Annotated in this window: 112 protein-coding genes, 2 tRNA genes and 1 riboswitch (1 of these 115 cut by a window edge); of the genes, 67 read left to right on the top strand and 47 right to left on the bottom strand. The window is 69.8% G+C overall.

Annotated features, from left to right (window positions below; genetic code table 11):
- From ACIQWG_RS36355 to ACIQWG_RS36305, 11 genes are all read left to right on the top strand, one after another.
- Positions 1-910, top strand: the 3' portion of a protein-coding gene (locus tag ACIQWG_RS36355) for an MFS transporter (protein ID WP_404103934.1). It extends 563 nt beyond the left edge of the window; 910 of the gene's 1,473 nt are visible here — the last part of the coding sequence; its start codon lies beyond the left edge, outside the window; the stop codon is at positions 908-910.
- 50 nt (positions 911-960) lie between these two features.
- Positions 961-1,161: a hypothetical protein gene (locus tag ACIQWG_RS36350; protein ID WP_404103931.1), complete on the top strand. Its 201-nt coding sequence runs from the start codon at positions 961-963 to the stop codon at positions 1,159-1,161.
- Positions 1,158-1,532: a type II toxin-antitoxin system death-on-curing family toxin gene (locus ACIQWG_RS36345; protein ID WP_404103929.1), complete on the top strand. Its 375-nt coding sequence runs from the start codon at positions 1,158-1,160 to the stop codon at positions 1,530-1,532. Before ACIQWG_RS36350 ends, ACIQWG_RS36345 begins: the two co-directional genes overlap by 4 nt.
- 116 nt (positions 1,533-1,648) lie before the next feature.
- Complete coding sequence (locus ACIQWG_RS36340; protein WP_404103926.1) at positions 1,649-3,457, top strand: DEAD/DEAH box helicase; 1,809 nt, start codon at positions 1,649-1,651, stop codon at positions 3,455-3,457.
- A 294-nt stretch (positions 3,458-3,751) separates the two neighbouring features.
- Positions 3,752-4,393, top strand: a complete 642-nt coding sequence (locus ACIQWG_RS36335; protein WP_404103923.1) for an IclR family transcriptional regulator — start codon at positions 3,752-3,754, stop codon at positions 4,391-4,393.
- A 95-nt stretch (positions 4,394-4,488) separates the two neighbouring features.
- Positions 4,489-5,280 (top strand): chorismate synthase, encoded by a 792-nt coding sequence (locus tag ACIQWG_RS36330; protein ID WP_404103920.1) that lies wholly within the window; start codon positions 4,489-4,491, stop codon positions 5,278-5,280.
- Positions 5,277-6,386, top strand: coding sequence for an o-succinylbenzoate synthase (menC, locus tag ACIQWG_RS36325; protein ID WP_404103917.1), 1,110 nt, complete (start codon positions 5,277-5,279; stop codon positions 6,384-6,386). The genes ACIQWG_RS36330 and menC overlap by 4 nt, the downstream gene beginning before the upstream one ends.
- Positions 6,387-6,452: 66 nt before the next feature.
- Positions 6,453-7,244: a PDZ domain-containing protein gene (locus ACIQWG_RS36320; protein WP_404103915.1), complete on the top strand. Its 792-nt coding sequence runs from the start codon at positions 6,453-6,455 to the stop codon at positions 7,242-7,244.
- Positions 7,245-7,451: 207 nt separating this feature from the next.
- Positions 7,452-7,775, top strand: a complete 324-nt coding sequence (locus tag ACIQWG_RS36315; RefSeq protein WP_404103912.1) for a hypothetical protein — start codon at positions 7,452-7,454, stop codon at positions 7,773-7,775.
- Positions 7,772-9,043 (top strand): WXG100 family type VII secretion target, encoded by a 1,272-nt coding sequence (locus tag ACIQWG_RS36310; RefSeq protein ID WP_404103909.1) that lies wholly within the window; start codon positions 7,772-7,774, stop codon positions 9,041-9,043. The genes ACIQWG_RS36315 and ACIQWG_RS36310 overlap by 4 nt, the downstream gene beginning before the upstream one ends.
- A gap of 29 nt (positions 9,044-9,072) precedes the next feature.
- Positions 9,073-10,473, top strand: a complete 1,401-nt coding sequence (locus tag ACIQWG_RS36305; protein ID WP_404103906.1) for a hypothetical protein — start codon at positions 9,073-9,075, stop codon at positions 10,471-10,473.
- Here the strand turns inward: ACIQWG_RS36305 and ACIQWG_RS36300 are convergent.
- From ACIQWG_RS36300 to ACIQWG_RS36270, 7 genes are all read right to left on the bottom strand, one after another.
- On the bottom strand, positions 10,470-10,652 hold the full coding sequence (locus ACIQWG_RS36300; RefSeq protein WP_404104144.1) for a hypothetical protein: 183 nt from the start codon (positions 10,650-10,652) through the stop codon (positions 10,470-10,472). The genes ACIQWG_RS36305 and ACIQWG_RS36300 overlap by 4 nt on opposite strands.
- Positions 10,642-11,250 (bottom strand): ArsR/SmtB family transcription factor, encoded by a 609-nt coding sequence (locus ACIQWG_RS36295; RefSeq protein WP_404103903.1) that lies wholly within the window; start codon positions 11,248-11,250, stop codon positions 10,642-10,644. The genes ACIQWG_RS36300 and ACIQWG_RS36295 overlap by 11 nt, the downstream gene beginning before the upstream one ends.
- A gap of 77 nt (positions 11,251-11,327) precedes the next feature.
- Positions 11,328-12,293, bottom strand: a complete 966-nt coding sequence (locus ACIQWG_RS36290; protein WP_404103900.1) for a glycine betaine ABC transporter substrate-binding protein — start codon at positions 12,291-12,293, stop codon at positions 11,328-11,330.
- Positions 12,290-13,153, bottom strand: a complete 864-nt coding sequence (locus tag ACIQWG_RS36285) for an ABC transporter permease (RefSeq protein ID WP_404103897.1) — start codon at positions 13,151-13,153, stop codon at positions 12,290-12,292. Before ACIQWG_RS36285 ends, ACIQWG_RS36290 begins: the two co-directional genes overlap by 4 nt.
- On the bottom strand, positions 13,150-14,400 hold the full coding sequence (locus tag ACIQWG_RS36280; protein WP_404103894.1) for a betaine/proline/choline family ABC transporter ATP-binding protein: 1,251 nt from the start codon (positions 14,398-14,400) through the stop codon (positions 13,150-13,152). The genes ACIQWG_RS36285 and ACIQWG_RS36280 overlap by 4 nt, the downstream gene beginning before the upstream one ends.
- A complete protein-coding gene (locus tag ACIQWG_RS36275; protein WP_404103891.1) occupies positions 14,393-15,040 on the bottom strand; it encodes an ABC transporter permease in 648 nt (215 codons plus the stop codon). The genes ACIQWG_RS36280 and ACIQWG_RS36275 overlap by 8 nt, the downstream gene beginning before the upstream one ends.
- 22 nt (positions 15,041-15,062) lie before the next feature.
- Positions 15,063-15,542, bottom strand: coding sequence for an Lrp/AsnC family transcriptional regulator (locus ACIQWG_RS36270; RefSeq protein ID WP_404103888.1), 480 nt, complete (start codon positions 15,540-15,542; stop codon positions 15,063-15,065).
- 127 nt (positions 15,543-15,669) lie between these two features.
- Here ACIQWG_RS36270 and hppD point away from each other — a divergent pair, with 127 nt between their 5' ends.
- Positions 15,670-16,815, top strand: a complete 1,146-nt coding sequence (gene hppD / locus ACIQWG_RS36265) for a 4-hydroxyphenylpyruvate dioxygenase (protein ID WP_404103886.1) — start codon at positions 15,670-15,672, stop codon at positions 16,813-16,815.
- A gap of 76 nt (positions 16,816-16,891) precedes the next feature.
- On the opposite strand, the gene ACIQWG_RS36260 is transcribed toward hppD, so the two are convergent.
- On the bottom strand, positions 16,892-18,331 hold the full coding sequence (locus tag ACIQWG_RS36260) for a tetratricopeptide repeat protein (protein ID WP_404103883.1): 1,440 nt from the start codon (positions 18,329-18,331) through the stop codon (positions 16,892-16,894).
- 103 nt (positions 18,332-18,434) lie between these two features.
- Here ACIQWG_RS36260 and ACIQWG_RS36255 point away from each other — a divergent pair, with 103 nt between their 5' ends.
- A complete protein-coding gene (locus ACIQWG_RS36255) occupies positions 18,435-19,844 on the top strand; it encodes an FAD-binding oxidoreductase (protein ID WP_404103880.1) in 1,410 nt (469 codons plus the stop codon).
- 20 nt (positions 19,845-19,864) lie between these two features.
- Here ACIQWG_RS36255 and ACIQWG_RS36250 read toward each other — a convergent pair whose 3' ends face one another.
- Positions 19,865-20,278: an SsgA family sporulation/cell division regulator gene (locus ACIQWG_RS36250; protein WP_404103877.1), complete on the bottom strand. Its 414-nt coding sequence runs from the start codon at positions 20,276-20,278 to the stop codon at positions 19,865-19,867.
- A 297-nt stretch (positions 20,279-20,575) separates the two neighbouring features.
- Here ACIQWG_RS36250 and ACIQWG_RS36245 point away from each other — a divergent pair, with 297 nt between their 5' ends.
- Entirely contained in the window at positions 20,576-22,078 is a 1,503-nt protein-coding gene (locus ACIQWG_RS36245; protein ID WP_404103874.1) for an RDD family protein, read from the top strand.
- Positions 22,079-22,168: 90 nt separating this feature from the next.
- The gene (locus tag ACIQWG_RS36240; protein WP_404103871.1) at positions 22,169-22,828 is read left to right on the top strand and encodes an RDD family protein; all 660 of its coding nucleotides are present in this window, start codon (positions 22,169-22,171) and stop codon (positions 22,826-22,828) included.
- Positions 22,829-22,833: 5 nt separating this feature from the next.
- Here ACIQWG_RS36240 and ACIQWG_RS36235 read toward each other — a convergent pair whose 3' ends face one another.
- Positions 22,834-23,091, bottom strand: coding sequence for a hypothetical protein (locus ACIQWG_RS36235; protein ID WP_404103868.1), 258 nt, complete (start codon positions 23,089-23,091; stop codon positions 22,834-22,836).
- A gap of 391 nt (positions 23,092-23,482) precedes the next feature.
- Here ACIQWG_RS36235 and ACIQWG_RS36230 point away from each other — a divergent pair, with 391 nt between their 5' ends.
- Both ACIQWG_RS36230 and ACIQWG_RS36225 read left to right on the top strand, forming a co-directional pair.
- Positions 23,483-25,831, top strand: a complete 2,349-nt coding sequence (locus ACIQWG_RS36230) for an immune inhibitor A domain-containing protein (RefSeq protein ID WP_404103865.1) — start codon at positions 23,483-23,485, stop codon at positions 25,829-25,831.
- 124 nt (positions 25,832-25,955) lie between these two features.
- The gene (locus ACIQWG_RS36225) at positions 25,956-26,297 is read left to right on the top strand and encodes a hypothetical protein (protein WP_404103863.1); all 342 of its coding nucleotides are present in this window, start codon (positions 25,956-25,958) and stop codon (positions 26,295-26,297) included.
- Here the strand turns inward: ACIQWG_RS36225 and ACIQWG_RS36220 are convergent.
- Both ACIQWG_RS36220 and ACIQWG_RS36215 read right to left on the bottom strand, forming a co-directional pair.
- Complete coding sequence (locus ACIQWG_RS36220) at positions 26,294-26,884, bottom strand: isochorismatase family protein (RefSeq protein WP_404103860.1); 591 nt, start codon at positions 26,882-26,884, stop codon at positions 26,294-26,296. The two genes, ACIQWG_RS36225 and ACIQWG_RS36220, sit on opposite strands and share 4 nt — an antisense overlap.
- A 136-nt stretch (positions 26,885-27,020) precedes the next feature.
- The gene (locus ACIQWG_RS36215; RefSeq protein WP_404103857.1) at positions 27,021-28,379 is read right to left on the bottom strand and encodes a nicotinate phosphoribosyltransferase; all 1,359 of its coding nucleotides are present in this window, start codon (positions 28,377-28,379) and stop codon (positions 27,021-27,023) included.
- 103 nt (positions 28,380-28,482) lie between these two features.
- Here ACIQWG_RS36215 and clpS point away from each other — a divergent pair, with 103 nt between their 5' ends.
- From clpS to ACIQWG_RS36180, 7 genes are all read left to right on the top strand, one after another.
- On the top strand, positions 28,483-28,800 hold the full coding sequence (gene clpS, locus ACIQWG_RS36210; RefSeq protein WP_404103854.1) for an ATP-dependent Clp protease adapter ClpS: 318 nt from the start codon (positions 28,483-28,485) through the stop codon (positions 28,798-28,800).
- 12 nt (positions 28,801-28,812) lie between these two features.
- Positions 28,813-29,421, top strand: coding sequence for a DUF2017 domain-containing protein (locus ACIQWG_RS36205; protein ID WP_404103851.1), 609 nt, complete (start codon positions 28,813-28,815; stop codon positions 29,419-29,421).
- A 361-nt stretch (positions 29,422-29,782) separates the two neighbouring features.
- Positions 29,783-31,222: an amino acid permease gene (locus ACIQWG_RS36200; protein ID WP_404103848.1), complete on the top strand. Its 1,440-nt coding sequence runs from the start codon at positions 29,783-29,785 to the stop codon at positions 31,220-31,222.
- Positions 31,223-31,382: 160 nt separating this feature from the next.
- Positions 31,383-31,805: a Mov34/MPN/PAD-1 family protein gene (locus ACIQWG_RS36195; RefSeq protein ID WP_404103845.1), complete on the top strand. Its 423-nt coding sequence runs from the start codon at positions 31,383-31,385 to the stop codon at positions 31,803-31,805.
- Positions 31,806-31,991: 186 nt separating this feature from the next.
- Positions 31,992-32,087 (top strand): putative leader peptide, encoded by a 96-nt coding sequence (locus ACIQWG_RS36190; protein WP_019759525.1) that lies wholly within the window; start codon positions 31,992-31,994, stop codon positions 32,085-32,087.
- Positions 32,088-32,202: 115 nt separating this feature from the next.
- Positions 32,203-32,481 (top strand): MoaD/ThiS family protein, encoded by a 279-nt coding sequence (locus ACIQWG_RS36185; protein WP_393519302.1) that lies wholly within the window; start codon positions 32,203-32,205, stop codon positions 32,479-32,481.
- Between the two features lie 5 nt (positions 32,482-32,486).
- Positions 32,487-33,437, top strand: coding sequence for a PLP-dependent cysteine synthase family protein (locus ACIQWG_RS36180; protein ID WP_404103840.1), 951 nt, complete (start codon positions 32,487-32,489; stop codon positions 33,435-33,437).
- Between the two features lie 74 nt (positions 33,438-33,511).
- Here ACIQWG_RS36180 and ACIQWG_RS36175 read toward each other — a convergent pair whose 3' ends face one another.
- Positions 33,512-33,967 (bottom strand): type II toxin-antitoxin system PemK/MazF family toxin, encoded by a 456-nt coding sequence (locus ACIQWG_RS36175; protein ID WP_404103837.1) that lies wholly within the window; start codon positions 33,965-33,967, stop codon positions 33,512-33,514.
- A 275-nt stretch (positions 33,968-34,242) separates the two neighbouring features.
- On the opposite strand from ACIQWG_RS36175, the gene ACIQWG_RS36170 reads away from it, so the two are divergent.
- Positions 34,243-34,995 (top strand): MBL fold metallo-hydrolase, encoded by a 753-nt coding sequence (locus ACIQWG_RS36170; RefSeq protein ID WP_404103834.1) that lies wholly within the window; start codon positions 34,243-34,245, stop codon positions 34,993-34,995.
- Between the two features lie 107 nt (positions 34,996-35,102).
- Here the strand turns inward: ACIQWG_RS36170 and ACIQWG_RS36165 are convergent, their stop codons facing one another.
- Both ACIQWG_RS36165 and ACIQWG_RS36160 read right to left on the bottom strand, forming a co-directional pair.
- Entirely contained in the window at positions 35,103-36,368 is a 1,266-nt protein-coding gene (locus ACIQWG_RS36165; RefSeq protein WP_404103831.1) for a PTS transporter subunit EIIC, read from the bottom strand.
- Positions 36,369-36,556: 188 nt separating this feature from the next.
- A complete protein-coding gene (locus ACIQWG_RS36160) occupies positions 36,557-37,849 on the bottom strand; it encodes a PTS transporter subunit EIIC (RefSeq protein WP_404103828.1) in 1,293 nt (430 codons plus the stop codon).
- 149 nt (positions 37,850-37,998) lie between these two features.
- Between ACIQWG_RS36160 and ACIQWG_RS36155 the strand changes: the two genes are divergently transcribed.
- The 4 genes from ACIQWG_RS36155 to rdgB all read left to right on the top strand — a co-directional run bounded on the left by ACIQWG_RS36155 (position 37,999) and on the right by rdgB (position 40,377).
- Positions 37,999-38,232, top strand: a complete 234-nt coding sequence (locus tag ACIQWG_RS36155) for a glucose PTS transporter subunit EIIB (RefSeq protein ID WP_404103825.1) — start codon at positions 37,999-38,001, stop codon at positions 38,230-38,232.
- A gap of 88 nt (positions 38,233-38,320) precedes the next feature.
- Positions 38,321-39,076: a ribonuclease PH gene (gene rph, locus ACIQWG_RS36150; protein ID WP_404103822.1), complete on the top strand. Its 756-nt coding sequence runs from the start codon at positions 38,321-38,323 to the stop codon at positions 39,074-39,076.
- 148 nt (positions 39,077-39,224) lie between these two features.
- A complete protein-coding gene (locus ACIQWG_RS36145) occupies positions 39,225-39,629 on the top strand; it encodes a hypothetical protein (RefSeq protein WP_404103819.1) in 405 nt (134 codons plus the stop codon).
- 145 nt (positions 39,630-39,774) lie between these two features.
- The gene (gene rdgB, locus ACIQWG_RS36140) at positions 39,775-40,377 is read left to right on the top strand and encodes an RdgB/HAM1 family non-canonical purine NTP pyrophosphatase (protein WP_404103816.1); all 603 of its coding nucleotides are present in this window, start codon (positions 39,775-39,777) and stop codon (positions 40,375-40,377) included.
- A 56-nt stretch (positions 40,378-40,433) separates the two neighbouring features.
- On the opposite strand, the gene ACIQWG_RS36135 is transcribed toward rdgB, so the two are convergent.
- The 3 genes from ACIQWG_RS36135 to ACIQWG_RS36125 form a co-directional block, all read right to left on the bottom strand.
- Positions 40,434-40,506, bottom strand: a tRNA-Leu gene (locus tag ACIQWG_RS36135).
- A 15-nt stretch (positions 40,507-40,521) separates the two neighbouring features.
- Complete coding sequence (locus ACIQWG_RS36130; RefSeq protein ID WP_404103813.1) at positions 40,522-41,187, bottom strand: HNH endonuclease; 666 nt, start codon at positions 41,185-41,187, stop codon at positions 40,522-40,524.
- An 8-nt stretch (positions 41,188-41,195) separates the two neighbouring features.
- The gene (locus tag ACIQWG_RS36125; RefSeq protein WP_404103810.1) at positions 41,196-41,849 is read right to left on the bottom strand and encodes an HNH endonuclease signature motif containing protein; all 654 of its coding nucleotides are present in this window, start codon (positions 41,847-41,849) and stop codon (positions 41,196-41,198) included.
- A 148-nt stretch (positions 41,850-41,997) separates the two neighbouring features.
- On the opposite strand from ACIQWG_RS36125, the gene ACIQWG_RS36120 reads away from it, so the two are divergent.
- Positions 41,998-42,516, top strand: coding sequence for a GNAT family N-acetyltransferase (locus ACIQWG_RS36120; protein ID WP_404103807.1), 519 nt, complete (start codon positions 41,998-42,000; stop codon positions 42,514-42,516).
- On the opposite strand, the gene bcp is transcribed toward ACIQWG_RS36120, so the two are convergent.
- Positions 42,497-42,964 (bottom strand): thioredoxin-dependent thiol peroxidase, encoded by a 468-nt coding sequence (bcp, locus tag ACIQWG_RS36115; protein ID WP_404103805.1) that lies wholly within the window; start codon positions 42,962-42,964, stop codon positions 42,497-42,499. The two genes, ACIQWG_RS36120 and bcp, sit on opposite strands and share 20 nt — an antisense overlap.
- Positions 42,965-43,059: 95 nt before the next feature.
- Between bcp and ACIQWG_RS36110 the strand changes: the two genes are divergently transcribed.
- The 3 genes from ACIQWG_RS36110 to ACIQWG_RS36100 all read left to right on the top strand — a co-directional run bounded on the left by ACIQWG_RS36110 (position 43,060) and on the right by ACIQWG_RS36100 (position 44,291).
- Positions 43,060-43,389 (top strand): DUF3618 domain-containing protein, encoded by a 330-nt coding sequence (locus tag ACIQWG_RS36110; protein WP_404103802.1) that lies wholly within the window; start codon positions 43,060-43,062, stop codon positions 43,387-43,389.
- Between the two features lie 55 nt (positions 43,390-43,444).
- Positions 43,445-43,801 (top strand): co-chaperone GroES, encoded by a 357-nt coding sequence (locus ACIQWG_RS36105; protein WP_029381647.1) that lies wholly within the window; start codon positions 43,445-43,447, stop codon positions 43,799-43,801.
- Positions 43,802-43,863: 62 nt separating this feature from the next.
- A riboswitch (guanidine-III (ykkC-III) riboswitch) is annotated at positions 43,864-43,935 on the top strand.
- Positions 43,936-43,970: 35 nt separating this feature from the next.
- Positions 43,971-44,291, top strand: a complete 321-nt coding sequence (locus ACIQWG_RS36100; protein ID WP_404103799.1) for a DMT family transporter — start codon at positions 43,971-43,973, stop codon at positions 44,289-44,291.
- 10 nt (positions 44,292-44,301) lie between these two features.
- Here the strand turns inward: ACIQWG_RS36100 and ACIQWG_RS36095 are convergent, their stop codons facing one another.
- Positions 44,302-46,692 carry a transglycosylase domain-containing protein gene (locus ACIQWG_RS36095; protein WP_404103796.1) on the bottom strand — a complete coding sequence of 797 codons (2,391 nt, stop codon included), beginning with the start codon at positions 46,690-46,692 and terminating at the stop codon, positions 44,302-44,304.
- Between the two features lie 233 nt (positions 46,693-46,925).
- On the opposite strand from ACIQWG_RS36095, the gene ACIQWG_RS36090 reads away from it, so the two are divergent.
- The 4 genes from ACIQWG_RS36090 to ACIQWG_RS36075 are packed head-to-tail and all read left to right on the top strand — an operon-like array spanning position 46,926 to position 50,307.
- The gene (locus ACIQWG_RS36090; RefSeq protein WP_404104141.1) at positions 46,926-47,726 is read left to right on the top strand and encodes an ABC transporter permease; all 801 of its coding nucleotides are present in this window, start codon (positions 46,926-46,928) and stop codon (positions 47,724-47,726) included.
- Positions 47,719-48,540, top strand: a complete 822-nt coding sequence (locus tag ACIQWG_RS36085) for an ABC transporter permease (protein ID WP_404103793.1) — start codon at positions 47,719-47,721, stop codon at positions 48,538-48,540. The genes ACIQWG_RS36090 and ACIQWG_RS36085 overlap by 8 nt, the downstream gene beginning before the upstream one ends.
- A gap of 9 nt (positions 48,541-48,549) precedes the next feature.
- A complete protein-coding gene (locus ACIQWG_RS36080) occupies positions 48,550-49,563 on the top strand; it encodes an ATP-binding cassette domain-containing protein (protein ID WP_404103790.1) in 1,014 nt (337 codons plus the stop codon).
- 33 nt (positions 49,564-49,596) lie between these two features.
- The gene (locus ACIQWG_RS36075; protein ID WP_404103787.1) at positions 49,597-50,307 is read left to right on the top strand and encodes a DUF1707 domain-containing protein; all 711 of its coding nucleotides are present in this window, start codon (positions 49,597-49,599) and stop codon (positions 50,305-50,307) included.
- A gap of 37 nt (positions 50,308-50,344) precedes the next feature.
- Here the strand turns inward: ACIQWG_RS36075 and ACIQWG_RS36070 are convergent, their stop codons facing one another.
- Entirely contained in the window at positions 50,345-51,712 is a 1,368-nt protein-coding gene (locus tag ACIQWG_RS36070) for an SGNH/GDSL hydrolase family protein (RefSeq protein WP_404103784.1), read from the bottom strand.
- Between the two features lie 233 nt (positions 51,713-51,945).
- Between ACIQWG_RS36070 and ACIQWG_RS36065 the strand changes: the two genes are divergently transcribed.
- Both ACIQWG_RS36065 and ACIQWG_RS36060 read left to right on the top strand, forming a co-directional pair.
- Positions 51,946-53,313: a DUF445 domain-containing protein gene (locus ACIQWG_RS36065; RefSeq protein ID WP_404103781.1), complete on the top strand. Its 1,368-nt coding sequence runs from the start codon at positions 51,946-51,948 to the stop codon at positions 53,311-53,313.
- A gap of 53 nt (positions 53,314-53,366) precedes the next feature.
- Positions 53,367-54,941, top strand: coding sequence for an MFS transporter (locus tag ACIQWG_RS36060; RefSeq protein ID WP_404103778.1), 1,575 nt, complete (start codon positions 53,367-53,369; stop codon positions 54,939-54,941).
- Between the two features lie 364 nt (positions 54,942-55,305).
- On the opposite strand, the gene ACIQWG_RS36055 is transcribed toward ACIQWG_RS36060, so the two are convergent.
- On the bottom strand, positions 55,306-56,781 hold the full coding sequence (locus ACIQWG_RS36055; RefSeq protein WP_404104138.1) for an alginate lyase family protein: 1,476 nt from the start codon (positions 56,779-56,781) through the stop codon (positions 55,306-55,308).
- A gap of 133 nt (positions 56,782-56,914) precedes the next feature.
- Here ACIQWG_RS36055 and ACIQWG_RS36050 point away from each other — a divergent pair, with 133 nt between their 5' ends.
- Positions 56,915-57,274, top strand: a complete 360-nt coding sequence (locus tag ACIQWG_RS36050) for a VOC family protein (protein ID WP_404103775.1) — start codon at positions 56,915-56,917, stop codon at positions 57,272-57,274.
- A gap of 28 nt (positions 57,275-57,302) precedes the next feature.
- Here ACIQWG_RS36050 and ACIQWG_RS36045 read toward each other — a convergent pair whose 3' ends face one another.
- Genes ACIQWG_RS36045 through ACIQWG_RS36035 form a run of 3 tightly spaced genes read right to left on the bottom strand, consistent with a single transcriptional unit; the run spans position 57,303 to position 59,024 of the window.
- Positions 57,303-57,611, bottom strand: coding sequence for a hypothetical protein (locus ACIQWG_RS36045; RefSeq protein ID WP_404103772.1), 309 nt, complete (start codon positions 57,609-57,611; stop codon positions 57,303-57,305).
- 45 nt (positions 57,612-57,656) lie between these two features.
- Positions 57,657-58,154: a hypothetical protein gene (locus ACIQWG_RS36040; protein ID WP_404103770.1), complete on the bottom strand. Its 498-nt coding sequence runs from the start codon at positions 58,152-58,154 to the stop codon at positions 57,657-57,659.
- 24 nt (positions 58,155-58,178) lie between these two features.
- Positions 58,179-59,024 (bottom strand): LLM class flavin-dependent oxidoreductase, encoded by an 846-nt coding sequence (locus tag ACIQWG_RS36035; protein ID WP_404104135.1) that lies wholly within the window; start codon positions 59,022-59,024, stop codon positions 58,179-58,181.
- 465 nt (positions 59,025-59,489) lie between these two features.
- Between ACIQWG_RS36035 and ACIQWG_RS36030 the strand changes: the two genes are divergently transcribed.
- On the top strand, positions 59,490-60,962 hold the full coding sequence (locus ACIQWG_RS36030) for a hypothetical protein (protein WP_404103767.1): 1,473 nt from the start codon (positions 59,490-59,492) through the stop codon (positions 60,960-60,962).
- Between the two features lie 191 nt (positions 60,963-61,153).
- On the opposite strand, the gene ACIQWG_RS36025 is transcribed toward ACIQWG_RS36030, so the two are convergent.
- The 6 genes from ACIQWG_RS36025 to ACIQWG_RS36000 form a co-directional block, all read right to left on the bottom strand.
- Positions 61,154-61,357 carry a hypothetical protein gene (locus tag ACIQWG_RS36025; protein ID WP_404103764.1) on the bottom strand — a complete coding sequence of 68 codons (204 nt, stop codon included), beginning with the start codon at positions 61,355-61,357 and terminating at the stop codon, positions 61,154-61,156.
- Complete coding sequence (locus ACIQWG_RS36020; RefSeq protein ID WP_404103762.1) at positions 61,354-61,659, bottom strand: hypothetical protein; 306 nt, start codon at positions 61,657-61,659, stop codon at positions 61,354-61,356. Before ACIQWG_RS36020 ends, ACIQWG_RS36025 begins: the two co-directional genes overlap by 4 nt.
- Positions 61,660-61,915: 256 nt before the next feature.
- The gene (locus ACIQWG_RS36015; protein WP_404103758.1) at positions 61,916-62,164 is read right to left on the bottom strand and encodes a hypothetical protein; all 249 of its coding nucleotides are present in this window, start codon (positions 62,162-62,164) and stop codon (positions 61,916-61,918) included.
- 226 nt (positions 62,165-62,390) lie between these two features.
- Positions 62,391-63,563: a serine hydrolase domain-containing protein gene (locus ACIQWG_RS36010; protein WP_404103755.1), complete on the bottom strand. Its 1,173-nt coding sequence runs from the start codon at positions 63,561-63,563 to the stop codon at positions 62,391-62,393.
- Positions 63,564-63,748: 185 nt separating this feature from the next.
- The gene (locus ACIQWG_RS36005; protein WP_404103753.1) at positions 63,749-63,949 is read right to left on the bottom strand and encodes a DUF397 domain-containing protein; all 201 of its coding nucleotides are present in this window, start codon (positions 63,947-63,949) and stop codon (positions 63,749-63,751) included.
- A complete protein-coding gene (locus ACIQWG_RS36000; protein WP_404103750.1) occupies positions 63,950-64,795 on the bottom strand; it encodes a helix-turn-helix domain-containing protein in 846 nt (281 codons plus the stop codon).
- A 217-nt stretch (positions 64,796-65,012) separates the two neighbouring features.
- Between ACIQWG_RS36000 and ACIQWG_RS35995 the strand changes: the two genes are divergently transcribed.
- Positions 65,013-65,645, top strand: coding sequence for an ATP-binding protein (locus ACIQWG_RS35995; protein ID WP_404103748.1), 633 nt, complete (start codon positions 65,013-65,015; stop codon positions 65,643-65,645).
- Here the strand turns inward: ACIQWG_RS35995 and ACIQWG_RS35990 are convergent.
- Positions 65,642-66,391 (bottom strand): HNH endonuclease, encoded by a 750-nt coding sequence (locus ACIQWG_RS35990; protein WP_404103745.1) that lies wholly within the window; start codon positions 66,389-66,391, stop codon positions 65,642-65,644. The genes ACIQWG_RS35995 and ACIQWG_RS35990 overlap by 4 nt on opposite strands.
- A gap of 161 nt (positions 66,392-66,552) precedes the next feature.
- Between ACIQWG_RS35990 and ACIQWG_RS35985 the strand changes: the two genes are divergently transcribed.
- On the top strand, positions 66,553-67,719 hold the full coding sequence (locus tag ACIQWG_RS35985; protein WP_404103743.1) for a DNA cytosine methyltransferase: 1,167 nt from the start codon (positions 66,553-66,555) through the stop codon (positions 67,717-67,719).
- Here the strand turns inward: ACIQWG_RS35985 and ACIQWG_RS35980 are convergent.
- From ACIQWG_RS35980 to ACIQWG_RS35950, 7 genes are all read right to left on the bottom strand, one after another.
- Positions 67,716-68,186: a very short patch repair endonuclease gene (locus ACIQWG_RS35980; RefSeq protein WP_404103740.1), complete on the bottom strand. Its 471-nt coding sequence runs from the start codon at positions 68,184-68,186 to the stop codon at positions 67,716-67,718. The genes ACIQWG_RS35985 and ACIQWG_RS35980 overlap by 4 nt on opposite strands.
- A gap of 23 nt (positions 68,187-68,209) precedes the next feature.
- Positions 68,210-69,184 (bottom strand): hypothetical protein, encoded by a 975-nt coding sequence (locus tag ACIQWG_RS35975; RefSeq protein ID WP_404103737.1) that lies wholly within the window; start codon positions 69,182-69,184, stop codon positions 68,210-68,212.
- A 44-nt stretch (positions 69,185-69,228) separates the two neighbouring features.
- Positions 69,229-70,191 (bottom strand): NaeI family type II restriction endonuclease, encoded by a 963-nt coding sequence (locus ACIQWG_RS35970; RefSeq protein ID WP_404104132.1) that lies wholly within the window; start codon positions 70,189-70,191, stop codon positions 69,229-69,231.
- Between the two features lie 17 nt (positions 70,192-70,208).
- Positions 70,209-73,205 carry a Z1 domain-containing protein gene (locus ACIQWG_RS35965; protein WP_404103734.1) on the bottom strand — a complete coding sequence of 999 codons (2,997 nt, stop codon included), beginning with the start codon at positions 73,203-73,205 and terminating at the stop codon, positions 70,209-70,211.
- A gap of 51 nt (positions 73,206-73,256) precedes the next feature.
- The gene (locus tag ACIQWG_RS35960) at positions 73,257-74,810 is read right to left on the bottom strand and encodes an ATP-binding protein (protein WP_404103731.1); all 1,554 of its coding nucleotides are present in this window, start codon (positions 74,808-74,810) and stop codon (positions 73,257-73,259) included.
- Between the two features lie 190 nt (positions 74,811-75,000).
- A complete protein-coding gene (locus ACIQWG_RS35955; protein WP_404103728.1) occupies positions 75,001-76,017 on the bottom strand; it encodes an SEC-C metal-binding domain-containing protein in 1,017 nt (338 codons plus the stop codon).
- Between the two features lie 223 nt (positions 76,018-76,240).
- Complete coding sequence (locus ACIQWG_RS35950; RefSeq protein ID WP_404103725.1) at positions 76,241-77,713, bottom strand: beta-1,6-galactanase; 1,473 nt, start codon at positions 77,711-77,713, stop codon at positions 76,241-76,243.
- Between the two features lie 277 nt (positions 77,714-77,990).
- On the opposite strand from ACIQWG_RS35950, the gene ACIQWG_RS35945 reads away from it, so the two are divergent.
- A complete protein-coding gene (locus ACIQWG_RS35945; protein ID WP_404103722.1) occupies positions 77,991-78,773 on the top strand; it encodes a class E sortase in 783 nt (260 codons plus the stop codon).
- 11 nt (positions 78,774-78,784) lie between these two features.
- Here the strand turns inward: ACIQWG_RS35945 and ACIQWG_RS35940 are convergent, their stop codons facing one another.
- On the bottom strand, positions 78,785-80,206 hold the full coding sequence (locus ACIQWG_RS35940) for an MFS transporter (protein WP_404103720.1): 1,422 nt from the start codon (positions 80,204-80,206) through the stop codon (positions 78,785-78,787).
- 68 nt (positions 80,207-80,274) lie between these two features.
- Here ACIQWG_RS35940 and ACIQWG_RS35935 point away from each other — a divergent pair, with 68 nt between their 5' ends.
- The 4 genes from ACIQWG_RS35935 (at position 80,275) to ACIQWG_RS35920 (ending at position 82,993) form a co-directional block, all read left to right on the top strand.
- Positions 80,275-80,811, top strand: coding sequence for a winged helix-turn-helix transcriptional regulator (locus ACIQWG_RS35935; RefSeq protein ID WP_404103717.1), 537 nt, complete (start codon positions 80,275-80,277; stop codon positions 80,809-80,811).
- Positions 80,812-80,864: 53 nt separating this feature from the next.
- Positions 80,865-81,176, top strand: a complete 312-nt coding sequence (locus ACIQWG_RS35930) for a DUF6412 domain-containing protein (protein WP_404103714.1) — start codon at positions 80,865-80,867, stop codon at positions 81,174-81,176.
- 118 nt (positions 81,177-81,294) lie between these two features.
- Positions 81,295-82,008 (top strand): YidC/Oxa1 family membrane protein insertase, encoded by a 714-nt coding sequence (locus tag ACIQWG_RS35925; protein WP_404103711.1) that lies wholly within the window; start codon positions 81,295-81,297, stop codon positions 82,006-82,008.
- A 127-nt stretch (positions 82,009-82,135) separates the two neighbouring features.
- Entirely contained in the window at positions 82,136-82,993 is an 858-nt protein-coding gene (locus tag ACIQWG_RS35920) for a fumarylacetoacetate hydrolase family protein (protein WP_404103708.1), read from the top strand.
- 88 nt (positions 82,994-83,081) lie between these two features.
- Here the strand turns inward: ACIQWG_RS35920 and ACIQWG_RS35915 are convergent, their stop codons facing one another.
- Together ACIQWG_RS35915 and ACIQWG_RS35910 are read right to left on the bottom strand one after the other, a co-directional pair.
- Complete coding sequence (locus tag ACIQWG_RS35915) at positions 83,082-83,597, bottom strand: heme-degrading domain-containing protein (protein WP_404103705.1); 516 nt, start codon at positions 83,595-83,597, stop codon at positions 83,082-83,084.
- Entirely contained in the window at positions 83,594-84,685 is a 1,092-nt protein-coding gene (locus ACIQWG_RS35910; RefSeq protein WP_404103702.1) for a Gfo/Idh/MocA family oxidoreductase, read from the bottom strand. Before ACIQWG_RS35910 ends, ACIQWG_RS35915 begins: the two co-directional genes overlap by 4 nt.
- Positions 84,686-84,744: 59 nt before the next feature.
- Here ACIQWG_RS35910 and ACIQWG_RS35905 point away from each other — a divergent pair, with 59 nt between their 5' ends.
- The 13 genes from ACIQWG_RS35905 (at position 84,745) to ACIQWG_RS35845 (ending at position 97,314) form a co-directional block, all read left to right on the top strand.
- Positions 84,745-85,917: an ROK family protein gene (locus tag ACIQWG_RS35905; RefSeq protein ID WP_404103699.1), complete on the top strand. Its 1,173-nt coding sequence runs from the start codon at positions 84,745-84,747 to the stop codon at positions 85,915-85,917.
- Between the two features lie 114 nt (positions 85,918-86,031).
- Positions 86,032-86,910, top strand: a complete 879-nt coding sequence (locus tag ACIQWG_RS35900; RefSeq protein WP_404103696.1) for a hypothetical protein — start codon at positions 86,032-86,034, stop codon at positions 86,908-86,910.
- Between the two features lie 68 nt (positions 86,911-86,978).
- Positions 86,979-87,734, top strand: coding sequence for a GntR family transcriptional regulator (locus tag ACIQWG_RS35895; protein WP_404103693.1), 756 nt, complete (start codon positions 86,979-86,981; stop codon positions 87,732-87,734).
- Positions 87,735-87,875: 141 nt separating this feature from the next.
- Entirely contained in the window at positions 87,876-89,000 is a 1,125-nt protein-coding gene (locus ACIQWG_RS35890; RefSeq protein WP_404103690.1) for a TIGR03364 family FAD-dependent oxidoreductase, read from the top strand.
- A 5-nt stretch (positions 89,001-89,005) separates the two neighbouring features.
- Entirely contained in the window at positions 89,006-89,695 is a 690-nt protein-coding gene (locus ACIQWG_RS35885; protein ID WP_404103688.1) for a phosphonatase-like hydrolase, read from the top strand.
- Positions 89,692-90,753: an ABC transporter ATP-binding protein gene (locus tag ACIQWG_RS35880; protein WP_404103685.1), complete on the top strand. Its 1,062-nt coding sequence runs from the start codon at positions 89,692-89,694 to the stop codon at positions 90,751-90,753. The genes ACIQWG_RS35885 and ACIQWG_RS35880 overlap by 4 nt, the downstream gene beginning before the upstream one ends.
- Positions 90,746-91,564 carry a 2-aminoethylphosphonate ABC transporter permease subunit gene (locus ACIQWG_RS35875; protein ID WP_404103682.1) on the top strand — a complete coding sequence of 273 codons (819 nt, stop codon included), beginning with the start codon at positions 90,746-90,748 and terminating at the stop codon, positions 91,562-91,564. Before ACIQWG_RS35880 ends, ACIQWG_RS35875 begins: the two co-directional genes overlap by 8 nt.
- Positions 91,551-92,348 carry an ABC transporter permease gene (locus ACIQWG_RS35870; protein WP_404103680.1) on the top strand — a complete coding sequence of 266 codons (798 nt, stop codon included), beginning with the start codon at positions 91,551-91,553 and terminating at the stop codon, positions 92,346-92,348. Before ACIQWG_RS35875 ends, ACIQWG_RS35870 begins: the two co-directional genes overlap by 14 nt.
- Before the next feature lie 53 nt (positions 92,349-92,401).
- Positions 92,402-93,457 (top strand): 2-aminoethylphosphonate ABC transporter substrate-binding protein, encoded by a 1,056-nt coding sequence (locus ACIQWG_RS35865; protein ID WP_404103677.1) that lies wholly within the window; start codon positions 92,402-92,404, stop codon positions 93,455-93,457.
- A 133-nt stretch (positions 93,458-93,590) separates the two neighbouring features.
- Positions 93,591-95,129, top strand: coding sequence for an alkaline phosphatase family protein (locus tag ACIQWG_RS35860; RefSeq protein WP_404103675.1), 1,539 nt, complete (start codon positions 93,591-93,593; stop codon positions 95,127-95,129).
- A gap of 78 nt (positions 95,130-95,207) precedes the next feature.
- On the top strand, positions 95,208-95,987 hold the full coding sequence (locus ACIQWG_RS35855; protein ID WP_404103673.1) for an HAD-IIA family hydrolase: 780 nt from the start codon (positions 95,208-95,210) through the stop codon (positions 95,985-95,987).
- 104 nt (positions 95,988-96,091) lie between these two features.
- Positions 96,092-96,646 (top strand): hypothetical protein, encoded by a 555-nt coding sequence (locus ACIQWG_RS35850; RefSeq protein WP_404103671.1) that lies wholly within the window; start codon positions 96,092-96,094, stop codon positions 96,644-96,646.
- 2 nt (positions 96,647-96,648) lie between these two features.
- Positions 96,649-97,314 (top strand): class F sortase, encoded by a 666-nt coding sequence (locus ACIQWG_RS35845; RefSeq protein WP_404103669.1) that lies wholly within the window; start codon positions 96,649-96,651, stop codon positions 97,312-97,314.
- Positions 97,315-97,538: 224 nt separating this feature from the next.
- On the opposite strand, the gene ACIQWG_RS35840 is transcribed toward ACIQWG_RS35845, so the two are convergent.
- Positions 97,539-98,318, bottom strand: a complete 780-nt coding sequence (locus ACIQWG_RS35840) for a GAF and ANTAR domain-containing protein (RefSeq protein ID WP_404103667.1) — start codon at positions 98,316-98,318, stop codon at positions 97,539-97,541.
- A 194-nt stretch (positions 98,319-98,512) separates the two neighbouring features.
- Here ACIQWG_RS35840 and ACIQWG_RS35835 point away from each other — a divergent pair, with 194 nt between their 5' ends.
- Positions 98,513-99,541 carry a glycoside hydrolase family 6 protein gene (locus ACIQWG_RS35835; protein WP_404103665.1) on the top strand — a complete coding sequence of 343 codons (1,029 nt, stop codon included), beginning with the start codon at positions 98,513-98,515 and terminating at the stop codon, positions 99,539-99,541.
- Between the two features lie 73 nt (positions 99,542-99,614).
- On the opposite strand, the gene ACIQWG_RS35830 is transcribed toward ACIQWG_RS35835, so the two are convergent.
- From ACIQWG_RS35830 to ACIQWG_RS35815, 4 genes are all read right to left on the bottom strand, one after another.
- Positions 99,615-101,552, bottom strand: coding sequence for a galactose oxidase-like domain-containing protein (locus tag ACIQWG_RS35830; RefSeq protein WP_404103662.1), 1,938 nt, complete (start codon positions 101,550-101,552; stop codon positions 99,615-99,617).
- On the bottom strand, positions 101,549-103,567 hold the full coding sequence (locus ACIQWG_RS35825) for a glycosyltransferase family 2 protein (RefSeq protein WP_404103660.1): 2,019 nt from the start codon (positions 103,565-103,567) through the stop codon (positions 101,549-101,551). Before ACIQWG_RS35825 ends, ACIQWG_RS35830 begins: the two co-directional genes overlap by 4 nt.
- A 323-nt stretch (positions 103,568-103,890) precedes the next feature.
- A complete protein-coding gene (locus ACIQWG_RS35820; protein WP_404103658.1) occupies positions 103,891-104,607 on the bottom strand; it encodes a FadR/GntR family transcriptional regulator in 717 nt (238 codons plus the stop codon).
- Positions 104,608-105,188: 581 nt separating this feature from the next.
- A tRNA-Lys gene (locus ACIQWG_RS35815) sits at positions 105,189-105,262 on the bottom strand.
- Between the two features lie 187 nt (positions 105,263-105,449).
- Here ACIQWG_RS35815 and ACIQWG_RS35810 point away from each other — a divergent pair.
- The 5 genes from ACIQWG_RS35810 (at position 105,450) to ACIQWG_RS35790 (ending at position 111,057) form a co-directional block, all read left to right on the top strand.
- On the top strand, positions 105,450-106,919 hold the full coding sequence (locus tag ACIQWG_RS35810) for a peptidoglycan-binding protein (RefSeq protein WP_404103655.1): 1,470 nt from the start codon (positions 105,450-105,452) through the stop codon (positions 106,917-106,919).
- Positions 106,920-106,995: 76 nt separating this feature from the next.
- On the top strand, positions 106,996-108,105 hold the full coding sequence (locus tag ACIQWG_RS35805) for an SPFH domain-containing protein (protein ID WP_404103651.1): 1,110 nt from the start codon (positions 106,996-106,998) through the stop codon (positions 108,103-108,105).
- Positions 108,106-108,201: 96 nt separating this feature from the next.
- On the top strand, positions 108,202-108,807 hold the full coding sequence (locus ACIQWG_RS35800) for a lytic polysaccharide monooxygenase (protein WP_404103648.1): 606 nt from the start codon (positions 108,202-108,204) through the stop codon (positions 108,805-108,807).
- A 77-nt stretch (positions 108,808-108,884) separates the two neighbouring features.
- Complete coding sequence (locus tag ACIQWG_RS35795) at positions 108,885-109,346, top strand: DUF3592 domain-containing protein (RefSeq protein WP_404103646.1); 462 nt, start codon at positions 108,885-108,887, stop codon at positions 109,344-109,346.
- A gap of 40 nt (positions 109,347-109,386) precedes the next feature.
- Positions 109,387-111,057, top strand: a complete 1,671-nt coding sequence (locus tag ACIQWG_RS35790; RefSeq protein WP_404103643.1) for an AMP-binding protein — start codon at positions 109,387-109,389, stop codon at positions 111,055-111,057.
- The last annotated feature ends 177 nt before the right edge of the window (positions 111,058-111,234 follow it).

Below are 111,234 nucleotides of genomic sequence, written 5' to 3'. Positions count from 1 at the left end.
GACCGAGCATCTGGGCTGGCGCTGGGTGTTCGTCGGGATTCCGGTGCTGGTCGTCCTTCCGCTGGCACTCGCGCTGCCGCAGATACGGCGGCGGGCCGCAGGACCCGTCGACGACTCCGCCCGCTCCGCCACCTTCGACCGGCGGCGCATCCGGCTCGCCCTCGGCATCTCCCTCGGGGCCGGGCTGCTCCAGTACGCCGCCCAGGATCTGCGCTGGTTCTCCCTCCTCCCCGGCGCCGCCGGCGCCGCGCTCCTCGTGCCGGCCGTGCGCGGGCTGCTCCCGCGCGGCACCTACCGGGCGGCCCGCGGGCTGCCGTCCGTGGTGCTGCTGCGCGGGGTCGCCGCGGGGTCGTTCATCGCCGCCGAGTCCTTCGTGCCGCTGATGCTGGTCACCCAGCGGGGGCTGTCGCCGACCCTCGCCGGGTTCTCGCTCGCGGCGGGCGGGGGCACTTGGGCGCTGGGGTCCTGGGTGCAGTCGCGGTCGCGCGTGGAGCCGTACCGGGAACGGCTGATGACGCTCGGGATGCTGCTGGTCGCGGCCTCGATCGCCGCCGCGCCGAGCGTGCTGATCGCCTCCGTGCCGGTCTGGACGGTGGCCGTGGCATGGGCGTTCGGCTGCTTCGGGATGGGCCTGGTGATCGCCTCCAGCAGCGTGCTGCTCCTCCATCTCTCCGCGCCCGAGGAGGCCGGCACCAACTCGGCCGCCCTCCAGATCTCCGACGCGCTGTCCAATGTGGTCCTGCTGGCGGCGGGCGGCGCCGCGTTCGCTGCGCTGGGCGGGGGTGCGGTGAGCCACACGGCCGTGCAGGCGTCCGGTTCGCATCCGGCGGCGTTCGCGGCGGTGTTCCTGCCGATGGCGGGGGTGGCGTTGGTGGGGGCGTGGGTGACCACGCGGTTGCGTCAGCGGTGAACCGTAAACCGGTCGTGACGGTGTGATCGCCGGGACTAGCCTCTGTCGCCATGAACGAGTTCACGCTGCGCCTCGACCCGGCGGTCGGTCAGGCACTTGACGACCTCGCCGACGCGTGCGGTCGTCGGCCGGAGGACATCGTGCGGGAGGCCGTACGCAGGCATCTGCACGAAGAGGGGGCGCCGGTCCGCGCGTTCGCCGAGCGGATCGCCCGAGACCACGCCGACCTGCTCAGGAGGCTCGGCGAATGACCCGCCACCTCACCGTCGCCGAGGTCACCGCCCTCGCCGAGGTCGCCTTCGGCGGGCGGGCGCCGGAGGCACGCGCGCCCGGGCTGCTCGCCTCGGCCGTGCACCGGCCCCGCGCCCGCATGTTCGGCACGCCGGCCTACGACGACCTCCACGAGCAGGCCGCCGCGCTTCTGCACGGCATCGCCACCAACCACCCCTTCGTCGACGGCAACAAGCGCACGGCCTGGCTCGCCACCGCGACGTTTCTCGGCATCAACGGCGTCGACCTCACGGGCTGCGCTCAGGACACCGCGTATGACCTGGTCATCGATGTCGCCTCCGGCGAGGAGAGCGATGTCTGCGTGATCGCGGGGCGGCTGCGGCGGCTGTGACGTCGGTCCCACCCACGCGTGACCGGGCATCGTCCGCGCCTCGGCACCGCGGGGCCGCGGATAGGGTGGCCCGGTTGTCATACCCAGCCGAGCCGCCCAACCCCTCCCCGGAGACCGTGACTACTACCGCCGCCAGCTCCAGTTCTGCCTCCCACTCCCACCACCTGTCGCCCGCCTTCCCAGGCCGCGCCCCCTGGGGCACCGCCAGCAAGCTGCGTGCCTGGCAGCAGGGGGCGATGGAGAAGTACATCCAGGAGCAGCCGCGTGACTTCCTCGCGGTCGCCACGCCGGGCGCCGGCAAGACGACCTTCGCGCTCACCCTCGCCTCCTGGCTGCTGCACCACCATGTCGTGCAGCAGGTCACCGTGGTCGCGCCGACCGAGCATCTGAAGAAGCAGTGGGCGGAGGCGGCCGCGCGCATAGGCATCAAGCTCGACCCCGAGTACAGCGCGGGCCCGCTCGGCAAGGACTACCAGGGCGTCGCCGTGACCTACGCGGGTGTCGGCGTACGGCCCATGCTGCACCGCAACCGCGTCGAGCAGCGCAAGACCCTCGTCATCCTCGACGAGATCCACCACGCCGGTGACTCCAAGTCCTGGGGCGAGGCCTGTCTGGAGGCCTTCGAGCCCGCCACCCGCCGGCTCGCCCTCACCGGCACGCCCTTCCGCTCCGACACCAACCCCATCCCGTTCGTGACGTACGAGGAGGACAACGCCGGCATTCGGCGCTCCGCCGCGGACTACACGTACGGCTACGGTTCCGCGCTGTCGGACGGGGTCGTGCGGCCCGTCATCTTCCTCTCCTACAGCGGCAACATGCGCTGGCGGACCAAGGCGGGTGACGAGATCGCCGCCCGGCTCGGCGAGCCCATGACCAAGGACGCCGTCTCGCAGGCGTGGCGTACCGCCCTGGATGCGCGCGGCGAGTGGATGCCCAGCGTGCTGCGCGCCGCCGACCAGCGGCTGACGGAGGTGCGCAAGGCCATCCCGGACGCGGGGGCCCTCGTCATCGCCTCCGACCAGGACGCCGCGCGCGCCTACGCCAAGCTCATCCGCGAGATCACCGGCAGCAGGGCGACCCTCGTGCTCTCCGACGACGCCGGCGCGTCCGCGCGGATCGACGAGTTCAGCGGCAGCAACGACCGCTGGATGGTCGCCGTGAGGATGGTGTCCGAAGGCGTCGACGTGCCCCGGCTCGCCGTCGGGGTGTACGCCACCACCATCTCCACCCCGCTCTTCTTCGCGCAGGCCGTCGGCCGTTTCGTCCGGTCCCGGCGGCGCGGCGAGACCGCGTCCGTGTTCCTGCCGACCGTGCCCGACCTGCTCACCTTCGCCAACGAGATGGAGGTCGAGCGCGACCACGCCCTCGACAGGCCGAAGAAGGAGGGCGAGGAGGACCCGTACGCCGAGTCCGAGAAGGAGATGGAGGAGGCGAACAAGGAGCAGGACGAGGACACCGGCGAGCAGGAGCAGTTCTCCTTCGAGGCGCTGGAGTCCGAGGCCGTCTTCGACCGGGTCCTCTACGACGGCGCCGAGTTCGGTATGCAGGCCCACCCGGGCAGCGAGGAGGAGCAGGACTACCTCGGCATTCCGGGCCTGTTGGAGCCCGACCAGGTCCAACTCCTGCTCCAGAAGCGGCAGGCACGGCAGATCGCGCACAGCCGCAAGAAGCCGGACGCCGAGGCGGATCTGCTGGAGCTGCCCGCCGAGCGGCGGCCCGTCGTCTCGCACAAGGAGATGATGGAGTTGCGCAAGCAGCTCAACACGATGGTCGGCGCGTACGTCCATCAGAGCGGTAAGCCGCACGGTGTGATCCACACCGAGCTGCGGCGGGTGTGCGGGGGGCCGCCGAGCGCGGAGGCCACCGCGGGGCAGCTACGGCAGCGGATCGCCAAGGTGCAGGAGTGGGCGACCCGGATGCAGTGACCGGCGCTCTGCCCGGTCCGCGCGCCGTACGTATCAGGGCAAACGGGAGTGGTCCGTACCGGCCGCTGACCGGATTCTGGACGGAGCCTTCCGCTCAGCGAACCGGCTTCGCTAATGTCCGCCTACGCACACGCCCCGTGGCAGCGCCGCCGCGGAGCGCAGCCGTGAAGCGACGCGGTCCGGAAGGCCGGACCGCAGGCCGATCGGCGGCCTCTGAAGCGCGTCACTGACGGGACTCGGTGACGCACCTGCCGCGAGGGGGCCGCCGACCTCACCACTTAAGGAGTGGGCGTCGTGACCGCGGAGACCTCTCAGACGCTCGACCGGGGACTGCGTGTCCTCAAGCTGCTGGCCGACACGGACCACGGGCTGACCGTCACCGAGCTTTCCAACAAACTGGGCGTGAACCGGACGGTTGTGTACCGGCTGCTCGCCACGCTCGAACAACACGCCCTGGTACGCCGGGACCTGGGCGGTCGCGCCCGCGTCGGACTCGGGGTGCTGCGCCTCGGCCGGCAGGTGCATCCGCTGGTACGTGAGGCGGCGCTGCCGGCACTGCGCTCGCTCGCCGAGGACATAGGCGCGACGGCCCATCTGACGCTGGTGGACGGCACCGAGGCGCTGGCCGTCGCCGTGGTCGAGCCGACGTGGACCGACTACCACGTGGCCTACCGGGCCGGTTTCCGCCACCCCCTGGACCGCGGTGCCGCGGGCCGGGCGATACTCGCCGCCCGGCAGCAGCCGATGGAGGAGCCCGGGTACACCCTGACCCACGGCGAGCTGGAGGCGGGCGCGAGCGGAGCTGCCGCACCGTTGCTCGGGGTGACCGGGGTCGAGGGCAGCGTGGGTGTGGTCATGCTGACCGACGCGGTGCCGGAGCGGGTGGGGCCGAGGGTCATGGACGCGGCCAAGGAGGTCGCCGAGGCACTGCGGTGACCGACGGCGGGGCGACGGGCTCGCCGGCCCCGGCGCGGTCGCGGTGGCCGTACGGCACTCTAGGCACAGCCGCCACCGAATCCGACACTCGGTATATGACCTCTGTCAGCATCCGCACGGTCCACGACGTCACCGCGCTCTCCGCCGTCGCCGGCTACTTCAGCGACGTATGGCAGACGCCGCCGAGTACACCGCCGTATCCGGCCGAAGTGCTGCACAGCCTTGTGCACGCGGGCGGGGCGGTGCACGCCGCGTACGACGGGGCGCGGCTGGCCGGGGCCGCGGTCGCGGTGTTCGGGCCGCCCGCGTCGGGGGAGGCGTACTCGCTGGTCGCGGCGGCCGATCAGGGGCTCGGGTTCGAGGTGAAGCAGGCGCAGCGGGCCTGGTTCGTGGAGCGCGGGGCGCGGATCATGCGGTGGACGTTCGACCCGCTGGTCGGGCGGAACGCCCGGTTCAACCTGGTCAAGCTGGGCGCCGTCGGCACGGAGTACCTCGTCGACTTCTACGGCCCCATGTCGGACGGCGTCAACGACGGCGACGAGAGCGACCGGCTCTCGGTGACCTGGGCGCTGACCGCGCCCGCACCCGCGTACCCGGCCTCCTCCCCGCGACCGGACGAGACCCCCGACCGCGACTGCGCGCCCACCACCCATCCCGCCCCCGACGGCGGCCCGCTCGCCTGCCGTGACCTCGACGACCGGCACGTCTGGTGCCGGGTGCCGGACGACATAGTGCGCATCCGGGCCGCCGACCCGGCGCTGGCGCTGGCCTGGCGGCGGGCCGTGCGCGAGGTGTTCACGAAGGCCTTCGCCGACGGCTTCACCGCGACGGGTATGTCACGGGACGGCTGGTACACGCTCACCCGCTCCTCGGAGGACGCCCTGTGAAGCTCGAACGCGCGGAGATCGTCCATGTGGCGATCCCGCTGGTCACCCCCTTCCGTACCTCCTTCGGGACGATGACGACGAAGGACACCTTCCTGCTGCACGTCGTCACGGACACCGCCGAGGGCTGGTCGGAGTTCGCGGCGGATCCCGAGCCGCGGTACTGCTCGGAGTTCGTGGCCGGCGCGGAGATCGTGCTGCGCGACTTCCTGCTGCCGCGCGCCGCGTCCCTCCCCGTGCTCGATACGGCCCGCCTGGCACCGGCGACGGCCGGGATCAAGGGGCACGAGCTGGCGAAGGCGGCGCTGGAGACGGCGGTGCTGGACGCGGAGCTGCGGTCGTACGGAATGCCGCTGGCCACGTATCTCGGGGCGGTGCGGGAGCGGGTGCCGGCCGGGGTGTCGGTCGGCATCAGGGAGACGGTCGCCGAACTGCTGGACGATGTCGAGGGCTATCTCGCGGAGGGCTACGTCCGGATCAAGCTGAAGATCGAGCCGGGCTGGGACCTGGAACCGGTACGGGCCGTACGTGAGCGTTTCGGGTCGGACCTGCCGCTCCAGGTGGACGCCAACACGGCGTACACGCTCGCGGACGCCGAGCATCTGCGGCGGCTGGACGAGTACGGGCTGCTGCTGATCGAGGAGCCGCTGGACGAGAACAACCTGTACGCCCACGCCCGCCTCCAGCAGCGCATCGCGACCCCGGTCTGCCTGGACGAGTCCCTGCACAACGCCCGCGACACCGCGTCCGCCATCGCGATGGACGCGTGCCGGGTGGTGAACGTGAAGCCGGCGCGGGTCGGCGGGTACCTGGAGGCGCGGCGGGTCCATGACGTGGCGCACGCGCACGGGGTGCCGGTGTGGTGCGGCGGCATGCTGGAGACGGGGATCGGCAGGGCGCCGAACCTGGCGCTGGCGGCCCTGCCCGGCTTCACCCTGCCCGGGGACACCTCCGCCTCCAGCCGCTACTTCGCCGAGGACATCACGGAGCCGTTCGTGCTGGTGGACGGCCATCTGCCGGTGCCGCGGTCGCCGGGGATCGGGGTGGAGCCGCTGCCGGAGGCACTGCGGCGCTTCACCAGGCAGCGGCGAGACCTGTACGTGACCTAGATGGGGCAACCTGGGCAGCTCCGACCTGCACCGGGCCGGAACTCGCCACCACGTTAGATTGATCCCGTGTTCTCTCGTCTCACGCGCCCCCGGGCCATCGCCGTCTGTGCCCTGCCGGTCGTGGCCCTGGTCGCCACGGCGGCCTTCGCGCCACTGCCGTTCTCGCTGACGCAGCCCGGCCTGACGGCGAACGTGCTCGGCGCGAACCAGGGCGACCCGGTGATCACGATCTCCGGTGCGCCGACCCGGGACACCAGCGGCCAGCTGCGCATGACGACGATCGAGGCGACCTCGCCGGACGCGGACGTGCGGCTCGGCGACCTGATCGACGCGTGGTTCCGCACGGACAAGGCGGTCATGCCGCGCGACTCGGTGTACCCGAGCGGGCAGAGCACGCAGGAGATCGAGCAGTACAACACCGAGCAGATGAAGGAGTCGCAGGACGAGGCGACCCGGGCCGCGCTGAACTACCTCGACCTGAACGACAAGAACATCAAGGTCACCCTGAAACTCGCGGACGTGGGCGGCCCCAGCGCCGGCCTCCTGTTCTCCCTGGGCATCATCGACAAGCTCAACGGCAACGGCAGCGGCGGCGACCTCACCGGCGGCCGCACCATCGCCGGCACCGGCACGATCGACGACGCGGGCAAGGTCGGAGCGGTCGGCGGTGTCTCCCTGAAAACCCAGGCCGCCAAGCGCGACGGCGCGACGGTCTTCCTGGTCCCGAAGGCGGAGTGCGGCGACGCCAAGGCGGAGTTGCCGAAGGGGCTGCGACTGGTGCCGGTGACGACGTTGAAGGGCGCGGTGAGCGCGCTGGACGCACTCGGGTCGGGGAAGGGCTCTGTGCCGAGCTGCTAGGCGGGCGTCGAACGTCCCACGGTTCTGTCGTGCTGAAACCGGGGGCGGGTCGTAAACCTTTGTGAAGGTGTGCTCCAGCCGTCCTGACCTGCGGCGGGGCACCGGTCGCCGACTGGCAGAATCGACAGTTCCGCCTCGCCTCCACACGGCGGGACGCCGAGCCGCGGGTCGGCTCGGGGTGTCACGGCAACACCCAGAGGAAGCTTTGTGTCGGACGGGTTCTACATCGGCCACTCCGCGCTCGAAAGGCTGAGCGGCGCTTTCAAGAAGGAGGCCGACGAACTCGGCGAGCGGTTGGCCAAGTTCAGGCCGAAGACGGATGGCGAGGCCATTCACGACGGCTTCGGCTTTCTGACCGAGTCGGAGGAAGTGACCACCGCCTACATCGACTTGGCGGATCACATGACCAGGGCGGTCCAGGGGTTGCAGGACCACCTCTACGACATGGCCGACAACCTTTCTGACAACTCCCACAACACGGCCTCCGCCGAGCACGCCCTGGAGGATCTCTTCAAGGGGAGGAACGTGTGAGCGGCGAATCGGCCGCGGAGACCGTGTACGAAGCTGGACTTGAGCTCTACAACCCTGGTGGCCGGCCGGACGTCCTGCGGGACGCGGCCAAGGCATGGGGCGCGATGGGGGATTCCCTCGACAAGTTCGTCGTCCACATGGACAAGGTCATCCGTGACGTCCACGGCGAGCAGTGGCGCGGTCCGGCCGCCGATGCCTTCGTCAAGCATTGGGAAGAGGTCAAGAAGTCCGCCGAGGACGCCCAGCCGAGCTTCGACGAAGCGAGGAAGGGCCTGAACGAGGCAGCGGACAAGATCGAGGAGATCAACAGCGAGATCCATCAGATCTATCTGGAGATCGGTGTCACGATCGGCGTCTCCGTCGCCACCTCCTTCATCACGCTCGGCTTCTCCGCAGCCGCCGGGGCGGCGAACGCGGCGCGACTTGCCGGCCAGGCGGCGACCGCCGCCGCGCGGCTCGGCCGGATCCTCGCCACGATCGCGCGCTGGTTCGAGAAACTGCGGACATTCGAGCACTCGAGCAAGTTTCTCCAGTACGGCGTCCGCTTCGGCAGCACGTTCGCAGGCCGGACCGCGATCGAGTTCGGCAACGGAGTGGCCACCAGTGTGATCAGCGGCAAGGGCCCCGAGTGGGAGAACAACCTGGTCGGCGGGATGGCCGGGGCGGGGATGGGCAAGGCCTCCGACGCCATGCTCGGTGGCCGGCTCGGCGGAGGAATCCGCGAGTCGATCGGCACCGGTGCCATCGGCGGAGCGACGGGCAGTCTGGTCGGAGATGCCGCCAACTCCTACGGCCCGTGGGCGGACGCGGATGACAAGTTCGACTGGTCGCAGTCGCTGATCGGGGCCGGGGCCGGAGCGGCCGGCGGCGGTATCGGAGGCGGGCTGACGCACGCCTCGGGCCCTGGGGAGGCCAACAGCACCGGTGAGAGCGCATCCGGTGGGGAAGCCGAGGGGAGCGGCACGGCTGACGGCGCTTCGGGTGAGGCCGCGGGCGGAACGAGCGGATCCGCCGGCGCGGGCGAGGCCGGCGATGGACAGGGCATCCCGGACACCGGCGCCGATGCTGAAGGGCTGACGCAGGACCAGCGGAACACGTTGCGCGACGAGGCCACGAACAGCCGAGTAGGTACGGAGACAGGCGCGGCCGGAAACCGGCTCAAGGAGGCGGACAGCCTTGAGGATGATCTGGCCGAAGATCAGCACAAGTCGGCCCAACGGCTTCGCGAGCACACAAAGAACACGAGTCTGGTGGACGACTTCGGATGAACGGTTCGTACGGAACGAGAACAGGTGCCATGACGAACGGCGGACTTCGCACGCTCGGTCCGGCCGTCCTTCTGGGCAAGGTGATGGCCTGGACGACGTGTCTGCTGGCCACGGTGCTGCTCGGATGCTGGCTCTTCCTGGTGAAGTCCGGCCTGCGTGACGCCGTCGTGCTGGGCTGCGCGATCGGGATCGCGGTCCTCACCGTTTCCGCCTGGGCGTTGCGACGCTCCTCGGGCAATCCGGATGCCCCGTCGGTCTATCGGGCCCTCGCCGACCGTGCGTCGATTGCCGGTGGGCGCGAACCCGGGGTGCTCCCGGCGCGGTTGCGAGGGGCCTCAGCGCAGCTGAACGGACAGGTCCTGACGTTCTACGGTGCGGTCATGGCGTTGATCCTCCCGCTCGCCCTCGGCGTGGGTGACCCCACGCCCACCGGCAGGGCGGCGGAGATCGCCTCTTCCGGCGCCGTCGTGCGGCAGTTGCCGGTCGAGTCGGTGCGAGACGTCGTCAGGGACCGGCACAACAACGGCAGTACGTACTACTGCACCGTGAGCGTGACACTTCCCTCGGTCGACCCAGCGGGGAGCGGGCGGCGCGTCGAGTTCCGATCGGAATGGTCGGAGCGCGCGGAGGTCGGCGGAAAGGTCTACGTCGCCTACGCCCCCGATCGTCCCGAACTGGGCGCGGTGGGCGACGACGACCGGGCCGGCGTCGACCGTGCGCTCTCCGGTCGCGCCATGAGCAACTGGTGGACCTGGATCCTGGGTCTCGGATGGCTGGGCCTGGTCGGGACACTTTTCGTCGGCTCCTTCACGAGCATCCGGGACCAGCGATTTCCGCGGCGACTGCGCGGTGACGAACGGGTGCTGCGCGCCGTCGTCTCCGGATACGACGGTCATGGGGCGGGGAAGACGCGCATCGGCCTGAGCACTCCCACCGGCCCCGTGCAACTGCATGTGGACGGGAAGAACGCCAGGTACGTGGACACGGTGGGGCAGGCGGAAGGCCATCTCGTCTGGGCCCCCGACCGCAACAAGCACGGGGGCAAGCAGGGACCGCATCGCACGGGCGCGGTCTTCGTCGGTGATGCCGGCTGGTTCATTCCGGGCGGACTCGCCCCGGACTACGAGGAGTCCGCGAGGGCCAAGGCCGATCAACACGCTTCGGTCGCCCCGGCGGGCGAGAACCGGCTGCTCGACCTGGACTGCGGCTGGATCCTCAGCATCCCGAACCGGCTCATGAATGCCCTCCTGATCTCCGCACTCTGTGTCCTGGCGCTAGCCCTTCCCGTCTCCTCGGGGGTCTGGCGCCCGGTTGTCGGCATTACCTGCGCGGTCGGTCTTCTGGCGTACGGCATGGCCGTAGCCGTGAGCAAGGACACCCCCGAGCGAGAGCAGTCCAACAGCACGAGCGGTGCCGCCGGAACCTCTTAGCGGGCGAGCGCCGGCTTGGGGGTGGCGAGGCGCAGGCCCACTTCTACGAGGGTCCAGCCGAGGCGGGTACGCATGTCGGACGGCTGCCCGGTGCGGGACGCGAGGCGGTGGGTGTCGGCCTCGGCGCGGAGTTCGGCGGCGTGGGCGTGGTGCAGGACCAGGTGGGTCTCAGGGGCGATCATCAGGGCCTCTCTTCGGGTCCGTGGCGATGGGGAAGACGTGCGTGTGGAGGCGGACCTGCTCCGCTTCGGGGTCGTCCTCCGCGGCCTCGTACGCCCGGTAGCTGTTGATCAACTCGTGCATCTTGCCGTTGAGTTCGCGTGAGAGCTCCGGGGTCAGGCGCAGGGTGAAGTCACTCAGGTCCGTCGAATGGTCCTTCCAGCGCGGAAGCCACCTCTCGCGGGTGGACAGCCAGGTGGACAGCTCACGGGTGTGCCTGTTCACGAACTCGTGCAGAAGCAGGTCGGCCGCGCCTCGAACCGCCGGATCCGGGCTCTGATAGAGGGTCTCGTCCATCTGGATGCCCTTGGCCGCGGCCTTCCACCAACGCTCCCGCCCTCGGCCGCGCCCCGGCGCGTCCTCGATGAAGCCGTGTTCGGCGAGCTGCCTGAGGTGATAGCTCGTGGCCCCACTGGACTCGCCCAACCGCTCGGCGAGCATGGAGGCGGTGGCGGGGCCGTTGCGTTGCAGAGCATTCAGCAGCTCCATCCGCAGCGGATGCGCGAGCCCCCGCAGTGACCGTGCGTCGAGTTTCCGTACGTCGTGCTGTTCCGCCATGCGTACAAAGATAGCTATGCAAAGGCTCCTTTGCAACGGCTTCTTTGTATACGCTTCGCCCCCGCCTGATCCCCGCCTCACCCCTCCCGCACAAACCCCTCCGCCTTCATCCAGTCCAACGCCACCTGATGCGGATCCTCCCCGTCCACATCCACCTTGGCGTTCAGATCCTGCGCCACGGAGTTGTTCAGCTTCTTGCTGATCGGGTTGAGGACCTCGGCGATCGCCGGCCACTTCTTCAGGGTCTTGGTGTTGACCATCGGGGCCGCGTTGTAGTTGGGGAAGAACTTCTTGTTGTCCTGCATCACCGCCAGGTTCATGGACTTGATGCGGCCGTCCGTCGTGAAGACCTCCCCGTACGTGCAACTTCCCTTCGCGACCTGGGTGTAGATGATCCCGGTGTCCATCTGGGTGATGTTCCCCGCCGGGATGCTCATGCCGTACGCCTTCTCCATGCCCGGCAACCCGTCCGCCCGGTTGGCGAACTCGACCTCCACGCAGAGCGTGACCGCGCCGGGGTCGGACTTGGACAGCGCGGCGACCTCGGAGAGGGTGTTCGTGCGGTACTTCTTGTGGTTGGCCTGGTTCATCGCCAGGGCGTAGGTGTTGTTCAGTGCCGACGGCTCCAGCCAGGTCACCCCGTTCTTCACGTCGGCCTTGCGCACCGCCTCCCACTGCTCGCGCGGGTCGGTGATGGGCTCGCTGCGGCCCAGGTACGTGATCCAGGCCGTGCCCGTGTACTCGTACCCGGCGTCCGCGTCACCCTTCGCCACCGCCTCGCGGCTGCCGATGGAACCCTGGATCCCGGTGCGGTCGAGCACCTCCGCGCCGGCCGCCTCGAAGGCGATGCCCATGATCGCGCCGAGGATCAGCTGCTCGGTGAACGACTTCGAGGTGACCGTCAGCTCGGCGCCCTTCAGCGGTTCGCCTCGGCCGATCGTCCCGGCCTGTACGTCGTCGGCCATGGGGGAGCCGCTGGTCAGACCGCACCCGGAGGCGGCCAGCAGCAACCCCGTCGCCAGCAGGACCGTGGGCCGCCTCATACGTCCAACCCCCGTGGCCGCAGCAGCACTTCGGCCAGCGACGCCAGCCAGTCCACCAGCAGGGCGAGCGCGACCGTGAGGATCGAGCCCAGCACCAGCACCGGCATCCGCTGGTTGGTGATCCCAGCCGTGATCAGCACGCCCAGGCCGCCTCCTCCGCCGAAGACCGCCAGGGTCGCCGTACCGACGTTGAGGACCAGGGCCGTCCGCACACCCGCCAGGATCAGCGGGACCGCCAGCGGGAGTTCCACCCGGTTGAGCACGCCCGTCGGGGACATGCCGATGCCGCGCGCGGCCTCCAGCAGGGTCGGGTCGTTCGCCTTGAGGCCGGTGATGGTGTTGGACAGCACGGGCAGAACGGCGTACGCGATCATGCCGATCAGGGCCGCCCTGCGGCCGATGCCCAGCCAGATGACGAGCAGGGCGAGCAGACCGATCGCCGGGGTCGCCTGGCCCATGTTGGCGAACGCCATGGCCACCGGGGTGGCCTTCCGGAACGGCCGGCGGGTGAGCAGGATCCCCAGTGGGATCGCGATGATCAGCACGAAGAAGGTGGAGATCGCCGTGAGTTCGATGTGCTGCCACAGGGCCTTGGAGACCTGGCCGTCGGCCAGCGCGTTCTCGGAGACCGTGTCCAGGTCCGCCTGCTGGAACCACAGCCAGGTCGCCAGCAGCATGACCACCAGAAAGGACGGTACGACGGTCAGCTTCGCCCAGCCCACCTTTCTGGCCGGGGGTCCGGCGGCGGGGGAGACGGCGGGCGTCTGGCCGGGTTCCTCGGAACCCCCTCGCCGCTCGGAGTCCTCCGGCCCTCCGGACCCCTCCGGCCCGTCCGTCTTCTTCAGTTCCGGGCCGCTCACGCCTTCCCCTCCCCTCCGGCGCCCTCCTGCTCGGCGTGCGTGCGCTCGGCCCTGGCCCCCTCCAGGTCGTGCTGGGCCTCCAGCGCCTCCAGCCGGTCGGCCTCCAGCAGTTCGTGCACGGAGTTCATCAGCGTCTCCATGTCGACCACGCCGGTGTACTCACCGCGCCGCCCCGTCACCACGACCCGCCCCGCGTTGTCCGTGAGCACCGCCTCCAGGGCGTCCCGCAGCGTGGCGTCCCGCGTCACCGTGTCGTGCACCAGCGTCCCGGCACGGGCCAGCGAGCCCCGCGCCCGCATCACATCGCCGCGTCTGAGCCACTTGTACGGCCGCCCCCGCTTGTCGAGCAGCAGGATCTCGTTGGTGCCGCTGGAGCGGAGCCGGTTGAAGATCTCCTGGAGCGGGTCGTCGACGGTCACCGTCGGATAGTCGGTGATCTCCACATCCCGTACGCGGGTCAGGTTCAGCCGCTTCAGCGCCGCCCCGGCGCCCACGAACCCGGACACGAAGTCGTCCGCCGGGTTGGTCAGGATCGCCTCCGGGGTGTCGAACTGCGCGATGTGCGACCGCTCCCGCAGCACGGCGATCCGGTCACCGATCTTGATCGCCTCGTCGAAGTCGTGCGTGACGAAGACGATCGTCTTGTGCAGCTCGTGCTGGAGCCTGATCAGCTCGTCCTGGAGGTGATCGCGGGTGATCGGGTCGACCGCGCCGAACGGCTCGTCCATCAGCAGCACCGGCGGATCGGCGGCCAACGCCCGCGCCACGCCGACGCGTTGCTGCTGACCGCCGGAGAGCTGGCGCGGGTAGCGGCCGTGGAACTCGCCGGGGTCGAGCCCGACGAGGTCGAGCAGCTCCTCCACCCGTGAGCCGATCCGCGCCTTCGACCAGCCGATCATCTTCGGCACCAGGCCGATGTTCTGGGCGACCGTCATGTGCGGGAACAGACCGGCGGACTGGATCGCGTACCCGACCTTGCGGCGCAGCTTCACCGGGTCGATGTCGGTGACGTCCTCGCCGCCGATGCGGATCCGGCCCCCGGTCGGCTCGATCAACCGGTTGATCATCTTCAGGGTCGTCGACTTCCCGCACCCCGACGGGCCGACCAGGATGACGACCTCACCCGCCTTGATCTCCATGTTCACGTTGTCCACGGCCGGCTGCGGACTGCCCGGATAGCGCTTGGTCAGGTTCTCCAGCTCGATGGCGGCGCCGTGGTGCTCACTCCCGGACGGTTGCTCAGCCACGGATCCCCCTGGAGACGGTCAGCCGTCCGATCAGGACGTAGGCGGCGTCGAACAGCAGCGCCAGGACGATGATCGCGAGCGTGCCCGCGAGCACCTGGTTGAGCGCGTTCGCGCTGCCCAGCGAGGCGAGCCCACGGAAGATCAGATTGCCGAGGCCGGGGCCGGAGGCGTACGCCGCGATGGCCGCGATGCCCATCAGCATCTGCGTGGCGACCCGGATCCCGGTCAGGATCGGCGGCCAGGCCAGCGGCAGCTCCACCTTCAGCAACCGGGTGAGCCGGGACATGCCGATACCGCGGGCCGCGTCCACCAGGGACGGATCGACGCCGCGCAGTCCGACGATCGAGTTGCGCACGATCGGCAGCAGCCCGTACAGCGTCAGCGCGATCACCGTGGGGGCCACGCCGAGCCCCACGATCGGGATGAGCAGACCGATCATGGCGAGCGAGGGGATGGTGAGAATGCCCGAGGTGGTGAGGGTGGCCAGATTGCCGGCCCACTCGCTGCGGTACGTGACCACCCCGATCAGCACCCCGAGCAGGGTCGCCACGACCATGCACTGGAAGACGGCGCTGGCGTGTTGGTAGGCGTCGGTGAGCAGCTGCTGGTGACGGTTGTCCAGGTACTCCCAGAAGCTCACGGCTCACCCCACCAGGTAGTGGCTAGCTGCTCTCCCGGTCCTCCGCCGCCTGCTCCACCAGCGGGATGATCCGCAGCGGAACAGGGTTCTCCATCACGATGGCGGTAGAGGCCCGGACGATCCCATCGAAACCGACGACGCGGTCGATCACACGCTGAAGATCGGCGTTGGAGCGCGCCACGAGCCGGCACATCATGTCCCCGGTCCCGGTGGTGGTGTGCAGCTCCAGCACCTCGGGGACGGTCGTCAAGTGGGCCCGTACGTCCGGCCCTTGCCCCTGCCGGATCTGGAGCGTGGCGAAGGCCGTGACCGGATAGCCGAGCGCGGCCGGGTCCACCTCGGGACCGAATCCGCGGATGACTCCGTTCGACTGAAGGCGGTCCAGCCGCGCCTGTACGGTCCCGCGGGCCACCCCCAGCCGCCGGGACATCTCCAGCACCCCGATCCGGGGCTCGCGGGCGAGCAGCAGGATGATCCGTCCGTCCAGATGATCGATCGCCACGGCAGTCACCCTTCCGGGGTAGTCATCCTGTACAGACAGTCCGCAGAAACGGACCCTTCACCCAGCAGATTGCCCAGCGAAAAACCAAACTATTGCGCACCTTGCCGTACCGGGTGAGGCTGCGCCTATGACGCAGACCACACACCACACTCCCGACACCGCACGGCAGGCCGACCCCTTCCCGGTCAAGGGAATGGACGCGGTCGTCTTCGCCGTGGGCAACGCCAAGCAGGCCGCGCACTACTACTCGACCGCCTTCGGCATGCGCCTCGTCGCCTACTCCGGACCGGAGAACGGCAGCCGCGAGACCGCGAGCTATGTGCTGGAGAACGGCTCCGCCCGGTTCGTCCTCACCTCCGTCATCAAGCCCGCCACCACCTGGGGCCACTTCCTCGCCCGGCATGTGGCCGAGCACGGCGACGGCGTCGTCGACCTCTCCATCGAGGTGCCGGACGCGCGTGCCGCGTACGCCTACGCCATCGAGCACGGCGCCACCTCGGTGGCCGAGCCCTACGAGGTCAAGGACGAGCACGGCACCGTCGTGCTGGCCGCCATCGCCACGTACGGCGAGACCCGCCACACCCTGGTCGAGCGCACCGGCTACGACGGCCCCTACCTGCCGGGCTACGTCGCCGCCGAGCCGATGGTCGAGCCGCCCGCCCAGCGCACCTTCCAGGCCATCGACCACTGCGTCGGCAACGTCGAACTCGGCCGGATGAACGAATGGGTCGGCTTCTACAACAAGGTCATGGGCTTCACGAACATGAAGGAGTTCGTGGGCGACGACATCGCGACCGAGTACAGCGCGCTGATGTCGAAGGTCGTGGCCGACGGCACGCTCAAGGTCAAGTTCCCGATCAACGAGCCCGCCATCGCCAAGAAGAAGTCCCAGATCGACGAGTACCTGGAGTTCTACGGCGGCGCGGGCGTCCAGCACATCGCGCTGAACACCAACGACATCGTCGCGACGGTACGGACGATGCGCGCGGCCGGCGTCCGGTTCCTCGACACCCCGGACTCCTACTACGACACCCTCGGCGAGTGGGTCGGCGACACCCGGGTCCCCGTCGACACCCTGCGCGAGCTGAAGATCCTCGCCGACCGCGACGAGGACGGCTATCTGCTCCAGATCTTCACCAAGCCGGTCCAGGACCGTCCGACGGTCTTCTTCGAGATCATCGAGCGGCACGGCTCGATGGGCTTCGGCAAGGGCAACTTCAAGGCCCTGTTCGAGGCGATCGAGCGCGAGCAGGAGAAGCGCGGCAACCTGTGACCGCCGACTGAGCCACTCCGGTCGTGCGGATGCCACGGGGGGCCCGCACGACCGGGGGAGACCGGCCGCGCCCCGCTCACTTGCGACGGGGCTCGGCGTCCATGTCCGGCACGTCCTCCACGGACGGCTCGCCCAGTTCCGCCAGCGCCTCCTCGGCCAACGGCACCCGGGTCGGCGAGAAACCGGGATTGATCCGCAGCGCCTCCCGCAGATGCCGCCGCGCGGCGCCCGGCATCTTCAGCTCCCGCTCGATCATCCCCAGGTGATAGACGTACAGCGCGCTGCGCACCGCGCCGCCCTTCTGCCGGTCGGTCGCGATCCGGGCGAACTTCAGCGCCTCCTTGTCCTCCCCGGCCCGGTGCAGCGCCCACCCCAGCGCGTCGGCCACCGCGATCCCCGGCTGAAGGCGCCACTCGGCCCGCAGCCGCCGTACCGCGGAGTCCGCGTCGCCGTGGTCCGCCTCGAAGCGGCCGAGGACCAGCTCCTCGTCCACCCCGCCGGCCGCGCCCCGCGCCGCCCGTTCCCGCAGCAGGTCGTACTGCACCCGCGCCGCCTGCCCCAGACCCAGCGACTCGTACAACTCGCCCAGCTCCAGCGCGTACTCCGGATCCGGCCGCTTGGCGAAGGCCGCCCGGTAGGCGTTCAGCGCCTCCGTGGTGCGGCCCAGCGCCGCCAGCGTCCGCCCCTGCCCGGCGAGCGCGGCCCGCTGGTCCGGGTCGAGCCGTACCGCCTCCTGGAAGTGCCGCAGCGCCACGTCCAGGTCGCCGCGCTCCCAGGCGAGCTGCCCGCCGCCCTCCAGATACGCCGCCCGCTCGGCCGGGGTCCCGGCGCCCGCCGCCGCGTCCGACAACGCCGCCGCCGCGTCCTCCCGCCAGCCCCGGTCCCGGTACAGACCGGCGGACCGCGCCAGCACCGCCGGGCCCGAGCCCAGCTTCAGCATCCGGTCCAGCGCCCGCTTGGCCGCCTTGTAGTCACCCAGCCCCGAATGGGCGTCGATCAGCTGCGGATACGCCGTCCAGCGCTTGCCGTCGGTCTTGATCGAGGCCTCGCTCCACGTCCGGGCCGCCCGGAAGTCCCGCCGCGCGTTCGCCAGCGCCGCCATGCCGTCCAGCGCCGCGGCGTTGCGCTCCCGCACCTTCAGCGACGTACGCAGCGCATCCTCGGCCTTCGGGTAGTACGACGGCTCCGCGGTCCGCCACCCCTGCTGCACATACGCCGCCCCCAGGACCGCCCACGACCCGGCGTCCCTCGGGTGCGTCCGCACCCGCTTCTCCCGTTCGTCGATCAGCACCGCCAGATCGGGCAGCGCGGCCGTCACCCCGGTGGTGACCGCGGTCAGCGCCTGCGCCCCCGGTGCCGGCTCGGGGGCCCGCGTCCCGCCGGTGCCCCACGGCAGCAGCGTCAGCACCCCGCCGAGCACGGCGCACCCCGCCACCGAGGCGAGCAGCACCCGCCGCGTGATGCGCGGGCGGCGCTGCGGTGTGCCCGGTCCGTTGTCCACGGCGTCGTTCTCCATGGCGCTCACTGTGCGTGAAACCGTCCGTCGATACGACGACCACACCCGCCTTGCGGCGGCTGCCGTACGCGGGGTTCACACCGATGGCCCCGGGTGTCAGGCTGTGATCATGAGCCGTACCGAAGCCGCACCCGACCAGGCCCGCGGTGACCTCATCACCGAGCGGCTGCTCGAGGGTCTGCCCGCCGAGGCCGTCCTCACCGACCCCGACGTCACGGCCTCCTACGCCAACGACATGGCGAGCTTCTGCCCGGCGGGCAGCCCCGCCGTGGTCGTGCTGCCGCGCACCGTCGAAGAGGTCCAGCACGTCATGCGCACCGCCACCGAGCTGCGCGTCCCGGTCGTCCCCCAGGGCGCCCGAACCGGCCTGTCCGGCGGCGCCAACGCCTCCGACGGCTGCGTGGTGCTGTCCCTGACCAAGATGGACCGCATCCTGGAGATCAGTCCCGTCGACCGGATCGCGGTCGTCGAGCCCGGCGTCATCAACGCCGCCCTCTCCCGCGCGGTCGGCGAACACGGGCTGTACTACCCGCCGGACCCGTCCAGCTGGGAGATGTGCACGATCGGCGGCAACATCGGCACCGCCTCCGGCGGGCTGTGCTGTGTGAAGTACGGGGTGACCGCCGAGTACGTCCTCGGCCTCGACGTCGTCCTCGCCGACGGACGCCTGATGTCCACGGGCCGCCGTACGGCCAAGGGCGTGGCGGGATACGACATGACCCGTCTGTTCGTGGGCTCCGAGGGGTCCCTCGGCATCGTCGTACGGGCCGTCCTGGCGCTGCGCCCGCAGCCGCCGCAGCAGTTGGTGCTCGCCGCCGAGTTCGCGTCGGCGTCCGCCGCCTGTGACGCGGTGTGCCGGATCATGGCCGGCGGGCATGTGCCGTCACTGCTGGAGATCATGGACCGTACGACGGTCAAGGCGGTCAACGCCCTCGCGCACATGGGGCTGCCGGAGAGCACCGAGGCCCTCCTCCTGGCCGCCTTCGACACCCCGGACCCCGCGGCCGACCTGGCCGCCGTCGGCGCGCTGTGCGAGGCGGCCGGCGCGACCCAGGTGGTCCCGGCGGAAGACGCGGCCGAGTCCGAACTGCTGCTCCAGGCGCGGCGGTTGTCCCTGACCGCGCTGGAGGCGGTGCGGGGCGTGACGATGATCGACGACGTGTGCGTGCCCCGCTCGCGGCTCGGCGACCTCATCGAGGGCGTCGAGCGGATCGCCGAGAAGCACCAGCTGACCATCGGCGTCGTCGCGCACGCCGGCGACGGCAACACCCACCCGACGGTGTGCTTCGACGCGGCCGACCCCGACGAGTCCCGGCGCGCCCGTGAGTCGTTCGACGAGATCATGGCCCTCGGCCTGGAACTCGGCGGCACGATCACGGGCGAGCACGGGGTGGGGGTGCTGAAGAAGGAGTGGCTGGCGCGCGAGATCGGTCCGGTGGGCATCGAGATGCAGCGGGCCGTCAAGCAGGTCTTCGACCCGCTGGGCATCCTGAACCCCGGCAAGCTGTTCTGACCGTCCCGCCTCCGCCCGCCTCACTGGGCGAGCAACTGGTCGAGCGCGTCGTCGATCCCCAGCTGCTCGCCCTCGGTCCCCGGGGGCACCACCCGCAACGTCCGCTCCAGCCAGGCCGACACCTGCGCCGCCGGCGCCTCCAGCAGCGCGTCACCGTCGGGCGAGCTCAGCGCCATCAGCACGACGCTGCGGCCGTCGACCTTCGTCGGCCACACCCGCACATCCCCGTGCCCGCACGGCCGGAACACCCCCTCGACCAGCAGATCGCGGGAGAAGGTCCAGTACACGGGCTGCTCGGAGTTGATGTGGAAGGTGATGTGCACGGCGTACGGATCGTCACTGCGATAACTCAACCGCGCCGGCACGGCGACGCCCCGCTCCGGCGACAGAATCAGCCTGAGCTCCAGTTCGCGCTCTACGACGGTGTGCTGCATGGCGTGGATGTCCTCTCTCGTGACGCGAGCGAGCCGTGCGGACGGGCCCGTACGAGTGGAGAGGGAGCGGGGGCGCGGACCATTACGCGGGTCCACGAAACTTTTTTCACGACCGGTTCGGCGGGGCCGGCGCGGGGGTCGGTGTTGTTGTCGGTGGGGTGGTTCCGGTCGTGTGAAGCGGGTGTGGGTCGTTGCCCGGATAGGGGTGGGTCCGGCGGGACTGGCGGTGCCGGTTGCGTCCGTCTGGTAGATGTGGAGGCCCCCATTTGACCCACGAGCAGATACCGGACGACGGACATGAGCGCCCCAACCCCGGCCCCCGGTGACGACCGGCCCCGCGAAGGGTATTACCCGGACCCGTCCATTCCTGGATATGTCCGGTACTGGAACGGTGCCTCCTGGGTGCCGGGCACCAGCCGTCCCGCACCGTCGGACGGCGAATCGCTCGCCCCGCCCTCGGGCGCCCAGCCCGCGCAGGGCGGCTCGGTGGAGGAGACCGGCCCGCACTTCTTCGACGAGGACCCGGCCGGGGAGCCCGCGCCGGGCGGTGCCCAGCACGGCAGCCGGCCCGAGCCGGCGTCCGCCTGGGGTGCCGACTCCGCCCTTCAGTCGGGGTTCGGCGGCGATCAGGACCGCCGGGTCTCGTGGGGGCAGCCGGAGCCCGACCCGAGGGACCCGCGCGCCGCCGTCGGCCAGCCGGACGGCCACGCCGCCCGCACCGACGGCACCGCCACGATCCCGCCCGCCGAGCCGGAGCCGGACGCCGGGGGCGTCGCCTCCGGTGACACGTTCATGATCCGCAGGCCGGTCGCCGGGTCCGGCGCCGCGCAGTCGGCCGGCGCCGGTATCCCGAACCCCAGCGGCCCCGCCCCTGTCGACGGCACCATGGCGATCCGAGCCGTGTCCCCGCGCACGGGGCAGCAGGGCGGGGCGGCCGGGGCGCAGAGCGGGGGCACGGGCGCGTCCGCCGTCCCGGGCGCCGCACGTCCGGACGCAGAGCGCCCCTCCGCGGCAGGCGCCCCGCAGGGCCCCGGCTTCGGCGCCGGGAAGGCCGCCGCCGAGCGTGCCTCGGGACAGGCCCCCACGGGCCTCTCCGGCCCCCAGCAGCCCGCTCCGAGCGTCCCCCGCCAGTCCGGTGGCCCGCAGCCCGCTGCCGCCGCCCCGTCCGCGCCCATGGCACCGGGCGCCGGAGGCGGACAGTCCTCGTGGGCGCAGCAGGTCCACCGGCTCGCCGGCCCGTCCGACGAGGACCAGCCGGTCGCCCCGTGGAAGCCCCCGGTCCTGGACCCCTTCCAGGCGGCCGCCATGCGTCAGGCGTCCGCCCGCCCCGCGGGCCTCGGCAAGCGGCTGGCCGCGCGGCTGCTGGACACCGTCGTCCTGGCCGCCGTCACCGCGGTGGCCGCCGTACCGCTCGGCGCCAAGGCGCTCGACCACGTCAACGAGAAGATCGACGCCGCCAAGCTCTCCGGCGAGACGGTCACCGTATGGCTGCTGGACGGCACCACCGCGGTGTACCTGGGTGTCATCCTGGCCGTGCTGCTCGTGTCCGGCCTGCTCTACGAAGCCCTGCCCACCGCCAAGTGGGGCCGCACCCTGGGCAAGAAGCTGCTCGGCCTGGAGGTGCGGGACATCGAGGCCCACGAGCCCCCGGAGTTCGGCGCGGCCCTGCGCCGCTGGCTCGTGTACAGCGTCCCCGGCCTGCTCGTGGTCGGCGTGGTCGGCGTCCTGTGGTGCGTCTTCGACCGGCCGTGGCGCCAGTGCTGGCACGACAAGGCGGCGCGTACGTTCGTCGCGGGCTGACCGGTACGGGGGCCGCCGTACGGGATTTACGTACCTCGGACGGCCCCTCGCCGGATGCGAAACCGCCGGGTTCGCGGTCGACTCGGGGCCATGAGCAGTGAACCGCCTCCCGGCTCCGGTCAGCAGCCCCCGGAGGACGACCCGTTCAGGAAGCAGCCCCCGCCGTCCGGCGGCTCGGGTTCGCCGTACGGTGATCAGCCGCCGTACGGCAGCCAGCCGCCGCCTCCTCCGGGCGGCGGTGGCCCCTACGGCGGGGCCCCGTACGGGGGCGGCGGTCAGCCGGCCGACCCGCTCGCCGGGATGCCACCGCTCGCCGACAGCGGCAAGCGCACCCTGGCGCGCATCATCGACATGATCCTGGTCGGCGTCGTCGTCTGGCTGCTCACCTGGGGTTTCGGTGTCACCGAACTCGACGTGGACACCGACAAGGTGGAGTACGGCAAATCCCTCGGGCAGTCGGCGATCGCCGCGGTGCTCTACATCGCGTACGACACCTTCATGACGGTCAGGAACGGCCAGACCCTCGGCAAGCAGCTCTTCAACATGCGCGTGGCCAACCTCGACAACGGCGCCACACCCTCGGTGCAGAGCTCACTGATCCGCGCGGCGGTGCTGTGGCTGCCGTTCGCGTTCTGCTGCGCCTGCATCTGGACCGCGATCTGCGGCGGGTGGAGCTACTTCGACCGGCCCTACAAGCAGGGTCTGCACGACAAGGCGGCGAAGACGGTCGTGGTCAGCACGGGCGGCTGAGGGCGTCAGGACTGGGTGAGCGCGGGCTCTTCGCTCTTGTGCCGCTCCGCGCCGGCGGGCTTGCGCACCGCGACCACGCGTGGCTTCTTCGGCATGGGCACCGTCAGGGCGACCAACAGCCCGAGCAGGAGGGCCGATACGGCGATGACCGCGATACCCACGCCCGAACTGGTCTGCGACAGCAGCAGCATGGCGAGCGTCGAGAAGATCACGGTGCACGAACCGTAGGCGAGCTGTGCGGCAGTCGGACGAGGCATGATCATCGTGTCCTCGGAATCAGGGGTGCACGGGGGCTTCGGCCTGGCTTTCCGCCGACGTCCGGGCGTTCCGCCATCCGACTCTAACCGCGTGCATGCCCGAGGGGAACAAACCGTAAGCGTGACCTGACCAACAGTGCCGGTGCACGGGGGGCGCACGGAGTCATGGCGTCCAGCAAGTGGACAAAGCCGCGCGCCTGTTCGAGTGAGATCGTTGTTCGCTAAACGGACATCGACTTCACATAATGCAATTGACCTGTTCAAGTCAAGGTCTGTTTTTTCTGCTTAACCTCTAGTCAAATGTCGTCACTTGACTACACGCGTTCATCAGGCGCACGCGGAAACTCCACGACCAGGACCCTTCCCTCCGCGTGCCCGGACGCGGGGGAGGAAGCAAGTGACCAGCAGACCCTGGACGTTCCGAACGGCGGCAACCGCCGTCGCGCTCGCGACCGCAGCGGCGACGTTCTCGACCTTCGCGGTGGCGCACGCCGACGAAGGCGCGCCGGCGGCGTCCGTCGAGCGGCACGACCCGGCGGAGCACACTCACGCCGACCACAACCTCGACGGCCCGATGAGCAAGACTCAGGAGGCGCAGCGCGAGGAGGCCCTGAACCAGCTCATATCCGGGCGGACCAAGGCCAAGAAGCGTGACGGCTCGCAGGTCGTCGAGCTCAAGAGCAAGAAGGGCGACAGCAAGTACGTCGAGCTGGGCCGCGAGAAGACCGACAAGATCTTCACGATCCTGGTCGAGTTCGGCGACAAGATCAGCGAGTTCGGCGGCACCGCCGGCCCGCTGCACAACCAGATAGCCAAGCCGGACCGCAAGAAGGACAACTCCACGGCCTGGCGGTCCGACTACAACCGGCAGTACTTCGAGGACCTGTACTTCGGCACCGGCAGCAAGACCGAGTCGGTCAAGAAGTACTACGAGAAGCAGTCCTCCGGCCGTTACTCGGTCGAGGGCGAGGTCGCCGACTGGGTCAAGGTCCCGTACAACGAGGCCCGTTACGGCAACAACGCCTGCGGCCAGACCAACTGCTCCAGCGTCTGGAACGTCGTCAGCGACGGTCTGAACGCGTGGGTCGCCCAGCAGAAGGCAGCTGGGAAGACCGACGCCGAGATCAAGACGGACGTCAAGCAGTTCGACCAGTGGGACCGCTACGACTTCGACGGCGACGGCGACTTCAACGAGTCCGACGGCTACATCGACCACTTCCAGGTCGTGCACGCCGGTGAGGACGAGTCCGCGGGCGGCGGCGCGCAGGGCACCGACGCCATCTGGGCCCACCGCTGGTACGCGTTCGGCACCGACGCGGGTGCCACCGGCCCCGCGGGCAACAAGCTGGGCGGCGCGAAGATCGGCGACACCGGCGTCTGGGTCGGCGACTACACGGTCCAGCCGGAGAACGGCGGCCTCGGCGTCTACGCCCACGAGTACGGCCACGACCTCGGTCTGCCGGACCACTACGACACCCAGGGCGGGGAGAACTCCACCGGCTTCTGGACCCTGATGTCCTCCGGTTCCTGGCTCGGCACCGGCAAGAAGGAGATCGGTGACCTGCCGGGCGACATGACCGCCTGGGACAAGCTCCAGCTGGGCTGGCTGAAGTACGACACGGCCAAGGCCGCCACGAACTCGTGGCACAAGCTGGGCGTCGCCGAGTACAACACCAAGCACAAGCAGGCCCTCGTGGTCGAGCTGCCCAAGAAGAAGGTCACCACCGAGGTCGTCAAGCCCGCCCAGGGCGAGAACCAGTGGTGGAGCGGCAGCGGCGACAACCTCGCCAACACGCTGACCCGTTCGGTGGACCTCACCGGCAAGTCGGCGGCCTCGCTGACCCTCGACGGCTGGTACGACATCGAGGCCGAGTACGACTACCTCTACACCGAGGTCTCCACCGACGGTGGCGCCAACTGGACCGCCATCGACGGCACCGTCGACGGCGCGGCCCTCCCGAAGGACGCCAGCGGCAAGCCCGCGATCACCGGCACGGTGGACGCGTACAAGAAGCTGGTCTTCCCGCTCGACGCCTACGCGGGCAAGAAGATCGACCTGCGCTTCCGCTACCAGACGGACGGCGGCGTGGCCCAGAAGGGCTTCGCGGCCGACCAGATCACCGTGACCGCGGACGGCACGGCGGTGTTCTCCGACAACGCCGAGGCCGCGGACGCCGCTTGGAAGACGAAGGGCTTCTCGCGCATCGGCGCGTCCATCACGGACGACTACGCCCAGTACTACATCGCCGAGAACCGTCAGTACGTGTCGTACGACAAGACCCTGAAGACCGGCCCGTACAACTTCGGCTTCTCGAAGAGCCTTCCGGACTGGGTGGAGCACTACGCCTACCAGAACGGCCTGTTGATCTGGAAGTGGGACACCTCCCAGCAGGACAACAACACCAGCCAGCACCCCGGTACCGGTCTGGTCCTGCCGATCGACTCCCACCCGACCCCCATGAAGTGGTCCGACGGCACGCTGATGCGCAACCGCATCCAGGCCTACGACTCGCCGTTCAGCAAGTTCCGCACGGACGGCATGTGGCTGCACAACGCGGACGTCGCGACCAAGATCCCGTCGAGTGCGGGGGTGTCGGTCTTCAACGACCGCACCAGCACGTACTACGACGCGACGAACCCCGCCGCGGGTGTCAAGATCACTGACACCAACACCAAGATCAAGATCGTCAAGGAGGCCAAGGACGGCTCGACGATCGAGCTCGAGGTCGGCCCCGCAGTGAAGTAAAACGCGTTTCAGCAGGTCAGAGCATGATCGGCGGTGACCCCCTGGCGGGGTTGCCGCCGCTCGTGTTTAGGTGCACCCTGTGCTTCCGTTATTGACACCGCACCGAGAAACGGGGAGTAGGGGCATGGCCGCAGGAGGTTTCTGCAAGCTGCCGTCCGGCAGCGTGGTGGTGGCGCTGAACCTGCCCAGACCCACCACGGACGGCACGGGCTGCGTCCGTGTCCTCGTGCACGCCCAGAACCGCGCCCGAGCCCTGACCAGGCTCCGCAACCTGGGCATGCGAGCGGTCTACCTGCGCGGCAACGCGGCCCCGCCGACGCTGGACGAGATCACCGCGGTCCTCCACCACCCCGACGGCCTGATATGGCGTACGGCCCCGGACCACGGCGTCGCCACGAGCCCGGAACTGATGCAGGAGCTCTGGCACCCGATCCGAGCGCTGCTGAGACGCCCCGCGGCGACCTAGGCCACGACCGGCTTCCCTGTCAGCTCGACCCCGGCCTCACGCATCGCCTCGAGCGCCGCCTCCGTGGTCTCCGTGGCCACCCCCGCGGTCAGGTCCAGCAGCACCTGGGTGCGAAACCCCTCGCGCGCGGCATCCAGCGCGGTGGCCCGCACACAGTGGTCGGTGGCGATCCCCACCACGTCCACCTCGGACACCTCCCGGGCCCGCAGCCAGTCGGCCAGCTTCACGCCGTTCTCGTCGGCCCCCTCGAACCCGCTGTACGCGGCCGCGTACGCCCCCTTGTCGAAGACGGCGTCGATCGCGCCCGAGGCGACCGCGGGGGCGAAGTTCGGGTGGAACCCGACCCCCTCCGTGCCCGCGACACAGTGCGCCGGCCAGGAGCGGACGAAGTCGGGGTGGGCGGAGAAGTGACCGCCGGGGGCGATGTGGTGGTCGCGGGTGGCCACCACGTGCTGGTAGCCGGAGCCGGCCGCCTGCCCGATCAGCTCGGTGACGGCGGCGGCCACATCGGCTCCGCCGGCCACGGCTAGGCTGCCCCCCTCGCAGAAGTCGTTCTGCACGTCTACGACGATCAAGGCGCGGCGCATGGTCGGTGTCCTTCGGTTATGGACGCTGAGGTCGGGACGGTGAAAGCGTGCGGGCCCGGCCGTGAACTTCCGAGCCTAGAGACTTCGGGTGCGGTGCGGGAGGGGGCACGGAGTGAGCGCGCCGGGCGCACTCGCCTCACGACCCCGTCCGGCTCCCCGAGCGCCCGTTGACATACTCCGTCGGAATGACAGGTTCTCCTCGCGAGAGCTGCGTCGCCGACAGCGGCAGATTCGCCCGGGCCGCCGTGTGCCGGTCCCGTACGGCGTCCAGCGGCTCGCGCGCCACCACGTCGCCGCCCTTGATCAGCTCGACCAGCAGCTGCCGGTCGGCGAGCTCGTCGGGCACCGCCCCCGTGCCGACGACCTCGGCCTCCGCGACGCCGTACTCGTCGAGGCGGCGCGCCGCCCACTTGCGCCCGCCGATGGAGGTCTTGCCGCCGCTGGACTTCTTCGCCACCGCCACCAGCGGCGCCGCCGGGTCGGTGGACTCGGCGCGCGCGACCAGCTTGTAGACCATCGAGCAGGTCGGATGCCCGGACCCGGTCACCAGCTGGGTGCCGACGCCGTACGCGTCCACCGGCGCCGCCGCCAGGGAGGCGATGGCGTACTCGTCCAGGTCCGAGGTCACGATGATCCTGGTGCCGGTGGCGCCCAGCTCGTCCAGCTGCTGGCGGACCCGGTGCGCGACGAGCAGCAGGTCGCCCGAGTCGATCCGGACCGCGCCGAGGCCCGGACCGGCGACCTCCACGGCCGTACGGACCGCCTCTGCGACGTCGTAGGTGTCCACGAGCAGCGTGGTGCCCCGGCCCATGGAGGCCACCTGGGCCTGGAAGGCGTCGCGCTCGCGGTCGTGCAGCAGGGTGAAGGCGTGGGCGCTGGTGCCGACGGTGGGGATGCCGTAGCGGAAGCCGGCCGCCAGGTCGGAGGTGGAGGCGAAGCCGCCGAGGTAGGCGGCCCTGGAGGCGGCCACCGCGGCGAGCTCGTGGGTGCGCCGGGCGCCCATCTCGATGAGCGGGCGGTCACCGGCGGCCGACGACATCCGGGAGGCGGCCGCGGCGATCGCGGAGTCGTGGTTGAGGATGGACAGGATCACGGTCTCCAGCAGCACGCACTCGGCGAAGCTGCCCTCTACCCGCATGATCGGCGAGCCCGGGAAGTAGACCTCGCCCTCGGGGTAGCCCCAGATGTCGCCGGAGAAGCGGTAGTCCGCGAGCCACTTCAGGGTCTGCTCGTCGACGATGGAGTGCTCACGCAGGAAGCCGAGGAGGCCGTCGTCGAAGCGGAAGTTCTCGACGGCGTCCAGGACCCGGCCGGTGCCGGCCACGACGCCGTAGCGCCGGCCTTCGGGCAGCCGCCGGGTGAAGACCTCGAACACGCTCCGCCGCTCGGCCGTGCCCGCCTTCAGGGCGGCCTGGAGCATCGTCAGCTCGTACTGGTCCGTGAAGAGCGCCGTGGAGGGTACGTGCACCGGCAGCCCAAGGTCCGCTGTGTTCATGGCAACCGATGGTACCCCCATCTCGTCAATCTGACGATTTGGTCCCGGGGGTGAGCCGGGGGTTCGCCCGGGATTTGTGCGACCACCCCCCTCCGGTGGCAGCATGGGCACTGTGACGTCACCCGCTCCCGTAGAGATCGAACGCACCGAATCGGCGGAGGAGACAGTCGCCGTCCCCGAGCCGGACGTCCCCTGGGTCACGATCGTGCACAACGACCCGGTCAACCTGATGAGCTATGTGACCTACGTCTTCCAGTCGTACTTCGGCTACACCAAGGACAAGGCCACCAAGCTCATGCTCGATGTCCACCACAAGGGCCGGGCGGTCGTCTCCAGCGGCTCTCGCGAGGAGATGGAACGCGATGTGCAGGCGATGCACGGTTACGGTCTGTGGGCCACCCTCCAGCAGGACCGGAAGTAGCGAATCGTCTCCATGCCAGGAACCTTCGAACCGCTCCCCGGCGGCGGCGCGGCCGTCGCCCTCGACGACGTCGAGATCTCCATCATCCGATCGCTGGCCGTGCAGCTCCTGGAGCTGATCGGCCCCGGCCCCGGCGAGGACGCCCCCGACGACCCGCTCGCCGAGCTGTTCGCCGACGGCCCGAGCGAACCGCCCGCCGACCCGGTCCTCAAGCGGCTGTTCCCGGACGCCTACAGCGACCCCGAGGGCACCCCGCAGGCTCAGGAGGCCGAGGAGCAGCGGGCGTACTCCGCCGAGTTCCGCCGCTACACCGAGAACGACCTGCGGGCCGGCAAGCGCGACAACGCGCTCACGGTGGTCCGCTGTCTGGACTCGCTGAGCACCGCCTCCGCCGGTGAGGGCGGCGCGGTGCTGAAGCTCTCCGTCGAGGAGTCCCAGCAGTGGCTCGGCGCCCTCAACGACCTGCGGCTGGCCATCGGCTCCCGGCTGGACATCGCCGACGAGGACGACACCGATCTGCTCTACCGGCTCCCGGACGAGGATCCGCGCAAGCCGATGGTGATGGCGTATCTGTGGCTGGGCGGGCTCCAGGAGACGCTGGTCGGGACGCTCATGCCGTAGTTCGCGACGCGCATGCCGTGATTTGCGACCTTGATGTGTTGGTTTGTGACGTTTTTGTGTTCGCTCAGCGGACGCTCAAATCCGGATAACGATCGCGTCACCGCCGCCACCCGCAATGGGGGGCGGCGTTGCGTTTGTCCGGTTCTTCCTGTGTGGTGCGCCACATGCGCCTTAACCGATCACTGTGACGGCCGTGATAAATCTTCACGACGCCCGGCGAACACCACCCGAATGTTCGGCCGGGTGCGCCACGTGACCGGCGGATCGTCGGTCAGGCACAGCTCCAGCAATCCGGGGGGATCGAGACCCGATCCGAGGCCGCCGAAGGGCCCGGGTCGGCATGGAGAAAGGCGCACCACACATGACCTCACCGAAGGTCACTGACACAGCGGCCACGAGTGCCCCCGAGGAGGGGTACGAGCGGGGTCTCGGCAGTCGTCAGGTCCAGATGATCGCGATCGGCGGCGCCATCGGCGTCGGCCTGTTCATGGGTGCCGGAGCGAACATCGCGAAGGCCGGACCCAGCATCATCCTCATGTACGCCCTCGCGGGCGTCGTCATCTTCTTCATCATGCGGGCCCTGGGCGAGCTGCTCCTGTACCGGCCCGTCTCCGGCTCCTTCGCCGAGTACGCCCGGGAATTCCTCGGCCCGTTCTTCGGGTTCGTCACGGGCTGGACGTACTGGCTGATGTGGGTGGTCACCGGCATGGCCGAGCTCACGGCCGCCGCGATCTACATCCACTTCTGGTTCCCCGAGATCCCGCAGTGGGTCAGCGCCCTGGTCTTCCTGGTGGTGCTCTTCGGCGTCAACCTGATCTCCGTCAAGATCTTCGGCGAGGTCGAGTTCTGGTTCTCGATGATCAAGGTCACGGCCATCATCGGCATGATCGTCATCGGTCTCGGCGTGCTCACCCTCGGCTTCTCCGACGCCGGTGACACCGCCGCCGTCTCCAACCTCTGGTCGCACGACGGCTTCTTCCCGAACGGCATCGGCTCCAGCCTGATGACGCTCCAGGGCGTCATGTTCGCCTACCTCGCCGTCGAGCTCGTCGGCGTCACCGCGGGCGAGTCCGAGAACCCCGAGAAGACCCTGCCCAAGGCCATCAACACGCTGCCCTGGCGCATCATCGTCTTCTACGTCGGCGCGCTGCTGGTCATCCTGTCCGTGGTGAAGTGGACCGAGTTCTCCGCCGGTGAGAGCCCCTTCGTCCACGCCTTCGGCAAGATCGGCATCCCGCTCGCCGCGGGCATCGTGAACTTCGTGGTGCTCACCGCGGCCCTGTCGTCCTGCAACTCCGGCATGTACTCCACCGGCCGCATGCTGCGCGACCTGGCCGCCAACAGCGAGGCCCCGCAGGCGTTCGGCAAGCTCAACTCCCGCAAGACGCCCGCCATCGGCATCACGGTCTCCGTGGCGCTCATGGGCATCGGCGTGGTCCTGAACTACGTCGTCCCGGAGAAGGCGTTCCTCTACGTCACCTCCGTCGCCACCGCGGCCGGCATCTGGACCTGGATGATGATCCTCGTCAGCCACATCCGCTACCGTGCCGCGGTGGACGCCGGCCGGCTGCGCGCGTCGTCCTTCCCCGCTCCCGGCGGGGCGCTGTTCAGCTGGGTCGCGCTCCTCTTCCTCATCGGCGTGACCTGCATGATCGCGTACGACAAGGACGCGCGGGTCTGCCTGTACGTCGCGGCCGGCTGGGCCGTGGCCCTGGGCGTCGGCTGGGCGGTTCTCAAGAGCCGCAACCCGCAGATCGCCGCCCGCCGCGGCGACGGGTCGGAACTGGAAAAGGTCGGCTGACACCCAGACCGTGGACGTCCAGCCGGCCGGGGGCACTCGTGGCGCCCCCGGCCGGCTGCCGCTCAGGACGTCCGCACCAAGGACGTCCCCACGTCCGGCATATGGGCCGCTCCGTACCATCCCTCGGTACGGGGCGGCCCCTCTGCTTATCCTGGCGAGCATGCTGACCATCACCCAGGCCCTTGTCGACCAGATCGTCGCCCACGCGCGCAAGGACCACCCGGACGAGGCGTGCGGCGTCATCGCCGGCCCGGAGGGCTCGGACCGCCCCGAGCGCTTCATCCCGATGCTGAACGCGGCCATGTCGCCCACGTTCTACGAGTTCGACTCCGGCGACCTGCTCAAGCTCTACCGCGAGTTGGACGACCGCGACGAGGAGCCGGTGGTCATCTACCACTCCCACACCGCCACCGAGGCCTACCCCTCGCGCACCGACATCTCCTACGCCAACGAGCCCGGCGCCCACTACGTCCTCGTCTCCACCGCAGACACCGACGGCCTCGGCGACTTCCAGTTCCGCTCCTTCCGGATCGTCGACGGCGAGGTGACGGAGGAGGAGGTCAAGGTCGTCGAGGCCTACTGACTGCTCCGCAGGTGGGGCCGTGGCCGTCCGCGTCGCCGTCGTGGCTGGTCGCGCCCGCGCGGCGAGCCGCACATCGATGCAGCCCCGCGCCCCTTCCGGGGGCGCTGTCTCAGCTGTCGGCCGGAATGTGTCCGCGATGTGGGATCACATTCCAAAAGCCGGACCGGGAATCGATACGATGACCCCATGGTTTCCCACGACGTGAGCGAAAAGACGCCGGGCATGTTGCTCGTGGCGCGGCTGCACGTCGACCTGTGCAGGCTCGCCAGCGCCATCTGTTGACGCGACACCCTGCCGCCGTACGGCCGTGAGCCGCGGCGCCTCACACGCACCACCCTCCGCTGTACTGCGCTGCCGCGCGCCCCCGACTGACTACTCCCGACAGGAGCCCTGAGCCATGGCCATCGAGGTCCGCATCCCCACCATCCTCCGCACCTACACCGACGGTCAGAAGGCGGTGGAGGGCAGTGGTGACACCCTCGCCGAGCTGTTCACCGATCTCGAGACCCGGCACACGGGCATCCAGGCCCGCATCGTGGACGGCGACCAGCTGCGCCGCTTCGTCAACGTCTACCTGAACGACGAGGACGTCCGCTTCCTCGACGGCATCAACACCAAGCTCGCCGACGGCGACAACGTCACGATCCTGCCGGCGGTGGCCGGCGGTATGGCCTGATCAGGATGCGTTACGACTCCCCGCTCGCCGCGGTGGGCAACACCCCTCTGGTGCGCCTGCCGCGGTTGTCGCCGTCCGAGGACGTCCGCGTCTGGGCCAAGCTGGAGGACCGCAACCCCACCGGCTCGGTCAAGGACCGCCCCGCCCTGCACATGATCGAGCAGGCGGAGAAGGACGGCCGGCTGACTCCCGGCTGCACGATCCTCGAACCCACCAGCGGCAACACCGGTATCTCCCTGGCCATGGCGGCCAAGCTCAAGGGCTACCGCATGGTCTGCGTGATGCCCGAGAACACCTCGCAGGAGCGCCGGGACCTGCTCGGCATGTGGGGTGCGGAGATCATCTCCAGCCCGGCGGCGGGCGGCTCCAACACCGCCGTACGGGTCGCCAAGGAAATCTCGGCCGAGCACCCCGACTGGGTGATGCTCTACCAGTACGGCAACCCCGACAACGCCGGCGCCCACTACGCCACCACCGGCCCGGAGATCCTCGCCGACCTCCCCTCGGTCACGCACTTCGTCGCCGGCCTCGGCACCACCGGCACCCTGATGGGCGTCGGCCGCTACCTGCGCGAGCACAAGCCGGACGTGAAGATCGTCGCCGCCGAACCCCGCTACGACGACCTGGTGTACGGCCTGCGCAACCTCGACGAGGGCTTCGTACCCGAGCTGTACGACGCCTCCGTCCTCACCACCCGCTTCTCCGTCGGCTCGGCCGACGCGGTCACCCGTACCCGTGAACTCCTCCAGCAGGAGGGCATCTTCGCGGGCGTCTCCACCGGGGCCGCGCTGCACGCCGCGATCGGCGTCGGGAACAAGGCGCTGAAGGCGGGGGAGTCCGCCGACATCGTGTTCGTCGTCGCCGACGGCGGCTGGAAGTACCTGTCGACCGGCGTCTACACCGCCGCCACGACGGAAGAGGCCATCGAGACGCTCCAGGGTCAGCTCTGGGCATGAGCCGGCCCGCCGGCTCGGGGCCCGCGAGGGCCTGATCACAGGGCTCGGGCCCGGACGGGGCGAGTGACGGCGCCCTACGGCGAGAGGTGACGGACCTGGTCCCACACGACCGGGTCCATCACCCCGACCCGCCGCCGGAAGTCCCACACCGGCACGAGCCGCAGCTCGGCCGTCTCCAGAAAACTCGCCCGGCCCCGCGCGTCCCCGACCGCACCCGGCGGCAACGGGATGACGCCGTACCGCTCGTCCCGGTACTTGCTGGTGATCTTCGCGACGGTGACCTGCTGCCCGCGCACCGCGAGCACCAGACACGGCCGGTCCTTCGCCCCCGGCCCGTCCTCGTACGGCACCCTCGCCCACCAGATCTCGGCGGGCACCGGCTTGGCCGACGCACGACGCCGCCCCGGTCTTCCCGGCGGCCGGGTCCGCCGCCCCTTCGGCCGCCGCCCGCGTCCCCACCCGTCCACGAGCGTGGCGACCAGCGCCAGCAGTACCACCGCGGCGAGCGCCAGCCACCAGGACGTGTCCATGAGGACGAAGGTACCGGCGGGCCCTCACCCGCGCGCGCGTTCTCCCCCTCCCATCCGTCGCCCCCACCACCCCTGTACGAGTGCTTCGCACGCACCTCTCGTTTCTCGCGCCGCGTATCCAGCCGAACGCGTGACACCACAGGTGAGTTCGCCCACAACAGACCTTTGCGGAGGAGCGACCGGAGGTTTTGCGCCTTACGCTCGACAAACCGCACGACCCCCGACGCCCCAATTCCCGATCTTCTGGATTTCCCGCCAGCGGAGGTTTCTGTTTCATGAAGCTCACCGTCGTCGGCTGCTCGGGGTCGTTCCCGTCCGCGGAATCGGCCTGCTCGAGCTACCTCGTCGAGGCCGACGGCTTCCGGTTGCTTCTCGACATGGGCAACGGTGCCCTTGGCGAGTTGCAGCGCCACTGCGGTCTCTACGACCTCGACGCGATCTTCCTCAGCCACCTGCACGCCGACCACTGCATCGACATGTGCGCGTACTTCGTCGCGCGCTACTACCGGCACGACGGCGGCCGCTGCGACCCGATCCCGGTCTACGGACCCGAGGGCACCGAACAGCGCCTGACCACCGCCTACGCCGACACCCCCACCGCCTCGTCCATGAGCGAGGTCTTCGACTTCCACACCGTCAAGCCCTCCACCTTCGAGATCGGCCCGTTCCTGGTGCACACGGAACGCGTGGCCCACCCGGTGGAGGCGTACGGCATCCGTATCGAGCACGGTGGAAGGACGCTGACCTACTCGGGCGACACGGGCATCAGCACCGCCCTGGACGAACTCGCCCGCGACGCGGACCTGTTCCTGTGCGAGGCGGCTTTCACGCACGGCAAGGAGAACATCCCCGACCTGCACCTCAACGGGCGCGAGGCGGGTCAGTCGGCGGCGCGCGCGGGCGCCCGCAGCCTGGTCCTCACCCACATCCCGCCGTGGACCGACCCCCAGGTCAACCTGGCCGACGCGCGCGAGGTCTACGACGGTCCGGTGGCGCTCGCCGCGCCCAGCCAGGTGTACGAGATCTAGCCGGCGAACAGCCGGTCGAGAAGCAGCCCGTACGGGGTTCGGGCCCGTACGCGCGAGAAAGGCCCCGGAACCTCTTCGGTCCCGGGGCCTTCGTCGTGGTGTGGGGCCTACTTGGCCTCCGCCTTCTGGAGCTCGGCGAGTTCCTCGTCGGACTCACGGCCCGGCGTGGGCAGGTTGAACTTGATGATCGCGAACCGGAAGACCGCGTAGTAGACCGCCGCGAAGCACAGGCCCACCAGCGCCAGGCCCCACGGGTTGGTCGCGATGCCGAGGTTCAGGCCGAAGTCGACCGCGCCGGCCGAGAAGCCGAAGCCGTCCTTCATGCCGAGTGCCCAGGTCAGCGCCATGGAGACACCCGTCAGCACCGCGTGGATGGCGTACAGGACCGGCGCGATGAACATGAAGGTGAACTCGATGGGCTCGGTCACGCCGGTGACGAACGAGGTCAGCGCGAGGGAGAACATCATGCCGCCGACGACCTTGCGGCGCTCGGGGCGGGCGCAGTGCACGATCGCCAGGCAGGCGGCCGGAAGGGCGAACATCATGATCGGGAAGAAGCCGGTCATGAACTGTCCGGCCGTCGGGTCACCGGCCAGGAAGCGGGCGATGTCGCCGCTCTTGCCCTCGTACTCGCCCGCCTGGAACCAGGGGAAGGAGTTCAGCAGGTGGTGCATGCCGATCGGGATCAGCGCACGGTTGGCGACACCGAAGATGCCGGCGCCGACCGCGCCCGAACCGACCAGCCACTCACCGAAGTTGTGCAGACCGGTGCCGAGGACCGGCCAGATGTAGCCGAAGACGATGCCAATGATCAGGCCTGCGAAGGCCGACAGGATCGGGACCAGCCGGCGGCCGCCGAAGAAGCCCGCCCAGTCGGGCAGCTTGGTGCGGTAAAAGCGCTGGTAGAGCAGGGCGACGACGATGCCCATGACCACGCCGCCGAGCACCTTGGCGTCCACCGCCTGCTCGACCATGACGATCTTGCCGTCGACTATGGCTTCTTTCTTGGGCAGGCTGCCGTCGGTGAACGTGCCCAGCACGTTCTTGAAGACCAGGTAGCCGACGACCGCCGCGAGCGCGGTCGAGCCGTCCGACTTCTTCGCGAAGCCGATCGCGATGCCCACCGCGAAGAGCAGGGCCATGTTGTCCAGGATGGCGTTGCCGCCGGCGGTCATGAAGCCCGCGATCTTCGTCAGGAAGGCGGGGTACTCCGGGTCACCGAGCATGTCGGCGTTGCCGAAGCGGACCAGAAGCGCGGCGGCGGGCAGCACGGCCACCGGCAGCATCAGACTGCGGCCGATACGCTGCAGGACAGCCATCGCGCCGGCGCTCTTCTTCTTGTCGGCCGCGGGAGCGGCGCTGGCCGTGGTCACAACTTCCTCCAGAGGGCATGGCGCCGCCCGGGGAAAAGGATGGGGACGGCGGCGTCTCATCGCCATGCGGAAGCGCCGCATGGTCTACACCACTGAGTGGTGTAGACCTGTTGTAGCACGGTGAAGGCCGGATAAGGAACCCGCGATTTCTGTGACGAAACGGCTACGCCGTACCCGGCGCGGAACGCTTACACCCTCGTGGTGTCCTCGACCTGGTCCTCGGGCTCCCGGCCCGGAGTCCGGAGATCGAACTTCGTGATCGCGAAACGGAAGATCACGTAATAGACCGCGGCGAAGCACAGACCGATCGGAATCATCGCCCAGGGCTTGGTCGCCAGGTTCCAGTTGATGATGTAGTCGATCAGCCCGGCGGAGAAGCTGAACCCGTCGTGCACGCCCAGCCCCCACGTCACCGCCATCGACACACCCGTCAGCAGCGCGTGCACCGCGTACAGCACCGGGGCGACGAACAGGAACGAGTACTCGATCGGTTCCGTGATGCCGGTGACGAACGACGTCAGCGCGACCGACAGCATCAGGCCGCCGACCTCCTTGCGGCGGCTGGGACGCGCGCAGTGGGTGATGGCGAGAGCCGCGGCCGGCAGCGCGAACATCATGATCGGGAAGAAGCCCGAGGTGAACTGGCCCGCATCCGGGTCGCCCGCCAGGAACATGTTGATGTCACCGTGCACCACCGTGCCGTCCGGCTTGGTGTACGTGCCGAACTGGAACCAGATGGGCACGTTGAGGAACTGATGCAGCCCGATGACCAGCAGCGCCCGGTTGGCGACGCCGAACACGCCCGCGCCCCACGCGTCCAGGCCGTCCATCCAGTCGCTGAAGCTCTCCAGCGCGTCACCGATCGGCGGCCAGATCCACAGACACAGCGCCGCGAAGGCGATCGCCACGAACGCCATGATGATGGGCACCAGACGCCGGCCGTTGAAGAAGCCGAGCCAGTCCACCAGCTTCGTACGGTGGTAGCGGGCCCAGAAGAAGGCCGCCAGCAGGCCGATCACGATGCCGCCGAAGACACCCGGGTTCTGGTACTCGAAGACGGTCACCGTCCCGTCCTCCACCTGGCAGCCGACGTTCGGCACCGCCTTCGAGCCCTCCGGACAGTCCTCCGGGAACTGCCGCAGCACCGTGTAGTAGACGAGGAACCCCACCACCGCCGCCAGCGCCGTCGAGCCGTCGGACTTCTTCGCCATGCCGATGGCCACACCGATGCAGAACAGCAGCGGCAGCCCGAGCGAACCGTCCAGCAGCGCGCCGCCCGCGCCCGCCATCACCTTGGAGACATCGGTCCAGCCCAGACCGTCGTCGCCGAACACGTCCGGCTGGCCCAGGCGATTGAGAATGCCGGCGGCCGGCAGTACGGCGATGGGCAGTTGGAGGCTGCGGCCCATCTTCTGGAGGCCCTGGAAGAACTTGTTCCAGCGAGCCCGCGCGGGACTGATGGCGGAGCTGTCGGCACTCATGGACGCCCCTCGGTAAGGTGGTGTAGACCAGTTGGCGGACGGTTCCACGTCGTGAACGCCATCCTTCGGCACGGACGACATGACCGCTCGCAAAGATGGGCCAACTGTGGGTTACTGCGACAAAGCGGTTCGGATCAGGGAGAAGCAACATGGCCAGCAAGGCTGAGAAGATCGTCGCCGGGCTCGGCGGCATCGAGAACATCGAAGAGATCGAGGGCTGCATCACCCGGCTCCGCACCGAGGTCAGCGACCCCTCGCTGGTCGACGACGCCGCCCTGAAGGCCGCCGGCGCCCACGGCGTCGTCAAGATGGGCACCGCCATCCAGGTCGTCATCGGCACCGACGCCGACCCGATCGCCGCGGAGATCGAAGACATGATGTGAAGCGCGGGCATCGTCCCGGGCCTCAGGCCATGAGGAGCCCTTCCCACCGGGGAGGGGCTCCTTCCCCTTGTGCGGCTAGGCTCACGCCATGGCAGCTACCTCCTCAACTTCCCGAATCGACGCTCGCACCCCCGAGCAGCTCCGCCCGGTCACCATCGAACGCGCCTGGAGCAAGCACGCGGAGGGCTCTGTCCTCGTCTCCTTCGGCGACACCAAGGTCCTGTGCACCGCCTCCTTCACCGAAGGGGTCCCGCGCTGGCGCAAGGGCAGCGGAGAGGGCTGGGTCACCGCGGAGTACGCCATGCTGCCCCGCGCCACCAACACCCGCGGCGACCGCGAATCCGTCCGCGGCAAGATCGGCGGCCGCACCCACGAGATCAGCCGCCTCATCGGCCGCTCCCTGCGCGCGGTCATCGACTACAAGGCGCTCGGCGAGAACACGATCGTCCTCGACTGCGACGTCCTCCAGGCCGACGGCGGCACCCGCACCGCCGCCATCACCGGCGCCTACGTCGCCCTCGCCGACGCCATCGCCTGGGCCCAGGGCAGGAAACTGATCAAGCCCGGCCGCAAGCCGCTCACCGGCACCGTCAGCGCCGTCTCGGTCGGCATCGTCGACGGCGTCCCGCTCCTCGACCTCCGCTACGAGGAGGACGTGAAGGCCGACACCGACATGAACGTCGTCTGCACCGGCGACGGCCGCTTCGTCGAGGTCCAGGGCACCGCCGAGGCCGAGCCCTTCGCCCGCGAAGAGCTCAACGCCCTTCTGGACCTGGCCGTTTCGGGCTGCGGGGAGCTGGCAGACCTCCAGCGCAAGGCGCTTGATACCGTCCTCGAAAAGTAAAGGGCGCGCCAAGAAGAGCCGCCGCTTCGGGCAACCACGCGGCCATCCCCGGCGTCACTAGGGGTACGGGCGTACGGCACACCACTGTGCGCCCGGCCAGTGAACACGGGGGGCCTGCGGGGCCTGTGCAGGGAGGGGAACGTCAAGCATGGCCACGAGCCGACGACGCCGGAGCCGGATCGCCATAGCCGCCGCGACCATCGCGGCGGTCGGGCTGACCGCCGGACTGACCACCGGCTGCGACGCCGTCAACAAGGCACTGGACTGCGTCCAGACCGCCGAGGCCGTCGCCGACAGCGTCACGGAACTCCAGCAAGCCGTGGACAACGCCTCGAACGACCCCACCCAGATCGACGAGGCGATCGTGTCCATCGGGGACAACCTCGACGAGATCGGCAGCAAGACGGACAACGCCGACCTCGACAAGGCGACCGCGGACATGCGCAAAGCCCTGCTCGACGTCCAGACCGCCGTCGAGAACGGTGACACCACCCCCGACATCAGCGGGATCACCGACGCGGCCGGCGAACTGACGAAGGTCTGCACGCCGTAGCACCGGGCCGGCGCGACTCATCTGCCCGGTTCCGTCGGCGGGCGGCCGCAGGCTCGTCGTGACTGGTCGCGCAGATCCCCGCGCCCCCTCCGGCCGCTCCGCGCCCGCCTTGGGGCGCCCGGGGCCGCCTGGCTACTGTGTCGCCATGACCCGCCTCATCCTCGCCACCCGCAACGCCGGAAAGATCACCGAGCTCCGGGCGATCCTCGCCGACGCAGGTCTCGACCACGAACTCGTCGGCGCGGACGCCTACCCGGACATCCCCGACGTCAAGGAAACCGGCGTCACCTTCGCCGAGAACGCGCTGCTGAAGGCCCACGCGCTGGCCAAGGCGACGGGGCTGCCCGCGGTCGCCGACGACTCCGGACTGTGCGTCGACGTCCTCAACGGCGCCCCCGGCATCTTCTCCGCCCGCTGGGCCGGCCGCCACGGCGACGACAAGGCCAACCTGGACCTGCTGCTGGCCCAGCTGTCCGACATCGACGCGACCCACCGCGGCGCCCACTTCGCCTGCGCCGCCGCCCTCGCCCTGCCGGACGGCACGGAACGGGTGGTCGAGGGACAGCTCAGGGGCATCCTGCGCCAGGTGCCGGCCGGCACCAACGGGTTCGGCTACGACCCTGTACTGCAGCCGGAGGGCGAGAGCCGGACCTGCGCCGAGCTGAACCCCGAGGAGAAGAACGCCATCAGCCACCGGGGCAAGGCGTTCCGGGCCCTGGTGCCGGTGGTGCGGGAGCTGGTGGGCTGACTTCGTGAAACTGGCCCCGCACCTATGATTCAACGGTGCGGGGCCGCTTCTTCTTGTGCGCCCGGTCGGATTCGAACCGACAAACACGACCACCTAAAGATCGCCGCTCGGCCATTGGCGTACGGGCGCTCGGCCAGCTCCACTTTACTGGGCGAGAGTATGTCCTCGCTGACCACCTCTGCACCAGGTGCCGGTGATCGCATGACAGTTGGGGCACAACAGGCGCAGGTTCTCCTGCCGGTCGTCGCTCCAGTCACCGTTGATGTGATCGACCTCCAGCGTCATGGGCCTACCGAGCCATACGGGGCCGACTCCACACTCGGCACACTCGTCGGGCACACCCGCCTCGAGCAACGCACGCCGTAGCAGGTGGGTTCTCGTCCGACGCTTGCCGTCGTGTCGGACCAAGATGTCACCCGCGCGCCTGACCGGAGTGGGGCCCGGCTTCCCGCGTTGATGGGCCTGTCCCAGAAAGTGCGTGACGTCGATGCCGGCGGCCGCGACCCACTGGTGGAAAAGGGTACGCAGCCGGCTGTTGTATGGCTCCATGCCGAGAGCGCGGAGAGCACCGGCGATGGAGGCCGTGCCGTCGACCGCACGGCGCAGCTCATCGTCGGCGGGTCTGGCAGGCGGCCCGTACCGGCGTCTCTGGCGTGGCATGTGGGAGACGTCGATCTCGAAGCGGTCGAAGCGTCGGAAGAGATGGCGGCGGAGGTTGCCGTAGGGACGAGTGCCGAAGAACGCGATGACCTCGTCAATGTCCGAACACTGTGCGGCGGCTTCGGTCAACCGCTCTCGGGTGTACTGCACTCCTCCTTTCATGACGCCCCATTCCCGGCACGCCCTTTGGCGCGCCCCCGGTAGTTGTCCGTGGTCGAATGGCAGTTGGGGCAGAGGAACCGGAGGTTCTCGATGCGGTTGTCTCGCCAATTGCCGTCGATGTGGTCGACCTCCAGCGGCAGCGGATGGCCCCGCCAGACCGCTTCCGTGCCGCAGAGCGCACACCGGTCCGGTACGCCCGAGGAGGTCATCGCCCATCTGAGTCGGTCGCTCGGGATGCGCCGGGCGTGACCGAAGGGCTGCTCGACGAGAAGACCTTCAGGCGTCATGGGGCTCCGGACTTCCCCACGCCGGGAGGGCCTCTCGAAGTGCGAGGTGTCGATCCCGTACGCCCTGATCCGACGGCTGATGTGAGTGTGATGTCCGCCCACCACCTCAAGTCCGAGACGGCGCAGCACCTCGCATGTATTCGTCGAGGCCGATACCGCCGCCTGAAGGATCTCCCTCGTCCACTTGACCCCTTCGCTGCCGAAGTGCGAGGTGTCCACCCCCAGCTTCTTCATCCGCTCTCGGATGTAACGCCGCGTTGGGCTCCTCGGATCCACCCCCAACCGCTCAAGCGCCTCCGACAAGGTCCGCGCCCCCCGAGCCGCCTCTTCCAACCGCTCCCTGGTGTACGCACTGGCACCCATCGCGCCCCTCCGCTCTCGGTCACCTGTTCATGACCCGTACGGAGCAACGAACCGGTGGTCGGGTGGTGACGGGGGTGTTGGTATGGTGTGGATCACCAGGCAAGCCTTCCGGGCTCGGGCGACCGAGCAATTCCGGGAGGCTTTTTTCATGATCATTCACAGTGCTGTGCCGGTGCGTGTGCGCCCGGCCACCCCCGACGACCGTCCCACCGTCGAACGCCTCTGGCTGTTGTTCCGGCACGACCTGTCCGAGTTCGGCGGGCAACTGCCCAACCCGGACGGGACGTTTCGCAGGGAGCGGCTGGAGGCGGCCTTCAACGGTGATGCCGACTGGGTGCCGTATCTGTTCAGCAGGGGCGAGCATCCCGTCGGCTTCGCCTTCGTCAGGGCGGCCGGTGGCCCCACCCGGGTGCTCAACAGCTTCTTCGTGGTGCACGGAGCGCGCCGGGCCGGAGTCGGGTCGGGGGCGGTGCGGGAGGTGGTGCGGCGGCATCCAGGGGAATGGGCCGTCGCCTTTCAGGACGCCAACGCGGGCGCCGTACGGTTCTGGCGGCGGGTCGCCGAGGAACTCGCGCCGGGGATGTGGAGCGAGGAGCGCAGGCCGGTGCCGGGGCGGGCCGACCTGGCTCCCGACGTGTGGATCTCCTTCAGATACCCAGGTCCTTGATGATCTTCGCGACGTGCCCCGTCGCCCGCACGTTGTACAGCGCGCGCTCGACCTTGCCCTCCTCGTCCACGATCACCGTGGACCGGATGACGCCCAGGTACGTCTTGCCGTAGTTCTTCTTCTCGCCGTAGGCGCCGTAGGACTCGGTGACGGACTTCTCCGGGTCGGCCAGCAGCGTGACCTTCAGGGACTCCTTGTCGCGGAACTTGGCGAGCTTGTCGGGGGCGTCCGGGGAGATGCCGATGACGTCGTAGCCGGCGCCGGCCAGCAGCTCCAGGTTGTCCGTGAAGTCGCAGGCCTGCTTGGTGCAGCCGGGGGTCAGGGCGGCCGGGTAGAAGTAGACGATGACCTTGCGGCCCTTGTGGTCCGCCAGGGACACCTGGTGGCCGTCGGCGTCGGGCAGGGTGAAGGCGGGGGCCACGTCCCCCGGCTGGAGTCGCTCGCTCATCGAACCAGCGTAACCGGGGAGCCTGACAGTGCGGTCCGGGGTGGAACTGACAGACTGTCCGGAAACAGCATCAGCTTCACTTCGGAGGCCGTACGGTGGCGGACACGTCGGACACCAGAACCCCGGCGCAGATCGAGGCGGACATCAAAGCCCGTCGCGCAGCGCTGGCCGAGACGCTCGACGAGATCGGGGTGCGTGTGCACCCGAAGACGATCGTCGGCGACGCCAAGGCCAAGATGGTCTCGAACATCGACCACACCCTCGGGCGGGCCTATGTCGGGGTCAACCGGGCCGTGAGCGGTGTGACGGCCAAGTTCACCGACGAGGAGGGCGCGCCCCGGCTGGAGCGCATCGTGCCGGTCGCGCTCGTCGCCGTCGGTCTCGTGGGCCTGCTGGCGCTGGGCACCCGGCGCCGCAGGGGCTGACGGACGGCGGACCCACGGGCGTACGGACGCGGCGAAGGCAGGTAGGTTCAAAGGCGTGAGCGCCAACAGAAACGAGCACAGCACCCAGCACGACAAGCTGCCCATCCGGATGCTGCACGACCGGGTACTCGTGCGGCAGGACACCTCGGAGGGCGAGCGGCGTTCCGGTGGCGGCATCCTGATCCCCGCCACGGCGGCCGTCGGCCGTCGGCTGGCGTGGGCGGAGGTCGTCGCGGTGGGGCAGAACGTACGCACCGTGGAGCCCGGCGACCGGGTGCTGTTCGACCCGGAGGACCGGGCCGAGGTCGAGGTGCGCGGGGTCGCGTACGTGCTGATGCGCGAGCGTGATCTGCACGCCGTCGCCGCCGACCGGTTCGAGGGGTCGGAGGACTCGACGGGGCTCTATCTGTGACGGCCGGGGACCTGTAGTTCAACGGGAAAAAGGGCTGGTGACCATCGTCACCAGCCCTTTTGTCGTTTCCTTGCTAGCTTTGAAGGAACCCGACGAGACGCGCCGTACCGGGACGAACGCAAAGACGACGCACCCCGCACAACGTCGTCACGTCTCGGAGGTGCCTGTCATGGCCTGGGTTCTGCTCGTCGTCGCCGGTCTGCTGGAGGTCGGCTGGTCGGTCGGTATGAAGTACACCGACGGATTCACCCGCCTCGTGCCCAGCCTGTTCACCGGCGCGGGCATCGTCGCCAGCATGCTGCTGCTGTCCTACGCCGCCAGGTCCCTGCCCATCGGCACCGCCTACGGCGTGTGGGTGGGGATCGGGGCGGCCGGCGCGGCGGTGGTCGGCATGGTGGTGCTGGGGGAGCCGGTCACCGCCGCGCGGATCTTCTTCGTCTGCCTGCTGCTGGTGGCCGTGGTGGGGCTCAAGGCGACCAGCGGTCACTGAGCCCCGGCGCTCACGGCCGGCGGGTCGTGCTGAGCGTCCCCGCCGTGTTCCCGGACGTCACTCCGCCTCCGCCGCTGTCGGTTCCGCCGGTGGAGGAGTCGCCGCCCGTCGCGCCTCCGGTGTCCGTGCCGCCGGTGGAGGAGTCACCCGTGGTGCCGCCGTCGGTGGTCCCCCCGTCGGTGGTGCCGCCGTTGCCGGTGTCGCCGGTGGTGCCGCCGTCGGTGGTGGTGCCGCCGTCCGCGTCGCCGCCGGTCGTGTCGCCCGTGGTGCCGCCGTCCGTCTGGCCCGGGGTCTCGCCGCCGGTCTGGCCCTCGGTGTCCTGGCCGCCCGTGGTGTCGCCGGTGGTGCCGCCGTTGTCCTGGTCCGGGGTGTCGTCGTCGCCCTCGGTGGGGTCGGCCGTCGGGTACTGGGGCACGTCCGCGCCCTCCTGGAGCTCCAGGTCGAACTCGGTGACCGGCTTGCCCTTCAGCGCCTCCTTGGTGAACTGGGCCCAGATCGCGGTGGGAGGGCCGCTGCCGTTCATGCGGGGGTCGCCCAGCGCGCCGTACAGCGACTTGTGCTCGGCGGTGGTCGGGTCCTGGCCCATCACCGCGACGACGGTGGCGAGTTCGGGGGTGTAGCCGGCGAACCAGGCGGCCTGGTCCTCCTCCGCCGTGCCGGTCTTGCCCGCCGCCGGCCGGCCCGCGGCCTGGGCGGGGGTGCCGGTGCCGTTCTCGACCACGCTCTGAAGGACCGAGGTCGTGGTGTCGGCGGCCTCGCGGGTGATGACCTGGGAGGTCTTGCGCTCGGGCAGCTCGATGACGTCGGCGCCGTCCTTGGTGATCTTCTCGATCATGGTGTACGTGCCGTGCTTGCCGTGGTTGGCGAGCGTCGCGTAGGCCTCCGCCATGTCGAGGACGCTGGCGGTGGCGGTGCCGAGGGCGATCGACGGGTACGGCTGGAGGTCGGGGGTGGCGGAGGGCAGGCCGAGCTCGACGGCGGTGTCCTTGACCTTCTCGGGGCCCACGTCGACGGCCATCTGCGCGTACACCGAGTTGACGGACTTGTCGGTGGCCTCGCGCACCGAGACGTCGCCGTAGGAGACGTCGTCCTCGTTGGCCGGGTCGTAGGCGCCCGTCCAGCCCTGGACCGGGCGCTTGTTGGTGCCGTCGTAGATCGTGTACGGGGTGATCGGGCGGCCGTCCTGGGTGGTCGAGCCGTTCTCCACGGCCGAGGTGAACACGAACGGCTTGAAGGTGGAGCCGACCTGGAAGTCCCTGCGGGTGGCGTTGGGGGTGTACTGCTTGACGTAGTCGATGCCGTTGTACATCGCGACGACCTTGCCGGTCTTCGGGTCGACGGAGGCGCCGCCGGCGCGGACGTAGGTGTCGACCTTGTTGTTCTTCTTGTCCAGCTTGGAGATCAGCTTGTCGTTGACGGCGTCGACGAAGGCGTTCTGCTTGTCCTTCTGGAGGGTGGTGGTGATGCGGTACCCGCCGGCCTCCAGCTCCTGCGCGCTGACGATCCTGTTCTGGGTCAGGTAGTCCTTCACGATCTGCACGACGTAGCCGCGCTGACCGGAGAGGTTGGTGGAGGTCGCGGCCTCCTTCGGCATCGGGAACTTCATGCCGGCCCGCTCGGACCCGCTGAGCCAGCCCTTGTCGACCATGCCGTCCAGGACGTAGTTCCACCGGGCGAGGGCCGCGGACTTGTTCTCCGGGTGGGCGACGACGTCGTACTCGCTGGGCGCGTTGACCAGCGCGGCCAGGTAGGCGGCGCGGGCCGGGTCGAGGTTCTTGGCGTCCTGGCCGTAGTAGGCCTGGGCGGCGGCCTGGATGCCGTAGGCGTTGCGGCCGAAGAAGCTGGTGTTGAGGTAGCCCTCGAGGATCTCGTTCTTGGTCTTCTCGCGGTCCAGCTTGATCGCGATGATGAACTCCTTCGCCTTGCGGGTGACCGTCTGGTCCTGCCGCAGGTAGTAGTTCTTCACGTACTGCTGGGTGATCGTGGAGCCGGACTGCTTGCCCTTGCCGGTGGCCGTGTTCCAGGCGGCCCGCAGCATCGCCTTGGGGTCGACGGCGGACTCGCTGTAGAAGTCGCGGTCCTCGGCGGCCAGGATGGCGTGCTGGGCGTCCTTGGAGATCTGCGCGAGGGTCACGTTCTCCCGGTTGACCTGGCCGTCGCGCGCGATGACCGAGCCGTCGGCGTACAGGTAGAGGTTCGCCTGCTTGGTGGCGAGCGCGTTGGCCGGTGGGATCTTGACCAGGGAGTAGGCGAGGAAGAACAGGCCGACGACCAGCAGTACGCCGACGACGAAGGTGCCGAGCACCATGCGCCAGGTCGGGATGATGCGCCGCCAGCCCGTCCGTTTCGGCCGCTTCGGCTTTCCGGTCGGCTGCTGCTGCGGCTGCGGCTCGTCGCTCATGTCGTGCACGGACTCCTGTTTCGCCTCGTACGTTCCCGTACGCCTCGTACGCCTGCTGCGCCCCCATTGAAGACTCTCTCAACGGGCGCTCCGTTCCCGGAAAACGCGCGTGTCATCGGAAAGTGACCGGACTCTCGCGCGGGCGGCCCTCGGAAATTGGCTGGCAGCCGTCGTCGGCGGCGCACTAGGCTCCTGCGCTTCGGTGCCGGACACGGGCGAGGAGGGCTGTGGATGTGGGCTCGTGGCGGTTGTACCTGGCCGTCGCGGTGGGCGGCTTCCGAAGGTATGCGACCTATCGGGTGGCCACGGCCGCCGGGGTGTTCACCAACACCGTCTTCGGCGTGATCCTCGTCTACACCTATCTGGCCCTGTGGGACGAGAGACCGCATCTGGGCGGGTACGACCAGACGCAGGCCGTCACCTATGTGTGGCTGGGCCAGTGCCTGTACGCCACGCTCGCCATCCAGGGCGGCGGCGCCGAGAAGGACCTCATGGAGCGCATCCGCACGGGTGACATCGCCGTCGACCTGTACCGGCCGGCCGACCTCCAACTGTGGTGGCTGGCGGGGGACATGGGGCGGGCGCTGTTCCAGATGGTGGGCCGGGGCGTGATCCCGTTCGTGTTCGGCGCGCTGTTCTTCCCGATGGCGCTGCCGACGGACGTCGGCCCGTGGGCGGCCTTCGTGGTCACGCTGCTGCTGGCGGCGGTGGTCAGTTTCGCGATCCGCTATCTGGCGGCCCTGAGCGTGTTCTGGCTCATGGACGGCATGGGCGTCAACCAGGCCCTGATGATCACCGGGATCTTCTTCTCGGGCATGGTGCTGCCCCTGAACGCGTTCCCGGGCGTCTTCGGCGAGATCGTGCGGACGCTGCCGTGGGCGGCGCAGATCCAGATGCCGGCGGATGTGCTGATGGGGGAGGCCGATCCGCTCGGGGCGTTCGCCTTCCAGGCGGTGTGGGCGGTGGCGCTGCTGGCGGCGGGGCGGCTGCTTCAGTCGGCGGCGACACGGCGGGTGGTGGTGCAGGGTGGGTGAGCGGAGCGCACTGCTCGAAGGGCTGCGGGCCTACCGGCTGATCGCCGGGATGTGGGTGCGCTCCAGCATGACCTACCGCACCTCCTTCGCCGTCACGGTGCTCGGCAACCTGCTGGTGACCGGCCTGGACTTCGTGGCGATCCTGCTGATGTTCTCGCAGGTCGACACCCTCGGCGGCTGGTCGCTGCCGGAGATCGCCTTCTTGTACGGCCTGTCGGCGACGTCGTTCGGGATCGCCGACCTGGTGCTCGGCTCGATGGACGTGCTGGGCGCCCGGATGCGCGACGGCTCCTTCGACACGCTGCTGGTGCGGCCCGCGCCGGTGCTCGCGCAGGTCGGCGCGGACCGGTTCGCGCTGCGCCGGCTGGGCCGGATCACCCAGGGCGCGCTGGTGCTGTGCTGGGCGCTGGTGTCGGTGGATGTCGACTGGACGGCCGCGAAGGTGCTGCTGGTGCCGGTGATGGTGGTCAGCGGCGCGGCGATCTTCTGCGCGGTGTTCGTGGCGGGCGCGTCGTTCCAGATCTACGCGCAGGACGCCGCCGAGGTGCAGAACGCGTTCACGTACGGCGGGACGACGCTGCTCCAGTACCCGCCCACCGTGTTCGGGAAGGACCTGGTGCGCGGCGTGACGTTCATGCTGCCGCTCGCCTTCGTCAACTGGGTGCCCGCCGCCCATGTGCTGGGGCGGCCGTACCCGATCGCCCTGCCCGGCTGGACGGCCTTCGCCTCGCCGCTGGTGGCGGTGGCGTGCTGTGCCCTGGCCGGTCTGGCGTGGCGGGCCGGGCTGCGGTCGTATCGGAGTACGGGGAGTTAGGGGCAGGCGATGGCGGACAGGGACGACGCGTTCATCGAGCTCGACGGGGTCGAGAAGGTCTTCGACGTGCGCAGGAGGACCGGCTTCCTCAAGCGGGAGCGGCGGCAGGTGCGGGCCGTCGACTCGATCTCCTTCAGCGTGGCGCGCGGCGAGATGGTGGGCTACATCGGGCCGAACGGCGCCGGCAAGTCGACGACGATCAAGATGCTGACCGGGATCCTGACGCCCAGCGGGGGCCGCCTGCGGGTGGCCGGCATCGACCCGTCCCGGGAGCGCACACGGCTCGCGCACCGCATCGGCGTGGTGTTCGGGCAGCGCACGACCCTGTGGTGGGACCTGCCGCTGATCGACTCCTACAAGCTGATGCACCGCATGTACCGCATCCCGGAGGCCCGTTACCGCGAGAACCTCGGCCGCCTCGTCGAACTCCTCGACCTGGGCGAGCTGTTGGACGTCCCGGTGCGGCAGCTCTCGCTCGGCCAGCGGATGCGCGGCGACATCGCGGCGGCGCTGCTGCACGATCCGGAGGTGCTGTACCTGGACGAGCCGACGATCGGTCTCGACGTCATCTCCAAGGCCAGGGTGCGGGAGTTCCTGCGGGAGTTGAACGCCGAGCGCGGCACCACGGTCCTGCTCACCACGCACGACCTCCAGGACATCGAGCAGCTGTGCTCCCGGGTGATGGTCATCGACCGCGGGCGGCTGATGTACGACGGTCCGCTCGCCGGGCTGCACGAGGTGGGGGAGAGCGAGCGGACCCTGGTGGTCGACCTGGAGCGGGAGCTGCCGCCGATCGAGGCGCCGCCCGCGCGCGTGGTGAAGGTGGAGGGTCCCCGGCAGTGGCTGGCGTTCCCGGCGGCCGAGTCGGCGGCGGTGCTGGTGGCGCGGATCGCGGCGGAGTATCCGCTGGCGGATCTGTCGGTGCGGGAGCCGGACATCGAGGCGGTGATCGCGAAGATGCTGCACTCCTTGGGGGACACCCCGAAACCACCGCCGTCGCAGGCCGAGCGGGCGATCTCGTAGCCCTGCGGGCCTGGAAACTCGTAGGCTGGCCGCATGAGCGACGATGCCCCGGAGCTGCGTGCCTCCGACGCCGATCGTGAACGGGTCGCCGAGGTCCTGCGGGACGCCCTCGCGGAGGGGCGGCTCGACATGGAGGAGTTCGAGGAACGCCTGGACACGACGTACAAGGCGCGTACCTACGGTGAGCTGGCGCCGATCACCCGGGATCTGCCGGTGGGTGAGGTGGCCGTGCCCAAGGTCGACATGGTGAAGAAGCCCGGGGCGGTGGACGGGAGTTGGGCCGGGCGGATCGTCGGCGGCGAGGGGTCGTCGACGTGGGGTGTCGCCGTGATGTCGGGGTTCCAGCGCAAGGGGCGCTGGACGGCACCGAGGCGGTTCAACTGCTTCGCCTTCTGGGGCGGCGGGGAGATCGATCTGCGCGAGGCGAACTTCGCGGACCGGGTGATCGAGATCAACTGCGTCGCGATCATGGGCGGCATCGAGGTGATCGTGCCGCCCGGCGTCGAGGTCGAGGTGCGCGGGGTCGGGATCATGGGCGGCTTCGACCACCGTGAGGACGGGGTGCCGGGGGATTCCGGCGGGCCCCGGGTGATCGTGACCGGGTTCGCGTTCTGGGGCGGTGTCGGGGTCGAGCGGAAGCTGACCCGGGCGCAGAAGCTGGAGCTCCGGGAGGAGCGGCGGCGGGAGAAGCTGGAGCGGCGGGAGCAGCGCGAGCTGAGGGGCTCGGGCCGGGACGAGGACTGAGCCGCCCCCGCCCCCTGCGCCGCGCCGGCCGGGCCCGCTACAGCTTCGCCGGAGCGGCCCCCTTCAGGGCCTCCAGGTCGAAGGCCTCCGCCATCCGCTCGTAGCCCTTGTCGCTCGGGTGGAGGTGGTCGCCCGAGTCGTAGTCGGGGCGGAACTTACGGGGGTTGTACGGGTCCCGGAGCGCCTCGTCGAAGTCGGCGACCGCGTCGAAGACCCTGCCGGCCCGGATCTCGGCGTTGATCTGCTGCCGTACGTTCTCGCGGTCGTCGGTGTAGCCGCGGTGGCCCTGGAAGGGCATCAGGGTCGCGCCGACGACCTTCAGGCCGCGGGCGTGGGCCTGGCGGACCAGGGCGCGCATGCCGTCGAGGATGCGGTCGGGGTCGGCCAGGTTCGGGTTGCGCAGGATGTCGTTGACGCCGAGGGCGATGACGACGACCTTGACGTTCGTACGGGACAGGACGTCACGCTGGAACCGGCCGACGCCCGCCTGGTTGTCCGCGGGGCGCCCGGAGCCGCTGGCGAGGATCTGGTTGCCGCTGATGCCCTGGTTGACCACGCTGTAGCGCGGCACGTCCTCGCCGGCCGCGACGGCCGTGCGCAGTCGGCGCGACAGGGCGTCCGTCCAGCGGCGGTTGGCGTTCTCGGTGGAGGTGATGCCGTCGGTCAGCGAGTCGCCGAAGACCACGACGGTGCCGTTGGACTCATGGCTGAGGACGTCCAGCGCGGTCAGATAGCGCCAGACCCCGGTCCGCCCGGTGTACGCGGTCCCGGTCGCGTCCTCGGTGGCGTCGCCCTGCGCGATGAAGCTGATCTGCCGCGCGTGCGGGTGGAAGGTGACCGGGCCGGACGGGGTGGGGGAGTAGGTGGTGACCAGGATGTCGGCGTCCGCCGGGATCACCACGCGCACGGCGTCGCTGAGCACCTGCTGGCCGGGCGGGACCACGACCGTGGCGTTGCCGCCGAAGGTCAGCCGCCGCATGGTGTCCGCGACGGCGGCCGGGGTCCCGGCGGAGGAGGACACCGCGATCGACGCGTGGGTGATCGTCAGCGCAGACTGGCCGTAGAGATTGGACAGCGTGATGCGGGCACTCGTACCGCCGACGCTGGTGTGTACGACGTTGCGGACCGAACTGCCCGCCATGCCGCGGACTTCGGTGCCGAATTCGGCGCCGACCGGGGAGGCGGACCAGGCGCCGACCCAGATGCCGGTGGAAGCGGGGGCGGCGGGGCCGCGCTGGGCGCCCTGCCTGGTCGGGGTGGACTGGCCGGCGGCGCTTCCGTGGTCGGCGGCGACCCCCACGTATATGGCGACCGAGACGGAGACGATCAGGGCGATGATCGCGGACAGCAGGACGCCGTGCTTGATGGGGGAAACCCCCACACCCCCAGCGTTTTGCCTGGTCATGCGGTGCGTTTCTCCTCGGGCGGATGGGAGCCCGAGGCTCCGATGTGATCACCTCATGATGCGTCATAAGGCGGCGGGGAGTTGCACGGACCCCCCATTGGGCCGCCGGAGTTCATCCGGAGTTCGTCGTCGACCTCCCCCCACCGAACAGACGCCGGGAACTCTTGGTTCGTTCCAGGAGTCGGTCAGGAAGGGACAATATGAGCGGGGGATCCTGGACTGGTGGAGCGGGAATGGAACGTACGAATCCGGATGAAACGGAAACACGTGGCATAGAGGAGCATGCCCGGCCGGGCGCCGCCGGTAACCGGCGAGTGCCTGCTTCGGCCGTACGTGCGATGACCACGTTCACCGCCGCCGACCAGGAGAAACAGCGCGGCGTACGGCGGATGAAACTCACCGCGACCGGGCTGTTGCTGTTCGTGGCGCTCGTGTACGTCCTCGCCAAGGTCGCCTCGCACCACGGGGCCGGCGAGTGGGCGGACTACGTGGCCGCGGCGGCCGAGGCCGGCATGGTCGGCGCGCTCGCCGACTGGTTCGCGGTCACCGCCCTGTTCCGGTATCCGCTGGGCATCCCCATCCCGCACACCGCGATCATCCCCAACAAGAAGGATCAGCTGGGGGTCTCGCTGGGCGAGTTCGTCGGCGAGAACTTCCTCTCCGAGGACGTCGTACGGCAGCGGCTGCGCGCCGTCGGCATCGGCAGCAGGCTGGGCGCCTGGCTGGCCGACCCGGAGCACGCGGACCGGGTGACGGCCGAGCTGTCCGCGGCGCTCAGAGGCGCCCTGGCGGTCATGCGCGACTCGGACGTGCAGGCGGTGGTGGGAGAGGCGATCACCCGGCGGGCCGACGCCCAGGAGATCGCGCCCGGCATAGGGAAGATGCTGGAGAAGGTCGTCGCGGACGGCGGCCACAAACGGGCCGTCGACCTGATCGTCGCCCGGGCGCAGCACTGGCTGATCCTGCACGACGACGAGATCATGAGCGCCGTGCAGGGCGGCGCCCCCGGCTGGACCCCGAAGTTCGTCGACAAAAGGGTCGGCGAGCGGGTCTACAGGGAGCTGCTGCGCTTCGTCACCGAGATGCGCGACATGCCCTCCCACCCGGCCCGTGGCGCCCTCGACCGCTTCCTCACCGACTTCGCCTCCGACCTCCAGTCCGACACCGACACCCGCGCGCGGGTCGAGCGGCTCAAGGGCGAGGTGCTGGGGCGCGGCGAGGTGCAGGACCTGATCGCGTCCGCGTGGACCGCCGTACGGTCGATGATCGTCTCGGCGGCCGAGGACGAGCGCAGTGAGCTGCGGCTGCGGGTGCGGGCCTCGCTGCTGTCGCTGGGCTCGCGGATGGCGGTCGAGCCGCGGTTGCAGGCGAAGGTCGACAGCTGGGTGGAGGGTGCCGCGGTGTACGTGGTGACCACCTACCGCAAGGAGATCACCTCCCTGATCACGGACACCGTGGCCGGCTGGGACGCCGGGCACACCACGCGGAAGATCGAGGCCCACATCGGGCGCGATCTCCAGTTCATCCGGATCAACGGCACCGTGGTCGGCTCGCTCGCCGGACTGCTGATCTACACCGTGTCGCGGGCGCTGGGGGCGTAGAGCCCCCTCTTCAGGGCACTCGACGAGGGTTCCGCTCGACGAGGAGGGAGCCCATGGCCACCGCGCAGGCCGAGACCGGCCGTACCGTGACGACCGACATCCCAGCACGCCTCGACCGCCTTCCGTGGTCGCGCTGGCACTGGACCATCGTGATCGGTCTCGGAACCGTGTGGATCCTCGACGGCCTGGAGGTCACGGTCGTCGGCAACATCGCGCCCCGGCTGTCCGAACCGGGCAGCGGGCTGCCCATCACCTCGGGCCAGGTCACCGGCCTGGCCGCCGCGCTGTACGTGGCCGGAGCGTGCATCGGCGCCCTGTTCTGGGGGCGGCTGACCGACCGGTGGGGCCGTAAGAAGCTCTTCATGATCACGCTGGCCGTCTATCTGGCGGCCACGGCCCTGACCGCGATCTCCTTCGACACCTGGTGGTTCTTCCTGTTCCGCTTCCTCACCGGCTTCGGCATCGGCGGTGAGTACGCGGCGATCAACTCCGCGATCGACGAGCTGATCCCGGCGCAGTACCGGGGCCGGGTCGACCTGATGATCAACGGCAGCTTCTGGCTCGGCGCGGTCGGCGGCGCGCTGCTGTCGATCGTGGCGCTGAACACGGCGGTCCTGCCCGCGAACGTCGGCTGGCGGCTGACCTTCGCGCTCGGCGCCGTCCTCGCCCTGGTCATCCTCCTGGTCCGGCGGCATGTCCCCGAGAGCCCACGCTGGCTGCTGATCCACGGCCGGGACGACGAGGCGGAACGGATCGTGTCCTCCATCGAGCGCAAGGTGGAGGCAGAGCGGGGCGAGCCGCTGCCGCCGCCCGAGGGCGAGATCACCATCCGCCAGCGCAGGAGCGTGACCTTCCTGGAGATCGGCCGCACGGTCTTCGCCAAGTACCGCAGGCGGGCCGTCCTCGGCTTCTCCCTCTTCATCGGCCAGGCGTTCCTCTACAACGCCATCACCTTCGGCTTCGGCGCGATCCTCACCCAGTTCTTCGACGTCCCGACCGGCAACACCGGCTACTACTTCGCGGTCATCGCGGTCGGCAACTTCATGGGCCCGCTGCTGCTCGGCAAGCTGTTCGACACGGTCGGGCGCCGGATCATGATCACGTCGACGTACCTGCTCTCCGGGCTGCTGCTGTTCGGCACGGCCTGGCTGTTCGACCAGGGCGCGCTGAACGCGACGACGATGACCGCCTGCTGGTGCGCGGTCCTGTTCTTCGCCTCGGCCGGAGCGTCCAGTGCCTACCTGACGGTCTCCGAGGTCTTCCCCATGGAGACCCGGGCCATGTCGATCGCCTTCTTCTACGCCCTCGGCACGGCGGCCGGCGGCATCAGCGGCCCCCTGCTGTTCGCCGACCTCACCGAGACGGGCAAGGTCGGCGACACGGTCCTCGCCTTCCAGATCGGCGCGGCCCTGATGTGCCTGGCGGGCCTGGTGGCAGCCGTTTTCGCGGTCCGCGCGGAACGCCGCTCCCTGGAGGACATCGCCCGACCGCTCACAGCGGTGACGGGCCCGGCTAAGGCAGGCGTACGAGCGGCTCGGTCGGCCGGGGCCGCCGGGGCCTCAGCAGCGAAGGGGGCGGCGTCCGGGGGCACCGGGCCCACGGGGGCTGCGGGGGCGACGGGGACGTAGGGGGTGCGTGCCGTTACGGGGCGGGGTCGGCCTGGGCCTGGACTGGGCCTGGCTCCTCCGACGGAAGGCGGGTGCCGGTGTCACGTGCGGGCCCCCGGCCGGGGGCCGCAGCGGCGCGAGCCGGGTCGGGGGCGTCTGTCGCGGTGCGCGAGCTGGTCGTGGTGGCGCGGCGCGGGTGGGCGGGCGGCCAGGGACGTGATGTCGGTGGCGGCGGCCGGAGCGACGGGACGAGGCGGGCGAGGTCGGCCAGGACCGACCGCTCCCGGGGGGCCGGTCGGCAGAGGGCCTACCGGACGACCTCCGCCCGCACCGGGTCCCGGCCCGCCCCCGGATCCGGAACCGGTGCTCTGTCGTCCGGGCGCGCCTACTGCGACTCGCCCCGGACCCGGACCCGTTCGCGGCGCCGCAGCAGGAGGAGGCCGCCCGCCAGGGCGGTGATGCCCGTGGCGGCGGTCCAGCCGAGGACGTCGTTCGAGCCGGTGGCGGCGAGGTCGCCGGCGGAGGCGGACGCCGAGAGGGACGGCGAGGGGGATGCCGTTGCCCCCGCCTGCGGCCGAGCGGCCGAACCCGCCGTGGACGGCATCGCCGAACCACCCGCACCCGCCGCGGACGGGCCCCCCGAGCCATCCACACCCGCACCCACCCCCGCGACCCGGTCCCGTGTGAACGTCAGCGTGCCGAAGCCCAGTTGGTCGTAGCCGCCGCTGTTGGGGCCGTAGTCCCCGCCGCCGCCCTCCGGTGCCGACTTCGCGGCGATCCGGGTGAGGTACGTCGCCGGCAGGCCCCGGCGCCCGGTGTAGTGGTTGGCGATCATCGCCCAGATGGGGCGGGTCATCGCCGGGTCCACGGGCGCGGCCTCGGTCACCGTCTCCGATCCCGACCAGCCGTTGACCGCGCCCTTCTCGCGGGTGTTCGCCGTGAAGGGCACCTCTCCGCCCATCGCCCACTTGGCCACGTACTGGGCGCCCTTGAGGAAGCGGCTGTCGTCGTGGCCGTACAGGTCGAGGCCCTGGTTCCAGGCCATCTCGCAGAAGGTGCCCATCAGGCCGACGCCCAGCAGGGCGTGCCCCTGGTCGCGGCCGGCCTCCAGCCACTCGGCGAGTCCGTCGTCGCGCACCACGGGGATGGCGTTCCTGATGGAGCCGAGGCCCGCGCCGTGCTTGAAGTACTCCACCGCGCGACCGACCTGGGCCTTGTCGTCGCAGAAGATGCCGGTGGCCAGGACGCAGCACATGGCGGCGAGGTCCCAGTTCGGCCAGTAGTTGGTGACCACGGCGTCGTTGTGCCTGACCAGGAAGCTGTCGCTGAGCGGCGCGAAGACGGTGCTCAGCATCTCCTGGAAGCGGCCGAGCGCGAAGTCGGGGTGGTCGCGGACGAGTTCGGCCGCGTTGGCCATCTGGTAGCCGTACAGCCCGGCGGCCAGGAAGCGGTCGGCGTTGCCGGCGAGCGCGGTCAGCCTGGCCGACCAGGCGTTGAGGATCGCCACGGCGGTGTCGAGGTGCGCGCCGTCCTCGCTGACATGGCCGCGCAGGGCGTTCTGGTAGGCGGCGTGGATGTCGTTGTAGAGGATCCCGTAGTTCTGGCCGGTACCGCCCCGGACCACGGTCGCCTGCGGGTTGGCCGTCCAGTCGCTCCGCGCGTGCCGGTTGGCCGTCAGCCGGGCGAAGCCGGCCGTCTGGGGAGCGGCACCGGCCCTCACCTTGGCGGCCATCCGGCCGAGGTCGGCACGGGTGTGCAGAAGGCCGGGATGGGCGTACGCGCCGGCCGCCACGGCGGGAGCGGGCGTCACGGCCGTACCGATACCGACCGCTCCGGCTGCCGCGCCCGCGGCCCTGAGCATGCTGCGGCGGCTGATCTGTGCTGTCACGTCGTCAATTCCTCGCGTGCCTACGGTGGGGGGCGGTGAGGAGACGTGAGAAGACTGGGGGCGATAACAGAAACCGGAAACCGACACCACCGAGGAGCCGTGTCCGATGACCATTCGCAGGATCGTGCCCAACGTCCACGCCGGGTCGGAGGAAGCGATCGCGACCAGCCGCGACTTCTACGGCCTGCTCGGCTTCGAAGAGGTGATGGACATGGGCTGGGTGACGACCATGGCGTCCCCCACCAACCCCACGGCCCAGATCAGCTTCTTCATCGAGGAACGGACCGCCCCCGTCGTCCCCGACCTGAGCGTGGAGGTCGAGGACGTCGACGCCGTGTACTCGCAGGTCGTGGCGTCGGGGGCGGAGGTCGTACGGGAGATCCGGGACGAGGAGTGGGGGGTACGGCGGTTCTTCGTACGGGATCCCGGCGGACGCGTGGTGAACGTGCTGAGCCACCGCCTCTGACCCCGGGCCCTGGCCTTCGCGCGGGAAGTCAGCCGCGCCGGTCCGCCACCGCCCAGGACGCCAGCGCCATCGCGCCCGCCACCCCGAACACGGCGGGCCAGGCGCCCACCTTCTTGGCCAGCGGGTGCGATCCGGCGAAGGCGGCGACATACCCGGCGGTCAGCGCCCCCGCGGCCCTGTCGCCCGCCCGGTGCCGCCACTGCCGGGCGGCGGCGGCACCCGCGACGGCCAGTACGGCACCGCCGAGCTGCCGCTTCTTCGTCCAGCGGGCCACGCCGTACCCCCCGACGAGCCCGCCCGCGGCGATCACCGCGCTGGGAACCTTCACCTTCGCCATGCTGTCTGCCTCCCACCACTCCTGCCGGACCGTCGACAACCGAGGCTAACCGGCGCCACCCGCGCGGAACTCCGCCCGGGCCCGCAGCTCCGACACGTACCCCGCGCCGATGGCACACCCGGCGGCGCTCAGGGCGAGCACGAGCACGGCCGGATTGACGTACCCCGGCACGTCACCGGTGTCGTAGCTCCCACCGTCGCTCGTCTCGCACACGAACCCGAGGGGGACGTACGTCACCGAGTGGTCGACGATCTCGATGCCCCGCTGATGCCGCTCCCACCAGCCGGCCGTACGGCAGGACCGGGCCGGCGACGAGTCCGTGCCGCCGTCCTCCGCCGCCATGACGGCGCCGCAGACGGCGAGCAGTCCCCACGCGTACAGGGCGAACGCCCCGGCGCCCGCGAGAGCCGCGAGCCCACGCAGCGCGCCGGGCACGCCCGTACGGCGGTCATGCCGGTCGGCCAGCGTGCGGCCGCCGTATCCGGCCAGACCGACCGCGGCGATCACCGCGACGACGACCAACAGCAGGAGTGGCAGCAGCACTTGGCCTCCGGGGGACGGGACTCGTCAGATCAGCTCGGCCAGGCGGTCCACCTGATCCGGGTCGAGGCCGTAGCAGTAGAGCACGACCTCGTCGGCGCCCAGGTCCTCGAACGCGGTGAGCGCGGCGCGGATCGCGGCGGGGGTGGTGAGCAGACCCTCGACCATGCGGTCGGGCATGCCCGTGAAGGCGTAGTACGCGTGCATCCGGGCCAGGGCGTCGTCCAGCACCTGCCGTGGGCCGAGCGCGACGTTCACCTGGGCCACCAGGCGGGGCTCGCCGGGGCGGTCGTACTTCTTCCAGAACCCGCGCACGGCGTCGAACAGGCCGCCCGCCCACGAGGGATCCGCCGCCGCGAGGAAGCCGTCGCCCCAGCGGGCGACCCGTTCGAGGGCGGCGGGCTTGAAGCCGCCGAAGAGGATCTCCGGGCCGCCGATACGGGCGGGCACCGGGCCGATGGGGCCGATGCCGTCGCCGTAGGGCTCGCCGTGCCACAGGCGGCACATGGTCGCCATCTGCTCGTCCATCCGACGGCCCCGGGTGCGCAGGTCGGTGCCCGCGACACGGTGGTCGTCCTCCCGGCCGCCGATGCCCAGGCCGAGGACGAGACGGCCGCCGCTCATCAGGTCCAGGGTGGCGGCCTGCTTGGCCAGCAGGGCGGTGTCCCGCAGCGGGGCCAGCAGCACCTCGGTCTGGACGCGGATACGGGTGGTGGCGCCCGCGAGGACGCCGAGGGTCACGAGCGGCTCGGGGTTGTCGTAGACGAGGCGGTCGAGCAGACCGAGGGTGCTGAAGGGACCGGCGTCTGCGCGCCGGGCCCAGGTGAGCAGGGCGGCCGGGTCGCCGATGGGCAGGCCGATTCCGACGTTCATCATGAACGGAATACCTCCGAAACGAGGGGTCGACAAAGGATGCTGCCGCCCCTCCGGCACCTCTGCGAGGTGGGACGCTCCCGCGCTGCGGCCTGTTTCCAGGAGAACGTCACGTCGAAGTCGGCTCACTCTAGGGCGGGCCGAGTTCGCGGGACAAACGATTTTCGTGACACGAACGCGTACGGACCGGGGGTGGGGGCGCGGCAACTGACCGCGCATCAGCTGTGACTCACGTCACCGCCCTCCCCTGAAAAGAAAGCGGATGCCACCCCCGTCGTACTGGCATGCTCATGCATGACTACTGGGGGGTAACCACCGCCGGCGTACCACGCCGCACCACGCTGCGCGACGCCGCACCGGCCTGACCGGCATGCCCTGACCAGGCATGTCTCGCTACGGCGAGCCACCCCCCCCACGCGTCACCTCCTGAAGCGCACCCCCATACACCGCTCCCGAGGAACACGCATGCACAGACCCAAGCTCAAGAGCAACGCCTTACTGTCGGCGATCGCTCTCGCGGCCGTACTGACCACCGGCTGCTCCACCAACTCCCCGACCACCACGGACGCGGCGGCCTCGCAGCGCCCCGAGCCCGCCGAGGTCCAGGAACAACTGGCCGTCGTCCCGGCCCCGTCGGGCAAGGCCACCCCCACCGCCGTGGCCGACGGCGGTGACGCGGGCAGGGCGAAGAAGTCCTCCCTGAAGGTCGCCTCGTACGACAGGAAGACCGGGCGGGCCGTCATCGCGGCGCCGACCGCCGGCAAGCCGACGACAACCCCTTCGGGGGACCCGTCCGACAGCCCCACCACTCCTGACGACCCCGCCGACCCCACGGCCCAACCCCCGGTCACGACCGGCGACATCATCGCCAGCGCCCCCGCGCCCGGCGCCCCCGACGGCGTACTGGCCGAGGTCACGAAGGTCGTGGGCACCGCTGAGAGCGGCGGTACGACCGTCGAGACGGAACCGGCGAAGCTCAACTCCGTGCTCGGCGAGAGCAAGGCCGAGGGCGAGGTCCCGGTGGACCCCTCGGCCGTCGAGGTCGAGCCGCTCATCCAGGGCGTGAAGGTCTCCTGGGCCAAGACCGGTGACCTGCACTTCGGCCCCGAGGGCGCGAAGCTCCCGCTGGGCAGCCTGCGGATCGACGTCGGCGCGGCGGTCGCGACGGCCGAGGGCGCCCCGGCGTCGGCGGCGGCGTCCGTGGAGGGCTTCGTCCAGCTCGCCCCCGAGGTCGCGTTCTCGTACGACGGTTCCGGCTCGGGCTCCTCGCCGGGCGCCGCCTTCCTGGGCCTGTCCGGCGACTGGGCCTCGCAGTGGTCCCTGAAGGGCCGCGCGGCCGGCTCGACCGACGGAAAGCCGATCCGTATCCCGTTCGCCGAGCTGCACTCCGACCCGGTGATCCAGGTCGGCCCGATCCCCGTGGTCGTCAATCTCGACCTGACCTGCTACATCCAGGTGAACGCGGACGGCAGGGTCACCGTCGACGTCGAACAGGACCTGAAGGGCGACTTCCGAGTCGGCGGCTCCTTCTCCTGGGCGAAGGGCTGGACCCCGGTCAGCGAGTCCGAGATGACCGGGGAGCCGCTGAAGGCCACGGTCACGGCAGCGGGCGACGTCAAGGCAGCCCTCGGCGCCGAGGCCACGGTCGGCCTCTACGGCACGGTGGGCGTCACGGCGGACCTGGCCCCCTACGTCCGGGCCCACGCGGACGGTTCGGCCGAGGGCTCGGCCGACGGCACGGGCTCGGCGACCGGCGCCTACGCCCTGTACGGCGGCGTGGACCTGACCGGCACCCTCAACTTCCAACTGACCATCTTCGGCACCCCCGTCCTCCAGACGAAGATCCCGCTGGGCGCGCTCCACCGCGAGTGGCTTCTGGCACAGGGCAAGGGAACGGCGACGACGAGTCCGCCCCCGCCACCGACGAAGACCAGCTGAGCAGGCCGGCTGACGCGGCGGGCCGTACCGTGCAACATCTGGCGGGGCGGCCCGCGTTCGCGTGATGAGAGCCGTACGTAGTCAGTCGCGGACAGTCGCCGTCAGCTGTCGTGGGCCGCGGTCAGCCGTCGTGGGCCGCCGTCAGGCGCGGTCAGCCGTCGTGAGCCGCGGTCAGCCGCCATGAGCCCCTGTCAGTCGCCGGAGTCGGAATTCGAGCCCGCCCGCGACCTCCCCCCGCTACGGGACACCGCCCGTGCGACCTCCCCCAGCCCGAGCGTCACGGCGGCCACACCCCGCACCCAGCGAGGACCACCCCGCGAGGCCCACACGACACACACGCATCCCCCGACGGCCAGCAGCAGCACGCCGACCAAGACGAGCACGATCACGCTCATCCCCCTTCTTCCTCTACGGTCGGCGCCATCCTCTCAGCCGCCACGGCGACCCCGAGGGCGAGGTCGTACAGAGCGTCAGCCCCCACCGGCACACGCCAGTACTGCCGCTTCCCCTCATCACGCACGACGACGCCGAGCTTCAGCAGCTCCCCGCGCAGCTCCCGGGAGTCGTCCGCGCCCCCGTCCCTCTCCCGAGCCGCCGCTCGGGCCCGCATCAACGCGTCCGCCCCCTCGGGCAGCCCGGGGAGCGCGGCGGCTGTCGAGGGCAGACGCCTGACCGAAGCGCTCGCCGCCGCGGGCACCGACCCCGGCGCCCTCTGCCTCCTCCTCCACAACGCCGTGGCGTACGTTGGCGCCTGGGCGGGCCTGTGCCCGACGGGCACACGGGCGGTGGTGGGCCTGCCGGGCCGGTGAGCACCGCTGTCGCCACGGGATCACTGGGCTCACTGACCGGTTCCGCTCCTCCCGGCCCTGCCCAAAGCAAGGCCCGATGCCCGGGCTCGTCGCCCAGGGCACCGGGGCCCATTGCGTTGAACTACTCCACGAAATCGATCTGGCTCAGTGGTGGCAGTCGGACCCGATGTCGTTGTACATCGCGCCGGGGTTGCCCTCACCGTTGGCAAGGTTCCCTGCAAGGCCGGGGAGCACCCCGATGTTGCTGAGAAGTTCGAGGTTGAAGTCGTGGGACTTGCAGCCCCCGTGGCCATGGCCGTCGTAGGCAGGCTGGGCGCTGGCGGTGCCGGTGGCTATGAGGCTCAGGGTCCCGACCATCGCGGCCGCGACAGCGGCCTTCTGAAGCTTGCGCATGACTCCTCCTAGGGTCGAGTGGAGCGCCTGATTAAAGATCCACATAGCGCTCATTTCGGAGGCTAATCCGATATGTCCCGGTGCGCTCATCGGGGCTGCCAAACGGACCACGCCGCCTGAGCCTCAATCAGCTACGGCGCCTGAACCCCAATCAGCTACGGCGCCGTGGCGGACCATTCACCCGACGGAACCCGTCACCCGTACGCCCGGACTCCCCCCGGCGCGTTCACCCCAGCGACTGCCGCACGGCCTCGACCAGGGACATCGCACGGACGTCATCGAGACTCTCGACGATGTGGTTCATCACGTACGCGAAGGAGATGCCGAGCTCGGGGTCGGCGAAGGCGAGCGAGCCGCCCCGGCCGGCATGGCCGAAGGACCGGGGGCCGGCCATGGCATTGCCCTCGGTCGGCAGCATGTACCCGGACCCGAACCGGCTCGGAATCACCATCACCTGATCCATGCCGTTCGACTGCTCCACGGTCGCCGCGGCCAGCGTCTCGGGCGTGAACAGCCGCACCCCGTCCACCTCCCCGATCAGCGCGGCGTACATGCGCGCCAACGCCCGTGCCGTACCGATGCCGTTGGAGGCGGGAAGCTCCGCGGCCTGCGCCTCGGGCGAGTTGAAGTCGATCTCGGCCGGCTCGGTGACCGCGAACGCCCTGTTGTTGAGGGAGTCCGGGTCGCGCATGGCGGCGACGAGTGCCCGGAATTCCTCCGGAACGGACTCGAGCGGCACGGCGGACAGATCGACATCCAGCTCCTGATACACCATGCGGCTGACCCGGCCACGCTCACTCGCGGGCAGCCCGATGAAGAAGTCCAGCCCCAAGGGCCCGGCGATCTCCTCCGCCACGAACTGCCCCGGCGTACGCCCCGAAACCCGCCGGACCACCTCCCCGACCAGCCACCCGAACGTCCGCCCGTGATACCCGTGCAACGTGCCGGGCTCCCACAACGGCCGCTGCCCGGCGAGCGCGGCAACCATCGGCTCCCACCGCAACGCCTCGCCCAACGGCACCGGTTGATCCAGCGCGACCAGCCCCGCCCGGTGCGACAACAACCACCGCACCGGAATCTCCGCCTTGCCGTTGGCGGCGAACTCCGGCCAGTACCTGGCCACCGGGGCGTCGAGATCCAGGACGCCGCGCTGGGCGAGCAGATGCGCCGCGGTGGCGGTCACCCCCTTGGTCGCGGAGTACACGAGCTGCAAGGTGTCCCGCTCCCACGGACGCCCCGCCTCCCGATCAGCGACCCCACCCCACAGATCCACCACCGGCCGCCCGTCCCGGTACACGCACACGGCGGCCCCGATGTCCCCACGCCGCCCGAAGTTCTCCGCGAACGCTTCCCGAACGGCTTCGAATCCGCCCGCGACTTCACCGTTGATTTTCGTCATGGGGGCATCCTGGTGTAGAGGGGCGGAGCCTTGTGACCGGGGCTGCACTGAGGGCGGCGTTGAATGCCTCGTAAGGCGAGATGCGCGACGTCTGCAAGGCACTTACCTGCGTTCGAAGGCCGCTTCGTGAATCACGGGGAGCGGGGTCGCGGGCGTTCAGAACCCAACCGTGTAGCTGACTGGATTCATGCCTGACGAGCGTCGTTCAAGAAGCCAGACCATGCCCTGGCCGAGACGGTGAGGTGTGGGTGTTTCGGGCGCTTGGAGTCTCGTATCAGTACGCCACACGGCACGAACGCCGCTTCGACGCATTCCGTTGCGTTGCCACCGCTATATGACGATTTGAACCAGAGTGGTACGGAAGTGAGTCCAGGGGCAGTGGGCATTCACAGCTCCTTGCTGGCGCGATGGATCAGGGCGGAGGAGGCCTCCATGTCCAACGCTTGTGCCCTGAGGTACTCGAACGCAAGTCTGTATCGATCCAGTTCCTCTTCCTTCTCCAGGAAGAGGGAGCCGGTGTGAAAGTCGACATACACCACGTCAAGGGCCGGCTCCGTGCCTCCGATGATGACGAAGCTACCCAGGGCTGCGGCGTGGGCGCCCTGGGAGAACGGCAGCACCTGAAGCGTGATGTGAGGTGACTCGTTCGCCTCGAGAAGGCGGTCGAGCTGTCCCTTCATGGTCTGAGGTGATCCCACGACCCGGCGGATAACGGACTCGTCGAGGATCGCCCACAGGTGGAGCGGCTTCGGGCGGGTGAGAATCTCCTGCCGCTTCATGCGGATGTCGACGAGCCGCTCGATCTCGGCCGGCTGGAGCGGCACTTCGTTGGCCTTCTGAAGGGCCGTGCTGTAGGCGCGTGTCTGGAGGAGGCCGGGGACGTAGACACAAGAAAAGTGACTTTCGCGTACGGCATCGTCCTCAAGCGTGAGCAGCAGGTTCATGCTCTCCGGAATGGAGTCGGCGAACGAACTCCACCAGCCCTGCTGCTTGACGTCCTTCGCCAGCCCGACAACTGCCTTACGCTCAGCCGCAGTTGCGTCATATTCGCGACACAGTGCGTCTACGACGACCCATTTGACCGGTCCGGCTTGGGTCTCGTACCTGCTGACTGTCGCCTTGGAAACGCCGACAAGCTGCCCGGCCTCCTCAAGCGTCAGCCCTTTACGGGCCCGCAACTTGCGCATCATTGCGCCTAGTTGTCGACGCCTTGTGGTTGTCCGCTCAGGCATGGGGCTCCTTCGTCACGCTCCGGACTAGCGGCCCGGCGATCCCGTCAGGCTAGGCAACGCAGACCCCGACTCACCAACAGGTTCACTCGATAGATGCGCATGAGAAGTTACACAGCGAGAATTCTCTCTATCGTGCTCGTTGGCAGACCGCTACGCAGTGCAGCCGTACGGACACGGCAGGCCCAGCATGTGCGTGGCATGGAAGGGAGGAGTGGCCGTGCGTGGCTACGAAGTCACCGAACCCCGACTCCGCTGTGTCCTGCCCTTCGAGGCGGCGCCAGCAGAAGTGAGCCTGCTGCGGAGAGCTGCGGCCAAGCAGCTGCTTCGATGGGGCATGCCCGTGGCTGTCGACGAAGCGGAACTGCTCGTCACGGAGTTGGCAACGAACGTCGTCAAGCACGTCGGTGAGGGAGCTTCAGCGACCTTGATCCTCGAATGGAAGGGCGAGCGGCTGCGCCTCGAGGTGCATGACAAGAGCCGGGCCGTGCCATCCCTCAGGCTGGTGGGCTGTGATGAGGAGTGTGGCCGTGGGCTGCATCTGATTGCGACCATTGCCGTCGACTGGGGCACGATGCGGACCGCGGCAGGCAAGGCGGTGTGGTGCGAGATTGCAACAGGGGAGGGGAGCGTCTGCCTGCGCCTTGAGCGGGCCGCCGAAGCGCTTGAGCAGTATGAAGCGGCAAAGAGCGGTACTGCCCTACGAGGTTCCGGTCACGAGGCAAGCCTCCAGGAGTCGGCGGTTGAGCTGATCGCGGACCTGCTTCACTGGACGGCCGCCCGAGGCCATGATCCGGACGACATTCTTGACCGAGCTCTGATGCACTTTGAGGCCGAAGCGGATGCGGCCTAGTGGACGGTCGATTGAGCGGACTTGTGTATCTGGTCCCGCAGGGCTGCCGGAGTACGCCAGGATTCACCAGGACGGCTCTTGTGGCACATGCGGTGGCAATTCGAGCACAGGCAGGCGAGGTCGTCGAGCTTGGTCTCCCGGGTGCCGGAGATATAGAGGGGGGTGACGTGGTGCACTTCGATATAGCCCTCGCCCAGGTCTCCGTAAGTGCGGGCAAAATCGAAGCCGCAAACCTCACAGCACAGCGCGCGCCTGAGGCGGCGAACCTTCTCGATCTTGAGCTTGCGAAGCTTCGGGTCTCGCTCGCGGGCCAGTGCCCAGCGGGCGAGGAGCCGGCCTTCGATAGCTGTGGCCCCGGAGTCGTCGACTTCGTCCGGCTGCGGGGAGATGAGCTGGAGCTGGCCCGTGCCAATCCCCTCTTCAAGGGCCTTGGCGGCTTGAAGCATGTCAGCCTCACGTTCTGTGAAGGCCTTGATCATGAGAAGTGTCGGCTTGCCGCATCGGGTGGCTTTGCCCGAGTACAGCTTGTGGTTCGTCATGAAGTCGGTGGTCTTGCGGCTGACGCTGTCGGGCGATCGGAAGCCGGGAAGGGCTCGTTCCTCCGCGGTGTGGATCGGAAGCGAGCGGATCAACTCCGACAGCTCGTGGACCTCCCGGTCGTTGGTGCGCAGCTCTCGCCAGCCGTTCCTCACCACGAGCGCTCCGGCAAGCACCAGTTCGTCCTCAGTCCAGGCAGGTATCCGCATGGGCAATATCGTATGAGTGTTCGGCGCAACGGAGGGTGCGTTCAACGAACCGCGGGGCGTGCTGCACACTTAGGGGGGTCTCGTTGTCAGTGGGGTCTGTCACCCTCAGTGATGGTGGATTGCAAGATGTGTCTGCCGCTGAACGGCTGTAAGGAGGGGGCATGACCCACACGAAGGAACCGGAGCAGGTCGCTACCGAGGTGCGAGCGCCTGAGTTCACGTCGATCGAGATCTGCGCTGGGGCCGGCGGACAGGCCATCGGTCTGCATCAGGCGGGCTTCGGGCACCTGGCCCTGGTCGAAATTGACAAGTACGCCGCGGCCACACTGCGTGAAAACATCGAGGTGCACCCAAAGTGGGACTGGGAGCGCGACAACTGCGATGTTCTCTGCAAGGACGTCCTGGAGTTTGTGCCAGAGCGGGATCTGACGAAGAGCGCCAGCCTCTATCGACGGGGCGAGGTCGACCTGCTGGCTGGGGGTGTGCCGTGCCCCCCGTTCTCCCATGCCGGCAAGCAGCTCGGGGAGGACGATGAACGCGACCTCTTCCCGCGCATCTTGGATCTCGCCGGGCTGATCCGTCCCCGAGCCGTGATGATCGAGAACGTCCGTGGCCTCATGGACGCTAAGTTCGACGACTACAGGTCACGCATTCAGGCTGAGCTTGAGGAGATGGAGCCGACAGGCGACGGGCTGCCTGGCTACAAGGTAGTGGGGTGGGAGGTGTACGAGGCGGAGAAGTTCGGCGTGCCGCAGCTCCGGCCCCGGTCCATCCTTGTCGCCTTCCGCCGGGATGTCCTCCGGGATCTGAAGTACGAGGCTCCCGCACCTAGTGCCGAGAGAGTCTCAGTCTTCAAGGCGCTGGAGGAGACCATGCTGGAGCGCATCCAGCCGTTCAAGAACGGGCCACTAGCTGCCCAGGCGCGGCAGGTCTTCGATACCTGGAAGCAGGCCGCCGACAAGGATATTGCTCCCACACTCGTCGGTGGCTCCAAGAAGCACGGTGGCGCTGATCTCGGTCCCAGCCGAGCGAAGAAGGCGTGGCGGGCGCTGGGCGTCTCGGGCATGGGCGTGGCCAACGCTCCCGTGAACGGCGCTCCGACGGGCACCGAAGACCGGGATCTGTTCGGTGCCGACGGTCCGATGCTCACGGTGAGGCAGGCCGCGATCATTCAGGGGTTTCCCACGGTGTGGGACTTCAGTGGGGGTAAAACGGCCCAGTACCGGCAGGTTGGAAACGCCTTCCCGCCGCCAGTCGCTCAGGCCATCGGCGAATCAATCATCGATGTGCTGAGGGCGGCGCGCGAGCGCGATCAGAAGAAGGCCTAGCTGTTCGGGTTCGCTTTCCGGACTGCGTTGCGGCGCTTTTCGACCTCGGCCGCAATGCGCGCAGCGCAGTCTTCCGAGGGCTCATGCTCCCAGAACCGGAGCACCGTCCAGCCCGCCTCTGTGAGGCGTTGATCGGTGTCCCGGTCGCGGGCCATGTTCCGGGCAACTTTGTCGGACCAGTAGCCCGGGTTGGTCTTCGGTGAGACGTAGTGTTCGGGGCATCCGTGCCAGTAGCAGCCATCGATGAAGACAGCAACCTTCGCCGGGCCGAAGACCATGTCCGCAGTCCTGCGAAGGCCTGGAAGCGGCTTGGCAGCGACTCGGTAGCGCAACCCCTGGGCGTGGACGAGCCTGCGAATGAGCCACTCCGGCTTGGTGTCCCGACTCCGGATGGCCTGCATGTTTCGCCGCCGTGCTGCGGATGACGCCCAGGAGCCGACGGGAGGTTCCCAATCTGCTTGGGTCATGCCCGTGGCCTCCCAATCTTTGCTCACAGGATGTCGCCGCTGTTGCGAAGGTCGTCCACCAGGGTATCCAGGCCACTTAGACCCAGCGCCTCAGCCCGGAAGGTCCCGGCTTGGCGGAGCGCTTCCAGGCTCGGCCAGTGTTCGAGAGGTGAGACGCCTGCCGGTAGCTCGTTCACTGCCATCCAGGAACCGACCCAGTTGGGGCACATATGGTAGGTGCGATCTTCGATGCTCTCGCGCGCAACCTTCTCCGCTCGGGGAAATTCTGCCGTCGCAAGGGCGTACGGGACGTCGGGTCGATAACGCGTCAACGGCACCATCTGTGCGGCCTCAGTGCCCCGATCGGATCGCCAGGACCACTTGGACGATAGAGCTGCTACGAGCCGTCCACCGTCGTCGATGACTAGGATATCGCTTTTCCTGCCTCCCACGTCTCTTCGCATGTGCAGCCCGCGGATATGCGTCAGCGGGACTTCGTGGCGTACTCGCCAGCCCGATGGCAGGCTGCGCTCCAAGAAGTAGATGAGGAGGTCACGGAAAAGGGTGCCGCGTGTATTGGGGTGCAACTCAAGAGGTCTGTCGACTGTGATACCTCTGGTGTTCACGACATGTGTCCACAGTGATAGAACAGCTAGTTCAGCCGACGTTCGTCGACGATAAGCGTGCCCTCGGTCCGAATCCTTAACCTTGTCGTCCAGGCGGAATGTTCTCACTTCAGGTGCCCAAATGACAGGGCCGGGGGCGTGAGATGGTCCTTCCAGAATAGTTCCGGAAGAGTCATAGGCCGCATATCCGGCGTCTGTCAGCCAGGCTGGGTTCCAGCCCAGACTGTGACGCGTCGTTGCGCCGTCGAGTGTTTCACTCTCATCAAGGTCAATCTTCGCGGCGTTGGCAAGCTTCGAGTCACTCCAGCACAGTCCAAGGATGACGGCGCTGATAGCTTCCGCGTCAGTTAGATGCTTGTCGACGAGATCCTGCTGGTCAAGGGTAAGTGGCATGAAGTGAGTTCCGGGCAGCGGCTGATTTTGCTGAGGATGGGGATCTAGGGAGACTTTGTGTGGGCAGGGAGTCGGGGCGCCGTTTCTGGCGGGTCGTTGTCGTCAGCTACAGTCCAGTTTTGGCCGTCAAGCTCTATCTGCGGGCTGGTGCTGTGGCGTGCACGCACAACACGCACACTCACGAACTCTCCCTCGCCTGGTTCCGGCAGTCCAAGTCCTTTTGCAACTGCCCGGTGACTGTCATAGTCGCCAATAATGAGGATTCCCTCGGGCTTCAGGGCTGATCGTGCCCCTCCGTTGCCGCGGACCCGCTTCATGTAGTCCTTCTGTTGGGCCACGGTCCGCACCACGTTGCGGCTAATACGTCGCTTCTGTACGCGCCGGAACAGCTCATTCAGGCGCTGCTGCCCGGACGGCAGTGCGAAGACTGCGTTGCGGTCCTTTGGGTCCATGTGGAGGAGCACATTCTCCGGAAGGGCAGCGTCTCGCCAAAGCCAGTGGATTTTGTCCCGGTGGGCTGCCTTTATGGTGAGCTTCGCATCACGGTTGCTTCCTTGATTCAGCCACTCTTCCCTGACCCGGAAGAGACCTGCACTCCAGCGGCTTTCCTGGTCATTTGCCCACAGGAGCAAGCAGAGATGACCCCGGGCCTCGGGTGGGATCATCCAGCCGCCGAAAGTCTGCGAGTACTTGCAGTCGACCTCGATGTCGGAGATTCGGTAGTCCATCGCCGTGCCATCTGCGAACTTGAACTCTCTTTGCAGATTTATCTCGACGAGAGTTCCCGCGTGCGTCCTTTCGGTTTTGTAAAGGGATTCCCAGGCGAAACGGCCTGTGACCTCTCCGTTCAGCAGTTGATCAATCGTGTCCCGAAGCACTATGGCGAAGCGTTCCCCCGACGGGGCCATACGTGTCAACTCCGCGTGCACTGTCTGGAGTTCTGCGTCGAGCCGCAGCTCATCCGCCAGGCGGATGTGTTGTGCGGCGTTGATGTCGATGGGCAGCAGGTGGATCCCCCCTTGGCTCAACTAACCGGAACTGTAGCGCCGTTGGGGTATCGGGAGTCCTTCGCTCTGAACCGTACAAGACGGCGGTCCGCGCCCATGGCTGAAGCCGGCGGGATCAGCGTGAACGCCATCACGATCTTCGATGGGTCGGCTGATCCGTTGCGTACGACGCTGTGCAAGTTGCTGTGGCTGTCGCCATCGACGACGGGGTAGAGAAGGATGACTCCGGTTGCTGGTCCGACTGCCGCCTGCTGATCCTGGTGGAGACCGAGCGGTGAGGCGGCAGTGTCGATGAGGCGCTGTGCGGCCGTACGGTGTTCCACACCGGCGATGCGCCCGAAGGACGTCTTGCCGGCTTGCCTCTTGCGTCGGACCAGGGACAGCGGGATGGAGCCGAGGATGCTGGCATCGACACGGTTGTTAGAAGTCAGTCGGGGCGAGACGAGCAACCAGTCGTCCACCTTCGCGAGGGCGCCGTTGAGCTGCCTCAGGTAGGTCAGGTGAGGGTCGAAGTAGCGTGGACGCTCCCACTCGAGCTGGGACAGCACGCCCAGGAGATCGTCGTGAGCAACGATCCCGGTGAGCGCTTCGAAGGTGCGTGTCAGCGAGCTAGAGCTGTCTGGTGGATTGCTGAATGACACTGGCGTCGTACCCAGGGCATCGAGAAGCGGACGCCAGCGTTCAGTGTTCCGCTTGTGCGCGGCACTGTCGTTCAGCGGGTACGAGGCAGGCTCGATGGGGCGTCCAGGGGAACGGATTTCCACGAGTTCCGCGTTGAACATCTTATTGCGTGCCGAGGGCCTGATCCAGGGCAGATGCTGTGCCACGAGAGGGGGCACCTCCACGGGTGTCATCTGGGGTTCTCCATCGACCACCACGGCGTACTGAGCCAGCTGCTCCCGGAACGTCTCCTCGTCCCGGCATATCGCTTCGTAGGCCTCGTACAGATCCGCGGACTTGTCGCGGCCGAAGGGCTCTTCCCGCCCGATGTAGAGTCTCACCAGGTCCCGGTATCCAGGTCTGAATCCGAACCAACGCCCCATCTGCATCAGCGTGTCCGCCTGCTGAGTGGTGCGCCGGTAGTAGGTGACCGTCAGGCCCTCCACGGTAAAGCCGCGTGACAGCTTCGTGCCCCCGACCAGGATCTTCCAGACATGCGGGGTCCTGTCGAAGTCGAGGCCGAGCTGATCGAAGTAGCGATCGCTGTCGCCGTTCACAACGATGACCGGCTGGCCGTTTGAGCCAATGCGCTGCCGAGCCAGGTTGACGTACGGTCGGAGTTCTTCATAGGAGCCCGGTGATGGGAGGTCAGCGGCACGGGCCTCGCTCACTGGAAGGAAGTCCGAGGACCAAAGAGCGGCAAGTCGCTCGTGGCCCGCTGCTGAGCTGTACCCCGCCTGATGCCACATGGAATTGATGCGCAACGCCAGTTCAGCATGGTCGTCCTTGCGCACCGACTCATGAACAAGCATCGTGTGGTGCCGGAAAGGCTCTCCCGGGATGCCGTGTTCCACTCGGTAGAGCTTGAGGGCGCCCGACAGGACGAAGGCGTCCATGGCCTCCTGGAGGCGGTCACCGGTTGTTTCACAGATGCCTCGGACGTGAGCCTTCTCCTGTGAGTTGGCAAATGTCCGTTCATCCCCCGCTACTGGAGAGTCCAGATCGTGGAAGTCCTGAGCGCCCATGTACCCGGTGGGGCGGGGAAGCGAGATCAGAAAGTCGCTCGGGAAGATGTCCTCGTCGTCCCCAGGGTCAACGAACACGTTGGCAAATGGAGTTGCCGTATAGCCCACGTACTGCGCCCGAGGCAGAAGCTTCAGGAGCTGTGAGACCAGTCCGTTGATCGCCGTGCGCTCGGTGGTGCCGGCCTCCCACTTCTTCGGGTTCAGCGTGTTCACGGAGGCCTGGTCGGACTCGTCGTCAATGATCAGGGCGGGAAGCTCTCCGAGGAGCCCGTGGATCTGCTTGAGGTCTTTGACAAGCTTCGTGAGGATGGACTTGTTCTTCTTCACCACCAACACGCGAGCCGCGGCGTGATGAATGTTCGCCGGGTCGTGGAGAGGGCGGGTTGGTACCCGCTTCTCGAATTCCAGGGCCCGGATGCCCTGGGCGAGGCTCTTGTAGTCGTTGTCCCGGGTCGTCAGGCGCTCGACATCGAAGGCGCCCAGCGTGGAGGGGCGTCCTCCATGCCGGACGAAGTCGGGCCAGTCCGCGTCGTCGTCGCTGACGTAGTCCACGCCGACAAGCGAGTCCAGGTCGTTGATGTCGGCACCACGGAGGATGTTCTCCTGGCCGATCAGCTCCATGTCGAGGCGGCGTTGAGTCTGTGCGCGCAGGAGGTTCAGGGTCCCGCCGAGCACGATGACGAGACGGTAGCCGGCGTCGATCGCCTTGGCCGTGACACCGGTGAAGTTGGCTGTCTTGCCTGACTGGACATAGCCCACCACCAAACCCTTCGCCTGCCGGGCCGCGGGCTGTTCAGGGTCGGTGAGACGTTCGACGACTGCTCGGCTCGCCTCATCCAGGCTGGCTATCGCCGCGTCGGACCAGCCCTTGGCGCGGAGCTTTCCCTCGTACGACGTCCAGTAAAAGGATCGAGAGGCCCTGCGCTCAGGGGTGTACCAGGGGGTGAACTCGCGGGTGATCACAGTCGGGCCCGGAAGCTTCGCGACGGGAACGGCATGGTCCAGTGCCTTCCGCAGGTCGCTGCCGAACCTGAGCTTGTCATAGACGACCGCCCGTCGTTCGTCAGTACGTGCGGGGGTGCCCATCGACCAGTCAGGTCGCTCCGCGAAGTCCCATGCGGTGAGATGGCGGCTCCAGAGAGCTGCTAGCGCTTCGTCTGCACAGACTAGGTACTCGTGGAAGCGCTCTTCGCTGAGGTCGGCGTCAGGATGGACTTCGTCGGCAGCCAGAGCGGCCCAGCGTTCGAACTGCCGAGGGACGTTGCCCATGCCTGCCAGGGCGGATGCATGGATGTCCAGGAGCGCGTTGGCAGAGGGGTTTTTGCTCATGCGGGGCCTCAATCAGCGGGGAGAGGGAGCCAGGGCGAGGGCGTACGGTGGTCAGGAGAGCGCCTGCGTACGCCGTGTGCGATGTGCCTCCGCAGAAGCCAGGAGAATGGTGTTCCAGTAGTCCACACGGTCTTGTCGGCTGCGCTCCCAGCGCCCGAGCCCGAAGCAATCCTCAAGAAGCAGGTACAGCAGGGTCTTTGTGACGGGAACGTCGTTCGCGCCGCCGCGCCTGCCATCGTTGAAGTCCTCGCGGAAATCCCTGTTGAGGATGACGGCGTTGTTCTCGCGATCGAGGTCGAAGAACCGGTCGCGGGGAAGCGCTGCCCATGTGAACGTGATCGGTTCCTCGCCCGCCTTTTCCGGCAGTTCCTCCCTGATTACCCGCTTGACCTTCGGATCGAGTCCCTTGCCCGGAGGAGTGACGGGCTTCCGGACGATCTCCGTGCGCCGTGAACCGTCCCGATAGGCGGCTTCAGCGTCGCTGAGGTACTGGTGGAAGGTGTTCCCCGCAGAGTCCACCGCCTTGTCCACACCGAGAGTGAAGGCGGGGGTGACCGTGACCCTTTCCTTCTTCACGTCGAGGCTCAGGACGCTGTTCTCGTCCGGGGGGAGATCCACAACCACTCGGGCCAGTACGAGGTGCCCTTCGGGGTTGCGCAGGCCGTTCCAGCCGCCCGCCTGGACGAGTCGGTCGTTCCGGTAGAAGTAGAAGCCCTGACGGTCTGCGAGCGCACCGATTTGCCGGAAGCCCGCCTGCTTGGACTTCGCCGGCCAGATGTGGGCGGTCAGCCGCATGTCCCCGATGCCCTCGACCGGCGCCGTGAACTGCCTCGGGTATCCCTTCCTCCCGGGCACCTTGTACCCGAAGGGGTCCAGCGCCTCGACGGCGATGTGGTCCACCTCTTCGCCGAGTTCGTCCGTGCTGCTGCTCACGTCCCATACGGCGATGTCCAGCTGGAGACCGCGCTTCAGGAAGCGGTGCAAGTAGAGGCCGAGGTGGTTTTCCAGGCGGGCGATCGCCTTCGACAGGTACTGGTCGCTCTGCCCCGGTGTGACGGTTTCGAACGCGCGCACCCCGTCCCACCGCACGACCGTGCCGTGCCACTCGATGATGCCGTCGTACCGGTCGACGAGATCCTGCGCGTATCGAGGGTCGACTGTGTCGCAGCGGAAGCTGTCCTCGATGCCCTCCGCGGTGAGGCGGCGGCCTGCTGCACGGCTGCGTTTGGTGCGGCTGACCACGGTGAGAGACGAAGCGTGCGAGAGGGATGCGGCCTTCAGGCCGGTTCCGTACATGCCGAGGGCGCTGTCGCCGTAGCTACGGCGCCGCCCGACTGTCATCGCGTCATCCAGGCCCGCCTCGTCCATTCCCCTGCCGTTGTCGATGATCAGCAGGGTGAGGATCCGTTCGGCGTCACGCAGGAAGTGCACGACGATCTTGTCTGCGCCCGCATCGATCGAGTTGTCGATCAGGTCCGCTACGGCGACCTCGAAGCCATAACCCTGGTTGGTCAGGGCTCGGCCGTAGCCGGCGTCTGGCGGCAGATGCGTGCTGCCGGTGGTGGGGACGTCGTACTGCCAGACGGTGCCGGGCTCGTAGGGCATCGGTTCCTCAAAGTGCACAGGTCAGGGCCACACCGAAGACGTCGCCCCCTAGGTCAGACGGTAAATGTGACCGTACTGCAAAGGTGGGACATAGCGGGAGGTTGAACTGTGAAGTGGGTCGATAAATCCCTTTTCTGCCAAGGAGTTTAGGCTTGCAAGCAGTGGATTGGCGGAGCTGGACGGGTTCCGGTCAGCTCACGGTTCCGTGGCACTCCCCATAAGCCCGCCCCGACCCACACCAACACCCAGCCCCCCGCTGCGGCGGCCACCCCACGGCCCGCCCCCGGGCGGCCAGTGTCGTGGCGTACTGCGGTAGCAGGGTCGTGTCCTCCGGTGAGGTGCCCTCCGATGCCGCGAAGGCCTCGTAGGACGGGAGCGTTCCTGTCACGATGCCGAGGTTCGGGGTGCCGGAGGAGGAGAGCTCCCTCAGGGCGCTCTCTATCGTCGCGAGGTGGCCCTCGTGGGAGGGGTACTCCGTCGCCAGGGACGGGTACGCCGCGACCAGCTCCGCCAGTTCCCCCGCCGTCCAGTGCAGGACCGCCACGGGGAAGGGGCGGGAGAGGGCCTCTCGGTAGGCGCCCAGTTCCGCGCGGAGGCGGGAGATCTCCGCCTCCAGTTCCGCCGGGTTGTCCGAGCCCAGGGACCACACCCGCTTCGGGTCGTGGAGTTCGTCCAGGGAGACCGGCATCGAGTGCAGGGTGTCCGCGAAGGTGTCCCACTCGTCGTGGGCCACGCCCAGCATGCGGCGTACGCGGTGGCGGCCGAAGAGGAGGGCGTGGGTGGCGTACGGGGGCTCCGGGACGTCGGTGAGGAGGAGCCGTACTCCCTCCGTGAACGTCTCCTGCGCCTGTTCCAGCTCGTCGTGGGACTCCAGCGCCTCCGCCACGATCACCCAGGGGGCCGGGTCGCGGGGGGCGGCCGCTCGGACGCCGTCGATGATCGCGCGGGCCTCCGCCTCGTGGCCGTACTCCCAGAGGTTCGAGGCCTTCAGGGCCCGTACCAGATGGGGGTTCTCCAGGGGCGTCGGCGACGACAGCAGGCGGTCGTAGAGCGCGGTCGCGGCGGGGCGGTCGCCGGACAGTTCCAGGTGGGCCGCGGCCCGCAGCAGCAGGGCCTCGGTGTCCTCGGGGTAGAGGCCGGCGGTTCGCTCCAGGCGTGCCGCCTCAGCGGTGTGGTCGACGTTTTCGGCAGGCGTGTCGGGGCGCATGGGGGACACCGTACTGCCCATGGATGGCGGAGCGGAGAACAGAGGGGAGAAGAAGGGGCGGATATTGGCTGGTCGAGGGCTTGGGGGGGCCGGGGGCGGGCTGCGTCCGCGTTCGGCTGCGTCCGTTTATGCCGTTGTGTTCGGCTATGTCGGCAAGGTCTTTCTGCCGTGACGTGGCACACGGCGTTCCTGACGTCCCCACGGCCGCCTCACTCCCGCCCCCTCAGATCACCACCCCGTCGATCTGCAACGTCTGCACCGACTGTGCCGCGAACGGCACCGCCACCGTCTTCCCGCTCAGGTAGGTGTTCGCGTACGACCGGTACTGGTCGCCGCCCGTCGTCACCGTGTTCCAGCGCGGGACCAGGCCGCCCGTGCCGCCGGAGACCGTCGTGAAGCGGGAGAGGTCGAAGGTGAAGGTCTGGGGTGATGTCGAGGTGTTCACCGCGGCGATGACCAGGCGGCGGGCCGACGGGTCGTACGCCGCCGCCGCGTTGCTCGCGCCTGTGTCGAGGATCGTCATCCCCGGGCGGATGTGCCGGCTGAACTGGGCCATCACGTAGTACTTGGTCTGCACGGTCGTGGGCTGCAAGGTGTTCGCGTCGTAGGCGATCATCGCCCAGCCCGTCGTCGGGTCCATCACCTGCCAGTAGCACCACGCCGTCGGATGCAGCCAGCGGAAGTCGTAGCAGAGGTTGGAGGCCAGGGTGAGGCCCGTGCCGTCTCCGTCGCCCGTCTCCGAGTTCCACAGCTTCTTGCGGGAGGTGGTGACCACGTCCGTGTAGAGCAGGTCCCGTCGGCCGCCCGAGCCCTGGTAGCCGTGCACGTTCACCTGGCTGACCAGGGACTTCGTCGAGGAACCGAACGACGCCCACGTCGAGCGGGCCGTGTCGTAGTTCGTCTCGTCCGATGCCGAGATACGCAGGGACGTCAGGCCACGCTTGTCCAACTCGCTGCGTATGTACGGGAGTACGGCCGCCTGGACCGCCGGGTCCAGGTGGCAGCCCTCCTGGGTGCCGGTGGCGGTCCACCAGCTCGACGCCGGCTCGTTGAACGGGTCGACCGTCGCGAAGTTCACGCCCCAGTTGTTCCTGGCGTACAGCGCGGTCGCCGCCAAGTGGGAGGCGTGCTGGCGGTAGTTCCAGGTCTGGAGGTTGTTGCCGCCGTCCGCCGCACCGGAGGGGTTGTGGTTGTTGCACATCCACCACATGGGGGAGTTGGCGAAGAGCTCGGTGGTCGCGCCGCGCTGGGCCGCCTTCACCAGCATCGCGCGCTGGTTGGCGTCCGCGGTCCAGTTCCAGGCCGAGGAGGTGGGGTCCTCGTTGTTCCAGTCCTGCCAGAAGCCCTCGATCTGCTTGAAGGCGGGGATGTTCGGCGACTCGGCCATCGTCTCGCCGTTCACGCTGTTCCAGCTGCACGCCCCGAGGTTGTAGCGGGCGATGTTCAGGCCCAGGCCGGGGAGGGTCGTGCCGTTGTAGGTCACCGAGCTGGTGGTGAAGAAGAGGTCGGCGAAGTCGTTCCGGTTGCCGAACACGTTGGCCCACCAGGCCAGCGAGGTGCCCCAGCCCTCCCAGGTGCCGTACGACGTGCCGGGGTTGACGGCGATGGTCGCGTCCGCGTGTGCGGTGCCCGTGGCCAGGGCGCTGCCGAGGAGGGCGCCGCCGGTCGCCGTCAGCAGAGTTCTGCGTCGGATCATGGCATCTCCGCTTCGTCCGACGGCGGTCGTCCAACCGGCGTCGTGGGCTGTCCCGTTCGTGGGTTGTCCCGTTCATGGGCTGACCCGTTCGTGCCGTCACGAAGCATCGGGTGTGGCGCGTAAGGTTGTCGAGGGTTCCGACAGCCCTTTCTCAAACCTGTGGAGGAAGTGTTCGGGCGGTCGGACGTGCCTGGGTCGGGCCTGGGGCGTGCATGGGTCTGGAGACCTCGCGCCCCGGCCCCTATCGTGCGGGCGGCCCCGGCGGAGGAGGCTCTCGATGGTGCGGGTTCGCGTCGTGCGGCACAGCGGGCTGCGGCGGCGTGCCCGCGGGCGGCGGGTGCTGTGGGGCGGCGGGGAGGTGCTCGTCACCGTCGGGGTGGTGCTTCTGCTGCTGGTCGTGCACCAGATGTGGTGGACCAACCGGGAGGCGAGGGAAGGGGCCGAGCGGGAGGTCCGGGCGCTGGAGCGGGCCTGGGACGGCGGTGATTCCCGTACGGTCCTTCCGGCGGCGCCGGCCGAGTCACCCGCGTCCGCCCCCGAGGGCGGCGGCTCGGCCGAACCGAACGACGGCACCCGACGGCAGCCGGCCGCCGCGCCCGCACCCGACTGGTCCCAGGCCTACGCCATCCTCACCGTCCCCCGCCTCCACCTCCGCGTCCCCGTCGCCGAGGGCGTCAGCCGGAGCGGGGTGCTCAACAAGGGCTACGTCGGCCACTATCCCGGCACCGGGCAGCCGGGCCAGGCAGGCAACTTCGCCGTCGCCGGGCACCGCAACACCCACGGCGAGCCCTTCCGGTACATCAACCGGCTGGAGCGCGGGGACACGGTACGGGTGGAGACGCGCGGCGCGACGTTCACGTACACCGTGGACCGGACGCTGCCGCGGACCGCCCCCCACGACAGCGGCGTGATCCGGCCGGTACCGCGTTCCGTCGTCGAGCCGGACGCCGGATACGACGAACCCGGTTACTACCTCACCCTCACCACCTGCACCCCCGAGTACACCTCGAAGTACCGCCTGGTGGTGTGGGCCAAGCTCGTGTCGATGCGCCCGCGCTGAGGCGGACACTCCTAGGCCGCGCGCTCGCGCAGCGCCACCACGCTCACCGCCGCCAGCAGCGCCAGCCCGGCCGAGACGACCATGGCGGTGTCCGCGCCCCGCGCCAGCCCGCCCCCGGAGGATGTGACGAGGGCGATGGTCAGGGCCACGCCGGCGCAGGAGCCGATGTACCGGAACGTCTGCTGGGCGCCGGAGCCCATCGCGGCTCGCTGGGCGGGCACGGACTGCACCGAGAGCAGCGGCAGCGCGGCGTTGAGCAGGCCGCTGCCGACGCCGGCCACCATCATGCCGGGCAGCAGGCGGAGCCAGGAGCCGGAGCCGAGTGAGCCCAGCAGCGCCAGCGCGCCGGCCGCGTGCAGCACGAAACCGATGGCCAGCTGCCACTGCGGCGAGACCCGGCCCGCCAGCCTGCGGGCCTGGAGGGCCACCGCGAAGGACAGCCCGGACCAGAGCAGGAACAGCCACGCGGTGTCCATCGCGGACAGGCCGAGCGTCTGCTGGAGCAGCGCGGGCAGGAAGCTGAACAGGCCGATCACGGCGAGACCGGTGAACAGTCCGCCGGCCGAGGACGCGAGGAAGCGGGGGCGGCGGAGCAGGGAGAGGTCGATCATCGGTGTCGCGGTGCGGTGTTCGATCACGGTGAAGAGCGCCAGCAGGGCCACGGTCGCCAGGAGCAGCAGGCCCACGGGTGCCCGCAGCCAGCCGTCGCGGCCCAGGGTCAGCGCCGCCACCAGGGAGACCAGGGCCAGTCCGAAGGTCACCGCGCCGGCCAGGTCGGGGCGGCCGCCGCGCGGGGCGCGGGACTCCGACAGCGCGCGGGTGGACAGCGCCGCCACGGTGATCGCGGCGGCGCCGAGGACGCCGTAGGAGATCCGCCAGTTCGCCATCGCGCCGGCGAGGAGGGGGCCCAGCGCGATGCCGCCGCTGACGCAGGCACCCCATACGCCGGTCGCGTGCAGTCGGCCGCGCGGGTCGGGGAAGGCGTGGACGATCAGGCCGAGGCTGCTGGCGAGGATCGCCGCGCTGGAGGCGCCCTGGGCGACGCGGGCGAGCGTGAAGAGCCAGGTGGTGGTGGTCAGGGCGCCCAGGGCCGTGGTGAGGCCGAGGGCGAAGGTGCCTGCGATGAAGATCCGGCGGCGGCCGTAGTCGTCGGCGAGGCTGCCGGCCACCAGGAGGAGCGCGGCGAGGCCGAGCGGGGTGCCGTTGAGGAGCCAGGCCTGGGTGGAGAGCGGGGTGTGCAGGGCGGCGGCGGTCTGGGGGAGCGTCGCGATCGGTGCCGTATACGTCATCAGGGCCACGACGGTGGCGGCGCTGGTGAGGGCCAGCGTGGCGCGCCGGTGTGCGGGCTGCTCGGCGGGGGCGGCCTCGGACGTGGTCCGGGGGGTGGCCCGCGGGGTGACCTCGGTGAGAGTTCGTTCATTGAACTTGGGCATGCGTCGCACCCTAACAGGGTCAGTTCATTCATTGAACCATGAAGGTGGAAAGGGCTAGAGTGGACGCCATGGCACTGGGCAAGGAATACGCGACACAGCAGTGCTCGATCGCTCGGGCGCTCGAGGTCGTCGGCGAGCGCTGGACGCTGCTCGTCGTCCGCGACGCCCTGTACGGGGTCCGGCGCTACAACGACTTCCTGCTCCACCTGGGCATCCCGCGCGCCGTGCTGGCCGCCCGCCTCCAGACCCTCACCGCGGAGGGCATCCTCGAAAAGCGCCGGTACCAGCAGTCGCCGCCACGCGACGAGTACGTCCTGACCGAGCGCGGCATCGCCCTGTGGCCCACCCTGCGCTCCCTCGGCATCTGGGGGCGCGAGCACTTCGGCGAGGCCAAGCTGCGGTACTTCCGGCACGCGCGGTGCGGTACCGAACTGGGGACGTACGGAGAATGCCCCGCCTGCGCAACCGTCGTACCGGTCCAGGACGTCCTCATGGAGCCGGGACCCGGACTCGATCCGAACCCGGCGGATCCGGTCGGCCGGGCGCTGCTCAAGCCCAAGCGGCTGCTGCTGCCCATCGAGGCCGAGTCGGCGGATCCTGTATAACGAACAGCAGAACGAGCGCCGCAGCGACGAGACGTACGAGGGGAGGGGCGCCGATGATCCGTGGTCTTGCCGGTCTGCGCCCCGCCGCCGCGCTCGTGCTGCTCTTCCTCCAGATCGCCCTGCTCGACACCGGCAGCCTCTCCGCGACCGTCGCGCTCGCGGCGACCGCCGCCGCCGGTTCCGCGTTCGCGGTCTGCTCCCTGCTGGCCTCGCGCGCCGCGCCCGCCGTGGCGCCCACGCGGGTGCGTACGGCCATCCGTGACCGGGCCCGCCGTACGGCCTTCCTGCCCCAACGCGACCCCGACGCCTCGGGCCGGCCCCGGCCCAGGGCACCCGGGCACGCCCTCCCGGCGACCGTCGCGTAGGGCACGCACCGACCTCTGATTCCCCACGTGTGACCCGACGCGGGTCGTCCTGCCGCGATGCCGCTTCCCGGCATCTCTCCACCACTGAGGCACGACGAGACCCTCGGAGGGCTCACCCATGTCCGTTTTCGCTGACCTTGTTCAGCAGTTGGCCGATCTGCTCACCCCGCTGTTCGGCGCCTGTGCGGCGGCCGCCGCGATCGTCCTGTTCACCGCGTTCGTACGGCTGCTCGTGCATCCCCTGTCCCGGGCCGCCGCACGGGGACAGAAGCGGCGGACCGAGTTGCAGCCGAAGATCGCCGAGTTGCGGAAGAAGCACGGCAAGAACCCCGAGAAGCTCCAGCGGGCCGTACTGGAACTGCACACGAGGGAAAAGGTGTCCCCCCTGTCCGGGATCATGCCCAGCCTGTGCCAGCTGCCCGCGTTCTTCCTGCTGTACCACCTGTTCTCGAACAGCACGATCGGCGGCGGGGAGAACGAACTGCTCACCCACCAGCTGTTCGCCGCGCCCCTCGGCGAACGGTGGGCGGACGCGCTCGGCGGCGGCGGGCTGTTCGGGGGCGCGGGGCTCGTGTACGTCGGGCTGTTCGTGGTCGTCGCCGGCGTCGCCGCGTTCAACTACCGCCGTACGAAGCGGATGATGGCGGCCAATCCGGTCGCGCCGGTGGTAGACGGCGAGCCGGTGCCGGGGATGGGCGCCGTCACCAAGGTCATGCCGTTCATGTCCTTCTTCACTCTGGTCACCGTGGCCGTCGTACCGCTGGCCGCCGCGCTGTACGTGGTGACCAGCACGACGTGGAGCGCGGTGGAACGCGCGGTGCTCTACCGCTGACGCCCGGGCCTACGGTCCAGTACGTGAACCGGGTATTGCGGACTGGCCGTGGACCTTGGAGGATCGACCAGTCCTCCGATGGCTGCACCCGTCGGCGGGCGCCCCGCGATCGAGGGAGATTGTGACCATGAAGCTGCTGCGAGTCGGTACGGCGGGAGCGGAGACGCCCGCGCTGCTCGACGCCGAGGGGGTTCTGCGGGACCTGTCGGGCGTCGTGCCGGACATCGACGGGCCGCTGCTCGCCGACGACGCGGCACTCGGCCGGATCCGTGCCGCCGCGGACGCCGGGGAGCTGCCCGAGCTGGACGCGGCCGGGCTGCGGATCGGGCCGCCGCTCGCGCGGATCGGCAAGGTCGTGTGCATCGGGCTGAACTACCACGACCACGCCCGCGAGACCGGCGCCGAGCCGCCCGCCGAGCCGGTCGTCTTCTTCAAGGCCGCGGACACGGTCGTGGGTCCGAACGACACCGTGCTGGTCCCTCGCCGGTCCGTGAAGACCGACTGGGAGGTCGAGCTCGCGGTCGTCATCGGCCGTACGGCCCGCTATGTGGAGTCCGCCGAGCAGGCGCTCGCGCATGTCGCCGGGTACGCGGTCGCGCACGACGTGTCCGAGCGGGAGTTCCAGATCGAGCGCGGCGGGACCTGGGACAAGGGCAAGAACTGCGAGACGTTCAACCCGCTGGGGCCGTGGCTGGTGACGGCGGACGAGGTGCCGGATCCGCAGAACCTCGCGCTGAAACTGTGGGTCAACGGCGAGCTGAAGCAGGACGGGACGACCGCCGAGCAGATCTTCCCGGTGGCGGAGGTCGTGCGGTACGTCAGCCAGTTCATGACCCTGTATCCCGGTGACGTCATCAACACCGGCACGCCGGCGGGGGTGGCCATGGGGCAGCCCGAGCCGAAGCCGTACCTGCGGGCCGGGGACGTGGTGGAGCTGGAGATCGAGGGGCTGGGACGGCAGCGGCAGGAGCTGAAGGACGCCTGAGGGGCGGGGGCTGCGCGTGGATGGGCGGCCGCGGGTCGTCCGTGGTCGCTCGCGCAGTTCCCCGCGCCCCTGAAGGCGGGCGTTGCTCTTACTGCTTCTCCGGGAAGTGCTCCACCGCCTCCACCACCATCCGGTGGTCCTCCAGCTGCGGCAGGCCGCTGACCGTCACCGACCCGATGACGCCGGCGCCCTCGACATGGACGGGGAACGAGCCGCCGTGCGCCGCGTAGGTGTCGGGGTCCAGGCGGGAGGAGTCCTCGAAGGTCGTGCCCTTGGCGCGGGAGCGGGCGCCGACGATGTAGGAGGAGGTGCCGTAGCGCTCCACCACCCGGCGCTTGCGGGCGATCCAGGCGTCGTTGTCCGGCGTGGAGCCGGGCAGCGCCGCGTGGAAGAGCTGCTGGCCGGCCCGGTGGATGTCGATCGCGACCGGGGCCTGGCGCTCGCGGGCCATCTCGACCAGCAGGGAACCCAGGGCCCAGGCGTCCTCGTAGGTGAACCGGGGGAAGACCAGACGGCGTTCCTGGGCCTCCAGCTCCTCCAGGGACGGGGTGATCTCCGGGTGGAACTTCGGGGTGATCTCCGGGGTGTGCGTCTCGTGGGTCACAGCGTCACCGTCACTCCGTCGCGGGCCGCACGGTGTGCCGCCTCCAGTACGTCGAGGGTGGCGGCCGCCTCCAGGGCGGTCACCGGGTTGGGGCCGCCGTCGAGCAGCGCCTTGGCCACGGCCGCGTAGTAGGCCGGGTAGTCGCCGGGCAGGGTGGGTTCGGCGCGGCCGCCGCCGGTCAGGGGGGACTCGCCGGCGCCGACCCGGCCCCACAGCGACTCGGGTTCGACGCCCCAGTCCGCGCCGGCGCCCGGGCGCAGGCCGTCGCGCAGCGCCGCCTCCTGCGGGTCCAGGCCGTACTTGACGTAGCCGGCCTCGGAGCCCAGCACCCGGAAACGCGGGCCGAGTTGGGCGGTGGTGGCGGAGGCGTACAGGTGGGAGCGGACGCCGTTCGCGTGGGTGAGCGCGATGAAGGTGTCGTCGTCCGTCTCGGCGCCGGGGCGGCGGACGGCGGCCTCGGCGTAGACATGCGTGACGGGGCCGAAGAGGACCAGTGCCTGGTCGACCAGATGGCTGCCGAGGTCGTACAGCAGACCTCCGATCTCTGCCGGGTCGCCGGACTCCCGCCAGCCGCCCTTCAGTTGCGGACGCCAGCGTTCGAAACGGGACTCGAAGCGCCATACGTCGCCCAGCTCGCCCTCGGCCAGGAGGTGGCGGAGGGTCAGGAAGTCGTTGTCCCAGCGGCGGTTCTGGAAGACCGAGAGCAGCAGGCCGCGTTCCTCGGCGAGCGCCGCCAGCTCACGTGCCTCGGCCGCGGTGCCGGCGATCGGCTTGTCGACGACGACCGGCAGGCCGGCCTTGAGGGCGGCGGTGGCGAGCGGGACATGCGTCTTGTTCGGGGACGCGATGACGAGGAGGTCGAGATCGGTGGCGCGGGCGAGCAGCTCGTCGGGCGTGGCGGCCACGCGTACGTCCGGGTGCTCGGTGGTGGCCTGCTTCTGCCGCTCGGGGTTCGACGTGACCACCGTGTCCAGGGCGAGCCCTTCGGTGGTGGCGATCAGCGGAGCGTGGAAGACGGAGCCGGCCAGGCCGTATCCGACGAGGCCCACGCGCAGAGGGGTAGCGGTCGTGCCGGGAGTGCCAGTCATGCCGTCTACTTTCGCAACGCTGTTGCCAAAGTGCAAGCGCGGGAGAGAATGGTCGGGTGATGGCTGGTGTGGACAGGACGAAGGGCGGGGGCGGCACAGCCCCGGGCGCCCCTGCCGAACCCGACGATGGCGGTGCCGGAGGGGTGAGCGGTGTGAATCTGGGCGCCCTGCGCAGTCACAACACCGCGCTCGTGCTCGATCTGCTGCGCACGGCCGGCCCCGAGGGCATCAGCCGGCTCGAACTCGCCGAGCGCACCGGGCTCACCCCGCAGGCGGTCAGCAAGATCACCGCCCGGCTCCGGGAGGAGGGGCTCGCGGCGGAGGCGGGGCGGCGGGCGTCGACCGGGGGCAAGCCGCGCACGGTGCTGCGGCTGGTGCCGGAGGCCGGGCACGCGGTCGGGGTGCATCTGGACCGGGACGAGCTGACGGTCGTGCTCTGTGATCTGACCGGCGCCGTGGTGGCCCGGCGGACCGCCGCGCTGGACCTGGGCGCCGGTGCGGACACGGTCGTCGAGCGGGCGGTCGGCGAGGTGACGGCAATAGCGGGTGACGACGGACCTCCGGGCGCGGTGCTCGGGGTCGGCGTGGCGCTGCCCGGACCGCTCGACCACCGGCGCGGGGTGCTGCACCGGGTCACCGGGTTCCCGGAGTGGAACGGCTTCCCGCTGCGGGACGTGCTCGCGCGCCGGCTCTCGCTGCCGGTCGTCGTCGACAAGGACACCAACGCCGCCGCCCTCGGACTCGCGGTCGAGGGAGCGGCCGGGAACTTCGCGTCCTTCGCGTATCTGCACTTCGGGGCCGGGCTCGGCGGCGGGCTCGTGATCGGGGGAGCGGTGCACCGGGGCGCCCGCACCGGGGCTGGGGAGTTCGGGCACCAGGTCGTGCAGCTGGACGGGCCGCCCTGCGAGTGCGGCAACCGCGGCTGCGTGGAGGCGCTGTGCCTGGCCGCGGTGGCCCGGGGCGACCTCGCGGAGGCGGCACGCGTGCTCGGTACCGCGGCCGGCAACCTGGCCGCCCTGCTCGACGTCGACCTCGTCCTGCTGGGCGGTCGTACGATCGCCGCCGCGCCCGGGACCTTCGTACGCGGGGTCACCGCCGTCCTGGAGGAACGCGCCGGGCGGGCGGGCGAGGACGCGGTGCCGGTACGGGTCGCCTCCGGTGCGGGGCAGGGCGTGGCCGAGGGGGCGGCGCAACTGCTGCTGGCGCCCCTGTTCGGGCGGGCGGAGGGGTGACGTCCGTTCGGGTCCGGTGCTGATGCGGGCGGTCCGCTGAACGAGCGGACTTGCCGTCGCCGTACGGAATGGCTCCACCCCGATCCCGCGCGCACCCGGCATGGTCATGTGTTCATGCGACTGCACACACCTGTCCCCCTCGTCCTCGCAGCAGCCGCCCTCCTGGCCGCCGCGCCCCCGGTGCGCGCGGAGTCTCCCGTCGAGCTGCCCGGCTGTGCCACCGAAGACGGCGCCTTCCCCCTCACCACCCGCCTGCACGGCGGCCCCGCCTCCTATACCGCCGGCGGCGGGTTCGGTACCTGGTACCTGGACCTCACCAACACCACCCGCCGGACCTGCACCGGCATCCACCCCGTCGTCGTCCTCGTCGACGGCAAGCGGGCCCTGCGGCCGTCCCAGCCCCGCCTGGAGTTCTACGGCACCCCCGTCGGTGCCCGGGAGGAAGCCCGGGACGCCTCCCGGCACGGCACCCGCCCGCACCCCGTGCGCTTCGAGCCCACCGACGACGACGAACTCGTCGGCGCCTTCGACGGCTTCCCCGGTTTCACCGTCGGCCCTCGCAAAACCGTCACCGTGAAGGTGCGGCTGGCGGTCACCTCGGACGCCGTACCGAACGACGTCACCGCCAACGCGGCCGTCGTCCAGCGCCACGAGGGCGACGGCGACTGGGTCGGGCAGTCCAACGACTACCGCTTCAAGATCGAGGCGGACCCCGCCGACACGGCGGACGAGCCGTCCGGCACGGCCACCCGGACCGACCCCGCGGATCCCGTGGATCCCGCGGATCCCGCCGACCCCGACGCCGACGCCTCGGTGAACCCCTCCGACCCGGACGCGGCGCCCAGCCCCGGCGCGGACGACCGCCATGAGCTCTCCCTCGCCGACGAACTGGCCCGCACCGGCCTCACCTCGACCCCGGGTGTGACCCTCGCCGTCGCCGCCTTCCTCCTCCTGACCGGCGCCGCGATCCTCCTGGTCCGCAGACGACGCTGAGGCCGAGCCCCGGAGCCCTGTGCGGAGGCGCCGCCGAAGCGGCCCGCCCCGTCTGCGACGATCCCTGCGTGGACTACCCGAACGACCAGGCCCCCGGCGCCCCCGTGCGCCACGGCATCCCGGAGCACGGCCGCATCCCGAAGTACTACGCGGTCAAGGCCCGGCTCGACCAGCTCATCGGCGAACTCGACGAGGGCGACCCGCTGCCCACCGAACGCGATCTCTCGGAGAGTTACGAGGTCGCCCGCGAGACCGTCCGGCAGGCGATCCGCGAACTGGTGCTGGAAGGGAAGCTGCGGCGGCAGGGGCGGGGCACCGTCGTCGCCGGACCCAAGCTCGAACAGCCCCTCTCGCTCGCCAGCTACACCGAGGGCGTACGGCGCCAGGGCCGCACCCCCGGCCGTACCCTCGTCACCCTCGACCGCTTCCCCTGCCCCGCCGCCCTCGCCGCCGAGACCGGCCTGGAGCCCGGCGCTCCCGTCTGGCACCTGGAGCGCGTCCTGCTCGCCGACGACGAGCGGGTCGGCCTGGAGAGCACATACGTCGCCGTGGCCCGGGTGCCGCGCCTCGACGTCGACTTCGACCCGGACTCCTCCTTCTACGCCTTCCTGGACCGGCAGGGCATCGGCTTCGGCGACGCCGACGAGCGCATCGAGACGGTGCTGGCCACCCCGCGCGAGGCCCTGCTCATCGGCACTCCGCCCGCCCTGCCGATGCTGCTCATCCACCGTGTCTCCCGGGACACCGAGGGCCGGCCGCTGGAGCGGGTGCGGACGCTGTACCGGGGGGACCGCTTCTCCTTCAGCGCCCACCTCGGCGGCTGAAAAGTCCGGAAACCAACCCCTTTCGCAGGCCTGTGAATGTCACGAAAGGATAACGGGTCTAGCCCAAACGTGATAGCCAGTTCACGCTCTCGTTGTCAGCCGGACCCTTCCGGTTACCCGATCCCGAGGAGCGTGGCCGTCGTGAGAGTGATAGTCGTCGGAGCCGGCGTGGTGGGCACCATGCACGCCTGGCAAGCAGTGGAACGCGGCCATGAGGTCGTACAGATCGAGCGCGAGGCGGAGGCTCGCGGCGCTTCGTTGCGCAACTTCGGCCAGATCTGGGTGAGCGGACGCGCGGGCGGTGCGGAGCTGGAGACAGCGCTGCGGGCCCGGGAGCTGTGGGAGGAGATCGGAGCCCGGGTGCCGGGCCTCGGCTTCCGGCCCAACGGCTCCCTGACGCCCGTCCGCGGCGACCTCGAACTCGCCGTCGCCGAGGCCGCCGTGGCCCGCGAGGACGCCGCCGCGCGCGGTCACAAGCTGCTGACCCCCGACGAGGCACGGGCCCTCAACCCCGCCCTGCGCGGCGAGTTCGCCGCCGCCCTGTACTGCGAGCGGGACGCGGCCGTCGAGCCGCGCACCGCACAGCTCGCCCTGCGCGAAGAGCTGCTGAAGTCCCCGAACTACACCTTCAAGCCGGGCCGGGAGGTCCGCGAGGTCATCGGCCACAGCGCCGTCCGCGACGACCACGGCGACGTGCACAGCGGCGACGTCGTCGTGCTGTGCACCGGCGCCTGGCTCGGCGGCCTGGTCCGCGAGCTGGCCGGCCCCGACCTGCCGGTGCGCCGCGTCCGCCTCCAGATGATGCAGACCGACCCGCTGGGCGAGCCGCTGACCACGTCGGTCGCCGACGCGGACAGCTTCCGCTACTACCCGGCCTACGCCTCCGCCGCCCTCGACGAGCTCAACGCCGGTCAGGCGCAGGCGGAGACCGCGGCGGCCCACAAGATGCAGCTGCTGATGGTGCAGCGCGCCGACGGCGGCCTGACCATCGGCGACACCCACGAGTACGAACACCCCTTCGCCTTCGACACCCTGGAGGACCCCTACGACCACCTCACCGAGGTCGTCGAGTCCCTCCTCGGCCGCCCGCTGCCGAAGGTCCGGCGCCGCTGGGCGGGCGTGTACGCGCAGTGCACCGACACGACCCGGGTCGTGCACCGCCAGCAGGTGCGCGACGGGGTGTGGCTGGTCACCGGGCCCGGCGGGCGCGGTATGACCTGCTCGCCCGCGATAGCCGAGACGACCGCGAACGAACTGGGCTGGTGACAGACATGACTGAGGGCATCCGAAATCTCCGGCTCGTCGTGCTCGACATGGCCGGCACCACCGTCGCCGACGGCGGCCTCGTCGAGCGGGCCTTCGCGGCGGCCTCCGCCGAACTGGGCGTCGAGCCCGGCACCCCCGACCACGCCGACAAGCTCGCCTACGTGCGCGCCACCATGGGCGAGTCCAAGATCTCCGTCTTCCGGCACCTGTTCGGCACCGAGGAGAAGGCGCAGCGCGCCAACGCCGCCTTCGAGAAGGCGTACGGCGAACTCGTCGACGGCGGGCTGGTCGCCCCGATCCCCGGCGCCCGCGAGGCCATCGAGGAACTCCAGGCCGGCGGCCGTACCGTCGTCCTGACCACGGGCTTCGCCCGGGTCACCCAGGACGCGATCCTCGACGCGCTCGGCTGGCGGGACCTGGTGCCCCTCACCCTGTGCCCCGCGGACGCCGGAGGCCGGGGGCGTCCGTACCCCGACATGGTCCTCACCGCGCTCCTGCGGACGGCCGCCGCCGACGACGTCCGCGAGATCGCCGTCGTCGGCGACACCTCCTACGACATGCTCAGCGGCGTGCGTGCGGGCGCCGGCCTCGTCGCCGGCGTGCTCACCGGCGCGCACGACGCGGACGCGCTGCGGGCGGCCGGGGCCACCCATGTGCTGGACAGCGTGGCGCAGTTGCCGGGCGTGATCACATGACCGGCATCCGCTTCGACTCGGTGACGGTCGCCTACGACGGCAACGTCGTCCTCGACTCGCTCGACCTCACCGTCGAGCCCGGCGAGGTCATGGCGCTGCTCGGGCCGTCCGGATCCGGCAAGACCACCGCGCTGCGGGCGGTCGCCGGGTTCGTCCGGCCCGCCTCCGGGCGGGTGTTCCTCGGCGGCGAGGACGTCACCGACCTGCCGCCGTACCGGCGCGGCATCGGCATGGTCGTCCAGCAGTACGCCCTGTTCCCGCACATGCGGGTCGAGGAGAACGTCGCCTTCGGACTGAGGGCGCGGCGCGGACAGGCCAAGCTTCCCAAGGCCGAGATCCGCACCCGGGTCGCCGAGGCCCTGGAGATGACCGGCATGGCCGGCTATGCCCGCCGCTACCCGCGCGAGCTGTCCGGCGGCCAGCAGCAGCGCGTCGCCATCGCCCGCGCGCTCGCCATCCGCCCCGGCGTCCTCCTCCTCGACGAGCCGCTGTCCGCCCTCGACGCCCGGCTGCGCTCCGGCATGCTCGCCGAACTGGCGCGGCTGCACCGCGAGTTGCCGGACGTGACGATCCTGTACGTCACCCACGACCAGGTCGAGGCGCTCACCCTCGCCGACCGGATCGCGGTGATGGACAACGCCCGGCTCCAGTCCTGCGGCACCCCGCGGGAGCTGTACCGGGCGCCCGCGAACGAGTTCACGGCCTCCTTCGTCGGCAACGCCAACCTGCTGCCGGTGACGGTCGGTTCGGGCGGCGTCGCCTTCGGCGGCGGCGAGCTGAAGGTGGACACGGAGGGCGCGGCGCGGGGCGCGAAGGCGACGCTGTGCGTACGGCCCCACCTCGTCGGCCTCGGCGAGGGGCCCAACCGGCTCGCCGGGACCGTGACGGAGATCCAGTGGCGCGGCTCCACCCACCGGCTGTACGTCGAGGTCGACGGGCATCGGGTCATCGCTGACCTGCGGGAACTGAGGGACCCGCCGGCTCATGGTGACGCGGTGACGCTGCACTTCGCCCCTGAGGACGCGGTGCTGCTGACCGCCGGAGTCACCCATGACTAAACGGCTGCTGTGGGCAACCCCACCTGTCGCCCTCCTCGCCCTCGTCTTCCTCTACCCCCTCGCCCTCGTCGTCCAGCAATCCCTCCAGCCCGACACCGGCGGCACGTCCTTCGAGCCGTACGCCGACGTCTTCGCCTCCGACGCCTTCCGCGAGGCGCTGTGGACCACCGTGTGGCTGGCGGTCGGCTCGACCGTCGGATGTCTGGTCCTCGGCTTCGTGATCGCGCTCGTCATCGCCTTCGTGCCCTTCCCCGGGGCACGGGCGGTGGCCCGCTTCATCGACGTCTTCCTGTCCTTCCCGTCCTTCCTGATCACGCTGGCCCTGCTGTTCATCTACGGCACGGTCGGCATGGCCAACGGCCTGTGGACCGACGTCACCGGCGCGGCGGACGGCCCGTTCCAGTTCCTGACCACCCCCTGGGGCGTGCTGCTGGCCGAGATCACCTACTTCACGCCCTTCGTCGTACGACCGCTGCTCGCGGCCTTCTCCCAACTGGACACCGCTCAGCTGGAGGCGGCCAGTTCGCTCGGCGCGCGTCCGCTGCGCATCGTCCGCCGGGTGATCCTCCCCGAGGCGGTGCCCGCGCTCGCGGCGGGCGGCAGCCTCGTACTGGTGCTGTGTCTCAACGAGTTCGGGATCGTCCTGTTCACCGGCGCGAAAGGCGTCACGACCCTGCCGATGCTCGTCTACAGCAAGGCGATCCTGGAGTCCGACTACCCGGGCGCGTGCGTGGTCGCCGTCGTCAACGTCCTGATCTCCGTGGGCCTCTACGGCCTCTACCGGGTGGTGAGCCGCCGTGCTGGTGCATAGCCGCGGGGCGAAGTGGGCCGTATGGGCCGTGTTCCTCGTCCTCTTCCTGCCCCTGTTCGCCCTGCCTCTCCTCGTCGTCCTCAGCGCGTCCTTCGCCACCAACTGGTCGAGCGTGCTGCCCTCCGGCTTCACGACCGGGCACTACGACGCCGCCACCCGCGGCGAGGCCCTCCAGGCCCTCACCACCAGCCTGGTGACCGCCGCCGCCGCGAGCGTCCTCGCCCTGGCCGCCGGGACCTGGGCCGCGCTCGCCGCCGCCGGACTCAAACGGCGCCACCGCAGGGTGATGGACGCGCTCTTCGTGCTGCCGGTCGCCGTGCCGTCCGTGGTCGTGGGCCTGGCGATCCTGGTCGCCTTCTCCAAGCCGCCGTTCCTGCTCAACGGCACCCGGGAGATCGTGATCCTCGCCCACACCGTCCTGGTCACCGCGTTCGCCTACCAGTCCGTGTCCGCCGCGCTCGCCCGCCTCGACCCGGCGTACGAACAGGCCGCCGCCTCCCTCGGCGCCCGGCCCGGCTACGTCCTGTGGCGGGTCAGGCTGCCCCTGCTGCTGCCCTCCCTGACCGCCGCCGCCGGCCTCTGCTTCGCCCTGTCCATGGGCGAGTTGAGCGCCACGATGATGCTCTATCCGCCCGACTGGACCCCGCTTCCCGTCCTGATCTACGCGGCCACCGACCGCGGCGCCCTCTTCGCCGGGTCCGCCCTCGCGGTGGTCCTGATGACGGCGACCCTGCTCGCGCTGTTCGTCGTCTCCCGCGTCCGCACCAAGGCCTCGTACCGCTGACACACCCTGTCCGCCGATCAACACCCCTTCCCCCGCAAGGAGTTCACCTCGTCATGCCCAGAAACACGCTCAAGATCGCCCTCGCGGTGTCCCTCGCCGCCACCCCGCTGCTGTCCGCCTGCGGAGGCGACTCCGCCGCCTCCGACGAGAAGGTCGTCACCGTCTACAGCGCCGACGGCCTCAAGGGCGAGAACGGCGACGGCTGGTACGACAAGATCTTCAAGGACTTCGAGAAGCAGACCGGCATCAAGGTCGAGTACGTCGAGGGCGGCTCGGGCGAGATGGTGCAGCGCGCCGCCCGCGAGAAGAACAACGCGCAGGCCGACGTGCTCGTCACACTTCCGCCCTTCATCCAGCAGGCCGACGGCAAGGGCCTGCTCCAGAAGTACGCCCCGAAGGGCTCCGACCAGGTCAACGGCGCCGACAAGGGTGCCGACGCCACCTGGACCTCGGTCGTCAACAACTACTTCGGCTTCATCTACAACAAGAAGGAGCTGAAGACGCCGCCCACCACGTGGGAGGAGCTGCTGGACGGCAAGTACAAGAACAAGCTCCAGTACTCCACCCCGGGCGTCGCCGGCGACGGCACCGCCGTCCTCATCAAGGCCATGCACGACTTCGGCGGACAGAAGGCGGCCCTGGACTACCTCGGCAAGCTCCAGTCCAACAACGTCGGCCCGTCCGCCTCCACCGGCAAGCTCGCCCCCAAGGTCGACAAGGGCGAGATCCACGTCGCCAACGGTGACGTCCAGATGAACTTCGCCCAGTCCAAGACCATGCCGAACCTCGGCATCTGGTTCCCCGCGAAGGACGGCGGCAAGCCCACCACCTTCGCCCTGCCCTACGCCGCCGGCCTCGTCACCGACGCCCCGCACACCGAGAACGGCAAGAAGCTCCTCGACTTCATGCTGAGCCAGGACGCCCAGCAGCAGGTCAGCGAGATCGGCGGCGGCTTCAGCGCCCGCCAGGACGTCAAGGCCACCGACGCCAACGCGATCGCCCTCGCCAAGATCATCGAGGGCGTCGAGGTCTTCGAGCCCGACTGGGACGACATCGACAAGAACCTGACGTCGTACGTCGACGCCTGGAAGTCGGCCACCGGCAGCTGACCCGCCTCCTGAAGTCCACCCACCGAGGCGATACCACCAGAGCCACACCTGCAAAGCCGCACCACCGCAACGCCCCTGGCACCACCACCGGGGGCGTCGCCATGCCCGCACCCACCCGCCCCAGGAGGATCACGTGACGTCACACCTGTCCCGCCGCACCGTCCTCACCACCAGCGCGGCGACCGCCGCCACCCTGGCACTCGGCACCGCCAGCGCCTCCCAGGCGCACGCCGTCCCCACGCTCCCGAACGGCACCAGCAAGGACAAGGTGCTCGTCATCGGCATGGACGGACTGCGCCACGACCGCATCGACGCCGCGAACGCCCCGCACCTGAAGGCCATGATGAGCGAGGGCACGTACGGCACCTCGCTGCTGTACGCCAGTCCGATGGCCGCGACCTCCTCCGGCCCCGGCTGGTCCACCATCTCCACCGGTGTGTGGCCGGACAAGCACGGCGTCAAGGACAACACCTTCGTCGGCAAGAAGTACGGCCAGTACCCCGGCTTCCTGGCCCGTCTCGCCCAGGTGCAGCCCGCGCTCTCCACGTACGCGGCCGTCGACTGGAAGCCCCTGGACGCCCAGGGCACCGTCACCCCCGGCGCCGACGCCAAGCTCGTCCTCGACGGCGACCGTGACGGCTACACCGGCCACGACGCCACCATCGCCGCCGAGACCGAGGCGATCATCCGGGACCAGAACCCCGACGTCCTGTTCGTCTACTTCGGCCAGTCCGACATCGTCGGCCACAACCAGGGCGCCGGCAGCCAGGCCTACCTCGACCAGATCGCCGTGCAGGACGCCTACGTCGGCCGGCTGCGCGCCGCGATCAAGGCCCGGCCCTCCTACGCCACCGAGCGCTGGACGGTCATCGTCGCCACCGACCACGGCCACCTCGACGCGGGCGGTCACGGCGGGTCCTCGATCGAGGAGCGGCGCACCTTCGTCCTCGCCACCGGTCCCGGCATCGCGGCGGGCGCCCGCCCGATCGACACCCGGCTCGTGGACGTCGCCGCCACCGTCTTCAAGCAGCTCGGCATCACCCCCGACCCCGCCTGGGGCCTGGACGGCAAGCCCGTCCAGGAGCGCTCCACCGACCCCTTCGAGGCGCTGCGGCCGTCCCTGACCGGCCGGGTCGACGAGACCGGCATCCCGGCCGGTGTGCTCGGCTTCACGCACACCGCGCCCAGCGGCTGGTCCGTCATCAACAACGCCATGGGCACCGGCGGGATGACCGAGTGGCGCGGCTGGGCCTTCGCCACCGACGAGTTCTGGTCCCGCACCCAGCGCGACCAGTGGCGTGAACTGAACGTCCGCGCCCGCGGTGTCTTCGCGGTCGCCGACTCCGACGAGTGGTCGGACAAGACCCTGTCCGGCACCTACGACTCCACGCTGGTCACCCCGGCGTACGACGTCACCGGCCGGACCAAGGTGCGGCTGGACTTCACCACCCTCTACCGGCAGGAAGGCGCCCAGACGGCCCAGATCCTGGTCTCCTTCAACGGCGGCGCCCCCACCGTCGTCAAGAGCTACACCTCCGACGTCGTCTCGCAGCCCCAGTCGCTGACCGTCGACGTCCCCTCCGGAGCCTCCAGCGTGAACTTCCGGTTCCGCTACACCGGGTCCAACAACTGGTACTGGGTGATCGACGGGGTCAGGATCAGCCAGTCCTGACTACGCTGGGGGCGTCGGCACGCCGTGGTTCCGGCGCCCCCAGCTCGTCCGTACGCAGGCCAGGAGAGTCACAGCAACATGGCAGACCGCAAGCCCATCGAGTCTTGGCTCACCGACATGGACGGTGTGCTCATCCACGAGGGCGTACCGATCCCCGGCGCCGACGCCTTCATCAAGAAGCTGCGCGATTCGGGCCGGCCCTTCCTCGTCCTCACCAACAACTCGATCTACACCCCGCGTGACCTGCACGCCCGGCTGAACCGCATGGGCCTGGACGTGCCGCTCGAGAACATCTGGACCTCGGCGCTGGCCACCGCCCAGTTCCTCGACGACCAGCGTCCCGGCGGCTCGGCCTACGTCATCGGCGAGGCCGGACTGACCACCGCCCTGCACGACATCGGCTACATCCTCACCGACCACGAACCGGACTACGTCGTCCTCGGCGAGACCCGCACCTACTCCTTCGAAGCCATGACCAAGGCGGTCCGGCTGATCAACGACGGTGCCCGTTTCATCTGCACCAACCCCGACGAGACGGGTCCGTCCGCCGAGGGCCCGCTGCCCGCCACCGGTGCCGTCGCCGCACTGATCACCAAGGCGACGAGCAAGCAGCCGTACTTCGCCGGCAAGCCCAACCCGCTGATGATGCGCACCGGACTGAACGCCATCGGCGCCCACTCCGAGACCAGCGCCATGATCGGCGACCGGATGGACACCGACGTGCTGGCCGGCATGGAGGCCGGGATGCAGACCTTCCTGGTGCTCACCGGTCTCACCCGGCCGGAGCAGGTGGAGAACTTCCCGTACCGGCCGTCCAAGATCGTCGACTCGATCGCGGACCTCGTCGACCGCATCTGAAACCCCGTACACCCGCAATTCGACCCAAACGGAGCAAAGCGGGCCCCGCTGAGGATGCGGGGCCCGTGGTTCGGGGGGAGTCTCCAGATATCTGGAGGTTCACGATGGGATCACTGCGGGTCACTCTCTGTACGATCGCCGCCCTCGGTGCGGTCCCCGTCACCCCGGCGGCACACGCGGCGGACGGGGACGTCCGGGTCGGTCCGGCGGCCCCGCGTCCGGGCGGCGACATCACCCTGCGGGTGAGCGGATGCCCGCAGCGGACGGCCACGGCGGTCTCCGAGGCGTTCGTCGCCGACGCCCGCCTCACCGTCGACGCCGACGGCAGCCTCGCCGGGGAGAGCCGCATCCGGTCCACGGCCGCGGGGGGCACCTACGCCGTGAAGGTCGCCTGCGGGGACGCCTCCCGCACCGGCGCCGTCACCGTCACACGCAAGGGCGCGGAACAGTCCGTACGGCACGGACCGCAGCCGTCCGTCGCGGCCTCACCGACGTCCCCCGTCCGGGCCGGCGGCGGGGGCACCTCCCAGCTGGCCATGGTGGACGCCCGCGAGGCCGGCCCCGGCACGGCGCACACCGTGACCGGGCTGATCCTGGCGGGCGTCGCCGCCACGGCCGTGGCCCTGCGCAGCGCCCGCAGGAGCAGACGGCAGCGCTGACCATGTCCGACCACGAACGCTCCGCCGGCGGTGGCCGCCTCCTCATGGCCGCCGTCTGGACGCTGCTGCTGCTCGGGCTGTGGCTGTGGGGGTGGGAGGTCACCGACGTACGGCACAAGGCGTCCGCGCCGGTCTCCGGGGACATCCCGGCGGTCGGACGGCCCGCCTCGCCGCGACTGCCGTCCGCGGCACGGCCGATGGACGACGCCCGGCCGCTGCGCCTGGACATCCCGGCGCTCGGCCTGCGGGCACCGGTGGCGCCCCGGGGACTCGACGCGCACGGCGCCATCGATCCACCGCCCTACGCGCAGGCCGGCGTCGTCGGCTGGTACGCGGCCGGGGTGAAGCCCGGGGCGCCCGGGGCGGCGCTGATGGTGGGCCACGTCGACACCACGAGCCGGGCCGCCGTCTTCCACCGCCTCGGCACCCTCAGGCCGGGCGTGACCGTACGGGTGCTCCGCGACGACGGCAGGGCGGCGGAGTTCACCGTGGACGACGTCCGGGTCGTCACCCGCGACCGCTTCGACGCCCACCAGGCCTACGGCGCCCACCGCACGGGCCGCGCCGAACTGCGCCTGATCACCTGCGCCGGCACCTTCGACCGGGCGACCGGCGGCTACACCGCGAACCTCGTCGTCTCGGCGTATCTCACCGGCACCGGGCCGTAGCCCGCTCTCGGGGCCCACCTGGCCCGGCCGACGACCCGCTCCCCCCGAAGCCGCCGACCGGGCCGGTCCTCGACCGCGGGCGCACGGGCTGCGGGAGTAGCCCGGCGTCCGGCGCGGGAGGTTCTGTACGACCGGTGGAGACGGTCCGACCGGGGGCTGGGGTCGTCCGCAGACGACTCTAGAAGACAAGACGAGCGCGGCCTAGGGGAAGAGGCAACGGGCCGCTACAGGCGCCCCTCGTCGTCCGTCCGCCCCGCCTCCCGGCGCAGTTCGGAGTCGTCCGCGACCCGGTCGATGACCGCCCGCGCGACCAGGTCCAGCGGCAGCTGACGGCGGCGCGCGTACTGCCGCAGCGCCAGGAAGGCGTCGTCCGCGGGGGCGTTCCAGCGCTCGGCGAGCATGCCCTTGGCCTGCTCGATGCGCACCCTGCTGGACAGCGCCTGCTGCAACTGACCGGCCAGGGTGCGGCACTGGGCGTACCGGGTGTTGTTCTCCAGCCCGAGGGCCGCGCAGTCGGCGAGGAGCTGGGCCAGCTTCAGCCCCGTGTCGTCCTCGGCGGGGGAGTCGCCCGGGAGGGCGGGGCCGAAGACGTTCAGCGCGCCGAGCAGCCGCCCCCGGCGGCGCAGGGGGACCGCGTAGGTGATGGCGATGTCGTGCGCGAGCGCCCGCTCGGTGAACTCGGGCCAGCGGGCCGCCGTCCGCGCCGCCCGGACCGAGACCGGCGGCACCGGCCGGCCGGAGCCGTAGCAGTCCAGGCAGGGCCCGCCGCCGTGCTGGGCCCGCAGCAGCTCCAGCGCGGTCTCCTGCCGGGTGCCGCCCGCCGCCAGCGACACCGTGCGGCCCTCGTCGATCAGCATGAAGCCGGCCGCCCGCGCGGCCAGTAACCGTACGCAGTGGTCGGCGACCCGCGACAAGTAGCGCCCGGCCTCGAACTCGTCGACGAGGGTGTCCGCCGACTCCACCAGTGCCTGCGCCAGCCGGATCTCCCGGGTGAACCGGTGCATCACCGCACCCTCCCTTCCCCTGCTCCCCTGTGGTTCCCCGTCGAGTGCCGCCCCGCGCGGGCGTCCCCGCCCCGTGCCGACGAAGCCGTCATAGTGGCTGTAACAGCTCTCCGACAAGGCTGGGCGACCTCGTGTGCCGCACGACACGTATGTCACGATTGAGCCTTGGAACGAAGCACCCGAGGGGGAGCTGGATGTACCTGAAGAGGGGGGCCCGGCGGGGCACTCGTGCCCGGACGTCCGCGATGGTGCTGGGGGCGGCACTGCTGATCGCGGGCTGTTCCTCCGGTGACGGGGACGAGCCGGACGACAACGCAGGCGCCGGGATCAGCCAACAGCCCAAGGACACCGACCCGTTCTGGGTGAACCCGGACGGGAACGCGGCACAGCAGGTCGCCGCCTACATGAAGGACGGCAAGAAGGAGGACGCCGAGGAGATCCGGAAGATAGCGCAGCAGCCGACGGGCGAGTGGATCGGCCCGGAGAACCCGGAGCAGGAGGCCCGCGGCTACACCGAGGCCGCCGACAAGGCCGGCCGTACGGCCCTGCTGGTCCTGTACAACATCCCGCACCGCGACTGCGGCCAGTACTCCCAGGGCGGCGCCGCCGACGGCAACGCCTACCGGGACTGGATCGACGGGGTGGCCAAGGGCATCGAGGACCGCGCCGCGACGGTGATCCTGGAGCCGGACGCGCTGCTGCACCTGGTGGACGGGTGCACCCCGGACGAGTTCCACGAGGAGCGCTACGACCTCCTCAAGGGCGCCATCGGCAAGCTGAAGTCGCTGAAGAACACCAAGGTCTACGTGGACGCGGGCAACGCCGGCTGGGGCCACCCGGACCAGATCTTCGAGCCCCTGAAGTGGGCGGGCATCGACCAGGCCGACGGCTTCTCGGTCAACGTCTCCAACTTCTACACGACCAAGGACTCGATCGCGTACGGCAAGCAGCTGTCCGCCAAGGTGGGCGACAAGCCCTTCGTGATCGACACCAGCCGCAACGGCAACGGCCCCTACACCGGGGGCAACCCCGACGAGCGCTGGTGCAACCCGCCCGGCCGCGCGCTGGGGGAGACCCCGACCACCAAGACGTCCGACCCGCTGGTCGACGCCTACGTGTGGGTCAAGCGCCCCGGAGAGTCGGACGGCGAGTGCAAGGGCGGCCCGAAGGCGGGCGAGTGGTGGGTGGACTACGCCCTGAGCCTCGCCCAGGCCAGCAAGTAGCTCTTACGTGAGATCGGGGCGCCCTCCGTCGTGGAGGGCGCCCCGATCGCGTATCCGCTGAGGGACCTTGACCCTAAGGGACCCTGACCCACTGTGCCTTGCTCGGCGTCCCCTGGTCGTCCGTCACGAACAGCATGTACCACCCCGACGGCACCAGATTCCGGTTAGTCGGCACATTCACCGTGATCTTGTCCCCGGACTTCTCGAAGTCCAGCTTCACCGACCGCTGATCCACGTCCGTGACATGCGTGGACGCGCTCGGCCGGATCAGCCGTACGTTCTCGATGGACGAGGCGTGCTGTGAGGTGAACGTGCCCGTCCCGCCCCGCTTGATGGTCTGCGGGCCGCCCGAGAGCGACGGCTGCGCGTCCCCGTAGAGATACGGCGGCGTGTAGATCTCGATGCGCTGCTCGAACTTGCCCGGCTTGGTGTTGGCCTTGTCGGCGTAGAGCGAGTCCGAGCCGAAGAACATCACCCGGCCGTCGGGCAGCAGGATCGAACCGGAGTGGTAGTTGCGGCCCACCAGCGGGTCGGCGACCCGGTCGAGGGTGTCCGCGCCCGGGTGGTACAGGTGCGCCTGGAGGATGTTGGAGTCGCCGCGACCCCGGTAGTCCTCCGAGCCACCCGACACCAGCACGCTGTCGTCCGGCAGCACCGAAGCCTGGGGATAGCGCGTGCCCTTCTCCAGCGAGGGCCCGTCCACGAACTTCGGGTTGTCGGCCTTCAGATCGACGATCCGGGTCTTCTCGCTGGACTCCTTGGACTCGCCGACACCGCCGCCGCCGATCACCATGTACTTCTCGTCCTGCGCCGGCGGCAGCAGCACCGTGCCGGAGGTCTCCATCAGCTTGGGATCGCTCAGACCGGGCAGCTTGGAGAACTTGTTGGTGTCCACGTCCCAGATGCCGGGCTCACGCCCCACGTCGTCCGGACCGTAGCCCGCGTTCGATCCCGAGTAGAAGATCTTGCCGTTCTCCAGCGGGAACAGCGCCGGGTACGTCGGGAACTGCCGCACCTTCGTCAGGTACGTCCACTTCTTGGTCTTCGGGTCGTACACCTCGTTCTTGCCCGGCACCAGCTGGCCGATGTCGTCGAGGCCGGAGACGCTGAGGATCTTCCCGTTGCCCAGGGTGGTGAGCGTCGGGTACCAGCGCGCCTCCTTCATCGGGTCGACCTTGATGTACTTCTCGGCGACCGGGTCGAACTCGTAGGCGTCCCGGATGCCTTGGAAGTCCTTCTTGTCGAGGGCGAGCTTCTGCGCGATGCCGTAGGTGTTGCGCGCGTCGGCGCCGGACAGCCCCTGGATGCGGTAGTTGTCCTGGGTGCCGGTCTCGTACTTGGCGCCCTGCTTCTGCGCCTCGACATAGATCCGGCCCAGACCGGGGTCGTTGCGCAGGAACTCGCCGGTCGCCTTGTCGAAGACCTTCTTCGCGCGCGGCACCAGCACCGGGTCCTTGGAGACGAACGTCTTGCCGTTCTCCTTGCCGGTGAACTTGGTGCCCGCGGGCAGGGTGATCGGCTCGTCCGGGTTCTCGTTGTGGACGATCATCAGGCCGCCGGCCTTGGTGACGTCACCCTTGAGCTTCTCGTACCGCTTGGTGCCGCCCGCGATCAGCAGGTTGCCGTTGGACAGCTGGGTGTGGCCGGTGCAGAACAGGTCGTTCGGCGTCGGCACCTTCTTGATCGTGCCCTTGACCGGGTCCCAGATCCGGGTGTCGTACTTCTTCGCGTCGAAGTTGTCCTGGTTGTTGCCCGAACCCGCGATCAACAGCACCTTGCCGGTGTGCAGGAGCGCCGCGTGGATCGTGTTGAGGCGGTACTCCTCGGGGAATTCGACGATCTCCCACTTGCCGTTCTCGGCTTTGTACTCGGGTCTGTTGATCTGGTACTGGTGGTATTTCTCGGTGCCGACGCGGTAGAGCCACGGCCCGTTCATTCCGGCCAGCGCGATGACCACCGCCGTGCCTATCGCGAGTCGACGGGCGCGGCGGCGGCCTGCACGGTCGTTCATTCCTTACGTCCCCCAAGTCCACCAAGGGCGATCTGCATCGTCTGGTCATTTCCGCCGCTGCCGGACGCGGCCCAGCTCGGCTTGTGCTGGCCGTGCTGGCCGTGCTGACCGTGCTGCGGCGTGGCGTGCGCGGGCAGCGGCTGCGGCTGGTACGGCACCGCGGTCGCACCGCCCGTCGCCACCGCTTCCTGCGGCCCGGTCTGGGCCGGCCCGGTCGCGGCGGGCTTCTTCCTCTCCTGCCGCAGCATGTAGCGCCAGGCGAAGATCGGCGTCGCCGTGATCAGCATGGCAAACGTCGCCCAGATGATCATCGCGGGGTGGGAGTGCCCGTAGACGAACCCGGCGGTGATGGAAGCGCCGAAAATCCCGATGAAATACCAGTGGTAGCGGAAGGTCGCGAACCACCGGTCGGGGCTCGCGGAATCCCCCTTGGGAGTGACGACGAACTTGCTCTTCTTGCGCAGGGCCGAGTCGAAGAGCGCCTTCGCGTACAGCGGCGCCGACAGCGCGGACATCACCATGCCGGCCACACCGCCGGAGCCCTCGGGCTCGTGCGGCGAGACGTTGTGACGGCGGTTCCAGACGTACAGGCCGATCTGGAGCGCGGAGGCGTTGCCGTAGAGCATCAGCCAGATCGTCGGGTCGATGTTCACACCCGAGGCGCCCAGGCCCAGGAACAGCGCACAACTCAGCGCCGCCAGGATCCAGTTGAGGGCCGACATCGGGTAGAAGATGATCATCATCGTGTAGTTGAAGAGCTTGCTCGGCGGCAGCGAGTACCAGCCCTTCCAGTACTGCTTGAGGATCGTCTCGTACGTCCCTCGCGACCAGCGCATCTGCTGGGTGAAGAAGTCGGTCCAGGCACTCGGGCCCTCACCGACGGCCAGCACGTCCGGCGTGTAGACCGAGCGCCACTTCTTGCCCGTCGCCGGGTTCTTGTGGCGGTGGATCTCGAAGCCGGTCGCCATGTCCTCGGTGATCGAGTCGTACAGACCGCCGATCTGCTTGAGCGCCTTGATGCGTACGGCGTTCGACGTACCCACGAACATCGGGGAGCCGTACTTGTTGCCCGCGCGCTGGATGAGGGCGTGGAAGAGGAACTGCTGGGACTCGGCGGCCTTGGTGACGAAGTTGTCGTAGTTGCCGTACACCTGCGGGCCGATGACGAAGCCGATGTTCGGGTCGCGGAAGAAGCCGAGCATGCGCTCCAGGTAGTTGGGGAGCGGCACGTGGTCGGTGTCGACCGAGGCGAAGAAGTCGTAGTCGTCGCCGTGCGCGTCGAGCCAGGCGTTGTAGTTGCCGTGCTTGGTCTTGGCGCGGTGCGGGCCCTTTGCCTGGTTCCACTTCGCGACGCCCTTGCGGGAGAAGTGGTGCACGCCGAGCCGGGCGCAGACCTCCTTCACCTCCGCGTTGTCGCCCTCGTCGAGCAGCCAGACGTGCAGCAGACCCCGGTGGCGCAGCTTGACGGCCGCCTCCAGGGTCTTGGTCACCATCTCCAGCGGCTCCTTGCCGGGCACGAAGGAGGTGAGGAAGGCCACTCTCGTGCCGGTCTCCGGCACCACCGGGATCGGGTCGCGGGCGACCAGGGTGGCGTGCGCGTTGGACAGCACGTTCATGCAGCGGAAGAACTCGATCAGGCCGATCGAGACGAGCATCACGATGTCGAGTGCCGGCAGGAAGTCGAAGGCCGGGTAGTCCCGTTCGGTCCAGTGCTCGGGCTGGAGCAGCCAGAACAGCAGGACGAGGGAGAGCACCGGAGCCGCGGCGAGCATCAGCGCGACCCTTATGCGGTGCGGCTCCTGGGAGATCAGTGAGCGGTACTGGACCCGGTACGGCTTGTTCGGGTCGGGCTGCGTGAGGGGACCCGCCAGTCGGCTGTAGTGCTCGTAGTCGTACTTCGGCAGCGTCTTCTTGATGCGGCGGAACGCGCCGGTCCGAGTTTGCGATGGCACCCGTAGCTGGGTCGTCTGAGACGGATCGTAGTTCTGCCGGGCGCCCGTCGGCGTCGACGTCATGAGTCATCCCCCCACACGCGGTCGACCGCGTGTCTGTCGGTTCCTTTACGACTGTGTCGATCCCCCTCGACCTTCACAGGCGTATCAGTGGCGGGCCGCAGTCACCACATCTTCCACACCTTAGACATGGAAACGCGACCTTCCGGTTGCATGATGCCCCCCTCGGCATGTGGTCATGAACGGGGCCCCCTACTCCCCGCAAAAACCGGCAACCGGCTCCTTGCCCCCCAACTGCCGCGTATCCGCAGCATCTTGCTAAACCCATCCCCAGGGTTCTACGGCGTTCCGCATGATCGCAAGATGCGAAACGAGGTGTTTACCGGTCATACGCGCTCATTGTGGCACCTGTGGGGGTGTTGTGTACCCGTTGTGGACACACGGGCGCGGATGTTGCCGAAGTGCTCCCGTATCGCCTCCTCCGCACGTATCGCGTCGCCCGAGCGCACCGCGTCCACGATCTCCCGGTGCTGGCGGCAGGTGACCAAGGGGTCCTGCGGGGCGCCCCCGAGATCGGTGTGGACGCGGTGGAAGGCGTCCCAGAACGCCTCCATGACCTCGCCCAGCAGCGCGTTGTCCAGCCCCCGGTAGAGGGTGGCGTGAAACGCCCGGTCGGTCTCGGCGATGCCGTCGCCGCCACGCGCCGCCTGCTCTTCCATACGGCCGACGAGGGTGTCCAGTTCAACGAGGTCGGCGTCCGGCAGCCGCCCCGCGAGCCGCGACACCAGCCCCGTCTCCACGGCCTCCCGCAGCTGCACCAGCTGGAGCAGGGTGTCCTCGCCCCGGTAGTGCCCGGCGACCGTGCGGAAGGTGAGGCCCTCGACCATGGGGGCCAGCGACATGGTGCCGACGTACGTCCCGAACCCGTGCCGGATCTCCACGATGCCCATCGCCTGCAACCCCTTGAGCGCCTCGCGCACGGAATTGCGGCTGGCCCCCAGATGAGCCATCAGCTCGGGCTCCGTCGGCAGCGGGGCCCCGGAGGCCAGCCGGCGGTCGATGATGAGCTTCTTGATCCGCTCTTGCAGGTCACGCGCTGCCATGGCCAGAGAGTATCCGGCCAAACCCTGGAACAGCCCCTTCCGTGCAGGAGGGCTCTCGGCCGGGGCCTCGGTGGGCGCGAAGTCCGACAGTGGGTGCCACAGGGTCTTGAGGCCGGGGGCGGCTCTGGGGCGGGCACCCGGGTCTGTGGTCGCGTTGCTGCGGGGATCGGGCGGGTGGGGCCGCTGAGGAACGGGCGGGCTCGCCGCGATGGCGCAGGGTCCGGCAGGTGCGAGGGGTGTGGGCCGTCCGCGTGCCGCGCGGGGTTGGCGCTCCGATGTGCTCATGGGCGTTTCCCGGGGCGGTGTGCAGGGCGGCTTCGCTGCGGGCTCCGAATCCGCGGTCGCGTCGCTGCCGGGATCGCGCGGCAGGGGCCGCCGAGGACCGGGCGGACCCGGAAGGGCCTGCCCCGATGCGAGGGGCGCGGCAGTGTGAGGGGTGTTGGCCGGCTGCGTGCTGCGAAGGGCTCGCGCCCTCGATGCGCTGTTCGGCGTTTCCCGAGGCCGTCGCGAAGGCCGCCTCGCCGCGGGCCCAGCCGCAAGAGTGAAGGCCCCCCGCGATCGCGAGGGGCCTTCACCGTCTGTGCGCCGCCAGGGACTCGAACCCCGGACCCGCTGATTAAGAGTCAGCTGCTCTAACCAACTGAGCTAGCGGCGCATGCTGACCTCGTTAACTCTACATGACCTCCCGGGGTGGTCCGGACCACATGCGGGCGGGCGGGGCGGGGGCCGCCCGGGAGCCTTGTAAACCATTCGGACCGTCAACATGCGAGTCCGGAAGACAGTTGAGAAACTGACGAGGTGTACAGCCGCGGACATTTCAACTGGAGTGTGAGGGGAATCGCATGGAGACTCGGACTCCGGTATTCGAGGAATTCGATCCGGCGAGTGACTGCGACTGCCCCGGATGCGTTCACTGGCAGCGCGTCCTGCCGCACTCCCGGGCCGGCCGCCACCCCGCCGCCCACCGGGCGCTGATTCTCGCCGCAGCCGCCTCCACGACCGTCGTCGTCGGCCACACGGCCCCGGCCGTCGCCGCCTCCGACACCCCCGACACCCTCGACCACCAGGCCGTTCCCGCAGGTGACGAGCCCTATACCCCTCAGGGCGGCAAGGCCCCGCTGCACGGCCCCGGCGGCAAGCCCGCCAAGCCGTCCGGTCCGGTCAAGACGCCCCCGACAACCCGGGCGGAGATCATCAAACGGGCGAAGAAATGGGTCGCCGCGAAGGTGCCGTACAGCATGTCCAGGTACTGGTCGGACGGATACCGGCAGGACTGCTCGGGCTTCGTCTCGATGGCCTGGAGCCTGCCCGGAAACGAATGGACGGGCAGCCTCGACCAGTACGGCGTACGAATCCCGAAGGCGGATCTCCAGCCAGGGGACATTCTGCTGTTCCACAATCCGGCCGACCCCGAGAAAGGCTCGCACGTCGTCATTTTCGGCGGCTGGACGGACTACACGCACACCTACTACATCGCCTACGAGTCCGCGCCGCCGCACGCCCGCAGACAGTCCACCCCGTACGCCTACTGGAACCACTCCGACCGCTATGTCGCCTACCGCTACAAGGGGCTCGCGGGCAGCTCGGCGGGTACGAAAACGGACACCGGACAGCAGGCCGGCGGGAAGACGGAAGCGGAGAAGCCGGGCGCGGCCGAGCCCAGTACACCGAAGCCGGGCGCCGCCAAACCCAGCACCCCGAAGCCGAACGCCCCGAAGCCGGGGACCCCGAAGCCGGGCACCCCGAAGCCGGCCGGGCAGCCCGGTCCGGCGGCCTACCCCGGGCCGGCGCACTTCGGACCCGGCGCCAACAACGCCCACGTGACCCGGCTGGGCCGGCTGCTCGTGCAGCGTGGGGCGGGCCGCTTCTACACCTTCGGCCCCGATCCGCGCTGGTCGGACGCCGACCGCAGGGCCACCCAGGCGTTCCAGCTGGCGCAGGGCTGGCGGGGCCAGGACGCCGACGGGCTGCCGGGGCCGGGGACCTGGGCCCTGCTGGTGTCGGGCAAGGGCAAGGACATTCCCGCCGCGGCGAGTGGCGCCCGCCCGCCCGACCAGCCGGCCTCGCACGGGGTGCCCGGCTATCCGGGGCGGGCGATGTTCCGGCCCGGCGCCGACAACAAGTACGTCACCCAGCTCGGCCGGCAGCTGGTGAAGAAGGGGTTCGGCAAGCACTACAAGACCGGGCCGGGGCCGCGCTGGAGCGAGGCGGACCGGCGCGCCGTGGAGGCCTTCCAGCGCACCCAGGGCTGGCGCGGCGGCGCGGCGGACGGCTACCCCGGGCCGGAGACCTGGCGGCGGCTGTTCGCGTGATCCCACCCCCGTCCCGTAACCCGACATCCCGGCGACCACCGTTGTGACGCATCTGGCGCGGAGGCTGGAGGCACCCATGACCACGACCACTTCTCATACGCCCGAGCCCGAGGGGCCCGCCCGGCCCGGTCGGCTGATCCAGAACGAGGCGACCACCGAGATCCCCGTCCATCTGCTGTTCCGCGACGAGGCGGGCCCGGTGTCCGTGCCGCTCAGCCCGACGGTCGTGGCACGCAGGCAGGGCACGGGGGAACAGCCCCGGCTGCGCCGCCCGGTGCAGCCGAAGCCGCGTCCCGAGCCACAGGTCGACCCCGAACTGGTGGAGCGGCCCGCGCGGGTGCTGCCCGGGGCGGCCGGGGTGCTCGCCGGAGCCTGTGGGGCGGCCGGGTGCCTGGCCACCTCGTGGTGGGCCGGGGTACTGCCGCCGCTGACGGTGCAGGCGCTGGGGTTGCCGGTGTCCGCGAGCTCCGGGCTGGGGCCCGCGCAGTGGGCGGCGTACACGGGGGCCGGGGCGCTCGGGCTGTTCGGCCTCGGCGGGCTGGCACGGGGCCGGACCGGGGCGGCCTGGGTGCTCGGACTCTTCGGCCGCTACCGCGGGACCGTCCGGCGCACCGGCCTGATGTGGGTCAACCCGCTGCTGCTGCGCCGCCGGGTCGACGTCCGGCTGCGGCACTGGCGCAGCGAGCCGATGCCGGCGGCGGACGGCAACGGGGTCGCGCTGCGGGTGGTCGTCCTGGTGGTGTGGCGGGTGAAGGACACCGCGCGGGCCACGCTCGGGGTGGAGGACCACGAGTCGTATCTGCGCGAGTGTGTGGAGGCGGCGCTGGCCCGGGTGCCGGTCGAGACGCCGGGTACGGCACGCGGGTCGGTCGAGGTGGCCGCCGACGCGTTGACGCGGTGGGTGGTGCGGGACGCGGGGGTGGTCGGTCTGGAGGTGTTCTCGGTGCGGCCGGTGCGGGTGGAGTACGCGCCCGAGGTCGCCGCGGCCATGCACCGCCGCCGGATCGCCGCGCTGGACGCCAAGGACCGGGCCACCATGGTCACCTCGGTCGTCGACTCGGTGGAGGACACGGTGACCCGGCTGACCATGCGGGGCCTGGTCGAGCTGGACGACTACGAACGCAAGGCGCTGGTCAAGGACTTGACGGTGGCGTTCTGCGCGGGGCGCGGCGAACAGGGACCGTGATTGGTATGGACATGTTCAACTAACGGCAATATTCTCAGACTTGGTCTAGACCTGCACAGCTCATCGAACTTCCCCCACGTTCCCAGGAGCAGCAGCATGCGCAGAAGGACCAAGTGGTATGCCGCCGCGCTCGGACTCGCCACGGCCGGAACGGTCGTGCTCTCCGGCGGCGGTGCCAGCAGCCACGGCTACACCGACCTCCCCATCAGCCGGCAGAAGCTGTGCCAGAACGGCACCGTGACCAACTGCGGCTCCATCCAGTGGGAGCCGCAGAGCGTCGAGGGCCCGAAGGGCTTCCCCGGCTCCGGCCCGGCCGACGGCCAGATCTGCAACGGCGGCCTCGGCCAGTTCAGCCAGCTCAGCGCGCCGAAGACGCCGTCCGGCGGAGACTGGCCGACCACGCGTGTGACGGGCGGTCAGAACTACACGTTCCGCTGGCAGTTCACCGCCATGCACGCCACGACGGACTTCAGGTACTACGTCACCAAGCCGGGCTGGAACCAGAACCACAACCTGTCCCGCTCCGACCTCAACCTGACGCCGTTCTTCACCGTCCCGTACAACGGGCAGCGCCCGCCGTCCACGCTCTCGCACAGCGGCAGGCTGCCGTCCGGGCTCAGCGGTCACCACGTCATCCTCGCGGTGTGGACGATCGCCGACACGGGCAACGCGTTCTACGCGTGCTCGGACGTCACGTTCTGAGCGTGACTTGAGGAAATCCGGCGTCCCCCACGGGTACGTTCCCCCTACGTCGACATGACCATGACGGCGTAGGGGGAGTGGCGGTACTCGACCTCGGGGGTCTCATGGAAGCGCTGTTCTATCTCCTGCCGCTGGTCATCATGGCTCTCGCGGTCTTCTCCGTGGTGAAGCTGATCAGACGGGCCCGCGAGGTGCGCGGCGCCTGGAACAGCGGGCTCACGGCCGAGGCGCGGTGCATGCGGGCGTACGCGATGACGCGTAACGACAACACGAGGCTGCACCACGTCTACGAGTTCACGGCGCACGACGGACGCACCGTCCGCTTCGAGGAGAAGGACGGGCCGGCGACGAGGGTCGAGGGCGACTTCGTCACGGTGTTCTACGTCGCTCAACAGCCGGAGCGGGCCACGGTCCGCCCTCCGGCACCCGGCGTCCTCGGCGCGATCGCGGGCGGCGCGCTGGCGGCCAACTTCGCGATCATCGTCTTCTGCCTGTTCTTCGTCACCGTCGCCCACTGGGGTCTGTCGGGAGCCTCCTAGGCCTCCACTTCTGACGGTACGTCAACTACCGTGCGCGGCCATGGAGTCCAAGGCGCGCACCACGGTCGCGGAACTCGTCTCGGCGCAGTGGGGCGACCATCGCCCGGGGCTGTGGTTCGAGGAGCGCACGCTCACCCACCACGAGGTGGCCGCCGGTGCGGCGGCCCGCGCCGCGTTGCTGGCCGACCTGCTGTCATCCGGCGCCGAGCCGCATGTCGGGGTGCTCCTGGACAACACCCCGGAGTACCCGATGTGGCTGGGCGCGGCCGCCCTCGCGGGAGCCGCCGTCGCCGGGATCAACCCCACCCGGCGCGGAGCCGAGCTCGCCCGCGACATCCTGCACACCGAGTGCCGGGTCCTGGTCACCGAGCGGACCCGGCTGCCGCTGCTCGACGGCCTGGAGTTGCCCGGCGTACGCCTGCTGCTGACCGACGCACCGGAGTACGACGCCCTGCTCGCCCCGTACGCCGACGCCCGCCCCGACCCCTCCCGCGCCGCCCCGGACGACCGGCTCCTGCTCTACTTCACCTCCGGCTCGACCGGCGCCCCCAAAGCCGCGATCTGCACCCAGGGGCGGCTGGCCGCGGCGGGGCAGTCCCTGGCCGGCCAGTTCCGGGTCCGGCCCGAGGACGTGCACTACATCTGCATGCCGATGTTCCACGGCAACGCGGTGATCGCCGACTGGGCCCCCGCCCTCGCGGCGGGCGCGGGCGTGGCGCTGCGGCGGCGGTTCTCGGCGTCGGGGTTCCTGGCGGACGTACGGCGCTACGGAGTGACGTACTTCACCTACGTCGGCCGGGCGATTCAGTACATCCTCGCCACCGAGCCGCGCCCCGACGACCGGGACCACGCGCTGCGGCTCGGCTTCGGGACCGAGGCGGGCGCCGTGGACGCCGCCGCCTTCGAGCGGCGGTTCGGGGTGCGGCTGGTGGAGGGGTACGGGTCCTCGGAGGGCGGGGCCGCCGTGCAGTGGTCGCCGGGGACTCCGCCGGGGGCCGTGGGGCGGGCGGGGCCCGGGCTCGTCGTACTGGATCCGGAGACCTGCGCGGAGTGTCCGCCGGCCGTCTTCGACTCGGGGGGACGGCTGGTCAACGGGGACGAGGCGATCGGGGAGCTGGTCAACCGGGGACCGAACCCCTTCGAGGGGTACTGGCGCAACCCCGAGGCGGAGGCTGAGCGGCGGCGGGCCGGCTGGTACTGGACGGGGGACCTGTTCTGCCGGGACGCCGACGGCTATCTGTACTTCGCGGGGCGCGGCGACGACCGGCTGCGGGTCGACGGGGAGAACCTGTCCGCCGCGATGATCGAGAACATCCTCGCCCGGTACGGGGGCGCGGCGGCCGTCGCCGTCTACGCGGTGCCGGATCCGGTGACCGGGGACCAGGTCATGGCGACGATCGCGGGGGAGTTCGAGCCGGCGGCCTTCGCCGCGTTCCTGCTGGCCCAGCCGGATCTGGGGACGAAGATGGCGCCCCGGTTCGTGCGGGTGGTGGAGCGGATGCCGGTGACCGCCACGAACAAGATCCATCGGGCGGGACTGCGGAAGGAGGGGGTGCGGTGTGCCGACCCGGTGTGGTGGCGGCCGACCGGGGAGCGGGCGTACCGCAGGCTGACCGAGGCGGACACCCCGGCAGATGCCGAAGGGCCCCTCGCTCCCACGAGAGGCCCTTCCTGTGTGCGCCGCCAGGGACTCGAACCCCGGACCCGCTGATGCTGTGTCTTCCCGGGGGATGACCCCCGGACCCCCAGCAGACGTCGAAGGGCCCCTCGCTCCCACGAGAGGCCCTTCATATGTGCGCCGCCAGGGACTCGAACCCCGGACCCGCTGATGCTGTGTCTTCCCGGGGGATGACCCCCGGACCCCCAGCAGACGTCGAAGGGCCCCTCG

This window comes from Streptomyces sp. NPDC098781 (assembly GCF_044759995.1).
Classification (GTDB): domain Bacteria; phylum Actinomycetota; class Actinomycetes; order Streptomycetales; family Streptomycetaceae; genus Streptomyces.
This window is presented reverse-complemented; position numbering and strand designations above follow the sequence as displayed.

Excerpts from the sequence above, each read along its gene's own strand:
- ACIQWG_RS36350 (WP_404103931.1), top strand. The coding sequence starts at position 961 with ATGAACGAGTTCACGCTGCGCCTCGACCCGGCGGTCGGTCAGGCACTT.
- ACIQWG_RS36345 (WP_404103929.1), top strand. The coding sequence starts at position 1,158 with ATGACCCGCCACCTCACCGTCGCCGAGGTCACCGCCCTCGCCGAGGTC.
- ACIQWG_RS36330 (WP_404103920.1), top strand. The coding sequence starts at position 4,489 with ATGACCTCTGTCAGCATCCGCACGGTCCACGACGTCACCGCGCTCTCC.
- ACIQWG_RS36305 (WP_404103906.1), top strand. The coding sequence starts at position 9,073 with ATGACGAACGGCGGACTTCGCACGCTCGGTCCGGCCGTCCTTCTGGGC.
- ACIQWG_RS36295 (WP_404103903.1), bottom strand. The coding sequence starts at position 11,250 with ATGGCGGAACAGCACGACGTACGGAAACTCGACGCACGGTCACTGCGG.
- ACIQWG_RS36290 (WP_404103900.1), bottom strand. The coding sequence starts at position 12,293 with ATGAGGCGGCCCACGGTCCTGCTGGCGACGGGGTTGCTGCTGGCCGCC.
- hppD (WP_404103886.1), top strand. The coding sequence starts at position 15,670 with ATGACGCAGACCACACACCACACTCCCGACACCGCACGGCAGGCCGAC.
- ACIQWG_RS36260 (WP_404103883.1), bottom strand. The coding sequence starts at position 18,331 with ATGGAGAACGACGCCGTGGACAACGGACCGGGCACACCGCAGCGCCGC.
- ACIQWG_RS36250 (WP_404103877.1), bottom strand. The coding sequence starts at position 20,278 with ATGCAGCACACCGTCGTAGAGCGCGAACTGGAGCTCAGGCTGATTCTG.
- ACIQWG_RS36245 (WP_404103874.1), top strand. The coding sequence starts at position 20,576 with ATGAGCGCCCCAACCCCGGCCCCCGGTGACGACCGGCCCCGCGAAGGG.
- ACIQWG_RS36240 (WP_404103871.1), top strand. The coding sequence starts at position 22,169 with ATGAGCAGTGAACCGCCTCCCGGCTCCGGTCAGCAGCCCCCGGAGGAC.
- ACIQWG_RS36235 (WP_404103868.1), bottom strand. The coding sequence starts at position 23,091 with ATGATCATGCCTCGTCCGACTGCCGCACAGCTCGCCTACGGTTCGTGC.
- ACIQWG_RS36225 (WP_404103863.1), top strand. The coding sequence starts at position 25,956 with ATGGCCGCAGGAGGTTTCTGCAAGCTGCCGTCCGGCAGCGTGGTGGTG.
- ACIQWG_RS36220 (WP_404103860.1), bottom strand. The coding sequence starts at position 26,884 with ATGCGCCGCGCCTTGATCGTCGTAGACGTGCAGAACGACTTCTGCGAG.
- ACIQWG_RS36215 (WP_404103857.1), bottom strand. The coding sequence starts at position 28,379 with ATGAACACAGCGGACCTTGGGCTGCCGGTGCACGTACCCTCCACGGCG.
- clpS (WP_404103854.1), top strand. The coding sequence starts at position 28,483 with ATGGGCACTGTGACGTCACCCGCTCCCGTAGAGATCGAACGCACCGAA.
- ACIQWG_RS36205 (WP_404103851.1), top strand. The coding sequence starts at position 28,813 with ATGCCAGGAACCTTCGAACCGCTCCCCGGCGGCGGCGCGGCCGTCGCC.
- ACIQWG_RS36200 (WP_404103848.1), top strand. The coding sequence starts at position 29,783 with ATGACCTCACCGAAGGTCACTGACACAGCGGCCACGAGTGCCCCCGAG.
- ACIQWG_RS36195 (WP_404103845.1), top strand. The coding sequence starts at position 31,383 with ATGCTGACCATCACCCAGGCCCTTGTCGACCAGATCGTCGCCCACGCG.
- ACIQWG_RS36190 (WP_019759525.1), top strand. The coding sequence starts at position 31,992 with ATGGTTTCCCACGACGTGAGCGAAAAGACGCCGGGCATGTTGCTCGTG.
- ACIQWG_RS36185 (WP_393519302.1), top strand. The coding sequence starts at position 32,203 with ATGGCCATCGAGGTCCGCATCCCCACCATCCTCCGCACCTACACCGAC.
- ACIQWG_RS36180 (WP_404103840.1), top strand. The coding sequence starts at position 32,487 with ATGCGTTACGACTCCCCGCTCGCCGCGGTGGGCAACACCCCTCTGGTG.
- ACIQWG_RS36175 (WP_404103837.1), bottom strand. The coding sequence starts at position 33,967 with ATGGACACGTCCTGGTGGCTGGCGCTCGCCGCGGTGGTACTGCTGGCG.
- ACIQWG_RS36170 (WP_404103834.1), top strand. The coding sequence starts at position 34,243 with ATGAAGCTCACCGTCGTCGGCTGCTCGGGGTCGTTCCCGTCCGCGGAA.
- ACIQWG_RS36160 (WP_404103828.1), bottom strand. The coding sequence starts at position 37,849 with ATGAGTGCCGACAGCTCCGCCATCAGTCCCGCGCGGGCTCGCTGGAAC.
- ACIQWG_RS36155 (WP_404103825.1), top strand. The coding sequence starts at position 37,999 with ATGGCCAGCAAGGCTGAGAAGATCGTCGCCGGGCTCGGCGGCATCGAG.
- rph (WP_404103822.1), top strand. The coding sequence starts at position 38,321 with ATGGCAGCTACCTCCTCAACTTCCCGAATCGACGCTCGCACCCCCGAG.
- ACIQWG_RS36145 (WP_404103819.1), top strand. The coding sequence starts at position 39,225 with ATGGCCACGAGCCGACGACGCCGGAGCCGGATCGCCATAGCCGCCGCG.
- rdgB (WP_404103816.1), top strand. The coding sequence starts at position 39,775 with ATGACCCGCCTCATCCTCGCCACCCGCAACGCCGGAAAGATCACCGAG.
- ACIQWG_RS36125 (WP_404103810.1), bottom strand. The coding sequence starts at position 41,849 with ATGGGTGCCAGTGCGTACACCAGGGAGCGGTTGGAAGAGGCGGCTCGG.
- ACIQWG_RS36120 (WP_404103807.1), top strand. The coding sequence starts at position 41,998 with ATGATCATTCACAGTGCTGTGCCGGTGCGTGTGCGCCCGGCCACCCCC.
- bcp (WP_404103805.1), bottom strand. The coding sequence starts at position 42,964 with ATGAGCGAGCGACTCCAGCCGGGGGACGTGGCCCCCGCCTTCACCCTG.
- ACIQWG_RS36100 (WP_404103799.1), top strand. The coding sequence starts at position 43,971 with ATGGCCTGGGTTCTGCTCGTCGTCGCCGGTCTGCTGGAGGTCGGCTGG.
- ACIQWG_RS36095 (WP_404103796.1), bottom strand. The coding sequence starts at position 46,692 with ATGAGCGACGAGCCGCAGCCGCAGCAGCAGCCGACCGGAAAGCCGAAG.
- ACIQWG_RS36080 (WP_404103790.1), top strand. The coding sequence starts at position 48,550 with ATGGCGGACAGGGACGACGCGTTCATCGAGCTCGACGGGGTCGAGAAG.
- ACIQWG_RS36075 (WP_404103787.1), top strand. The coding sequence starts at position 49,597 with ATGAGCGACGATGCCCCGGAGCTGCGTGCCTCCGACGCCGATCGTGAA.
- ACIQWG_RS36070 (WP_404103784.1), bottom strand. The coding sequence starts at position 51,712 with ATGACCAGGCAAAACGCTGGGGGTGTGGGGGTTTCCCCCATCAAGCAC.
- ACIQWG_RS36065 (WP_404103781.1), top strand. The coding sequence starts at position 51,946 with ATGGAACGTACGAATCCGGATGAAACGGAAACACGTGGCATAGAGGAG.
- ACIQWG_RS36060 (WP_404103778.1), top strand. The coding sequence starts at position 53,367 with ATGGCCACCGCGCAGGCCGAGACCGGCCGTACCGTGACGACCGACATC.
- ACIQWG_RS36055 (WP_404104138.1), bottom strand. The coding sequence starts at position 56,781 with ATGCTCAGGGCCGCGGGCGCGGCAGCCGGAGCGGTCGGTATCGGTACG.
- ACIQWG_RS36050 (WP_404103775.1), top strand. The coding sequence starts at position 56,915 with ATGACCATTCGCAGGATCGTGCCCAACGTCCACGCCGGGTCGGAGGAA.
- ACIQWG_RS36045 (WP_404103772.1), bottom strand. The coding sequence starts at position 57,611 with ATGGCGAAGGTGAAGGTTCCCAGCGCGGTGATCGCCGCGGGCGGGCTC.
- ACIQWG_RS36035 (WP_404104135.1), bottom strand. The coding sequence starts at position 59,024 with ATGAACGTCGGAATCGGCCTGCCCATCGGCGACCCGGCCGCCCTGCTC.
- ACIQWG_RS36030 (WP_404103767.1), top strand. The coding sequence starts at position 59,490 with ATGCACAGACCCAAGCTCAAGAGCAACGCCTTACTGTCGGCGATCGCT.
- ACIQWG_RS36025 (WP_404103764.1), bottom strand. The coding sequence starts at position 61,357 with ATGAGCGTGATCGTGCTCGTCTTGGTCGGCGTGCTGCTGCTGGCCGTC.
- ACIQWG_RS36015 (WP_404103758.1), bottom strand. The coding sequence starts at position 62,164 with ATGCGCAAGCTTCAGAAGGCCGCTGTCGCGGCCGCGATGGTCGGGACC.
- ACIQWG_RS36010 (WP_404103755.1), bottom strand. The coding sequence starts at position 63,563 with ATGACGAAAATCAACGGTGAAGTCGCGGGCGGATTCGAAGCCGTTCGG.
- ACIQWG_RS36005 (WP_404103753.1), bottom strand. The coding sequence starts at position 63,949 with ATGCCCACTGCCCCTGGACTCACTTCCGTACCACTCTGGTTCAAATCG.
- ACIQWG_RS36000 (WP_404103750.1), bottom strand. The coding sequence starts at position 64,795 with ATGCCTGAGCGGACAACCACAAGGCGTCGACAACTAGGCGCAATGATG.
- ACIQWG_RS35990 (WP_404103745.1), bottom strand. The coding sequence starts at position 66,391 with ATGCGGATACCTGCCTGGACTGAGGACGAACTGGTGCTTGCCGGAGCG.
- ACIQWG_RS35985 (WP_404103743.1), top strand. The coding sequence starts at position 66,553 with ATGACCCACACGAAGGAACCGGAGCAGGTCGCTACCGAGGTGCGAGCG.
- ACIQWG_RS35980 (WP_404103740.1), bottom strand. The coding sequence starts at position 68,186 with ATGACCCAAGCAGATTGGGAACCTCCCGTCGGCTCCTGGGCGTCATCC.
- ACIQWG_RS35975 (WP_404103737.1), bottom strand. The coding sequence starts at position 69,184 with ATGCCACTTACCCTTGACCAGCAGGATCTCGTCGACAAGCATCTAACT.
- ACIQWG_RS35965 (WP_404103734.1), bottom strand. The coding sequence starts at position 73,205 with ATGAGCAAAAACCCCTCTGCCAACGCGCTCCTGGACATCCATGCATCC.
- ACIQWG_RS35960 (WP_404103731.1), bottom strand. The coding sequence starts at position 74,810 with ATGCCCTACGAGCCCGGCACCGTCTGGCAGTACGACGTCCCCACCACC.
- ACIQWG_RS35955 (WP_404103728.1), bottom strand. The coding sequence starts at position 76,017 with ATGCGCCCCGACACGCCTGCCGAAAACGTCGACCACACCGCTGAGGCG.
- ACIQWG_RS35950 (WP_404103725.1), bottom strand. The coding sequence starts at position 77,713 with ATGATCCGACGCAGAACTCTGCTGACGGCGACCGGCGGCGCCCTCCTC.
- ACIQWG_RS35945 (WP_404103722.1), top strand. The coding sequence starts at position 77,991 with ATGGTGCGGGTTCGCGTCGTGCGGCACAGCGGGCTGCGGCGGCGTGCC.
- ACIQWG_RS35940 (WP_404103720.1), bottom strand. The coding sequence starts at position 80,206 with ATGCCCAAGTTCAATGAACGAACTCTCACCGAGGTCACCCCGCGGGCC.
- ACIQWG_RS35935 (WP_404103717.1), top strand. The coding sequence starts at position 80,275 with ATGGCACTGGGCAAGGAATACGCGACACAGCAGTGCTCGATCGCTCGG.
- ACIQWG_RS35930 (WP_404103714.1), top strand. The coding sequence starts at position 80,865 with ATGATCCGTGGTCTTGCCGGTCTGCGCCCCGCCGCCGCGCTCGTGCTG.
- ACIQWG_RS35925 (WP_404103711.1), top strand. The coding sequence starts at position 81,295 with ATGTCCGTTTTCGCTGACCTTGTTCAGCAGTTGGCCGATCTGCTCACC.
- ACIQWG_RS35920 (WP_404103708.1), top strand. The coding sequence starts at position 82,136 with ATGAAGCTGCTGCGAGTCGGTACGGCGGGAGCGGAGACGCCCGCGCTG.
- ACIQWG_RS35910 (WP_404103702.1), bottom strand. The coding sequence starts at position 84,685 with ATGACTGGCACTCCCGGCACGACCGCTACCCCTCTGCGCGTGGGCCTC.
- ACIQWG_RS35905 (WP_404103699.1), top strand. The coding sequence starts at position 84,745 with ATGGCTGGTGTGGACAGGACGAAGGGCGGGGGCGGCACAGCCCCGGGC.
- ACIQWG_RS35900 (WP_404103696.1), top strand. The coding sequence starts at position 86,032 with ATGCGACTGCACACACCTGTCCCCCTCGTCCTCGCAGCAGCCGCCCTC.
- ACIQWG_RS35885 (WP_404103688.1), top strand. The coding sequence starts at position 89,006 with ATGACTGAGGGCATCCGAAATCTCCGGCTCGTCGTGCTCGACATGGCC.
- ACIQWG_RS35880 (WP_404103685.1), top strand. The coding sequence starts at position 89,692 with ATGACCGGCATCCGCTTCGACTCGGTGACGGTCGCCTACGACGGCAAC.
- ACIQWG_RS35875 (WP_404103682.1), top strand. The coding sequence starts at position 90,746 with ATGACTAAACGGCTGCTGTGGGCAACCCCACCTGTCGCCCTCCTCGCC.
- ACIQWG_RS35865 (WP_404103677.1), top strand. The coding sequence starts at position 92,402 with ATGCCCAGAAACACGCTCAAGATCGCCCTCGCGGTGTCCCTCGCCGCC.
- ACIQWG_RS35855 (WP_404103673.1), top strand. The coding sequence starts at position 95,208 with ATGGCAGACCGCAAGCCCATCGAGTCTTGGCTCACCGACATGGACGGT.
- ACIQWG_RS35850 (WP_404103671.1), top strand. The coding sequence starts at position 96,092 with ATGGGATCACTGCGGGTCACTCTCTGTACGATCGCCGCCCTCGGTGCG.
- ACIQWG_RS35845 (WP_404103669.1), top strand. The coding sequence starts at position 96,649 with ATGTCCGACCACGAACGCTCCGCCGGCGGTGGCCGCCTCCTCATGGCC.
- ACIQWG_RS35840 (WP_404103667.1), bottom strand. The coding sequence starts at position 98,318 with ATGCACCGGTTCACCCGGGAGATCCGGCTGGCGCAGGCACTGGTGGAG.
- ACIQWG_RS35835 (WP_404103665.1), top strand. The coding sequence starts at position 98,513 with ATGTACCTGAAGAGGGGGGCCCGGCGGGGCACTCGTGCCCGGACGTCC.
- ACIQWG_RS35830 (WP_404103662.1), bottom strand. The coding sequence starts at position 101,552 with ATGAACGACCGTGCAGGCCGCCGCCGCGCCCGTCGACTCGCGATAGGC.
- ACIQWG_RS35825 (WP_404103660.1), bottom strand. The coding sequence starts at position 103,567 with ATGACGTCGACGCCGACGGGCGCCCGGCAGAACTACGATCCGTCTCAG.
- ACIQWG_RS35820 (WP_404103658.1), bottom strand. The coding sequence starts at position 104,607 with ATGGCAGCGCGTGACCTGCAAGAGCGGATCAAGAAGCTCATCATCGAC.
- ACIQWG_RS35810 (WP_404103655.1), top strand. The coding sequence starts at position 105,450 with ATGGAGACTCGGACTCCGGTATTCGAGGAATTCGATCCGGCGAGTGAC.
- ACIQWG_RS35805 (WP_404103651.1), top strand. The coding sequence starts at position 106,996 with ATGACCACGACCACTTCTCATACGCCCGAGCCCGAGGGGCCCGCCCGG.
- ACIQWG_RS35800 (WP_404103648.1), top strand. The coding sequence starts at position 108,202 with ATGCGCAGAAGGACCAAGTGGTATGCCGCCGCGCTCGGACTCGCCACG.
- ACIQWG_RS35790 (WP_404103643.1), top strand. The coding sequence starts at position 109,387 with ATGGAGTCCAAGGCGCGCACCACGGTCGCGGAACTCGTCTCGGCGCAG.